This window comes from Myxococcus sp. CA023 (assembly GCF_010998615.1).
In the GTDB taxonomy this organism is placed as follows: Bacteria; Myxococcota; Myxococcia; order Myxococcales; family Myxococcaceae; genus Myxococcus.
This window is the reverse complement of record NZ_JAAEAH010000010.1, coordinates 55935-157498: the sequence shown is the minus strand read 5'-3', so window position 1 is coordinate 157498 and position 101564 is coordinate 55935. Positions and strand designations below refer to the sequence as shown.

Below are 101564 nucleotides of genomic sequence, written 5' to 3'. Positions count from 1 at the left end.
GGACGGATCGGGGGGCGTGGCCGGGCTGGGGTTGTCCTATGACTTCATCGAGCGGCACCCGGACACGGTGCCGTGGACCCTGTCCGTGGTCGCGCGGCGGGCATGGACGGGGGAGGGGAACCGGCTGGACGTCAGCCTCGACGTCACGGTGCCCCTCAATATGTTCTGGGGTACTCCCGGGGAATCCCGGGTCTCAGGCGACCGGACGGTGTCTCACCGGCACGCCACGGAGCGCTTCCGCGCGCGCGCCGCGTCTTCGCTGTTCCAGAGGGAAGCCCCTCATATTATGGAGGTTCCATGAACTTCGAGTTGACCGACATCCAGCGTGAAATCCAGCGGATGACCCGCGAGTTCGCGGCCAAGGAGCTCATCCCCAACGCCCGCAAGTGGGACGAGCACCACGCCTGGCCGACGGACGCGGTGAAGAAGCTCGCCGAGCTGTCCCTGCTGGGCGTGGCCGTCCCCGAGCAGAACGGCGGCGCCGGGCTCGACAACGTCTGTTACGCCATCGCCATGGAGGAGATCAGCCGCGGCTGTGCCTCCACCGGCGTCATCATGAGCGTGAACAACTCGCTCTACTGCGATCCGATCATGAAGTACGGCACGGACGCGCAGAAGGAGCAGTTCCTGGCGCCCTTCGCCCGGGGCGAGAAGCTGGGCTGCTTCGGCCTCACCGAGCCCGAGGCCGGCAGCGACGCCGCCGCGCAGAAGACGGTCGCCGTGCGCAAGGGTGACGAGTACGTCATCAACGGCTCGAAGAACTGGATCACCAACGGCCCCAAGGCCGACGCCATCGTCCTGATGACGATGACCAACCGGGAAGCGGGCCACAAGGGCATCACCGCGTTCATGGTCCCCACGGACACCCCGGGGTTCATCCGCGCCGAGCCGGACAAGAAGATGGGCATCAGCGCCGCCTGGTCCTGCTCCATGTTCTTCGAGGACATGCGCGTGCCGGCCAAGTACATGCTCGGCAAGGAAGGCGAGGGCTTCAAGATCGCCATGAGCACGCTGGACGGTGGCCGCATCGGCATCGCGTCGCAGGCGCTGGGCATCGCGCGCGCGGCGTACGAGGAGGCGGTGCGCTACTCCGGTGAGCGCAAGTCCTTCGGCAAGCCCATCCGCGAGCACCAGGCCATCCAGTTCATGATCGCCGACATGGCCACGGAGATCGACGCGGCCCGGCTGCTCGTGTGGCGGGCGGCCCTGCAGAAGGACAAGGGCGTGCGTCACAGCGCGGAGAGCGCCATGGCCAAGCTGTACGCCAGCGAGATGGCCAGCCGCGTGGCGAACAAGGCCCTGCAGGTGCACGGCGGCATGGGCTACAGCAAGGAGATGGACGTGGAGCGCCACGTGCGCGACGCGCGCATCACGGAGATCTACGAGGGGACGAGCGAGATCCAGCGCATCGTCATCGCCGCCAACCTGCTGAGGGAGTAACCGTCATGACCCGAGCGCTTCTCTCCGCAGTCGTCCTGGCCTCGGCGGTTGCGCTCGCGCAGGGCGCCGCCCCCGCGAAGGCGCCCACTGGCGGCAAGCCCGCCGCCACGACGCCGGCCCCCGCCAAGCGCGACGGGCCGGACGTCGAGCGGCTGCCCTTCACGCCCGACTCCATCCGTCAGGTCGTCCAGTACCACCAGCGCCGCATCCAGGAGTGCTACGAGGACCACATGGCGGAGAAGGACCGGACGGTGGAGGGCAAGCTGATGACGACCTTCACCATCGACGCCAACGGTCTGGTGAAGGACGCCCGGGTGGTGAAGAAGACCAGCACGCTCAAGGACCCGAGCCTGCACGACTGCGTACAGGCCGTCCTGTCGTCCATGACCTTCCCGAAGCCTCCGGATGGCACGGACCGCCCCATCGAGTACCCGTTCAACCTCAAGGCCATCGAGTAGGACAACCGCCGTGAACCTCGAGCTCACCGAGACGCAGACCCTCATCCGCGACACCGCTCGCAAGTTCGCCCGCGAGCGCGTGGCCCCCCAGGCCCGGACACTGGACCGCGAAGAGCGCTTTCCCACGGACCTCTTCCGGCAGTTGGGAGAGATGGGACTGCTGGGGGTGAACCTCCCGGCGCGCTACGGCGGTTCGGAGGCCGGCGTGGTGGCCTATGCGCTGGCGATGATGGAGATGGCCGCGGCCGACGCGTCCACGTCGGTGGCCATGGCCGTCACGAACATGTGCGGCGAGCTCATCAACGCGTTCGGCACCGACGCGCAGCGCGAGAAGTACGTGACGCGGCTGGCGTCCGGGGAGGCCATCGCGGGCTCGTTCGCGCTGTCCGAGCCCCATGCGGGCTCCGACCCCGGCGCGCTGCGCACCACCGCGGTGCGGCGCGGGGACGTGTGGGTCCTCAACGGCAGCAAGCAGTGGATCACCTCCGGCGCGTACGCGGGGGTGATGGTGGTGTGGGCGCGCACGTCCCCCGCCGGCAACAAGGGCTTGTCGTGCTTCATCGTCGAAGGCGGGACGAAGGGGCTCATCATTGGCAAGCACGAGGACAAGATGGGCCTGCGCTCCTCGAACACGGTGTCGCTCACGTTCGAGGACTGTGAGGTTCCGGCGGAGAACCTGCTGGGCGCCGAAGGGCAGGGGTTCAGGCTGGCCATGGTGGCGCTGGACGGTGGGCGCATTGGCATCGCGGCGCAGGCCTGCGGCGTGGGGCGCGCGGCGCTCGAGGCGACCGTGGCCTACGTGAAGGACCGTCAGGCGTTCGGCCAGCCCATTGGCGAGTTCCAGGGCCCGCGCTTCATGCTCGCGGACATGCAGACGCAGTTGGAGGCGGCGGAGCTGCTGACGCTGCGCGCGGCGTCGATGAAGGAGAAGGGGCAGCCGTTCTCCCGCGAGGCCTCCATGGCGAAGCTCTTCGCCAGCGAGATGAGCAACAAGGTGGCCGACAAGGCCGTGCAGCTCCACGGCGGCTACGGCTACATCGACGAGTTCCCGGTGGAGCGGTTCTTCCGCGACGCCCGCGTGCAGACCATCTACGAAGGCACCAGCGAGGTGCAGCGGATGGTGATCGCCCGCGAGAGCTTCAAGCTCCAGGGCTGACGGCCGGGAAGAAATCCGGGGCCGCCGGCGGTTGAGCGCGGCCCGGAGTTGGCCCTGGAATTTCAGGGCCTTGGCCGCTTGTTCGAGCACCAGGCTGGGGGCAGGCATCCTGTGGGACGGGGCTGCGCGGTAGGGCAGGCGTTCTTAACTAGGAGGCATTGACTTCTCCTGGGTAGGACATCCACCCAACAGCACAGGGGCACGAGCTCGCTTGACTACCGGAATCACCGGTGTCTAGGGTGCGCGGCTTCCATCAAATCAAGTCCTCAATGAGGAGGACGAACGTCACTGCCCGCTGCTCCCCGCAGGCTGCGACGGAAAAACCACCATCAGGGGGCAGTTGTACCGGTTTCAAAGGACTTCCACTTCATGCAGCAGAACGTGAACCAGCAGGTCGGGATGGACGGCGGCGACGAAGACTTTGCCGCAATGTTCGAGGCCTCGCTCAAGGAGCGCGGTGGTGACGGCATCCTGAAGGAAGGGGAGATCGTCAAGGGCACCGTGGTCCAGGTGACGAAGGACTTCGCGATTGTCGACATCGGCTACAAGTCCGAGGGACAGGTCCCGATCTCCGAGTTCACCAACCCTCGCGGAGAGGTCTCGGTTCAGGCCGGTGACCCCGTCGAGGTCCTCCTGGAGAGCCGCGAGAACGACACCGGCATGGTCGTCCTCTCCAAGGAGAAGGCCGACAAGATGCGCATCTGGGACGAGATCAGCGCCGCCTGCGAGCGCGATGAGATCGTCAAGGGCACCATCGTCGGTCGCGTGAAGGGCGGCCTGTCCGTCGACATCGGCGTGAAGGCGTTCCTGCCCGGCTCGCAGGTTGACATCCGCCCCGTGCGGAACCTTGACCAGTACATCTCGAAGGAATTCGAGTTCAAGGTCATCAAGTTCAACAAGAAGCGCGGCAACATCGTCCTGTCCCGCCGCGTCCTCCTCGAGAAGCAGCGCGAGGAGATGAAGAAGGAGACCCTCAAGAACCTCAAGGAGGGTGCCGTCCTCAAGGGCGTGGTCAAGAACCTCACCGACTACGGTGCGTTCATCGACCTGGGCGGTATCGACGGTCTGCTCCACATCACGGACATGTCGTGGGGCCGCATCGGTCACCCGAGCGAGATGTTCAACGTGGGTGACGAGGTTCGCGTCGTCGTCCTCAAGTTCGACCCGACGCAGGAGCGCGTCAGCCTGGGCCTGAAGCAGATCCAGGAGGACCCGTGGCACCGCGCCGACGAGAAGTACCCGGTCGGCACGCGCGTCCGCGGCAAGGTCGTGTCCATCACGGACTACGGCGCGTTCATCGAGATCGAGCAGGGCGTCGAGGGTCTGGTGCACGTGTCCGAGATGTCCTGGACCAAGCGCCTCAAGCACCCGTCCAAGATCCTGGAGGTCGGCCAAGAGGTGGAGGCCGTCGTCCTGGACATCGATCCGAAGGCCAAGCGCATCGCGCTGGGCATGAAGCAGATCGAGCAGAACCCCTGGACGCTGCTCGAGGACAAGTACCCGATCGGCTCCGTCATCAAGGGTCAGATCCGCAACGTCACCGACTTCGGCGTGTTCGTCGGCGTCGAGGAGGGCGTGGACGGCCTGGTGCACGTCTCCGACATCTCCTGGACGGTGCGCATCAAGCACCCGGGCGAGATGTTCAAGAAGGGCGACGAAGTCGAGGCGGTGGTGCTCAACATCGACGTCGAGAACGAGCGCTTCAGCCTGGGCATCAAGCAGCTCCAGCCGGACCCCTGGGAGACGCTGTCCGAGCGCCTGCCCGTGGGCAGCCGCGTGAAGGGCAAGGTCACCAAGGTCACCGACTTCGGCGCGTTCGTGGAGATCGAGCCGGGCATCGAGGGCCTCGTCCACGTCTCCGAGCTGAAGGAGGAGCGTGTCGAGAACCCGCGTGACGTGGTGCAGGAGGCGCAGGATGTCGAGGTGAAGATCATCGACATCAACACCCCGGACCGGAAGGTCGCGCTGTCGATGAAGGCGCTGATCGGCGAGGGCGAGGACTACCGCGAGTACCTCCGCAAGCAGGCGGAAGGCTCGAAGGCGCGCCTCGGCGACGTGATGGCGAGCAAGCTGAAGAAGTAGTCTTCAGCTGCACGCGCCAGCACGGCGAGACGGCCGGGTTCCCGAGAGGGGGCCCGGCCGTTGCCGTTTCGGGGCGGGGCCTGCTATGCAGGATGCCGCGCGCTACGGGGCCGAGCGCGCGGGGGACAATCCATGTTTGTTCGTTCTGTTGCCTGGGGTAGTCGCTCCGGGATGGCCTGCGCGCTCATGCTGAGTGCGGTGTTTGCTTGTTCGGATGGAAGCAGCCCGAATCCCCCTGTGTCCCGCCCTCCGGGCCAGGCACGCATCGAGGTCCCCGTCGTAGGGCTCACGGCGGGATTGCCGGGAGACTTCCGGTGCATCGCCGAGGATCCGGACGGTGACGCGCTGACCTATGCGTTCGACTGGGGGCGCGCGAAGGCGGAAGTCAGCCTGTCCGAACGTGTTCCCAGCGGCACCGCCGGTGACGTGGCTCCCGTCTTCCAGACGAAGGGGCAGTTCTCGGCCCGCTGCCGCGCGGTCGATCCCCACGGACAGTTGGGGGCGTGGTCCGAACTCGTGGCCTTCACCGTCGAACCGGCTCCACCCCAGGATGATGGGAAGCGGACGCTCGCCGTCGAAGTGTTTGGCGCAGGGCGGGTCACGAGCACGCCGGAAGGGCTGAGCGGCTGCACGGGCCCGTGCATGGCGCGCTTCGATGTGGGGACCCAAGTCACGCTCCAGGCGGAGCCCGCGGAGGGATGGCGATTCACCGGATGGATGCGCTGCGGGCCAGATCAGACGCCCCATGTCATCCGAGTCGAGCAAGACCGGCGCTGTGGTGTGGGGTTCGCGCCAATGCTCGAGCACTCTGCACTGTGGAGGCAGTCAGGTGCACGACACCCCATCGATGTGGCCTGGAGCCCCGACGGGGTCCTCCTCGCGGTGCTGGATCGAGCCGGGTGGGAGGGCTCACTGCGCATCTGGAATGCGCAGCTCGGCCACGTCTCCCGGGTGATTCGGGTGGAGGGCTCGGACATTCGTGCCGTGGCGTGGGGGCCCAGGAGGGAGGACCTGGTCGCCGGCTTCGAAGATGGGCAGCTGGCCCGGATCGACCCGAACACAGGCGCGCCTGTCCAGCGTTGGCGCGCCCATTCGGGCCGGGTGTTGGGCGTTGCCTGGAACCCGGACGGCAACGAGTTCGCCAGCATCAGCAACCTGGACACGGGCGGCGGGGAAGTGCGCTTCTGGTCCGCAGACACGGGGACGGAGCGCCGGGAGCCCTTGCTGACGGAGTATCCCGTCCACCAGATCCACTGGAGCCCGGATGCACGCCGTATTGCACTCGAGGTGCAGGGCGCGAGGGTGGAGATCCACCCGCTTGCCCCAGCCGGGCCGCTCTACCGGCAGTTCGATGCCCATGGCTTCGCCTGGAGCCCGGACGGAGCGCGGTACGCGGTGGGCAACTTCCGCTACGTGCGAGTGTATGAGGCAGCGACCCACGAGCAGCAGGCCATGTGGACAGGCCCGTGGGGCTTTCTCGCCCGCCTGGACTGGAGCCGCACGAAGGATTGGCTCGTGGTGGTGGATGGACTCCGATTGCTGACGGTCCTGGAGGCAAGCACCGGGACGGTGGTGGCGGATGGCTTCGAGCCTCTCCCCAACCCGCTGAGTGCGCCCAGCTACGACGCCGTGCGGTTCAACCCGGTCGACAACACGTTCGTCGCGATGGAGAGGGAGCCCGCCGAGGTGTCCGTCTTCCAGGTGGATGAGGAACACGCGCGCGTGCGGCGCACTGAATTGCTGGCGCATCTGCGGGAGGTCAACGCCACGGCGTGGAGTCCCGCGGGAGATCGGCTGGCATCGGCCGGCAGCGAGGGCAAGGTCCGACTCTGGAGCGATTCAGGCCAGGCGCTGGGAACGCTGGACGGGCATGGGGGAAAGGCGGTCAGGGCCCTGGGGTGGAATGGGGACGGCACGTGGCTCGCGACAGGGGGCGATGACGGCCGGCTCAGTGTCTGGAACGTGAATGCAGGCAACCGGGTGCGCACGCCCGTGGAGCTGACGCCGCCGTCTCCTGGGCTGACCCCCAGCATCGAGCACGCCGTGCTGACCCCAGACGGCTGGACCCTGGCGGGCGCGGGCACGGTGGTGTCGCCCGGCGGGAGGAAGGGCATCGTCCAGGTCTGGAGCGTGGGCAGCGGCCTGGAGTTGCTGCGCCTGCGTGAGACGCGGAGCCCCGTCGTGGAGCTGGAATGGACGCCTGACGGAGCGTCGCTGATCATCGTCTACGCCCACGGGGCGTGGGACATCTGGCACCGTAAGTCCGGTGTCCTGCTGAGCGAGGAGCCCGGGTGGAATACCGTCTGGGCCGCCGCCCTCAACGCCGACAGGACCCGCCTGGCGCTGAGTCAAAGTCAGGGCCTTACCGTCCTGGACCTGAGCACCGGTGCCGTCATTGCGAGGAGCAGTACCTGGCTCACCCAACTGGCTCTGGCGTGGAGCCCGGATGGCACGCGGCTCGCCAGTGGCGGCGCAGGAGGATTGCTCTTCACCTGGGACGTCCGTGAAGAGGGCGCGTTCCGGCCCACTGTCATGGGCGCCCACGAAAGCACGGTCCTGGGCATCTCTTGGCGAGGGGACGGCAAGGCCATCGCGACGGGCGGGTGGGACGCGGAACTGTTCTCCTGGCTTGCCCACTAGAAACCATCCGACCGGTCGGGCGGGCAGGGGCCTGCCCAGCGCACCGTCAGCCTTCGTGACTTCGCGCGGTTACGAGGGCTGGCGCGTTGCGTCGTGCACAGTGGACGCTCACGCCCGAGTGACGAGCAAGGATGCTTGAACTCGGGGAAGTGGCCGGTGATAAGGGCCCCCGACACTGTTATCGAAGAGCATCCGCACATCCTCAAGAGGAGGCAGGTTTCATGGCTCGTGACGTCGTCATCGTGGGCGCGGCCCGTACCCCCATTGGTGCCTTTCAGGGCGCGCTCGCCAAGCTGACGGCCCCGCAGCTGGGCGCGATCGCGATCAAGGCGGCGCTGGAGCGCGCGGGCGTGAAGCCCGAGGCCGTTCAGGAAGTCATCATGGGCTGTGTGCTCACCGCGGGCGTGGGCCAGGCACCCGCTCGCCAGGCGGCCATCTTCGCCGGCCTGCCCGAGACGGTTCCCGCCACCACGCTCAACAAAGTCTGTGGCTCCGGCCTCAAGGCCGTCAGCGCGGGCGCGCAGGCCATTGCCCTGGGTGACGCGGACGTCGTCGTCGTGGGCGGCATGGAGTCCATGAGCAACGCGCCGTACATCAGCCACACGATGCGTGGCGGCGCGCGCATGGGCAACGTGGAGTTCAAGGACGCGATGATCCACGACGGCCTCTGGGACGTGTACGGCAACGTCCACATGGGCATCTGCGCCGAGGAGTGCGCCACGACGCAGGACATCAGCCGCTCGCAGCAGGACGAGTACGCGCTGGAGTCCACGCGCCGCGCCATCCAGGCCCAGAAGGAAGGCCTGTTCAAGGCGGAGATCGTCCCGGTCCAGATTCCGGGCAAGAAGCCGGAGGACGTCGTCACCGTCTCCGACGACGAGGGTCCCCGCAACGCGAAGCCGGAGAAGATTCCGGGCCTGAAGCCTGTGTTCAAGAAGGACGGCACGGTGACGGCCGCCAACGCGTCCTCCATCAACGACGGCGCCGCGGCGCTGGTGCTGATGAGCGAGGAGCGCGCGAAGGCCGAGGGCCGCGCCATCCTGGGCCGCATCACGGGCTACGCCCAGGCGGCGCGCAAGCCGGTGGAGTTCACCATCGCGCCCACGGACGCCATCAACAAGCTGCTGAAGAAGCAGGGCATCAGCGCGGGTGACGTGGACCTCTGGGAGATCAACGAGGCGTTCGCGGTGGTGTCCATCGCGAACAACCGGCTGCTCGGCCTGGACGTGTCGAAGGTGAACGTGCGCGGCGGCGCGGTGGCGCTGGGCCACCCGATTGGCGCGTCCGGCGCGCGCGTGCTGGTGACGCTGCTGCAGACGATGCAGGACCTGGACAAGAAGCGTGGCGTCGCGTCGCTCTGCATCGGCGGCGGCGAGGGCATCGCGCTGATGGTGGAGCGCTGAACTTCCTCTCCCAATAGGGGAGGGGCACGGGGTGGGGGCCTGCCAAGGGCCGTCACCCCGTTCGCACATGCGGGAGGGCGGATGAACAAGGTCTACGCGAACGCGGACGAGGCGGTCGCCGACATCCCGGATGGCTGCACGCTCATGAGCGGCGGCTTCGGGCTGTGCGGCAACCCGGAGAATCTCATCGAGGCACTTCACCGGAAGAACGTGAAGGACCTCACCATCATCTCCAACAACTGCGGCACCACCGAGCTGGGGCTCGGCATCCTGCTTCAGAACAAGCAGGTGAAGAAGATGGTGTCCAGCTACGTGGGAGAGAACAAGGAGTTCGAGCGGCAGTTCCTCTCCGGTGAGCTGGAGGTGGAGCTGAACCCGCAGGGCACCCTGGCCGAGCGCATCCGCGCGGGCGGCTGCGGCATTGGCGGCTTCTTCACCCCGACGGGCGCCGGCACCCAGGTGGCCGAAGGGAAGGAGACGCGCGTCATCGACGGGCGGCTGCACGTGCTGGAGACGCCGCTGAAGGCGGACTTCGCCATTGTCCGCGCGTGGAAGGCGGACCGCTGGGGCAACCTGGTGTTCCGCAAGACGGCGCGGAACTTCTCCCCGATGATGTGCATGGCGGCCAAGGTCACCATCGTCGAGGCGGAGCACATCGTGGAGCCGGGCGAGCTGGACCCGGACCTGGTGCACATCCCGAGCATCTTCGTGAAGCGCATCGTCCAGGCGAAGAACCTCCAGAAGTGGATCGAGCGGCGCACCGTCCGCAAGTCGGCCTGAGGAGCCCAGCCATGCCACTGACTCGTGAACAGATTGCACAGCGCATCGCCCAGGAGCTGCAGGACGGCTTCTACGTCAACCTGGGTATCGGCATGCCCACCCTGGTGGCCAACTACATCCCTCCGGGCATGGACATCGTGCTCCAGTCGGAGAACGGCCTGCTGGGCATCGGCCCCTGGCCCGTGGAAGGCCAGGAGGATCCGGACCTCATCAACGCCGGGAAGGAGACGGTGACGGCGGTGCCCGGCGCCGCGTTCTTCGACTCGGCCCTGTCGTTCGGGATGATCCGCGGCGGCCACATCGACATGGCCGTCCTGGGTGCCATGGAGGTCAGCGAAGAGGGCGACCTGGCCAACTGGATGATCCCCGGAAAGATGATCAAGGGCATGGGCGGCGCCATGGACCTGGCCGTCGGTGCCCAGCGCATCTTCGTGGCCATGGAGCACGCCAACAAGGACGGCAAGCCCAAGATTCTCAAGAAGTGCTCGTTGCCGCTGACGGGCCTCAAGTGCATCCACCACATCGTCACGGACCACGCGTACATCGACGTGACGCCGCAGGGGCTCATCCTGCGCGAGGTGGCACCCGGGGTGACGGTGGAGCAGGTGCAGAAGCTCACCGAGCCGAAGCTGACGGTGGCCCCCGACGTCCGCGAGATGAAAGTCTGAGCGTGTGGGGATAAGGTGCACCGCCGCGGGCGTTGTACGAACCCCGCGGCGGAGCGCTTCCCATGGCAGACAGTCCCAACACCTCGACCCCTCATCCCCGCGCGCCCCGTCTCGAGTACGAGCTGCCGGTGGCCTACCGCAGCGTCTCTGGCTTCGTCACCGACTGGGCGGTGAACCTGTCGAAGGGGGGCCTCTACATCAACACCGACAAGCCGCTGGCCGTGGACACGGTGGTGCGGCTGTTGGTGACGCTGCCCGGCGCGCACTTCCCCGTGGAGCTGAAGGGGCGGGTGACGCGCACCAATGCCGTGGGCGTGCCCGCGCCCCAGTCCCCAGGGATGGCGGTGGAGTTCCTGGACGTTGATGAAGACAAGCGAACGCGTATCGCGGAGTTCGTGGAGCGCCTGCGCTCGGAGCTCCCGCCCGAATAGCGCCTGAATGTTGCCGCTACCCGAACTTCCCATTGAACTGACCATCGAACGCCTCGGCCAGCTCGGCGAAGGCGTGGCCTCCTGGCAGGGGCGCACCGTCTTCATCCCGGGGACCTTCCCGGGCGACACCGTGCGCGTCCACCTGGAGACGCAAGGCCGTGTGCTGCGCGGCATCCTGCGACAGGTGGTGTCGCCAGGCCCGGACCGGCGTGACGCGCCCTGCGTGTACGCGTCCGACTGCGGCGGCTGTGACTGGCTGGGGCTGGCCGAGCCCGCCCAGCGCAGCGCGAAGCAGGAGATCGTCCTCTCCACCCTGGAGCACCTGGGGCACCTGGCTCGGGACAGCTTCACCGTGCGTCCGCTGCTGGTGGCCCCACGCGACTGGGGCTACCGGCGCCGCGCGGTGCTGCATCCCGCGGGCAAGGGGGCGCTGGGGTACTTCGGCCGGCGCAGCCACGAACGCGTGCCCGTGGAGGTCTGCGGCGCGCTCACGCCCGTGCTCACGGCACTTCCCGGCAAGCTGGCCCCGCTGCTCAAGCCCCTGGCGAAGGATGCCGAGGAAGTGCTGCTGCTGGCGGAAGGAGACAAGGCCGCGTTCGCAGTGAATCTCAGCGGCCCGGTGACGGCGCGCCACCTGGAGGCCGCCGAGGCAGCCGTGCGCGCCCTGCGGCTGGAGGGCGCGGTGCTGACGCCGAAGGAAGGCTCGGCTCGGCTCCTGGGCAAGCCGGCGCTGCGCTCCTACTCACCGCTGCGGCCGGAAGTCCCCCTGTACCTGCGGCCGGATGCCTTCGCTCAGGCCCATGCCGAGGCCAACGTGGGGCTGGTGACCTCGGCCGTGTACGAGCTGGGGGCCCGCGAGTCCGACACCGTGCTGGAGCTGTATTCGGGCAACGGCAACTTCACGTTCCCCCTGGCTGGGACCGCCGCGTCCGTGCTGGGCGTGGAGTCCTCCCCCGTGGGCGTCGAGCTGGCCCAGCGGAGCGCTCGCGAGGGTGGGGTGACGAATGTACGCTTCATCCAGGGCGACGCCCGCAAGGTGTGCGACGGGCTGGTGGCCGAGCAGCGCCGCTTCGATGTCTGCCTCGCGGACCCGCCGCGCGCGGGAGCCCCGGGCCTGGCGAAGTGGATGACCGCCTTGGGGGTGCGCCGCGTGGTGTACGTGGCGTGTGACCCGGCATCCCTGGCTCGGGACGCCGCCGGCCTGGTTGCCGCGGGCTACAAGCCCCTGGCCCTCCAGGTGGTCGACATGTTCCCTCAAACGCATCACGTCGAGGCCGTGATGTCCTTCGAGCGGTCGGCCTGAACAACGACAACACGTACTGTCAGTCTTTGTTTCATTGAGCGGCGAGATTCGGGCGTCCATCGGCGCGCAGGCCACGGTTTGCCCGATTCCCCTCTGAAATCGCAGTTGGTGGCTCGCGGCCTCAATCCGGAACAAGCGGTAATTCAGTAAATTTTAGTGATTACACCGCGTGTACCAGGGGGGCAGGCGTCCGCTCGCTTCACGGTTGTGCATTCCCGATTGCGCGCGGGCCGTCCCCGGACATGATGGTTGCGTGGATGCCCGCATCGTCGAGTTCGCCGAGGTTCTTCGCCAGAACGGTGTGCGTGTCAGTACGTCCGAGGTCCAGGACGCGCTGCGCGCCACGTCCGAGGTAGGCCTCAAGGACCGGAACCTGTTCCGCTCGGTGCTCCGCACCACGCTGGTGAAGCGCGAACTGGACGTGGACACCTTCAACCGGGCCTTCGAGTTCTACTTCTCCGGCGCGGCGAGGACGTTCGAGGCCATCGACAAGTCGCTGGCGCAGCAGTTGGAGGAGGAAGGCTACCTGGAGGGCGACCTGCTGAAGATGGTCCTCATCCAGATGCACCAGCTCCTCCCGGAGATGTCCCCCCTGGCCCAGGCTGTGCTGATGGGAGACCGGGCCCGGCTGGCGCAGATCTTCCGGATGGCCTCGCTGCAGTTGGACCTGTCGCGGATGGAGAGCCCGCTCCAGGCCGGGTTCTTCTCCCGGCGCATGTTGGCGGCGGCTGGGGCGGACAAGGCCCGGAACGACATGAAGTCGCTGGAGGACGAGCTGCGAGCCCGCGGCCTCACCCCGGAAGGGGTGGAGATTGTCTCGCGCCATGTCGCGGCCGCGATGCGGAAGATCGAGGACGCCGCACGCCAGGAAGTGAAGCGCCAGGCGGAGGCCCGCATCCGCCGCCGCACCGACACCGCCGCGGACAAGCCTCTGCACCTGCTCACCCAGGCGGAGGTGGACCAGATGGAGTCCGCCGTGCGCACCCTGGCGGAGAAGCTGCGCAGCCGGCTCATCCGGAAGCAGCGCTCGCACCGCAAGGGCGCCCTCAACGTGCGGCGCACCCTGCGCCGGAACCTGCCGTGGGGCGGGGTGCCCATGGTGCCCCAGTTCCGCAGCCGCCGCCCCGAGCGCCCGGAGCTGGTGGTGCTCTGCGACGTGTCCGACTCCGTGCGTCAGGCCTCACGGATGATGCTGCTGTTCATGCACACGATGCAGTCGCTCTTCGTCCGCGTGCGCTCGTTCGTCTTCGTGTCCGACGTGGGCGAGGTGACGCAGTACTTCAAGGACCTGGAGGTCGACGCCGCCATCGACATGGCCACCGCGGGCAAGACGGTGTCCCTGAGCGCGAACTCCAACTACGGCCGCGCCCTGGCCGACTTCACCCGGGACCACCTGGGCAGCATCACCCGCCGGACCACCGTGATGGTGATTGGCGACGGGCGGAACAATTACAACGCGAACAACGCCTGGGCCCTCAAGGACCTGCGCCGCAAGGCGAAGCGGCTCTTGTGGATCTGCCCCGAGGAGCGTGGCAACTGGGGCATTGGCGACAGCGAGATGCTCACCTACGAGAAGCACTGTCACCAGGCCGTCGTCGTCACCTCCGTGTCGGACCTGGCCCGGATCGCCGACCAGCTCGTGCCCGCGTAGTCCCGGGCCCATTCCCCCCCGCAAGGCACCTCCCCATGTCTTCCTTCCTCTTCGACGACAACGGCTTCCAGGACGTCCCCAACCGGGAGACCTCCACGGACCTCACCGCCGCCGACGACCGCACCCTCCGCTGGGCCGCCCCCCCGCTGGACGCGGCGATGCTCGACGCCCTGGTCCGCTACCAGCAGACCTACCTTGCCCAGGCCTCCGGGCAGGGAACGGAGACCCTGGCCAAGGCCCACACCGAGGCCCTGGCCGCGTCGGGGCTGACCCCCAAGACGGCGGAGCAGGGCAGCGCGCTGCTGCGAGCCTTCGGCGGGCGGCGCTGGGCGGTCCGCAAGCTCCAGGACAAGCTGGGGCAGCTCCAGGGCGGCGCGGCGGACGAGCTCAAGGGCCGCATCCAGGACGAGTTGGCCAAGCAGGAGCGCGAAACCAATGCCCTGGCGCGGCGTTACGGCGAGGACGCCCTGGTGCTGCTCCGGGCCCGCGAAGCGGAGCTGGTGGACCTGCACACCCGCCTGACGCACCTGCTCAGCCGGGGATGAAGGCGGGCGGGCGGCTGGTTGCATTCCGCGTCCGGCCATCGGATAAGGGCACGTACTTGCTCAGGGTTCTTCCATGAAGCGCTATTTCATCCACACCTTCGGCTGCCAGATGAACGTCAACGACTCGCTCCGCATGAGCGAGGTGTTGAGCCAGATGTCCTACGCGCCGACGCCGGTGCCGGACAACGCCGACCTCATCATCCTCAACACCTGCTCCATCCGGGAGAAGGCGGAGGACAAGATGCTGTCCGCCCTGGGGCGGTACAAGCCGGTGAAGGCCAGCCGTGGCGCGCTGATTGGCGTGGGCGGGTGCGTGGCGCAGCAGGAGAAGGACAAGCTCCTCAAGAAGGTGCCGTACCTGGACTTCGTCTTCGGCCCCGACAACATCGCGCGCCTGCCGGACATCATCGGCCGGGTGTCCGCGGAGCGGGAGCGGGTGGTGGAGACGGCCTTCGTGAACTCGGAGGAGTACGTCTTCCCGCGCGCCGACCCGGAGACGTCCCGCGGCAAGGTCACCGAGTTCGTCACGGTGATGAAGGGCTGTGACAACGTCTGCTCGTTCTGCATCGTGCCGCACACGCGTGGCCGCGAGGTGAGCCGGGCGTTCCCCGACGTGCTCGTCGAGGTGGCGGACCTGGCGAAGGTCGGCGTGCGCGAGGTGACGCTCATCGGCCAGAACGTGAACTCGTACGCGGGCGGCATCTCCTTCGCGCAGCTCTTGCTGCGCACCGCGGAGGTCCCCGGTATCGAGCGCGTGCGCTTCACCACCAGCCACCCGCATGACCTGTCCGACGAGCTGATCGAAGCCTTCCGCGTCCAGCCGAAGATCACCCCGCATTTCCACCTGCCGGTGCAGTGCGGCAGCGACCGCATCCTCAAGATGATGCGCCGCGACTACACGGTGGTGCAGTACCTGGAGCGCCTGGCGAAGCTGCGCGAGGCGCGGCCGGGCATCGCCGTCACCACGGACATCATCGTCGGATTCCCCGGGGAGACCGAGGAGGAGTTCGAGATGACGATGCAGCTGACCGAGCAGGTCCGCTACGACAACCAGTTCTCCTTCGTCTACAGCCCGCGGCCCAAGACGGGCGCGGCCCTGCGCGAGAAGGACTGGGGCTCGGTGCCGCACGAGGTGAAGATTGCCCGCCTGGAGCGGCTGCAGAAGCTGCAGCGGCGCATCAGCGGCGAAATCACCGCGGCGCTGGTGGGCTCGGAGGTGGAGGTCATGGTGGAGGGGCACTCGCGCTACGACGCCACCAAGCGCTTCGGCCGCACGCCGGAGAACCGCACCGTCAACTTCGAAGGGGACGCCCCCGCGGGCGCCTTCGTGACGGTGAAGGTGGAGCGCGCCACGCCCAACCAGCTCGCGGGCAAACAGGTGGCCCTGCTCAAGCCCCCCACGGTGGAGCCGCTGCCGGTGCCCATGGCCGAGGCGCCGTTCCACGTTCTCGCGGAGGCGTAGCCCCATGCCCCAGAGGCCATTTCGAGGTGTCTCCCCCCGCGTCCACCCAGGCTGCTTCGTGGACGACTCCGCCCAGTTGGTGGGTGACATCGAGGTGGGGGAGGACTCCTCCATCTGGTTCAACTGCGTGCTGCGCGGGGACGTGAATCCCATCCGTATCGGGAAGCGCACCAACGTGCAGGACCTGTCCCTGATTCATGTCACCAGCGGCAGGTCCGCCACCACGGTGGGGGACGACGTGACGGTGGGGCACCACGTCATCCTCCATGGGTGCACCATCGGCAACCGGGTGCTGGTGGGCATGGGCGCCACCGTGATGGACGACGCGGAAGTAGGGGACGACTGCATCATCGGTGCGGGAGCCCTGCTGACGCCGGGCACGAAGATTCCCCCAGGCTCCCTGGTGGTGGGCTCCCCAGGCCGGGTGAAGCGTCCCATCACCGAGGCGGAGCGTGAGTTCCTCTTGATGTCCGCGCAGCACTACGTGCTGCTCGCGGCCGAGTACCACACGGACCGCTGAGTCGCTCGCGAGCCTACGCTGGGCGTGTTAGGAGCACATCCATGGCTCTCGTGCCTGCCACAACGCTCAAGGCGTGTCCGCTGTTCAAGGGTTTCACGGACACCGGCATCCAGATTTTCGCCGGGGTCGCCGTCGCCCGTGCGTTCCCCAAGGGAACCGCGCTCTTCGCTGAAGGCAAGACGGGGGATTCGCTCCTCATCGTGGGTGAGGGCAACGTGCGCCTGAGCGCCAGGAGCGCTGGGGGTGAGGACGTATCCCTGGGTGAGGTCGGCTCCGGCGAACCCCTGGGGGAGCTGGCCCTGGTGCAGAAGGGTGAGCGGCTGTGCACCGCCACCGCCGTCACCGACGTGTTGGCCTTGGAGATTCGCGCCGCGGATTTCCAGAAACTCCTGGCCACCAAGCCGCAAGCCTGCGTGAAGCTGCTGATGGGCATCGTCGCGCACTTCGGCCAGAAGGCCCGGGACAACCGGGACATGCTGCGCACGCTCATCGGAAAAGCGCCCACGGCCTGAGCTGAAGGAGACGCCATCCGGGCGGGCGGTGGTTAAGCTGCGCGGCGGCGCTGGCTGTGCGGGTTGCGTAGGGCCTGGTGGCTAGAACCCCCACCTCGTTCCGCGGTGCGGGCCGAGGCGGGATGGGCCTCCTGGACGTTTGGAACCCAGGTGGGCAGGCTGCCCGAAGGGGCGGCGCGACGTCGGGACAGTGGGGCAACGGGCGGCGGCGGTCGGAGAATAAGTAGAGACGACGGGCGCCGAAGAGGGCCCAAGAGGAGGCCGGGTTTCAGGGATTTTTGCGGTCGATTCCCCTTGTTGACCCGGAGTTTTGACGACCCGCGCCCGGTTGATGTCTGGGCGCTAGAGGGGCGGCCTCAGGTGACTGCCGGGGCGGGCCCTTCGGACGTGAACGGACAGGACGACGCGTGCAAGAACTTCTCACCAACCTCCTCGGCGACTCTCAGGGCTTCTTCGCCTATGCCACGGTGTTCGGCATCCTGGTGGCCTGCGGACTGGGTGTCCCTCTACCGGAGGACATCTCCCTCATCCTCGGGGGCTTCCTGGCCCACAAGGGGGCCGCCAACCTGTCGGTCATGATGGTCGTCGGCTTCGCGGGCATCATCGTTGGCGACAGCCTCATCTACCTCGCCGGCCGCCGGCTGGGTGGGAAGCTGGGCCGTGAAGGCGGCGGTGGCTTCTTCGCCCGCATCGTCACACCCGAGAAACGCGCGAAGGTGGAAGGCCTCTTCGTCAAACACGGCCAGAAGATCGTCTGCATCGCCCGCTTCATGCCGGGCGTGCGCGCCGTGACGTACTTCACCGCGGGCTCCGTGGGCATGTCCTACTGGCGCTTCATCTTCTGGGACGGCCTGGCCGCGCTGCTGTCCGCGCCCGTGTTCATCTGGCTCGGCTTCCACTTCGGTGGCGAGCTGGACACGATGATCTCCAAGTTCAAGGAAGGGCAGTTCGCCGTGATGGGCGTGCTTGCCGTGGCCGCCATCAGCTACTTCGTGTGGCGCCGCCGGCAGGCCGCGCAGCGCGCCCAGGCCGCGGCCATCGTGGAGCCCGTGGCGGTTCCCGCGCTGGTCCACGAGTCCGTGGCCGCGCCGCTGCGTCCCCAGGTGTCCAGCACGGGCGACGCCCTGTTCGTCGCGGCACCGGAGCAGGCCGCCGCCGACAGCTCGCACGAACTGCAGAAGTCGTAGGCCTTCGAACAAGGGGCGCCGGGGACGACAGCTTCCCCGGCGCCTTCCGTGGTTGCCGGGCTTCCGGGATCAGGGTCAGGATTGAGGGATAGCCTCAACGTCGACCTTCATCTGAGCCCCGTGAATGCCAAAGAACCTTCTTCGTGCCTGTGCCGTGGTCCTGCTCGCAACCACCAGCACCGCGCAGGCGCAAGCCGTCCCCCCGGCCCCATCCGAGGCCGAGGACTCCTCCACGCCCGCCAACCCCGTGCCGGCGGACGCCCCACCTGATGCGCCAGCGGCGCCGCCCGAAGCCGAACCGGGCGAAGTGCCGGCCAGCGCTGTCACTGAAGACGTTCCGGCGGTGAGCCCCGAGGTGCCGCCCGTTCCGCCGGATGGTGACGCCTTCGCGGAGGACACCGCGCTCGTCCCCGAGGGAACGCCGTTCCTGCCGCTGCACATCGAAGACCCCGCGCGGGCCCGCGCCCTGGCCGAGGAGACGGAGCGCAGCGCGCCGGCCCTGGTCGTCAGCGGCGGCATCAGCCTGGGCGCGTATCAGGCGGGGTTCCTCTCCACGCTGGTCCGGTTCTGGAGCGTCGCGCAGCGAGAAGGCGCGGAGGCGGACCTGGGCAACCCGGCGCCGCGAGTATGGACGGGCGCCTCGGCGGGGGCGGTGAACGCGCTGCTCGGGGGACTGGCCTCGTGTGACACGGCGTTCGCCCAGCCCACGTGGTCTCCAGAGCAGAGCCTCTTCTGGACCGTGTGGATCGACCAGCTCGACCTGGGGCGGCTGCTCCCCGAAGAACGGAATGAGCCACCTCAGGGCACGCACCTCTTCAGCGAGCCCCACATGCAGGACACCCTGCAGCTCATCCTGAAGAAGGCCCAGACGACCCGCTTCAAGGAGGACTGCACCTTCGCCTACGGCATCACCGTGACGAACCTGCGCGGGCGCGAAGTTCCCTTCGGCGAGGGCGGACCCGACGCCCAGTTCAAGCTGAAGCGCGTGACGGAGAAGCTGGTCGTCCAGGTGATGACGCAGGGCGAAGGGAAGCTCACCGCCCGGCTGCCATTCATGGAGGGCGCGGCGAGCGCGTCGTTCCCCCACATCGGGGTGAAGCCCAAGGAGCTCGCGTACTACCCGGCGCTGGGCGCCCAGCCGACGGGCGACGGCGGACACGAGGTGTCCCTGTCGAACCTGCTGCTCACGCCGCAGGCCTCCGGGGCCTTTCCGCTCGCGTTCCCGCCTGTCCCCGTCGAGGTCTCCTTCTTCAACCAGACGCAATGGGGGCCCCTGGAGTCCCTCAAGCTCATTGATGGCGGCGTGCTCAACAACAACCCCGTGGACCTGGCGGTGCGGCTCGGCTCGCGGTGGGTGGAGCGCAGCACCTCGCGGGAGACGACGCTCAATCGCGAGCGCTTCCCCGTCGTCTACCTGGACCAGGACGCGGTCGGCTGGGACTGGGCATCACCGCCCGAACGGCCGGAGCGCTCCCGCAGCCCCTTGGACGAGGCCTACTTCCAGTACCTGGGCAACGTGCTGAACGCCGCGCGCGACAGCGCCGTGCTCAACACGCTGGAGCACGACATCAATCTGTCGGGCCGCATCCAGATTCCTCGCCGCACGTCCGTGCTCCCGTCGGAGTTCCAGTTCGCGATGATGGGCTTCTTCGACCGGCGCTTCCGCGAGCACGACTTCTACCGTGGCATGCAGGACGCCATCCGCTTCCTGTCGACCCAGCTCACCTCGACGCGCGCCGTCGACCTGCTGGTGCCTCGCGCCGGCAAGGAGCGCCTGAGGGATCGCGAGCTCCGCGTGCTGAACGTCCTGGGCATCGACTCGCCCGGCTTCCGCTGCGTCGTGGGCAATGACTGCACGACGACGCCGCAATTGGGGCGGCTGCGCCAGGCCACCGATGCCCTGACGAAGAAGGCGGAAGCGGGACAGCTCCAGAAGGGACAGGTCGACGACCTGCTCTCCGTGCTGGGCGACGTGGGCTACCAGTACAGCGAAGGCGTCATGGAGGGGATTGAAGCCACGGGGACCCGAGAGGACCTCATCCCGGTCCGCCAACGCGTGGGCACCGCCTTCCACAGCCTCGTCACGCAGCAGAGGGGCAACCTCAAGATTCCGCTCCGTCCCGCGGGCGCCGCGTTCCTGGACGAGTGGCTGACGTATTCGAAGCCGCACCACGTCTGGACGCTCAGCGCCATGCGCCAGCGCGGTGTGGGCGTGGGCGTGGAGCTTCCGTTCCTCGCGTCCGAGCAAGGGCGCGAGGACTACGCCTACAGCCGCAATGAGTGGCGCTTCGGCGCCGTGCTGTCCGGGCTGGGCGTGCGGGACATGGACCAGCTCGTGCCCAACGACACCCGCATCCGTTGGGCCTCGCTGGGCCTCTACATCGACTGCGTCTCCGACATGGACGGCTTCTCCGGCGCGATTCCGTTCCTCGACCTGGGGCCCTACGTCCGGTGGCGCGCCGGACTGGGCGTGTCCGCGGGCTACCTCAGCAATCCCAACGAATGGGCGCTGACGGTCCCGGAGGCCCGCCTGGGCGTGGACCTGGCGGAGATGGTGGGCGTGCGCCTCACGATGCCGGTCTACCTCCTCAAGAAGACGGAGGGAGAGCGGCAGCTCATCAGAGGGACGCCCAAGTACTTCAAGGAGCTGGGCCTGGGCATCGAGTTCCTCCTCACCCGGTGGTGACCTTCAGCGCGCTCCGGAGCCGGTCCGCCAGCTCGCGGACCCCCGGGGCGCGCAGCACGCCGTAGTGGTCGCCGGACACGGCGTGCTGCTCCAGTCCGGTTCCCACGAGCGCCGTCCAGCCGCCGTCCTCGGGCAGGCCCTCCGCGCCCTCCGTCGCCCGGAGCCGCAACACCCGGCCCGGGTTCAGCGCGGGCGGCTGGTAGCGGCGGGCGGCCCGGAGGTTGGCCTCGAAGACCTGGAGCAGGGCCCGCAGGTGCGCGGGCTCCATTCCGGGCGGCAGGGCGCCCGCGCGCTGACCGGCTTCCCAGAGCGCTTCTACCTGGGCCTCGGGTGACTGGGACGCGTCCGGCGTGGCCAGGTCCGTGAACCCGATGCCCAGCAGGTCGCTCGCGAAAGCGGAGACGACCTGCGCGGCGTCGGGCTCCGGCTCGGCGGCGTTGAGCACCGCGGGCGTGTAGGCGTCGATGAGCGCCAACAGGGCCACCGTGTCGCCACGCTCGCGAAGCTGGCGCGCCATTTCATAGGCAATGACGCCGCCCACGGACCAGCCGCCCAGCAGGTAGGGCCCGGCGGGTTGGACCGTGCGGATGGCCTCCACATAGGTGGCGGCCATCTCCTCCACCGTGCCCAGCGGTGGCGTGCTGCCGTCGAGCCCTTGCGCCTGGAGTCCGTAGAACGGGCGCTCCGGCCCCAGCAGCCGGGCCAGCTCCGCGTAGGCCAGGACGTTGCCTCCGACCGGGTGCACGCAGAAGAACGGAACCTCCGTTCCACTCCGGCCCGCGTCGAACGGGACCAGCGAGGACGTCGGTCCAGCGTCCTCGCGGCGCAGGAGCGCGGCGAGCTGCTCCACCGTGGGGGCCTGGAACAGCGCGGCCAGGGGAAGCGGCCGCCCCAGGGACTCGCGCAGGGCCGCGACCAGACGCACGGCCAGCAGCGAGTGGCCTCCCAGCTCGAAGAAGCTGGAGCGCACGCTGATGGGCTCCACGCCCAGGAGCTGCTCCCAGGTCCGCACGAGCCGCAGCTCGAGCCCATCCCGCGGCGCCACGTGGACCTCCTGGCTTCGGGTGTCCGCGAGCGTGGGCGAGGGCAGGGCCTTGCGGTCCACCTTTCCACTGGGGTTCAGGGGCAGGGCCGGCAGTGAGACGAAGGCGGGAGGCACCATGTACTCGGGCAGCCGCTGCTGGAGGTGCTGGCGCAGCGCCTCCACGGTGATGGAGCCGCCCACGACGTAGGCCACGAGCCGCTTGTCGCCGGGCACGTCCTCGCGCGCCAGCACCACGGCGTCCTGGACCGCTTCGTGTGCACGCAGGGCCGCTTCGATTTCGCCCAGCTCGATGCGGAAGCCGCGCAGCTTCACCTGGAAGTCGAGCCGCCCCAGGTACTCCAGCGTGCCGTCATGCCGCCAACGGGCCTTGTCGCCCGTGCGATAGAGCCGCTCGCCCGGCGTGGACGCGAACGGGTGGGGGACGAAGCGCTCCGCAGTGAGGCCTGGCTGGCCCAGGTAGCCTCGGGCCAGGCCATCCCCCGCCAGATAGAGCTCGCCCGCGGTGCCCAGGGGGGCCAGTTGCTGCCGAGCATCCAGCACGTATGCCCGAGTCCCCGCGAGCGGCTTGCCGATGACAGGGACCGGACTCGGGCTGTGCTGCACGCGCGCATAGGTGGCGTACACGGTGCTCTCGGTGGGGCCGTAGGCGTTGAACGCCGTCGTGCGCTCCGTGCTCGCCAGGCGGCTCCAGAGCGACGGGTCCATGGCTTCACCCGCGCACAGAATCCGCGCTGGGACGTGGGCACGCTCCAGCAGCCCGGCCTGGAGCAGAAGCGTCAGTTGCGCGGGCGTGCAGTCCAGGACGTCCACGCGCTGTTGCTCCAGCCACGCCAGCATCGCCTCCGGATCCCTCCGTGTGTCGTCGGGCAGCAGGCACAAGCAGTGCCCGTCCGCCAGATGGACGAGCTGGTCCATGCTGACGTCGAAGTAGAGCGGCGCGTTGAGGCTGAACCGCTGCCCCGGCGCCTGCCCCAGGTGGAACGCGAGGTTCGAGGCCCCGTGCAGCGAGGCCAGCGAGTGGTGCTGCACCATGACGCCCTTGGGCGTGCCCGTGGAGCCGGACGTGTAGATGACGTACGCGAGGTTCTCTCCGCGGACCTCCACCGCGACATCATCCGTGGGCCGTGACGCCAGGTTCGACGCCCCGGTGTCCAGGCACAACAGATGTCGGACCTGCGGCTTCCAGGCGTCCGCCAGCGGTTGGACGGTGAGCAGGACGGACGCGTCGCTGTCCTTCAGGACGAAGGACTTGCGCTGTGCCGGCGCTGACGGGTCGATGGGCACGAAGGCGCCCCCCGCCTTGAGCACCGCCAGCACCGCGATGATGGCGTCCGGCGTGCGCTCCAGGCACAAGCCCACGCGGACCTCGGGACCCACGCCCAGCGAGCGCAGGTGCGAGGCGAGCTGGTTGGCCCTCGCGTTGAGCTGGCTGAAGGACAGCACCTGCGCCCCCAGGGTCACGGCGGGGGCATCGGGCGTGCCCGCGGCTTGCTGCTCGAAGCGCGTGTGGAAGAGCACACCACGCTCGCGGTCCGGTGCGATGTCGTGCCAGTCCACCATCAACTGCTGCTGCTCCGTCTCCGTGTGGAGGGACAAGGTGGCGACGACCAGGTCCGGCGCGGCCACGACACGCTCCAGCAGCAGCCGGAGGTGGGTGGCCAACCGTTCCGCCGTGGCGCGCTCGAACAGCTCGGTGCTGTAGACGAGCGCACCCTCGTAGCCATCCTGGGCACGCGCCAGGTCCAGGCTCAGCTCGAACAGCGTCACTCCCGAGTCGTCGGCGTCCGCGGGACGGACCGACAGCTTGGGCAAGGTCAGCTCGGGGACCTGGGTGTTCTGCAACGCGAACATCACCTGGAACAGCGGCGTGCGGCTCAGGTCTCGCGAGGGCTGGAGTTCCTCCACCAGCCGCTCGAAGGGCACGTCCTGGTGCTCATACGCGCCCAGCGTGGTGTCACGGACTTGCGCCAGCAGGTGACGGAAGGTCATCGCAGGCGTGAGGCGGGCGCGCAGCACCAGCGTGTTCACGAAGAAGCCGATGAGCGGCTCGGTTTCCGCGTGGCGCCGGCCGGCGATGGGCGAGCCGACCAACACATCGTCCTGCCCGGCATGACGGGCCAGGACCGACTGGAAGGCCGCGAGCAGCAGCATGAACGGTGTGACGCCTTCACGCTGCGCCAGCGCATCCAGCATCAGCGCGAGCTCCTGGGGCAGCCGCACCGGCACCGCCGCGCCGTGGTGACGCAGCACCGCGGGCCGGGGCTTGTCGGTGTGCAACTCCAGCGCATGGGGTACACCGGCCAGCTGCGACTTCCACCAGCCGAGCTGCTCCTTCAGCGTCTCGCCCTGGAGCCACCCGCGCTGCCAGACCGCGTAGTCGGCGTACTGCACTGGAAGCTCGGGCAGGGCCGCGGGGCGCCCGTTGTGGAAGGCCTCGTAGAACGTGGTCACCTCACGCACCAGCACGCCCATGGACCAGCCGTCCGAGACGATGTGGTGCAGGCACAGCAACAGGACGTGCTCGGACGGTTCCAGCTTCAGCAGCGTGGTGCGCAGCAACGGCCCCGTGGAGAGATTGAACGGCTGTTGGGCATCCCGGGTGGCGCGCTTGATTGCCTCCGCTTCCCGCTGCGCCCGGTCCTGGATGTCCGAGAGGTCCACCACCTCCACCACCGTGGCGTGCGGAGGGTGAATGACCTGCCGGGGCTCGCCAGCCATCGATTGGAACGTGGTGCGGAGCGCTTCGTGCCGCTCCACCATGGCACTCACGGCCCGCCGCAGGGCTTCGACGTCGAGCATCCCCGACAGCCGCAGCGCGGACGGCATGTTGTAGGACACGTCTCCCGGCTTGAGCTGATCCAGGAACCACAGCCGCTGCTGCGCGAAGGAGAGCGGCACCGCTCCGTCCCTCCCGGCGCGCGTCAAGGGCGGGAGCCGGAGCCTGGGCGTCGTGGAGGCCAGCCGCTCGGCGAGCGTCGCCACGGTGGGGGCCGCGAAGAACGTGCGCAGGTTCAGTTCCACATCGAAGGCGTCGCGGATGCGGGCCACGACCTGGGTGGCCAGCAGGGAGTGGCCGCCCATCTCGAAGAAGTTGTCATGTCGGCCCACGGTGGGGATTCGCAGCAGCTCCTTCCAGATTTCCGCCAGCCGCGCCTCCGTGGGCGTCGCGGGCGGCTCGACGTCGCGCGTGAGCGCGAGCTGGGATGCGTCCGGTGCCGGCAGCGCGTTGCGGTCCACCTTGCCGGTGGACGTCAGCGGCAGGGCGACCAGCGGGACGAAGACCGAAGGCACCATGTACTCAGGCAGCCGCTGCAGGAGATGCTGGCGCAACGACTCGGCCGTGACGGAGTCGCCCACGACGTAGGCCACGAGCCGCTTGTCGCCCGGCACGTCCTCGCGCGCCAGCACCACGGCGTCCTGGACCTGGCTGTGGGTGCGCAGGGCGGCCTCGATTTCGCCCAGCTCGATGCGGAAGCCCCGCACCTTCACCTGGAAGTCGAGCCGCCCCAGGTATTCCAGCGTGCCGTCATGCCGCCACCGGGCCTTGTCTCCCGTGCGGTAGAGGCGGGCCCCCGGCTGTCCACTGAAGGCGTCCGGGATGAAGCGCTCCGCCGTCAGTCCCGGCCTGCCAAAATAGCCCCGGGCCACACCTTCTCCCGCGATGCACAGCTCGCCCGCGGTTCCCAGCGGAGCCAGTTGCTGGCGCGAGTCCAACACGTACACCCGCGTTCCCACGATGGGACGGCCGATGACGGGGACGGGACTCGGGTTGCCCTGAACGCGCGCGGAGGTGGCGCACACCGTGCTCTCGGTCGGGCCGTAGACGTTGAAGGCCGTCGTGCGCTCCGTGCTGGCCAGCCGATTCCAGACCATGGGCGACATGGCCTCGCCTCCGCAAAAAATCCTGGCGGGGACGTGGCTTCGTTCGAGGAGCCCGGCCTGGAGCAGGAGTGCCAGCTGCGCGGGCGTGCAATCCAGCATGTCGACGCGCTGCTGCTCCAGCCACGCCACAATCGCCTCCGGGTCCTTCCGCGTGGCCTCTGGCACCAGACACAGGCAGTGTCCCTCCGCCAGGTGCATGAGCCGCTCGACGGTGCCGTCGAAGTACAGTGGCGCGTTGAGACTGAGGCGCTGCCCGGCGGGCTCGGCCATCTCCAGCGACTCCGTCATTCCCTGGAGCAACCACGGCAGCGAGCGGTGCTGCACCATGACGCCCTTGGGCGTGCCCGTGGAGCCGGACGTGTAGATGATGTACGCGAGGTTCTCTCCGCGCACGTTCGCGGGGACGTTGTACGTGGGCAGTGACGCAAGCTTCGCGGCCTCGGTGTCCAGGCACAGCAGATGCCGGACCTGGGGCCGCCAGGCCTCGGCCAGGTGCTGGACGGTGAGCAGCACGGTGGCCCCGCTGTCCTCCAGCATGAAGGAACGGCGCTGCGAGGGCGCCATCGGGTCGATGGGGACGAAGGCTCCTCCGGCCTTCAGTACCGCCAGCAGGCTGATGATGGCTTCCAGCGTGCGCTCCAGGCACAGGCCCACGCGGACCTCCGGGCCCACGCCCAACGTGCGCAGGTGCGCGGCGAGCTGGTTCGCCTTCGCGTTGAGCTGGCTGAAGGACAGCACCTGCTCATCCAGCGCCACGGCGGGCGCGTTGGGCGTGCGTCCCACCTGCTGCTCGAAGCGCGTGTGGAAGATGCCACCGCGCTGGACGCTGGAGGTGGTGCTGTTCCAGTCCACCATCATCTGGTGCTGCTCCGCCTCCGTGTGGAGGGGAAGGGTGGACACGGGGTCATCCGGTGACGCCACGGCGCCTTCCAGCAGCAGCCGGAGATGCTCCACCAGTTGCTCCGCCGTGGCGGGCTCGAACAGCTCGGTGCTGTAGATGAGCGCGCCCTGGTAGCCCTCCGGGAGGCGGGCCACCGCCAGCTCCAGCTCGAACCGGCTGACACCATGCGTCGGCTCCAGCTCTCGCAGGGAGAGCTCCTGGAGGGCCAGCTCGGAGCCCGGTGCGTTCTGCAGGGCGAAGATGGCCTGGAACAGCGGCGTGCGGCTCAGGTCTCGCGAGGGCTGGAGTTCCTCCACCAGCCGCTCGAAGGGTACGTCCTGGTGTTCGAATGCGCCCAGGGTGGTGTCCCGCACTTGCGCCAACAACTGGCGGAAGGTCGTCTCCGGGGAGATTCGGGCGCGCATGACCAGCGTGTTGACGAAGAAGCCGATGAGTGGCTCGCACTCGGCCTGACGGCGCCCGGCGATGGGTGAGCCCACCAGCACGTCGTCCTGGCCCGAGTGCCGGCACAACAGCGCCTGGAAGGCCGCGAGCAACAGCATGAACGGCGTGACGCCTTCCTTCTGGGCCAACGCCTCCAGCGCCTGACTGAGCGCGAGCGGAAGCTGTACCTGCACGCCAGCGCCTTGGTGCGTCACCACCGCGGGTCGCGGCTTGTCCGTGGGCAGGTCCAGCGCGTGCGGCGCGCCCGCGAGCTGCTCCTTCCACCAGCCCAGATGCTGTTTCAGCGTCTCGCCCTGCATCCACCCGCGCTGCCACACCGCGTAGTCGGCGAACTGCACGGGGAGCTCGGGCAGGGACGCGGGCTGTCCGCGAAGGAAGGCATCGTAGAACGCGGCCACTTCCCGGACGAGCACCCCCATGGACCAGCCGTCCGAGATGATGTGGTGCATGCACAGCACCAGCACGTGTTCGGTGGAGGTCAGCGTCAGCAGGGTGACGCGCAGCAGGGGGCCCGTGGACAGGTCGAACGGCTGCTGTGCGTCGTGGGTGGCGCGCTTCAACGCCTCGGATTCCCGGTACGCCCGGCCCTGAAGTCCCGAGAGGTCCACCACCTTCAGCGGCAGCGCTCGCGGTGGATGGATGACCTGGCGGGGCTCGCCGCCCTGGGCCTGGAACGTGGTGCGGAGTGATTCGTGCCGCTCCACCAGGGCATCCGCGGCGCGCTGCAAGGCGTCGACGTCCAGCGTCCCCGACAGGCGCAGCGCGGACGGCATGTTGTAGGAGGCGTTGCCCGGCTGGAGCTGATCCAGGAACCACAGACGCTGTTGGGCGAAGGACAACGGCGCCGGCCCGTCGCGCCGGGCCCGGGTGAGCGGTGGCAGCCGGGGACCGGGCGTGGCGGAGCCCAGACGTTCTGCGAGGGCCGCCACGGTGGGGGCCTCGAAGAACGCGCGCAGGCTCAGCTCCACGTTGAAGTCGGCGCGGACGCGGGCGACCACGCGCGTGGCCAGTAGGGAGTGGCCCCCCAGCTCGAAGAAGTTGTCATGGCGTCCCACCGTGGGGACTCGCAGCAGCTCCTGCCAGACCTCCGCCAGCCGGGCCTCCATGAGCGTCGCGGGGGGCATGCTGTCGCGCTTGAGGGCCAGCTGCGAGGCCTCCGGCGCGGGGAGTGCCTTCCGGTCCACCTTCCCACCAGGCGTCAGGGGCAGGGCGGCCAGTGACACGAAGGCGGCGGGCACCATGTACTCGGGGAGGTTCCGGCGCAGGTATTCCCTGAGGGCGGACGCCTCCAGTTGGCCCGCGTCTGGCGCGGACGACGGCACGACGTACGCCACCAGTCGCTTGTCGCCAGCGACGTCTTCGCGGACGTGCACCACGGCGTCATGGACCGTGGGATGCGCGCGGAGGGCGGCCTCAATCTCTCCAGGCTCGATGCGGACGCCGCGGACCTTCACCTGGGTGTCGCCTCGGCCCAGGTACTCCAGATTCCCGTCCCGGCGCCACCGCGCCAGGTCTCCGGTCCGGTACAGCCGCTCGCTGTCAACAAAGGGCGAAGGCACGAAGCGCTCCGCCGTCAGCTCCGGTCGGCCCAGGTAGCCTCGGGCCACACCCTGGCCGCCGATGAACAGCTCTCCGGGCACGCCCGGAGGGACGGGCTCCAGCTCGCGGTCCAGCACGTACATCCGCACGTTCGTCAGCGCCTGACCAATGGGCGCCTCGCGCTCGGCACCCGGGGACGCCAGGACTCCGGCCGCTGACAGGTTCACGGACGTGGCCACCGCCGTCACCTCGGTGAGCCCATACGTGTTCAGCAGGGGCAGCTCGACCCCGACGCTCCGCTGCCACTGGGCCACCCGCTCCGGCGCCACGCGTTCGCCGCCAATCACCACCCACTTCAGCCCCGAGGGGAGGCGGGCGGTGCCCGCATCGAGGCTCGCCGTCACGTCATGCCAGAAGGCCGTGGGCAGGTTGAGCTGCGTCACGCCCGCCGCTTCACACTTCGCCAGGAACGCACCGGGCTCGTCGAGCATGTCCGGGGTCCGGAGGACCAACGTCCCGCCGCTCGTGAGGCACGGGTAGATCTCCTCCGCGCTGGTGTCCCAGCTGATGGAGGCGAACTGGAGCACCCGGTCTCCGGGCTCCACCGGGAAGGATGTCCACGCCGCGCGGGTGAAGTTCACCAGCGACTGGTGCTGGACGACCACGCCCTTGGGCCGGCCCGTGGAGCCGGACGTGTAGAGCACGTACGCCGCGGCCTCGGGGGGCACCAGGACAGCGGGGGCCCGAGGCACGCCGGAGGAGGGAGGCGCCTCCGCGTCCAGCCAGACGCAGCCCTCCGCTGCCCCCAGACGCTCGCGGAACGCAGCACGGGCCACGATGATCCGGGCGCAACTGTCCTCCAACATGAAGCGCAGGCGCTCCGCCGGGTACTCCGAGTCCAGCGGCACGTACGCCCCGCCAGCCTTGAGCACCCCCAGCAGCGCGACCAGCAGCTCCACTGAGCGCTCCACGCACACCGCGACGCGATGCTCCAGTCCCACGCCCGCCGCGCGCAGGCGAAGGGCGAGCGCGTTCGCCCGCGCATCCAGCTCCCGGTACGTCACCGACTCGGCACCCGCCACCACGGCCAGCGCGTCGGGCGTGCGAGACACCTGTGCCTCGAAGAGCGCGTGGATGCGCGCGTCCTTCGGAAGTGGCTCCCGAGCGCCGCTCGCGGCTTCGAGCACGGCCTGACGCTCCTCGGGAAGCATCATCGGCAGCGCGGCGACACGCTCGTCCGGCCGGGCCAGGACGCCTTCCAGGAGCCGTTGGTAGTGCGAGGCCAGCCGCTGGGCCGTGGTCTCTTCATACAAATCGGTGCTGTAGTTGAGCGTCCCGCTGAAGCCGTCCGCGCCACGGAACAGGTCCAGGCTCAGCTCGAACAGCGCCACGCCGGTGTCCTCACCGTCGGCCGGCCGCACCGTCAGGCCCGGCAACACGAGCTCGGGGATGGGCGCGTTCTGCAGGGTGAACAGCGTCTGGAAGAGCGGGGTGCGGCTCGGGTCCCGCTCCACCTGGAGTTCCTCCACCAATCGTTCAACGGGGAGGTCCTGATACTCGTAGGCCCCCAGCGTGGTTTCGCGAACCTGCGCCAGGAGCTGGCGGAAGGTCAGCTCGCGGCCGAAGCGCGCGCGCAGCACCAGCGTGTTCACGAAGAAGCCGATGAGGCTCTCCGTCTGCGCATGGTGTCGACCCGCGATGGGCGAGCCCACCAACACGTCATCCTGGGCCGAGTACCGGTTCAGCAGCATTTGGTACGCCGCGAGCAGCACCATGAAGGGCGTGACACCCTCGCGCTGGGCCAGCGTCTCCACGCCCTGGCTGTGCGCCAGGGAGAGCTGTACGGGCACCGACGCGCCCCGGGTGCTGAGGAACGCTGGGCGCGGCTTGTCGGTCGGAAGCTCCAATCCGTGCGGAGCGCCCGCGAGCTGCTCCTTCCAGAAGCCGAACTGCTGGTTCAGCGCGTCGCCCTGGAGCCACCCCCGCTGCCACACCGCGTAATCGGCGTACTGCACCGGAAGCTCGGGCAGCGTGACGGGCTGACCGGCATGGAAGGCGCCGTAGAGCGAGGTCACCTCGCGGACCAGCACGCCCATGGACCAGCCATCCGAGATGATGTGGTGCATGCACAGCAGCAACACGTGCTCGGACGGCGCCAGCTTCAACAGGGTGACGCGCAGCAGGGGGCCCTGGGTCAGGTCGAAGGGACGCCGGGCATCGGCGGTGACGCGCTTCAGCGCCTCCGCTTCCCGGTGCGTCCCGTCTTGGATGCCCGAGAGGTCCACCCGGTCCACCGCCACGGTGTGCGGCGCGTGGATGACCTGTCGAGGCGCGCCGTCCTCGGTCTGGAAGGTGGTGCGGAGCGATTCATGCCGACGGACGATTTCGTCCACGGCGCGCTGCAACGCGGCCACGTCCAACGCACCCGACAGGCGCAGCGCCGTCGGCATGTTGTAGGACGCGTTCCCCGGCTGGAGCTGATCCAGGAACCAGAGCCGCTGTTGGGCGAAGGAGAGCGGCAGTGCTCCGTCCCCCCGGGCTCGCGTCAGGGCTGGAAGCCGGGGGCCGGATGAGGCGGAGGACAGGCGTTCGGCGAGCGCGGCCACGGTGGGCGCTGCGAAGAACGTACGCAGGTTCAGGTCCACGTCGAAGGTGACGCGGATCCGCGCCACCAACTGGGTGGCCAGCAGGGAGTGGCCGCCCAGTTCGAAGAAGGTGTCGCGCCGGCCCACAGTGGGGACACGCAGCAGCTCCTTCCAGACCTCCGCCAGCTGAGCCTCGAGGGGCGTCGCGGGCGGCTCGACATCGCGTTTGACGGCCAGGTTCGAGACGTCCGGGACGGGCAGGGCCTTCCGGTCCACCTTGCCGGTGGGGGTGAGGGGCAGGGTGCCCATCAGCACGAAGGCGGACGGCACCATGTACTCCGGCAGCCGCTCCTGGGCGTGCTGACGCAACATCTCCGCGGTCACCGGGGCCCCTGGAGTCACCACGACGACGACGTAGGCCACGAGCCGCTTGTCGCCGGGCACGTCCTCACGGACCAGCACCACGGCTTCCTGCACCTGGTCGTGGGTCCGCAGCACGGCTTCGATTTCACCCAGCTCGATGCGGAAGCCGCGCAGCTTCACCTGGAAGTCGAGCCGGCCCAGGTACTCCAGCGTGCCGTCATGCCGCCACCGCGCCTTGTCCCCCGTGCGGTAGAGGCGCGCTCCCGGGGTTCCACTGAACGCGTCGGGGATGAAGCGCTCCGCGGTCAACTGCGGTTGTCCCTGGTACCCACGGGCCAGGCCGTCTCCCGACAGGTAGAGCTCACCCGCGATGCCCGCCGGGGCCACCCGCTGCCGCGCATCCAGCACGTAGGCCCGCGTGCCCTGGATGGGCCGCCCGATGACGGGCACGGGCGCGGTGCTGTTCCGGACGCTCGCCGCGGTGGCGCAGACGGTGCTCTCCGTGGGGCCATAGGCGTTGAACGCCGTGGTGCGCTCCGTGCTGGCCAACTGCTTCCAGAGCGACGGGGCCATCGCTTCTCCCGCGCACACGATTCGCGAGGGCACATGCGTCTGCTCCAGCAGTCCAGCCTGGAGCAAGAGCGTCAGCTGCGCGGGCGTGCAGTCCAGCACGTCCACGCGCTGCTGCCCCACCCACGCCAGCATCGCCTCCGGATCCTTCCGCGTCTCCTCGGGCACCAGGCAGAGGCAGTGTCCGTCCGCCAGATGGACCAGCGGCTCCAAAGCCCCATCGAAGTGGAACGGGGCGTTGAGGCTGACGCGCTGGCGGGTGGCTCCCGTTGCCTGGAACGCCTCCATCGTTCCCGCGTGCATGGCGAGCAACGAGCGGTGCTGCACCATGACGCCCTTGGGCGTGCCCGTGGAGCCAGACGTGTAGATGACGTACGCGAGGTTCTCCCCGAGGACGTTCACCACGACGTTCCGCGTCGGGAGTGACGCCAGCTTCGAGACCTCGGTATCCAGGCACAGCAGGTTCCGGACCTGGGGCTTCCAGGCATCGGCCAGGTGCTGGAGGGTGAGCAGCACGGACGCGTTGCTGTCCTTCAGGACGAAGGACTTGCGCTGCGCCGGTGCAGCCGGGTCGATGGGGACGAAGGCCCCACCGGCCTTGAGCACCGCCAGCACCGCGACGATGGCATCGGGCGTGCGCTCCAGGCACAGGCCCACGCGGACCTCCGGGCCCACGCCCAGCGTGCGCAGCTGCGCGGCGAGCTGGTTCGCCTTCGCGTTGAGCTGGGCGTACGTGAGGAGCTGGGACTCCAGCGACACGGCGGGGGCATCGGGCGTCCGAGCCGCCTGTTCCTCGACGCGCAGGTGGAAGGTCGCCTCGCGGGCCATGTCCGCTGCGTCGTCCGGCTGCGGCGCCTCCGCCCTTTCGAGCGGCAGCGCGGAGACAGGGGTGTCCGGCGACGTCACGGCTTCTTCCAGCAGGACCTGGAGGTGCGCCACCAATCGCTCCGCCGTGGCGGACTCGAACAGGTCGGTGCTGTAGACGAGCCCGCCCTGGTAGCCCTCCGTCGCCCGGGACAGGACCAGCTCCAGCTCGAAGCGGCTGACCGTGTGCTTCGACTCGAAGCCCCGGAGGGACAGCTCCGGGAGCGTCAGCTCGGGAACCGGCGTGTTCTGGAGGGCGAACATCACCTGGAATAGCGGCGTGCGGCCCTCCTCACGGGCGGGGCGGAGGTCCTCCACCAGCCGCTCGACGGGGAGGTCCTGGTGCTCGTACGCCCCCAGCGTGGTGTCACGCACCTGGGCCAGCAGCTCCCGGAAGGTCGGATCCTGACCGAAGCGAGCGCGCAGGACCAACGTGTTGACGAAGAAGCCGATGAGCCCCTCCGTCTGCGCATGGCGACGGCCGGCGATGGGCGAGCCCACCAGCACGTCGTCCTGCCCGGAGTACCGGTTCAGCAGCACCTGGAAGGCAGAGAGCAACACCATGAAGGGCGTTGCCCGCTCCTTCAGCGCGAGCGCGTCCACGGCGTCGCTCAGGGCCGCCGGCAATTGGATGGGCGTGTTGTCGCCCTGGAAGGACGGCTGCTCCGGCCTCGGCTTGTCGGTGGGGAGTTCCAGGTACGGCGGCGCGTCCGCGAGCATCCCGCGCCAGTAGTCGAGCTGCGCCTCCAGGACCCGGTCCTGGAGCCACTTGCGCTGCCACCCCGCGAAGTCCGCGTACTGGAACGGGAGCGGGGGCAGGGGAGACGGCTGCCCCTGCCGGAAGGCGCCGTAGATCGCCGCCATCTCCCGGACCATCACGCCGTTGGACCAGCCGTCGGTGACGATGTGGTGCATGTTGAGCACCAGCACGTGCTCCGTCGCGGACTGCTTCAACAGGATGCCGCGGACCACCGGGCCATTCGCCAGGTCGAAGGGGCGTTGGACCTCTTCCTGGACCCGTCGCAGCGTCTCCGCCTCACGAAGATGGGCGACGGCCTCACCCGACAAGTCCAAGACCTGGATGGGAACCTGAGAGGGTGGGTGGATGACCTGGACGGGTGCGCCGCCTTCCATGCGAAACGTCGTCCGCAGCACCTCGTGGCGGGCAACCAGCGTGTCGAAGCTTCGCTGGAGCGCGGGCAGGTTGAGCGTGCCCGTGAGCTGGAGCGCCAGCGGGTGGTTGTAGGCACTGCTATCCGATTCGCTCCACTGGCTGATGACCCACAGTCGCTGCTGGGAAAAGGACAGGGGCAGCGGCGCGCGCCGGTCCGCGTGGGTCAGCGCCGGCACCGCGGTGTTGGACTGCGCGGGCGCGTTCTTCTGGCCGTCCAGGTACGCCGCGAGTCCGGCGACCGTGGGGGACTCGAAGAAGGCGCGCAGCGGGAGCTCGATGCCGAAGCGCGTCCGCATGCGCACCACCACCTGCGTGGCCAGGAGGGAGTGGCCTCCCAGTTCGAAGAACCCGTCGTGGATGCCGACGCGGCCGACGCCGAGCACCTGGGCGAAGAGCTCGGTCAGGGACTCCTCCGTCGGCGTGCGCGGCGCCACGTAGAGGCCTCGCTGGACGGTGGGTGCCTCGGGGGCGGGCAGGGCCTTGCGGTCCACCTTCCCGCTGGGCGTCAGCGGCAAGACGCCCAGATGAACGAAGGTCGTAGGCACCATGTGCTGGGGGAGCTGCTTCAGCAGATGCGCTCGCAGCGCGTCGGCCTCCAGCGGCGTTGAGTCACCCGTGACATAGGCCACGAGGCGGGCATCCCCCCGAGTCTCCTCTCGCACCACGGCAACGGCGTCGCGTACGCCGGGATGCGTGCGCAGCGCGGTCTCGACTTCACCCAGCTCGATGCGGAAGCCGCGCAGCTTCACCTGGAAGTCCGCCCGGCCCAGGTACTCCAGCGTGCCGTCCGCCAGCCACCGCGCCACGTCTCCGGTGCGGTAGAGGCGCGCGCCCGGAATGCCGCTGAAGGCATCCGGGATGAAGCGCTCCGCCGTCAGTTGAGGCCGCTGCCAGTACCCGCGTCCCACCTGCACGCCGCCAATGTGCAGCTCGCCCGGAATGCCCACCGGCGCCGGCTGCCCGTGCTTGTCCAGCACGTACAGCACCGTATTCGCCACGGGGCGGCCAATGGGCACCCGGTGGAAGTCCTCCCCACGCGGGCAGGGCCAGTACGTGACGTCTACTGCTGCCTCTGTCGGGCCGTAGAGGTTGTGCACCCGCGCCGGGGCGGGCAGCCGCGCGTAGGCCTTCTTCACCAACTCCGCGCTCAGCGCCTCGCCGCTGCACACCACCCGCCGCAGGCTCGCCAAACCCTCCAGCCCTGGCTCCTCCACGAAGGCGCGCAGCATGGACGGCACGAAGTGCACCGTCGTCACGCCCTCCGCCTTCATCAGCTTCACCAGGTACGCCGGCTCCTGGTGCCCACCCGGCCGCGCGAGTACCAGCTTCGCTCCCGCCAGCAGCGGCCAGAAGAACTCCCACACCGACACGTCGAAGCTGAAGGGCGTCTTCTGCAGCACCACGTCCGTGCCGTTGAGCCCGTACTCCTCCTGCATCCACTTCAGCCGGTTGACGACGCCCCCGTGCGCATTCATCGCCCCCTTCGGACGCCCCGTACTTCCCGAGGTGAAGATGACGTACGCCAGCGACTCCGGGCCCACCTGCACCGCCGGCTTCGTCACCGGCTGCTTCGCCACTTCACCCGCCGCGCTGTCCAGGCACACCACTCGCGCCGCGCTGGGTGGAAGCACCGACTTCCACTTCTCGTGCGTCAGCAGCACTGACGCCCCGGTGTCCTCCAGCATCCACCCCAGCCGCTCCTTCGGGTACGCCGGGTCCACTGGTACGTAGGCCGCGCCTGCCTTCAGCACGCCCAGCAGCGCCACCACCATGTCCACAGAGCGCTCCAGGCACACCCCCACCAGCGACTCCGGTGCCACCCCCAGGCCACGCAGGTGGTGCGCCAGCTGGTTGGCCCTCGCGTCCAGCTCCCGATACGTCAGCTGCTCCGTCTCGAACGCCACCGCCACCGCGTCCGGCGTCCGCGCCACCCGCGCTTCCATCAACGCGTTGAGGGTCGCCTCCGAAGCGGGCACCATCTCCCGTCCCTGGAAGCCCTTCAGCACCTGGCGGCGCTCATCCTCCGAAAGGATGGCCACGCGTTGCAGAGGCACGTCCGGCGTGACGAGGACGGCCCGGGCGAGCTCAATCAGATGGCCCGCGAGCCGCTCCACGGTGCCGCCGTCGAAGAGACTCGACGCGTACTCGAAGCGGCAGAACAGGATGTTCTTCCGCTCGACGATTTCCAGGCTCAGGTCGAACTTGGACGTATCCGCCTCGAGGCCGAGCTGACTCAGTTTCAGCGCCTGATGCGACACGTCCACGGTGGGCGTGTTGACCACGTTGAGGACAGCCTGGAACACGGGCGTGCGGCTCTGGTCACGCGGCAACTGGAGCGCTTCGATGATGCGCTCGAAGGGCGCGTCCTGGTGCGCGAACGCATCCAGTGACTGGTGCTTCACGCGCCCCAGCAGCTCGCGGAACGACGGCGCCCCCTCCAGCCGCGAGCGCAGCGCGAGCGTGTTCACGAAGCAGCCGAGCAGCCCCTCCACCTCCGGCCGGGAACGACCGGCCGTCGGGATGCCCACCGCGAAGTCCTCCTGGCCCGCCGTGCGCCCCAGCAGCGCTTGGAACAGCGCCATGAGCACCATGAACGACGTGGCGCCCTCGCGCCGACCGAAGGCGAGGAGGGGCTCCGAGACATCGGAGGGCAGCTCGAAGCGAAAGCTGCCGCCCGCGTAGGACTGCACCGAAGGCCGAGGCCGGTCCGTAGGCAGCTCGAGCGCTGGGACGGACGTGAGCCGCTCCTTCCACCATCGGACCTGCTCTTCCATCACCGCGCCTTCCAACCACTGGCGCTGCCACACCGCGTAGTCGGCGTACTGCACCTCCAGCGGCGGAAGCGGCGAGGGGATGCCCGCGCTGAAGCAGGCGTAGAGCACCGACAGCTCGCGGCCCAGCACCAGGGTGCACCATGCGTCGGAGATGACGTGGTGCTGCATCAGGCTCAGGACGTGCTCCTCCGGTCCCATCCGGAGCAGCACCGCGCGGGCCACCGGCCCCTTGTCCAGGTCGAAGGGAAGCGCTCCGAGCGCCGCGCACCGCCGCAGCATCTCCGCTTCACGCGCTTCCGCCGTATCGCCGGGGACGTCCTCCACCGGCATCGGCAGCGAGCCCTCCGCGTGGATGAGCTGGACCGCGCCTTCTTCCGTGAGCTGGTAGGTGGTGCGGAGGACTTCGTGCCGCTGCACCACCTCGTTGAGCGCGGCCTGGAGCGCCTCGACGTTCAGCGGGCCGGTGAGGCGGAAGCTGGAGCCGTTGTTGTACGCCGTGCTGCTCGGGTCGAGCTGCTGGAGGTACCAGAGCCGCTGCTGTGCGAAGGACAGGGGCAGCGGCCGGGTCCGGGGCACGCGGGGAATCGCCGAGTGCTCGGGCTGCAGCGTCGGCGCGGGCGCCTTGGGCTTGGGCTTCTGCGCGGCCACGGGGGCCTGCACCTTGGGTGCGGCGGGGAGGGTGACGTGCTCCACGCGGCCGTCCACGCGGAGCCGCGCGTGCCGTCCGGTCCGGAAGAGCCGGGTCGAGCTGCTCGACGGGTGCTGCACGAAGCGGCGGCGCTCCTGCTCGTTGGCCCGCCACAAGTCCCAAGGAAGGCCCGCGCCCTCCAGGGCCAGCTCACCCACGACGCCCGGGGGGACCGGCAATCCAGCCGCGTCCAGCACCCAGGACTGGAGCCCTTCGGGGACACGCTCTGTCGGAGGCCGTGGCAGCAGGCCTCCCTCGCCAGCGGCGCCCGCGAGCAGGACCTCCGTACCCAGGTTCCGGTGCAGCGATAAGGCCAGCTCCGCGGAGGCGCCGTCCAGGACGAGCGCGCCCACGGGCTCCAGTGCCTCTCGGGCCTGCGGCAACTCCACCAGCGTGCGCGCGAGCCGCGCCGAGGCATGCAGCAGGACGGCGCCCGACCGGCGGGCCAGCGCCAGCAACTCGTCCACCGCCAGTGTTCCCTCCGCCTGCCGCTGGACCTTCCGCTGCGAGGCGTCCTGCACCAGGCGCTCGCGAATCACGGTCAGCCGGCGCAGTCCCTCCAGCACCACCGGCGTGTCCAGGCCGAAGTCGATGAGGCAGGCCACCTCGTCCACGTCGGCTTCCCGGACGTGGAGCAGGCGCTGCACACCGCTCTCCACCGTGCCGATGAGGCCGGTGCCCTTCGCGTGGTGCTCGAAGGTGTGTTCGAGCAGGGCATTCACGTCCTCCTCGGACACCTTGTCGATTTCGCCCTGGTAACCCTGCGCGGCCAGCAGCGTGGCGGTGATCTCCGCCGAACTCCGGAAGTAGCTCAGCAGCGGCTTGCGGACCGTGCGCAGCACCTCCTGTTCGTCATCGCCGATGAACGCGTGCAGCATCAACGCGACGTGGCCACGGCCCGGATGCCCGTTGCGGCGCCAGGCTTCGCGGTAGAGCCCCACCTTCTGCTTCAGCTCCTCCAGTGACTGCGTGAGCAGACCGGTGAGCACGCCAGCGCCCACCTCACCCGCCAGACGGAACGTCTCCGGGCTGCCGGCGGCCGTGAGCCACACGGGCAGCTCCTTCTGGACGGGCTTGGGCCGCAGGCCCACCTCCACGGTGACGCCGCCGCCACCCGGACGGCGGAGCTTCTCGCCTCGCCAGAGGGCGCGGACCGTCTCCAGGTTCCGCAGGAGGACGTTGCGGCGGTCCTCGAAGTTCTGCGGGGCGAAGGTGAAGTCCGCCACGTGCCAGCCCGTGGCAATCGACAGGCCCGCGCGGCCTCCGGAGAGGTTGTCCACCACGGACCACTGCTCGGCGACTTGCAGCGGGTCATGCAGCGGGAGGACGACGCTACCCGAGCGGAGGCTCAGGTTGCGGGTGATGGTGGCCAGCGCGCCCGCCACCACCGCGGGCTGGGGGTAGAGGCCGCCGAACGAATGGAAGTGCCGCTCCGGCGTCCACACCGCGGAGAAGCCGTTGGCATCCGCGTACTTCGCGCCTTCAATCAACAGCTCGTACTTCGGGCCGACGAGGGAGTCTTCATCGTTGGCGAAGTAGATGAGGCTCAGGTCCATCGCGCCCTGGCGCGGGCCTCCGCCCTGGAGCACTTCCCACTGAGCCGTCACCTGCTCGGAGGGGAACGTCACGGTCAGCCCTCGAGACAGGGCCCACAGGGCCTCCAGCTCAGGACGCTCCGCCGAGGACTCCGCGGCGGCCACCCACGTGGCGCCGTCCGAGGGGCGCAGCCGCTTGTCGAGCGCGTCGAAGAGCTCGGTGAGCCCCTGGTGCACCAGGGCCCACGGCGACTGGTTGGCGCCCACGGGCAGCAGCCACGCCAGCGCTTCCGGGGCCGGGGCCGGGCGCTCCGCCACGGCACCAGAAGCCTCCAGCGCGTCCTCCACATGGAGCACTCGCGCGGCATCCAGCCGGGCGGCGGTCATGATGCCTCGCCACGTGATGAGCACCGGCACCTGGGCTCCCGGCGACGCGAAGTCCGACAGGCGCCCCAGGTCCGTGGAGCCCACGGCGACGACGGCGCCACCGGCTTCCAGGACACCCCAGAGGACAGCGAGCTTCGTGGGGGACGGCTTCAGGCAGACCGCGACCGGCTCACCGGGTTGCACGCCGAGCGCGCGCAGCCGTGCGGCCACGTTGCGCGCACGCTGGGCCAGGTCGCTCCAGGTCCACGACGTCGCGCCCTGAAGGACGGCGGTGGCTCCCGGTTGACGGGCCGCGCGTTGCGACAGTCGAGTGGGAACCGGCGTGGAGATGGACCGGGGCAGGGGGGCAGGCCAGGCGCTTCGGTCCGCCTCCGTGGCCAGGGGCAACCGGGAGATGCGCTCCGAGGGCCGGGCCAGCGCGGAGCCCAGCAGCACTTGGAGATGCTCCACGATGCGCCGGGCCGTGGCTTCGTCGAACAGCTCAGTGGCGTACTCCAGCGCGCCGCCGATGCGGCCGGAGTCATCGCCAAGGACCAGCGACAGGTCAGACAGCGTCGCGCCCCACTGCACCGGGGCATCCGGCACTTCCATCATGGTCCCACGGACGCCGGTCAGCTCCAGCGCCGCGGCGGCTCCACCCGCGGTGGTGTGGAAGACGACGATGGTGTCCGTCAACCGGCCCCGGCCAATGTCCTTGCCCGGGATGAGGGCCTCCACGAGGTGCTCGAAGGGCACGTCCGGACGGAGCTGGACGTCGTTGACCTCCTGCCGCACGCGGGCCAGCAGCTCGAGGAACGTCGGGTCGTCCGCGAAGCTGGTGCGGAACGCGGCCGAGTGCGCCACGTACCCGATGAGCGGCAACAGCTCCGGCCGCGTGCGGTTGCCGATGGGCGTACCGACGATGATGTCCGTCTGCCCGCTGTAGCGGTGCAGCAGCGCCTGCCACGCGGCGAGCACCATCATGTACGAGGTGTAGCCCTCACGCTTTCCGAACTCCGCCACCTCGCGAGACAGTGCGGTGGAGAAGGACACCGGCATGCGCACCGACGTGAGCGGACTCGTCGGAGGGCGCGGCCGGTCCGTGGCGATGCCGAGCTGCCTCGGCATGGCGGCGAGCTGCTGACGCCACCACGATTCCTGCTCGGGCAAGCGCCCTTCGGCGACGACCTTCCGCTGCCAGGCGCCGAAGTCCGCGTACTGCACGGGCAGCGGGGGCAGGGGAGACGGCCGGCCCTGCTGGAAGGCCGCGTAGCACTGGAACAGCTCGTGGATGAAGATGGAGATGGACAGCGTGTCGCTGACGATGTGGTGGATGTTGCCCAGCAAGATGTGGAGGCGCTCGTCGAGCCGGACCAGCGTGGTCCGAACGACAGGGCCCTTCACCAGGTCGAACGGCTTCGCGGCGTCCTCGCGGGCCAACCGCATGGCCTCGGCTTCGCAGTGCTCGGGGGCGCCGGTGAGGTCCACGCGCACCAGCGGGATGTGCATCCGCGCGTGGAAGCGCTGCACGGGGCGGCCGTCCACCACGTCGTAGGTCGTCCGCAGGGACTCGTGGCGCTGGATGATCTCCTGGATGGCGCGCTCCAGGAGGACCGCATCCACGGCGCCTTCCAGCCTCAGGACGAACGGGATGTTGTACGCGGACAGTCCCGGCAGGTGCTGCTCCAGGCGCCAGACGCGCTCCTGCACGAAGGACAGCGGCAGGGGCTCGTTCCGAGGCAGCGGGACGATGGGCAGCTCGCGCGAGCTCTCCACGACCGGGGCCTGATGCAGCAGGGGCTCGATGCGCTGCGCGATGCCCGCCACGGTGGGGGCCTCGAACAGCGCAGCCAGTGGGAGCTGGACGCCGAACGTGGACCGCACCTGGTTGAGGAGCTGGGCGGCCATCAGCGAGTTGCCGCCAATCTCCAGGAAGTTGTCGTCGCGGCCCACGAATGGCAGGCCGAGCCGCTCGCGCCAGAGCGAAGCCAGCCGTTCCTCGATGTCACCTCGCGGCGCATCTTCACGCGCTGGCGTGGCGGCAGGTGCAGGCGTCTCCTGGGCCTGATGCGGCGACGTGGCGTGGGGCACCGCGAGGCTGCCGTGCGTCTGGCCGCCATTCGCCAGCGAGGGAATGGCCACGGGCGCCGGCCGCGCCGGTGCCTCCACCCAGCACCGCTTCTCCTGGAACGGGTACGTCGGCAGGTGCAGGCGCAGCCGCTGTTCGTGGCCGTAGAAGACGCTCCAGTCCACCGAAACGCCCAGGGTCCACAGCTCGCCCACCGCGGTCATCAGACTCGCGTGCTCCGGGGTCGTCCCGCCACGGCGCAGCGTGGCCACCGCCTTGACCCGCTCCTTGTCCCGCCCCAGGCAGGCACGCACCAGCGGGGTCAGGTCCTGGCCCGGGCCCACCTCCAGCAGCAGGCTGCAGCCCTCTTCGAGCAGCGCCCCCACGGCATTCGTGAAGCGCACCGGCTGACGCATCTGCGCCGCCCAGTAATCCGGCTGGGCCAGCTCGTTCGCCTGTGCCCAACGGCCCGTGACGCTGGAGGCGTACCGGAGCGTCGGCGCCTGGCGATGGAGTGAAGCCACCACCTCCGCCAGCGCCGGCATCAGCGGCTCCACGTCCGCCGAATGGAACGCATGCGGCGCGGGCATCCGCACCGTGCCCACCTCAAGGCGGCGCAACTCCTCCTGGAGCCGCTCCACCTCCGAGATGGGCCCGGCGACGACGCAGCGGTCCGGCGCATTGATGGCCGCCAGCGACAGTCGCCCCGTCAACAACGGCAGCACCTGCGACTCCGGCATCGCCACCGCGAGCATCGCGCCCGGGGGCATCCGGTGCATCAGCTCGCCCCGCGCCACGGCGAGCCGCATCGCGTCTTCCAGCGACAGCACGCCCGACAGGCACGCGGCGGCGTACTCACCGAAGCTGTGCCCCAGCACGGCGTAGGGCCGCAGGCCCCAGTCCATCCACATCCGGGCCAGCGAGTACTCCACCGTGAACAGCGCGGGCAGGGCGGCACGGGTATCCGCCACCGCGGCGGCGTCCACTCCCGGCCCAGCGAACAGCACCTCGCGGACCCGCTCCCGGAGCGCGGGCTCCAGCAGCGCCAGGCACGCATCCGCGTGGGCGCGGAAGGCCGGCTCCGCTTCGTACAGCTCGCGGCCCATGCCCGCCTGCTGCGCGCCCTGGCCCGGGAAGATGAAGGCCACCCGGCGGCGGTTCACATCGGCATCGGTCACCTTCACCGGCGTGTACGGCTTGCGCAGCCGCGCCGTCAGGTCCGCGGCGTCCCGTGCCACCACGGTGCGCCGGAACTCGAAGGCCTTGCGCCCCACGGCATGCGTGAAGGCCACGTCCGCCAGGGACAGGCCCGAGGCCTGGGCCTCCGCATGTCCGGCGAGCTGCCGCGACGCCGCCTCCAGCGCCTCGGCGGAGCGGGCGGACAGCGTGACGACCTGATGCGAGCGCGTGGTGGAGCCACTGTGCGCCATGGGGGACTCCTCGAGCACTGCGTGGGCGTTGGTGCCGCCAATGCCGAAGGAGCTGACGGCCGCACGGCGCGGCGTGTCGGTCCTCGGCCACGGCCGCAGCGTGGTGTTGACGAAGAAGGGACTGGCGTCGAAGTCGATCTGCGGATTGGGCCGCTCGAAGTGCAGGCTGGGCGGCACCTCGCCGTGGTGCAGGGACAGCGCGACCTTCATGAGGCCCGCCAGCCCGGCCACCGTGTCCAGGTGGCCCATGTTGCTCTTCAGCGAGGCCAGGGCGATGGTGCCCCGGTGCTCGGCGCCCAGGCCGTAGGCGCGCTGGAGCGCGGCCACTTCAATAGGGTCGCCCAGCGGCGTCGCGGTGCCGTGGGTCTCCACGTAGCCGATGTCCTGGGCCTGCACGCCGGAGCGCGCGAGCGCCTGGGCGATGACCGCCGCCTGGCCCTGGACGCTGGGGGCGGTGTAGCCGGACTTGTAGCGCCCGTCGTTGTTCGTCGCCGTGGCCCGGATGACGGCGTAGATGGAGTCGCCATCCCGCTGCGCGTCCTCCAGCCGCTTGAGGACCACGCACGCGACGCCGTTCCCGGACACCGTGCCCTGCGCGTTCGCGTCGAAGCTCCGGCAATGGCCGTCCGGAGAGAGGATCATGCCCTCCTGGTAGACGTAGCCGGTGCGCTGCGGGACGGCGATGCGCGTGGCCCCCGCCAGGGCCACGCCCGAACGACCCGCCAGCAGGTTCTGGCACGCGAGGTGGACGGCGACGAGCCCCGTGGAGCACGCCGTGTACACGAGGACGCTCTCACCGGTGAGCCCCAGCTTGAACGAGGCCTTCGTGGCCAGGCTCTCATGCGTGGCGGTGCCGTAGAGCTCGAACAGCGCCGCGCCATCCAGCGGCAGCGTGGCGCGGACCGCGTCCTTGTAGCCGGAGTCGATGGCGCCCGCGTACAGCGAGATGGCCTCGGGCGTGCGCTCAGGGTCGATGCCCGCGTCCTCCAGCGCGGACCACGCCGTCTGGAGGAAGAGCCGCTGCTGCGGGTCCATCCACTGCGCCTCGCGCAGCGACAGGTCGAAGAAGCCCGGGTCGAACCCGTCGACGCCGTCCAGGACACCGCCCGCCGGGACGAAGGCCGGGTGCTGTGAAAGCTCCAGGCCCTCGGGCAGGCCGGGCAGCCGCTCCAACTGCTCGGGGGTGAAGCGGGAGATGGACTCCACGCCGTCGCGCAGGTTCCGCCAGAAGTCATGGACGGAGCTGGCACCCGGGAAGCGGCCCGACATGCCCACGATGGCGACCAGACCAGCGCCCGTGGCGGGCTTCGCCTCGGCGCTGGCTTCGGACCCAGGCTGGGGCCGCGCGGCGGCGGCGGGGGCCTCGTCCACCTTCGCGTCGCGCTCCAGGGCGTTGGCCAGCGCGTCCACGGTGGGGTGCTCGAACAGCCACACCACCGGCACCTCCCGGTTCAACGTCTCGCGCATGCGCTTGGCGATGCGCACCACCGACAGGGACGTTCCGCCCAGGTCGTCGAAGAGGTGGTCATGGAGGCCAATGCGCTCCGTGCCCAGCTCCTTCGCCCACAGCGCCGCGAGCTGCTGCGCCAGCGGGCTGGAAGGCTCCACGAAGCGGCCATCACGGCCCGTGGACGCGCTGTCCGGCGCCGGGAGCGCCTTGCGGTCCACCTTGCCACTGGTGCTCAGCGGCAGCGTGGGGAGGACCATGAAGACGGACGGCACCATGTACTCGGGGAGCCGCTGGCGCATCCCCGCGCGGAGCGCCGCGACCTCCAACGGCGCGTCGTCACGGCCCATGGCGTAGGCCACCAGCCGCTTGTCGCCGGGGACGTCCTCTCGGACCACGGCGGCGGCTTCCAGCACGCCGGGCTGGGTGCGCAGCGCGGCCTCGACCTCCGCCAGCTCGATGCGGAACCCGCGCACCTTCACCTGGTTGTCGCTGCGGCCAATGAACTCCAGCGTGCCGTCCGGGCGCCACCGGACCAGGTCTCCCGTCCGGTAGAGGCGCGCACCAGGCTGGGTGGCGAAAGGGGCGGGGATGAAGCGCTCTGCTGTGAGGTCCGGCCGCGACACGTACCCGCGCCCGAGCCCTTCACCGCCCACGTACAACTCGCCGGGCACCCCCACGGGGACCAGTTGGAGCTGCGAATCCAACACGTAGGCCTGGGTGTTCGACACCGGCCGGCCAATGGGCACGGAGGCCCCGACCTGTGAGGCCTCGTAGGCCGTGTAAGTGGCTGAGATGATGGAGTTCTCCGTCGGGCCGTAGCCGTTGGTGACGGGAACACCGGTGGTGCTCAGCGTGCGGCGCGTGTGCGGGGCGGACAGGATGTCACCCACCACGTGGATGGCCCGCAGCTTCTTCAGCAGGTCGGTCCGGTGCTCCACCACCTGGGAGAACAGACCCGCGGGGAAGTGGATGAGCGTGACGCCGTGCCGGTCCACCACGCGGGAGAGCGTGTCCAGGTCGCTGGCCTGCGCCTCCGGCGGATAGAGGACGACGCGGCTTCCATGGAGCAACGGAATCCACAGCTCCATCACCGAGCCGTCGAACGAGGCGGGCGCCATGACGAGCCCCGTCTCCCGAACGCCGAAGCGGATGAAGGTCTCGCTGTGCATGAGGCGCAGCACGCCTCGGTGCGGGATGCCCACGCCCTTCGGGCGCCCCGTGCTCCCAGACGTGAACATCACGTAGGCCAGGTGGTTCGAGCCCACGTCGGACACCGGCGGCGTGGAGGGCCACTCCGACAGGTCCAGCTCTTCCAGGAGCACGGTGGGAAGCCCACTGTCAGGGAGCGGCAGCTTCGCGTGATTGGCCCGCGACGTGAGCAGCAGGTGCGGCGTCGCATCCTCCAGCATGATGGCCAGCCGCTGCGCGGGGTACGACGCGTCCAGCGGCACGAAGGCGCCTCCGGCCTTGAGCACCGCCAGCATCGCGATGACCCACGCCGAGCCCCGGTCCAGGCTCACGGCCACGAGCACTTCCGTGCTCACGCCGCGCGACCGGAGCAGGTTCGCCAGTTGATTGGCCCGCGAGTCCAGTTGCTCGAAGGTCAGCGTCTCGTCACCGCACTCCAGCGCCGCGGCGAACGGGCGCAGGGAGGCGTGCCGCGCGATGACCTCCGCGATGGTGGCGCCAGCGCCGTCGTACCGTGCCGAGTTGTCATTCCACTCCAGGAGGAGCTGGTGACGCTCGCCCGGGGTGAGCATCTCCAGCGTGCCCAGCGGCTGGTCCGGCGCCGCGGCCACGGACTCCATGAGCATGCGCAGGTGCCCGGCGATGCGGGCCACGGTGGCGGTCTCGAAGAGGTCGGTGCTGTACTCGATGGCACCGCGCAGGCCGTCGGCATCGTCTGTGAGGACAAGGCCCAGGTCGAAGCGCGAGGTCCCGATGTCCACGTCCGCCGGCCGCAGCGTGAGGCCGGTGGCCTGCATCGGTCCCGTAGGGGTGTTCAGCAGCGAGAAGAAGCTCTGCACCAGCGGATTGCGGCCCAAATCCCTGCGCGGATGGAGCTCCTCGACCAGCTTCTCGAAGGGGAGGTCCTGGTGCTCGTACGCGGCCAGGGTGGTGTCACGGACCTGCGCGAGGAACGCGCGGAACGAGTCACGCGGACGAACCCGGGCTCGCAGCACCAGCGTGTTGACGAAGAACCCGACCAGGCCCTCGACCTCGCCGTGGCGGCGGCCCGCGATGGGCGAGCCCACGAGCAGGTCCTCCTGCCGGCTGTAACGCGCGAGCAGCACCTGCCACACGGCCAGCAGCGCCATGTAGGGCGTGACCCCGGCCTGCCGCGCGAGCGCCAGGAACGGCGCCACCACCTCCTGGGGCAGGTGGATGGGGTGGAGCTCGCCGAACTGCGAACGCTGGGTGGGCCGTGCCTTGTCGGTGGGCAGGTCCAGGACCTGTGGCGCACCGGCGAGCTGCTCCTTCCACCAGTCCACCTGCGCGTTGAGCACGTCCCCCTGGAGCCACTGCCGCTGCCAGGACGCGAAGTCCGCGTACTGGATGGGCAGCGGCGGCAGCGCGGGGCCACGGCCCTGGGCGAACGCGTCGTAGGCGGCGGCGACCTCGCGCACGATGACGCCGAGCGACCAGCCGTCCGACACGATGTGGTGCATCGTCAGCACCAGTACGTGCAGCTCGGCGTCCAGCTTCAACAGCAGGGTGCGCAGGAGCGGACCCGCGCTCAAATCGAACGGCTGTCCCGCTTCCGTGGCGGCCAGCCGGCGCGCCTCGGCCTCGCGGTCGCCTTGGGGCAGGCCGGTGAGGTCCGTCAGCGGGAGCGCCCACTCCGTCGCGGGGTGGATGACCTGGAGGGGGTCACCGTCACGCATGATAAAGCTGGTGCGCAGCGGCTCATGGCGTCTGACGAGGTACTCCAGCGCACGCCGCAGGGCCTCGGTGTCCAGCGCGCCTTCCAGCCGGACCGCTCCTGGCAGGTTGTACTGGCTGCCGCCGGGCTGGAGCTGGTCGATGAGCCACAGCCGCTGCTGCGCGAAGGACGGCGGCAGGCTCCCATCGCGCGGCACGGGCCGGAGCGCCGGAATCTGGGGCGCGCTGGCGCGAACGAGCATGCGTTCCTCGACGAGTTCGGTGACGCGGGCCACGGAGGGCGCGTCGAAGAGCGCGTTGAGGGACAGCTCCACGCCGAACGTCGTGCGCAGCCGGGAGATGAGCTGCGTGGCCAGTAGCGAGTGACCGCCCAGCGAGAAGAAGTCGTCGTGCAGGCCCACGCGCTCCACGCGAAGGAGCTCACGGAAGAGCGCGGCGACGCGCTGTTGGAAGGGAGTCATGCGCTCTTGCACGGGTGGGGGGGCCGAGGCCCCGGAGACAGGGGTTGCCATTGGCTGGGGCAGGGCCTTGCGGTCCACCTTGCCGTTGGGAGACAGAGGTAGGGACGGCAGGGGCACGATGGTCGTAGGCACCATGTGGGCCGGTAGCTGCTCAGCCAGCCGTGCCCGCAGGGCCGCCACGTTCAGGGCAGGCTCCCCCGTGACATAGGCCACGAGGCGCTGATCGCCCGGGGCGTCTTCGCGGACCACCGCGACGGCGTCGAACACATCGAGGTGAGCGCGCAGCGTGGCCTCGATTTCGCCCAACTCGATGCGGAAGCCGCGCAGCTTCACCTGGAAGTCCGCCCGGCCCAGGTACTCCAGCGTGCCGTCCGCCAGCCACCGCGCCACGTCTCCGGTGCGGTAGAGGCGCGCGCCCGGCGTGCCGCTGAAGGCATCCGGGATGAAGCGCTCCGCCGTCAGTTGAGGCCGCTGCCAGTACCCGCGTCCAACCTGCACGCCGCCAATGTGCAGCTCGCCCGGAATGCCCACCGGCGCCAGCTGCCCGTGCTTGTCCAGCACGTATAGCAACGTGTTCGCCACCGGCCGGCCAATGGGGACGCGCTGGAAGTCCTCCCCACGCGGGCAGGGCCAGTACGTGACGTCTACTGCTGCCTCTGTCGGGCCGTAGAGGTTGTGCACCCGCACCGGGGCGGGCAGCCGCGCGTACGCCTTCTTCACCAGCTCCGCGCTCAGCGCCTCGCCGCTGCACACCACCCGCCGCAGGCTCGCCAACCCCTCCAGCCCGGGCTCCTCCACGAAGGCGCGCAGCATGGACGGCACGAAGTGCACCGTCGTCACGCCCTCCGCCTTCATCAGCTTCACCAGGTACGCCGGCTCCTGGTGCCCTCCAGGCCGCGCCACCACCAACTTCGCCCCCGCCAGCAGCGGCCAGAAGAACTCCCACACCGACACGTCGAAGCTGAAGGGCGTCTTCTGCAGCACCACGTCCGTGCCACTCAGCCCGTACTCTTCCTGCATCCACTTCAGCCGGTTGACGACGCCCCCGTGCGCATTCATCGCCCCCTTCGGACGCCCCGTGCTTCCAGAGGTGAAGATGACGTACGCCAGCGACTCCGGGCCCACCTGCACCGACGGCTTCGTCACCGGCTGCTTCGCCACTTCGCCTGCTGCGGTGTCGAGGCTCACCACGCGGGCAGCGCTGGGCGGAAGCACCGACTTCCACTTCTTGTGCGTCAGCAGCACCGACGCCCCGGTGTCCTCCAGCATCCACCCCAGCCGCTCCTTCGGGTACGTCGGGTCCACTGGCACGTAGGCCGCGCCTGCCTTCAGCACGCCCAGCAGCGCCACCACCATGTCCACAGAGCGCTCCAGGCACACTCCCACCAGCGACTCCGGTGCCACCCCCAGGCCACGCAGGTGGTGCGCCAGCTGGTTGGCCCTCGCGTCCAGCTCCCGGTACGTCAGCCGCTCCGCCTCGAACGCCACCGCCACCGCGTCCGGCGTCCGCGCCACCTGCGCTTCCATCAGCGCGTGGAGGGTCGCCTCCGAAGCGGGCGCCATCTCCCGCCCCTGGAAACCCTTCAGCACTTGCTGCTGCTCATCCTCGGGCAGCATCGGCAACGACTGGATGCTCACCTCGGGGTCCTGAACGATGGCTTCCAGCAACGTGTGGAAATGCCGCGTCAGACGCTTCGCCGCTTCGGGTGTGAAGAGGTCGGTGCTGTACTCCAGCGCCCCCTCCAGCGCTCCGTCGCCCAGATCCATCATCGACAGGGTGAGGTCGAGCCGGGCCGTCTCCGTGGCGGACCTCAACGGCTCCACACGCATGCCTGGCAGCGAAGGCGCCTGCATGGGTGAGTTCTGCAAGGCGAACATCACCTGGATGATGGGCGACTTGCCGCCACCGCGCTCTCCACCCACGACCTCCACCAGCTGGTCGAAGGGCACGTCCTGGCGCACGTAGGCCGCCACCGCCTCCTCGCGCACGCGAGCCACCAGCTCCGCGAAGGTCGGCGCGCCCTCCAGCCGGGCCCGCAGGGCCAGCGTGTTGACGAAGAAGCCAATCAGCGGCTCCAACTCGGACTGCGTGCGGTGGGCAATGGGGCTGCCCACGCAGAAGTCTTGCTGTCCCGAGTAACGGGAGACCAGGACCTCATACGCGGCCAGCAGCACCATGAAGAGCGTGGCCCCTTGCTCGCGAGCCACCTTCTCCAGCGACTGCACGAGCTCGTGCGACACCGTGAAGAACTGGCTCGAGCCTCGCACGGTACGAACCGCGGGCCGGCTCAGGTCACCGACCAACTCAAGCGCGGGGACGCCCTGGAGATGGTCGCGAAGCTCTGTCAGTTGGGTCTGGATGCCATCGTGCAACACCCACTGGCGCTGCCACGCGGCGAAGTCCGCGTACTGCACGGCCAGGAGCGGAAGGGGAGACGGCTTGCCCTCGCTGAACGCCCCGTAGAGGGTGGAGACCTCGCGCACCAGCACACCCAGGGACCAGCCGTCCGAGACGATGTGGTGCACGCACATCAGCAGCACGTACGCCTCCGCATCCAGCCGGAGCAGCACCGACCGGAACAGCGGCCCGGTGGACAGGTCGAACGGGAAGTGGGCCTCCGCGATCATCCGCTGGCGCACACGCGCATCGCGAGCCGGCCCCACCATGGCGGACAGGTCCTCCACGGGCAGGTCCCACACCGCGGGCGGCGGGTTGATCTGCTGCCGGGGCAACCCCTCCGTCGCGGGGAAGGAGGTGCGCAACACCTCATGCCGGGAGACCACCTCGGCGAAGGTGCGCCGGAGCGCGTCCACGTCCAGGGGCCCGGACAGCTTCAGGGCGAAGGGCACGTTGTAGACGGCATGTCCCTTCTGGAACTGGGACAGGAACCACAGGCGCTGCTGCGAGAAGGACAAGGCCAGCGCCGCATCCCGAGGTACGGGGACCAGCGGCGGCATCGACGCGCGCGAGGCCTGCATCATCAGCGCCTCGATGCGCTCCGCCAGGCCCGCGAGCGTGGGCGCCTCGAACAGCGTCCTCAGCGGGACCTCCACGCCGAGCTCCGTGCGGACGCGCGTCACCAACTGCGTGGCCAGGAGCGAGTGGCCACCCAGTTCGAAGAAGTCGTCCTGGGGCCGCACGCGCTCGACACGCAGCACCTCCCGGAACAGCGTCGCCAACTGCTGCTGGAGCAGGGGCAGCGCCGCCGTCTGGGCGTCATCGGCGGGCGACAGGTCCGGCGCAGGGAGCGCCTTGCGGTCCACCTTGCCGTTCGGCGACAGGGGCAGGGTGCTCAGCACCACCACGGCGCTGGGCACCATGTACTCGGGGAGCCGCTGGCGCAGATGCTCCCGGAGGGACGCGGTGTCCACGTCCTCCGGAGTCACATAGGCCACCAGCCGCCGGTCACCCGGGTTGTCCTCACGCACCAGGGCGATGGCCATCTCCACCGAGGAGTGGCTCCGCAGCGCGGTCTCGATCTCCCCCAGCTCGATGCGGAAGCCCCGCAGCTTCACCTGGAAGTCCACGCGGCCCAGGAACTGGAGCGTGCCGTCCGCCAGCCAGCGCGCGCGGTCACCCGACCGGTACAGCCGGGCCCCCGGAGGTCCAAAGGGATTGGGCACGAAGCGCTCGGCGGTCAGCGCGGGCTGCCCCAGGTACCCTCGGGCCAGGCCGTCGCCGCCAATGAACACCTCGCTTGGCACACCCACGGGCGCGGCCCGCATCTCAGGGTCCAGCACGTACACCTGGGTGTTCGCGATGGGCCGGCCAATGGAAACGGAGTCACCCACGGCGTCGCCCGGGGCCATCCAATGGCACGCGGTGAAGGTGGTGCCCTCCGTGGGGCCGTAGCCGTTCACCAGCCCCACGCCCTGCGCCAGCCGTTCACGGACCCGAGGCGCCGGGAGCACGTCACCGCCCGCGAGGAGCTGACGCACCGTGCCCAGGGCTGCTGGCTGGTGCTGCTGCATCTGGTCGAAGAGCGCCGCCGTCAGCCAGAGCACGGAGACCTGATGCTTCTTCAGGGCTTGTCCCAGCTCGGCCAGGTCCGGCGTCCGCTGGGGATAGAGCACCAGACGCGCCCCGTGCAGCAGCGCGCCCCAGATCTCCAGGGTGGACGCGTCGAAGGCCAGGGGCGCCAGTTGCAGCACCACCTCCGACGGCCCCAGGTCCACGAAGCGCGACCCGATGAGCAGGCGCACCACGCCCCGGTGCGGAATGGCCACGCCCTTGGGCGTTCCCGTGGAGCCGGAGGTGTAGGTGATGTACGCGAGCTGGTCCGGGCCCACGAGCCCGCCCGTCACGGGCGTCGACGGCTGGCGCTCAATCCACGTCCATTCGTCATCCAGGACGATGACGACCTGAGCGCCCGCGGGCAGTTCGTCCTCCAGCGCGGCCTCGGTGAGGATGGCGGCCACGCCCGAGTCTTCGGCCATGTATGCCAGCCGCTGCGCGGGGTACTCGGGATCCAGTGGCACGTAGGCGCCGCCCGCCTTGAGGATGCCCAGCAGGCCCACCAGCAGGTCCAATCCCCGGTGCAGGAAGACGCCCACGCGCGCCTCCGCGCCCAGGCCCAACGCGTTCAGGTGATGCGCGAGCTGGTTGGAGCGCGTATCCAGCTCCGCGTACGTGAGCGTGCGGCCGTCGTGCTCCACGGCGACGGCATGCGGCGTCTTCAGCGCCTGGGCCGCGAAGAGCGACGGCACGGTCGCATCCACGGGGTAGGCGGCCTGGGTGGCATTCCAGGTCGAGAGGACCTGCTGCCGCTCCTGGGCCTCCATCAGCGGCAGCTCACTGAGCCGCCGCGCACCGGCCCCCTCGGCCACCGCGGCGAGGAGCACCCGGAGGTGCTCCACCATCCGTCGAGCGGTGTCCGGGGTGAAGAGCTCCAGGCTGTATTCGAGCTGTCCCTCCAGTGCGCCGCCCCGAGCCATCAGCGAGAGCGTCAAATCGAAGCGGGACGTGTCCGTCGCGTTCGGCAGCACGTCAATCTGGAGGTTCGGAAGCGACGGCGCCTGAAGCAGGTCCGCGCTGAGGAGCACGAAGAGCGTCTGGAACAGCGGCGTCCGGGACAGGTCGCGCTCGCCGCCCAGGGCATCCACGAGTTGCTCGAACGGCACGTCCTGATGGGCGAAGGCGCCCAGCGACTCCTCGCGGACCCGGGCCACGAGCTCGGAGAAGGTCGGGTCGCCGTCCAACCTGCACCGCAGGGCCAGCGGATTGACGAAGACGCCAATGAGCCCCTCCAGCTCAGGCCGGTTTCGGGCGGCGACCGACGTGCCCACTGTGAAGTCCGTCTGACCGGAGTAGCGCGCCAGCAGCGCCTGCCAGCCCGCCATCAGCACCATGTACAGGGTGGCGTTGTGGGCCAGGGCCACCCGCTCCAGGCCCGCGACCTGCTCGGCGGGGAGCGCGAAGAAGTACGTGGCGCCCTTGGCGCCGTGGACCGCGGGGCGCGCATGGTCAGTGGGCAGCTCCAACGTGGGAGCGCCTTCGAGGCGCGAGCGCCACCAGTCCAACTGCGGCGGCAGCGCCGGGTCCTCCAGCATGCGCCGCTGCCATGCGGCGTAGTCCGCGTACTGCACCACCAACGCGGGCAGCGAGGACTCACGCCCCTGGGACAGCGCCTCGTACAGCGCGCCGACTTCGCGCACCAGCACACCCATGGACCAGCCGTCCGAGATGATGTGGTGCATGCACAGCAGCAACACGTGCGCGTCCTCGCCAGTGCGCAGCAGCACCGTGCGGAGCAGCGGGCCCTTCTCCAAATCAAAGGCGCGGTGGGCCTCTTCGGTCATGCGAGCCTGCACGGCCGCGGCACGGGCGACAGGCTCCAGGCCGCTCAGGTCCTCCACCGGCAGCGACCATTCGGAAGGCGCAGGGTGGACGTGCTGGGCGGGCTGGCCCCCGCGCGTGACGAAGGTGGTGCGCACCGCTTCGTGACGGCGGACCACCTCCAGGAAGGTGCGGCGCAGGGCGTCCACGTCCAACCGCCCCGTCAGCCGCAAGGCCGCGGGGATGTGGTTGACGGCGAGCCCCGGCTGGAGCTGCTCCATGAACCACAGGCGACGCTGAGCGGACGAGACGTCGAACGTCGCTTCACCGCTGGCGGGCCGGGCCACGGGCTCCAGGGGGAGCAAGGCGCCCGTTCTCGGTGCCGACTCCAGTCGCGCGGCGAGCCGGGCCACGGTGGGGGCCTCGAAGAACGCCCGCAGCGGCAGCTCCACGCCCAGCCGGGCGCGCAGCCGCGTCACGACCTGGGTGGCCAGCAGCGAATGGCCGCCCAGGAGGAAGAAGTCGTCGTTCAGGCCCACGCGCTCGACGGCGAGCGCTTCACGGAACAGGGCCGCCAGTTGCTGCTCCAGCTCCGTCCGGGGCGCCACGAAGTCCGACGCCCCCAGGCCGAGGTCCGGAGCCGGCAGGGCCTTGCGGTCCACCTTGCCGGTCGGGGTCAACGGGAAGGCCTCCAGTCCAACGAACGCGGACGGGAGCATGTAGTCAGGCAGGTGCTGGTGCAGATACTCGCGCAGCGGGGCCACCTCCGGCTGCGGCGGAACGACATACGCCACCAGGAGATTGCTCCCGGAGGCGTCCTCGCGCACCACGACCGTGGCCTCGGCGACGGAGGGATGGGCGCGCAGCACGGCTTCGATTTCACCCAGCTCGATGCGGAAGCCGCGCACCTTCACCTGGTGGTCCAGGCGGCCCATGAACTCCAGCACGCCGTCCAGACGCCAACGGACCCGGTCACCCGTGCGGTACAGCCGGGCGCCTGGGGCGGCGCTGAACGGGTGGGGCACGAAGCGCTCGGCGGTGAGGTCCGGGCGGTTCAGGTAGCCCCGCGCCAGCCCCGGTCCGCCCAGACACAGCTCACCCGGCACGCCCACCGGCACCGGGCGCAGCGCCGCGTCGACCACGTAGACCTCGGTGTTGTCGATGGGTCGGCCAATGGGCACGGAGAGGCCCACGGCGTCCCCTGGCGACAGCGTGTACCGGGTGACCATGGTGCTGCATTCCGTCGGCCCGTAGGCGTTGGTCAGGGAGCCGCCCTGCGCCAGCCGCTCCCGCAACCGTGGCGTCGGGAGCGCTTCGCCGCCCACCATCAGGTTGGGCACGCGCAGCAGCGCCTCGGGTTGGTGCTGCTGCATCAACCCGAAGAGCGACGTCGGCAGGAGGAGCCACGACACCTTGTGTTCGACGATGAGCCGGGCCACCGCATCCAGCTCGGGCGTCCCGGGCGGGTACACGACGATCCGGCCACCGTGCAGCAGCGTGCCCCAGAGCTCGACGCTGGAGACGTCGAAGGCCAGCGGTGAGAGCTGAAGGGTGACTTCTTCGGGGAACTGGGTCAGGAAGCGAGTGCCCTCGCTCAGCCGCAACAGGCCCCGGTGCGGAATGGCCACGCCCTTGGGCGCTCCCGTGGAGCCCGATGTGAAGGTCGCGAACGCCAGCGCATCCGGCAACACCGGAACGGCCACGGCGTCCGTGGACTGACGGGCGATGTCCGCCGCATCGATGTCCAGCGCCACGACGTGCCACGGGCCGTCCTTCAGCGACGGCAACAGCGACTGCCACGTCAGCACCGCGGACAGTCGCGCTGTAGAGGACGCGTGCTCCAGGCGCTTCGTGGGCCAGGACGGGTCCAACGGCACGTAGCAGCCACCGGCCTTGAGCGCGCCGAGCACCCCGATGACCAATTCCAGCCCACGCGACCCGCACACGCCAATGCGGGACTCCGGCTCCAGCCCCAGGGACACCAGGTGCCGGGCCAGTTGGTTGGAGCGAGCATCCAGCTCCGCATAGGTGAGCGAGCGGCCCTCGAAGGTCACCGCCACGCGCTCCGGCGTCCGCCGGGCCTGCTCCATGAAACGTTGATGGACGGTGGTGTCAGCGGGGTAGGGCGCGGCCGTGTCATTCCAGGCCACGAGCACTTCGTGGCGTTCGGCCTCGTTCCACAGCGGCACCTCGCTGATGTGGCGAGCCGCGTGCTCCGCGACGCCCCGGAGCAGCCGCTGGAAGTGCTCCACCATGCGGCGCGCGGTCTCTGGCGTGAACAGGTCCAGGCTGAATTCGAGTTCCCCCTCCAGCCGTCCGCCACGCTCCACCAGCAACAGCGTCACATCGAAGCGGGACGTGTCCGTGCTCGTGCGCAGCACGTCGACGACCATGCCCGGCAGCGAGGGCGGCTGCATGGGGGCGTTCTGGAGGACGAAGGCGGTCTGGAACAACGGCGTGCGCGACAAGTCACGCTGACCGCCCAGCGCCTCCACCAGCCGGTCGAAGGGAACGTCCTGATTCGAGAACGCCGCCAGCGACTCCTCGCGGACGCGCGCCACCAGGTCCTCGAACCGCGGATCGCCGTCCACGTTGGCGCGCAGCGCCAGCGTGTTGACGAAGAATCCGATGAGCCCTTCGAGCTCCGGCCGCGTGCGATGGGCCACTGGCGTGCCGACGCAGAAGTCCGTCTGGCCAGAGTAGCGCGCGAGCAACGCCTGCCAGCCCGCCATCAGCACCATGAAGAGCGTGGCACCTTGTGCCTGCCCGACGCGCTCCAGCCCTGCCACCAGGGAGGGCGGCATCGTGAACGCATGGGTGGCGCCTCGCAGCGTCCGGACGGCCGGCCGCGAGTGATCCGTGGGCAGCTCCAACGTGGGAGCGCCTTCAAGCCGCGAGCGCCACCAGTCCAACTGGGGCGTCAGCGCCGGGCCTTCCAGCACGCGCCGCTGCCACGCGGCGTAGTCCGCGTACTGCACCATCAGCTCGGGCAGCGGGGACTCGCGGCCCTGGGACAAAGCCTCGTACAGCGCCGCCACTTCGCGCACCAGCACGCCCATGGACCAGCCGTCCGAGACGATGTGGTGCATGCACAGCAGCAACACGTGCGCGTCCTCGACAGTGCGCAGCAGCACCGTGCGGAGCAATGGGCCCTTCTCTAAATCGAAGGCGCGGTGGGCCTCTTCGGCCATGCGGGCCTGCACGGCCGCGTCACGGGCGGCAGGCTCCAGGCCGCTCAGGTCCTCCACCGGCAGCGGCCATTCAACGGGGACCGCGTGGATCCGCTGGGCGGGGTGGTCCTCTCGTGTGACGAAGGTGGTGCGCACCGCTTCGTGGCGGCGGACCACTTCCAGGAAGGTGCGGCGCAGGGCCTCCACGTCCAACCGCCCCGTCAGCCGCAGGGCCGCGGGGAGGTTGTAGGCGGCCTGCCCGGGGTGCAGCTGCTCCAGGAACCAGAGCCGTTGCTGCGCGAAGGACACCGCCAGTCCGGCCTCTGCGGACGGACCGCGCTCCAGCGGTAGCAAGGCCGGGACACCCGGTGCGTCGGCGCGCTGGGACTGCGCGTCGATGCGCTCCGCCAGACGGGCCACGGTGGGCGCGCCGAACAGGGTCCGCAGCGAGATCTCCGTGTTGAGCTGCGCGCGCACGCGCACGACCACCTGCGTGGCCAGCAGGGAGTGGCCCCCCAGCGCGAAGAAGTCATCGTTCGCGCCGACTCGGGACTGGCCCAGAATCTCACCGAAGATGCACGCCACCTTCTCCTCGGTGGGGGTCCGGGGCGCGATGAAGGCGTCCGCGGCGCCCAGGCGCTCGGCCTCCGGGGCGGGCAGCGCCTTGCGGTCCACCTTGCCGTTCGGAGACAGGGGCAGGGCGGGCAGCACCACGAAGGCGGAGGGCACCATGTGCGGCGGCAGCTTCTCCGCCAGCGCGTCGCGGAGACGGCTCACCGCCTGTGCACTCCGAGCCCCGCGCAGCGGATCGCTGGCAAGGCCATCCCAGGAGGTGACCTGCTTGGGTTCGGGGGACAGGTCGAGCGTGTTCACCTCATCGGGGCGCGCGAACACCACGTCCAGCGCACCATCCCGGTGCGCGGAGGCCCAGCTCACCCGGACCTCGTAGCCGAGCTCCGAGCCCAGTACGTACAGGTCCTCCGGCTCTACGCCGCGGGGCCCCGGCCAGTCATGCAGGGCCTCGCGAAGACCCGCCACCGTGGGCGGGGGCGTGGCGGACAGCAGTTCAACGAGCCGGGTGGGTTCCAAGACTCGCGCGTTGGGGAGCCCCCGCGCGGCCAGCAGTCCGGGCCGTGCGCTCAGTTGTTCGCGCAGTCCGTCCAGGGTGAGTCCGGCGCCGTCCACCCAGTCCGGCTTCGTGCGCCGGGCGGGAGTCTTGGCGGCGTCGCCGACGTGGAGGATGACCTCGTAGCGGAAGCGGCTGAGCTCGTTGTCGTAGCGCCCGTGCTTCGGCAGCACCTCCACGCGCTGGATGCCCGGGATGCGCTCTGGAAGGGCGGTGAAGAAGGCAGGGGAGAGGACCAGTTCCTTCTCCGCCAGGATGTCGCGCTGGACGCGGTAGGCGAACTGGGACGTGGCCACGGGGCCCGCGGTCCGGTGCAAGCGCACCGAGGCACGGAAGGCTTCGAGCAACTCCAGGCTCCGCACGTCGCCCAGGAACACCCGGCCCCCTGGCTTCAGGACGCGCACGGCCCCGCGAAGCACATCGAGCAGGAACTCAGGGCTGGAGAAGTACTGGACGACTGAGTTGATGACGACGGTGTCGAACGAACCCGGCTCCAGGCCAGAGAAGTCGTCCACGCTCCGGTGCAGCAGGTGCACGGAATCCAGAGCGCCGCCCATGCGCTCACGCTGGCGCTCGATGCGGTCCAGGGCGGGCCGGGCGAAATCGACGCCCCAGTAGGCCTCGCAGCGAGGGGCCAGCCGGTACAGGAGGAGACCGGTGCCGCACCCCAGCTCCAGCACCCGCTTGGGCTGGAAGCTGAGGATCTGCGCCACGGTGGTGTCCACCCACTCACGCATCTGCGCGGGCGGAAGCGACTCGCCGGTGTAGCTGTCCTCCCAGCCGACGATGTTGAAGGTCGGGTCTTCGCTCTCCGTCGTCTCGCGTGCGTAGGCCTCGTCGTAGATGGCCTGCCACTGGGAGGACGCGTCGACCTCCTGCGCCGCCGCCGCATCGTCCAGGACGACGTAGGCCACCAGCCGCTGGTCACCCGTCGAATCCTCACGAGCCAGCACCACGGAGTCGCGGACGGCCGGGGACGCGGCAAGCGCAGTCTCGATTTCACCCAGCTCGATGCGGAAGCCGCGCAGCTTCACCTGGAAGTCGGCTCGGCCCAGGTACTCCAGCGTGCCGTCCACCAGCCACCGCGCCACGTCTCCGGTGCGGTAGAGGCGCGCGCCCGGAATGCCACTGAAGGCATCCGGGATGAAGCGCTCCGCCGTCAACTGAGGCCGCTGCCAGTACCCGCGTCCCACCTGCACGCCGCCAATGTGCAGCTCGCCCGGAATGCCCACCGGCGCCGGCTGCCCGTGCTTGTCCAGCACGTACAGCACCGTATTGGCCACGGGGCGGCCAATGGGGACGCGGTGGAAGTCCTCTCCACGCGGGCAGGGCCAGTACGTCACGTCCACCGCAGCTTCCGTCGGGCCGTAGAGGTTGTGCACCCGCACCGGGGCGGGCAGCCGCGCGTACGCCTTCTTCACCAACTCCGCGCTCAGCGCCTCACCGCTGCACACCACCCGCCGCAGGCTCGCCAACCCCTCCAGCCCGGGCTCCTCCACGAAGGCGCGCAGCATGGACGGCACGAAGTGCACCGTCGTCACGCCCTCCGCCTTCATCAGCTTCACCAGGTACGCCGGCTCCTGGTGCCCTCCAGGCCGCGCCACCACCAACTTCGCTCCCGCCAACAGCGGCCAGAAGAACTCCCACACCGACACGTCGAAGCTGAAGGGCGTCTTCTGCAGCACCACGTCCGTGCCGTTGAGCCCGTACTCTTCCTGCATCCACTTCAGCCGGTTGACGACGCCCCCGTGCGCATTCATCGCCCCCTTCGGACGCCCCGTGCTTCCAGAGGTGAAGATGACGTACGCCAGCGACTCCGGGCCCACCTGCACCGACGGCTTCGTCACCGGCTGCTTCGCCACTTCACCCGCCGCGGTGTCCAGGCACACCACTCGCGCCGCGCTGGGTGGAAGCACCGACTTCCACTTCTCGTGCGTCAGCAGCACCGACGCCCCGGTGTCCTCCAGCATCCACCCCAGCCGCTCCTTCGGGTACGCCGGGTCCACCGGCACGTAGGCCGCGCCCGCCTTCAGCACGCCCAGCAGCGCCACCACCATGTCCACAGAGCGCTCCAGGCACACGCCCACCAGCGACTCCGGGGCCACCCCCAGGCCCCTCAGGTGGTGCGCCACCTGGTTGGCCTTCGCGTCCAGCTCCCGGTACGTCAGCCGCTCCGCCTCGAACGCCACCGCCACTGCGTCTGGCGTCCGCTCGACTTGCGCTTCGATGAGCTCCGTCAGCGTGCCGGACGGCGGCGCTTCGACGCGGGGGTTCCAGCCGTGGAGCGCGTGCTGCCGCTCGGCCTCGCTCATCAACGGCAGGGTGGTCAGCGGCGCATCCGGCGCATCCACCATTCCGCGAATCACGTGCTCCAGATGGCTCAGGAGCCGGTCCGCCGTCTCTGCATCGAACAGGTCCGCGGAGTACTTGCAGCCAATCAGCAGTCCTTCAGGGCGATGCGTCGCCTCGAAGGTCATGTCCAGCTCTGCCGTGTGGTTGTCCACCAGGGACACGTCGAGCGTCAGCCCGCCTCGAACAGACAACGCGCGCGGCAGTTCGTAGTCGTCGAGGATGAACCCCACGTTGTACAGCTCGCGCCGCTCCGCCCCAGGCTGTTGCACGGCCGCGAGAATCTGCTCGAACGGCACGTACCCATGCGCGAGCGCCCCCAGCATCCGCGACTTCACCTCGGAGAGCATGTCCGCGGACGTCGCGGCTTCGGGCAGGCGAACCCGCAACGGGATGAAGTTGGTGCAGTCGCCCATCAGCTCGCGAGTGCCCGCCGCGTCACGGCCGGAGATGACGGTGCCCACGACGAAGTCGGACTGGCCGCTCCAGCGGTGCAGCACCGTGGCCAGCGCGGACATCACGCTCATGAACGGCGTGGCGCCCTGGCGCCGTCCCAGCGCATGCAGCCGGGCCATGAGAGACGCGGGCAGCAGGCGCAGACGACGAGCACCGTGGACGGACAACCGCTGCGGCCGGGACCGATCGGTGGGCAGGGCCAGCAGTTGGGGCGCGCCGGCCAGCGTCTCCTTCCACCAGGTCAGCTCCGTGGTGAGCGCATCCGGCGTGAAGTACGCGCGCTGCCACGCGGCGAAGTCTCCGTACTGGAACTCTGGCTCCGCCAACGGCGACGGCCGTCCCTCCACGAACGCGCCGTAAAGGGCCGCCAGCTCGCGCATGAACAGCGCGACGGACGTGCCGTCCACCACCAGGTGGTGCAGGACGGTCAGCAGGACGTGGTCCTCCGGCCCGAAGCGCAGCAGGGAGCACCGCACCAACGGGCCTGCCTCCAGGTCCATGGGGCTTTTCGCATCGAGCACTGCCTGGGCTTCGAGCGCCGCCTGCCGCGCGTCACCGCTCACGCCCGTGAAGTCCAGGCACGGCAGGGAGATGGGGCCCGCCGCCTGCACGCGCTGAAGCAGCGCGCCATCGCGGGACGCGAAGCGGGTGCGCAGCACCTCGTGCCGACGCAGCACCTCCGATAGGGCCCGTTCCAGCGCCGCCACGTCGAGCGTCCCGCGCAGCGTCAGCGCCACCGGAATCTGGTTCGACGTCCAGGATGGATCCAGTTGGAGGAGGTACCACAGCCGCTCCTGCGTGAAGGACGCGGGGGTGGGCGCGTCACCCACGGGACGGCGCTGGAGCGGGGGCAACCGGCGCCCCGTGCCCTCCGCGGACACGGACTCCGCCAGCGACCGCAGACTCAGGTCCTGCAACAGCGCGGCGATGGAGACGCGCACCCCCAGCCGCTTCTCCACGCGGCCCTGGAGGTCGGCGGCCCCCAGCGAGTCCAGGCCCAGCAACGTCAGCGGCGTGCTCGCGTCCTGTCCAACGGCCTCGGCGCCGAGCACCGCCACCAGCTCCTCACGCAGCGCCGTCTCCAGTGCCTCCTGGGAGAGCGCGGGCTGGATGGCCGGAGCCGGCGCGGGCTGGGACGCGGGCCCCGAGATGACACCCGTCCCGCTGCGCCACACGATGGGCAACTCGCCGGACACCAGGGCGGCACGGCAGGCGAAGCGCTGGATCTTCCCGCTCGACGTCTTCATCACCGAGCCCGGTGGCAGCAGCGCCAGCGTGTGCGGCTGGACCTGAAGCTCCGCGACAATGGCCTTCCGCAGCGTGTCCGCCACGGCGCCCAGCGCGGCCGGGTCCGAGCCCTCCGCCAGGTCTCGCGACACCTCCGCGACCACCGCCAGGGCCTCGCCCTCCGGAGTCTCGATGGCGAACGCCGCGATGCAGCCTGGACGCACCTTGCGGTGGGCCCGCTCCACGATGCTCTCCACGTCCTGCGGATACAGGTTCCGGCCCCGCAGGATGATGAGGTCCTTGCGCCGGCCGGTGACGATGAGCTGCCCGTCCTCCAGCAGCAGCCCCAGGTCGCCGGTGCGCAGGTACGTCGGACCGGCCTCCGCGCCCACCGGGACAGCCTGGAAGATGTCCACGCTGTCCTCGGGCTTGCGCCAGTAGCCCTGCGCGACGCTTCCACCGGAGACCCAGATTTCGCCCACCTGGCCCGGCGCACGTGGCACGCGCGACTCCGGGTCCACGATCAGCAGCCGCTGCTCGGCCAACGTGGAGCCGCAACCGATATGGGTCCTCGAACCCTCGGAGCCGGGCTCGACGCGGACCGCCTGCCCGCGGCCCAGCGCGGCGTCCTGCAGGACGTGCACCCGCGGCACGCGGCCCTTCTCCTCACCCGTGACGATGAGCGTGCCTTCGGCCAGGCCGTAGCAGGGGTAGAAGGCCTCGCGGCGGAACCCGCTGGGCGCGAACACCTCCGCGAAGCGATCCAACGTGGCGGCGCGAATGGGCTCCGCGCCGCAGAAGGCCACGTCCCAGGCCCGCAGGTCGAGCGCCTGGATGTCCTCGGGCGTGGCCCGCCGCGCGCACAGCTCGAACGCGAAGTTGGGTCCACCGCTGATGGTGCCGCCATACCGGGACACGGCCTCCAGCCAGCGCATGGGCCGCTGGAGGAAGGACATGGGCGACATGAGCGTCACGGGGAAGCCCGCGAACAGCGGCTGGAGGATGCCTCCGATGAGGCCCATGTCGTGGTACGGCGGCAGCCAGATGACGCCCGAGCTTTGCGGCCCCGTCTGGAAGGCGCCGGCAATCAGCCCCAGGTTGTGAATCAGGTTGGCGTGGCTGAGCATCACGCCCTTGGGCGTGCCCGTGGAGCCAGACGTGTACTGGAGGAACGCCAACGTATCCGGGCGCACCTGGGGCTCAATCCACGCCGACTCACCGCCCGCGGGCAGTTCATCCGTCGCCAGCCACTTCAGCGCCCGGAAGTCCGGCGCCTGTTCGAAGACGAAGTCCGCGAGCGAGAGGATGCCGGACGTGGTGAGCACCACCGTGGCCTCGGCGTCCTGGATGATGGCGCGAAGGCGGGGCAGGGTGCGCTCCAGCCGCACCGGGTCCGGCGGATAGGCGGGCACCGCCACCGCACCCGCGTAGAGGCAGCCGAAGAAGCCCGCGACGTAGTCCAGCCCCGGCGGGTACAACAGCAAGACACGCTGGCCCTGCGCCCCCTGTGCCTGCAACAGCGCGCCGATGCGCGCCGCCTGCGCGTGAAGTTCCCTCGCGCTCAGCGAGGCTTCCTCACCTTCTGAATCGCCGAGAAAGGCGTACTGTTTCCGGTGCGCCGTCTCGCTGAAGGCGCGTTGGGTCAGGACTTCGAGGAGGGTTCGCGGGGTCTCGTGCATGGGAGCGCGCTCGTCTGTCCGGAAGGAAGCGAGGCGCTACATAGCAGGCAAATCCGACCATCCATGGGCTGGCCAGATTCACCGGAAAATTCCCGGAACCACACATGACACTGAGTGCGAGCAAGGCACGCAGTGCGCGTTTTCAGGCTCTTCCGAACAACCCCTTGAGCCACCCCATGAAGCCCTTCTGCTTGGGTACAACAGTCACACTGACAGCAGGAATCGAGGGCACGGGAGCCGACGAAGCGGGCCGAACGAGCACCTGCCGCGCGGCCGACGCGGCGGCGGCCGTGGCCATGGGCACCTTCACCGGAGCGGATGGCCCCGTGGCCGTGGCCCCCGCGTGGCCCGCGCTCCGTGCCGCGGCTGCCGGACCAGGCGCCGGCGGCGTCTCCGGCTCGACCTGCGCCAGCCGCGCCTTCACGGCCTCTGGGGTGTCGCGCGTGGTGAAGGTGCTCGTCACCTCGCGGCCCGACGAGGCCTCGCGCGCGGTGACCTTCAGCAGCGACTCGTTGCTGACCTCGAAGGTGACGTTCACCTGCACGGCGCCACGCGGGAGCTTCGGCAGGCCCTCCAGCTTCAGCGTGCCCAGGTACTCGTTGTCAGCGGCCTTGTCGGAGTCGCCCTGGAACACCGTGAGCTCCAGCTCCGTCTGGCCGTCACGGTGCGTGGCCAGGGTGTAGCTCTTGGTGGACGGCAGAGACGTGTTGCGCTCCATCACCGCCTTGAAGCGGCCACCGGGCAGGCCCACGCCAATGGCCATGGGCAGCACGTCGATGAGCACCACGCCTTCCAACTGCCCCAGGCTGTGCGCCAGCAGCGCCGCGCCCAGCGCCACGGCCTCGTCCGGGTGCACGCCCTTGCTGGGCGGCTTGCCGAAGAACTTCGTGATCTTCTCGTGCACCAGCGGGAAGCGGCTCTGCCCACCGACGAGGATGACCTCGTCGATGTCCTGCGGCGTCACCTTCTTCGCGCGGAGGACCTCCTCGCAGACCTGGAGGGTGCGATCCACCAACCCCTCCGTCAGCTCCACCAGCTTCTGCCGCGAGAGCATGACGTCCAGGTCGCACGGCTTGCTGTCGATCATCGTCACGAACGCGACGTGCACCCGCACCTCCGAGCGCTCCGACAACGCGCACTTGGCGCGCTCAGCCGCGTCGTTGATGCGCTGCAGGGCCACCCGGTCCCCTTGGAACGCGCGGCCCGTGGTCTTCTGGAACTCGTCCAGGAGGTACGTGACGAGGGAGGAGTCGAAGTCGATGCCGCCCAGGAACGTGTCGCCGCCGGTGGAGATGACCTCGTAGACGTTGTCGTTCAGCTCCAGCACCGACGCGTCGAAGGTGCCACCGCCCAGGTCATAGACGAGCACGCGCTGGTTCAGCTTGCGGCCGTAGCCATAGGCCAGCGCCGCCGAGGTGGGCTCGTTGAGGATGCGCTCGATGTACAGGCCCGCCAGCTTCCCGGCCTCGCGCACCGCCTGGCGCTGGTTGTCGTTGTAGTAGGCGGGGACGGTGACGACCGCGCGGGACACCGGGTGGCCCAGCTGGTTCTGCGCCACCTCCCGGACCTCCCGGAGGATGAGCGCGGAGATCTGTTGGAGCGTGTAGACGTGCTCGCCCAGCTTCACGCCCGCGTCGCCATTCTCACTGGCGGCGATCTCATAGTGGAAGCGGTCCTTGAGCTGCTCCACCACCGGGGACGCGAAGGGCCGGCCCACCAGCCGCTTGGCGCCGTACACCGTCTGGCGCGGATTGGTGAGCATCTGCCCCTTGGCGGGGTGGCCCACCACCAGCTTGCCGCGCGTGTTGACGGCGATGATGGAGGGCACCGTGTTGTGGCCCTCGCGGCTGGGCAGCACGCCCGGCTTGCCGTTGCGGACGTAGGCCGCGCACGAGTTCGTCGTCCCCAGGTCGATGCCGATGACGACACCGGCGCGCTTGGGGTCCTCCGAGCTGAGGTTCAACGCCGCGTTGGAGATCATCCGCGGCGGCGCGGCGGGTGCCTCGGCTGAAGCACTGCCTGGCACGGGGGCCGGCGCGAAAAGCTCGGCGGCGAGGGCGATGGGCGCCTGCTCCGTGGGTGTGACGGTGTAATCCGCCGGCCCTACATTGGGAGGAACCGGGGGAACATCCGATTGGGCGTGGGGCAGGGTGACGACCAGCGAATCCAGGAACCGACGGGTGGGCGCATCCGCGTTCAGGAAGCGCAGGCCCATGCCGAGCACGCCCTGGCCGCCCTGGCCTGTGACGTAGTGAACGACGGCCGCCGCGTGGATGATGCGTTCCCCGCCCGCCAGCTTGAGATCCAAGGTGACGGCCGTCCCCGGTGGCTTCACCGCGCGTGCGCGCAGATAGATGCCACCCCGGGTCACATTCGGGCCGTACTTCGCCAGGAACTCCTCGGGCGTCGCGAAGGGCAGCTTCACGACGAGCCCGACCGCACCCTGATTCGAATCCGTCAATGCCCGGTTCCTGAGACGCGAGGGGATACTGGGTTGCGATTATCGCCCGAACTCCGAGGGAACGGGCGTCAAAATCAGCGCCCTTCTCCGTTGCGCCGGGGCAGCGTACCTCGTATGGAACCGCACCCGCGGGCTGTGGTGCCCCGCGGGCACCTGCTCACGGGAGCGCCGCTCATGCTCAACCCCGATATCCGGCTCGCCCTCACTTTCGACGACGTACTGCTGGTCCCGGGCGAGAGCTCGGTCGTCCCCAAGGACGTCGACCTGACGACCCGGCTCACCCGCAATCTCCGTCTCAACATCCCCCTCCTGTCGGCGGCCATGGACACCGTCACGGAGTCCCGGACCGCCATCGCCATGGCCCAAGAGGGCGGGATTGGTGTCATCCACAAGAACATGACGCCCGAGCAGCAAGCGCTCGAGGTCCTCAAGGTCAAGAAGTTCGAAAGCGGCATGGTGGTGGACCCCGTCACCATCGAACCGGAGGCCCCGCTGGGCCGCGCGCTGGAGCTGATGCGCATTCACGGCGTGTCCGGCATCCCGGTGGTGAAGGGCCAGCGGCTGGTAGGCATCGTCACCAGCCGCGACGTGCGCTTCGAGACCAACTTCACCCAGAAGGTGGAGTCGATGATGACGCGCAAGCTCGTCACCGGCCGCGAAGGCATCACGCAGGAAGATGCGCAGAAGCTGCTGCACGAGCACCGCATCGAGAAGCTCCTCGTCGTCAACGAGGCCTTCGAGCTCAAGGGCCTCATCACCATCAAGGACATCGAGAAGCGCCGCACGCACCCCAACGCGGCCAAGGACGGCATGGGCCGCCTGCTGTGCGCCGCCGCCGTGGGTGTGTCCGCGGACCGCGAGGCCCGCGTGGAGGCGCTCATCAAGGCCGGCGTGGACGTCATCGTCGTGGACACCGCGCACGGTCACTCCACCGCGGTGCTGGATGGCGTGCGCGACACCCGGAAGAACTTCCAGGGCTTCGAGCTCATCGCCGGCAACGTCGCCACCGCCGAGGCCACCCGCGCGCTCATCCAGGCGGGCGTGGACGCGGTGAAGGTGGGCATCGGCCCCGGCTCCATCTGCACCACCCGCGTGGTGGCCGGCGTGGGCGTGCCCCAGGTGACGGCCGTGGATGACTGCGTCCGCGAGGCCCAGAAGCACGACGTGCCCGTCATCTCCGACGGCGGCATCAAGTACTCGGGCGACATCGTCAAGGCGCTGGCCGCGGGCGCCAACACGGTGATGGTCGGCTCGCTCTTCGCCGGCACCGAGGAGTCCCCGGGCGACGTCATCCTGTACCAGGGCCGCAGCTACAAGAGCTACCGCGGCATGGGCAGCCTGGGCGCCATGAAGCAGGGCGCCAAGGACCGCTACTTCCAGGCGGACGTGGAGGCCGTGAAGCTGGTGCCCGAGGGCATCGAGGGCCGCGTGCCGTACAAGGGCACCCTGGCGATGAACGTCCACCAGATGCTGGGTGGCATCCGCAGCGGCATGGGCTACGTGGGCTGCCGCACCATCGACGAGCTGCGCACCCAGGCCACCTTCGTCCGCATCACCTCGGCCGGACTCAAGGAGAGCCACGTGCACGACGTCATCATCACCGAGGAAGCGCCGAACTACCGCGTCGGGTAATCAGGAGGGCGCCAGGAGCGCGGTGGCCCGTCCTCCCGCGCCGCGCCCCGAGGCCATGAAAAAGGGCCCGCGCCTCTCGGCGGGGCCCTGGGTGTCCAGCCAGAAACGGCCGGAGCGTCCTTACCGGCCGCGCTTGCGGCCACCACCCGACGCGGGGGCGGACTCATCGGCCGCGGGGGTCGACGGGGCCACGCGCTTCTCCGCGGCGTTCACCTGGTTGAGCAGCGTGTCCTTGTCGTCCGGCTCCAGCGTCTCGATGGCCTGGCGCAGGGTGTTGAAGTCGAGCCGGGCGATGGTGACGGTGTTGCCGCCCTTGATTTCCTGGACGGTGGGCACGCCCACCAGCTCCCTCATGTAGGTCTCGAACTCCACCCGGACGTCAGCCGTCTGCTGGATGCAGTTGTCCTTGGCGTTGACCAGGTGCTGGGTGCCCTCGCGGTAGCTCAGGTCCGGGTTGCGGTTCATCGCATCCTCGAACGTGGCGGTCCGCTTGCGGAGGGAGGAGTACAGTTCGATGTAGTCCACCAGCCGGTCCGTCTCCGGCCGGTTCACATTGCGTGCCTTGATGAGCGCCTCGGTGGAGTCCTCACAGGTGAGCTTCTCCAGCTCGGCGGCACCCGGCATCTCCTTCGCGGAGAGATTCTGGGTTTCGCGGTCCAGCCGCTCATCCGAGGAGATCTCCTTCACGCATCCGGTGGCGGACAGCAGGAGTAGGGTCGCAGCAGCGGTAGGGGCGGACAGGCGGCGGAGCATCCAGGCCTCGAACAATTGAAGGTACTTGGGCGTTGTATTCCGGAAGTTTGTAGCGATAAGGGCCCCCAGCCGTCAACGACGCCCCTCTTGGAGACTCCCAGGTGGACCTGCACGCCGAAAAAATCCTGATCCTCGATTTCGGGAGCCAGTACACCCAGCTCATCGCGCGGCGCGTCCGCGAGCTGGGCGTCTATTGCGAAATCCACCGCCCGGACCTCCCGGCGGAGGACATCCGCAAGTACGCTCCCCGCGGCATCATCCTCTCTGGCGGCCCGGCGTCCGTGGAGGCCCCGGACTCCCCACGGTGCGACCCGTTCGTCTTCGAAGCCGGCGTCCCCGTGCTGGGCATCTGCTACGGCCTCCAGCTCACCGCCAAGCTGCTGGGCGGCAAGATTGACCGGAGCGCCCACCGCGAGTTCGGCAACGCGGAGGTGGAGGTGCTGGCCCGCCGCGGCCCATTCGCCGAGTTCACCCCCGGGGACAGGGTCCAGGTCTGGATGAGCCACGGCGACCGGGTGGAGGCGCTGCCCCCCGGCTTCGAGGCCATTGGCCGCAGCGGCAATTCGCCCTTCGCCGCCACCGCCCACACGACGAAGCCCTGGTTCGGCGTCCAGTTCCACCCGGAGGTGGTCCACACGCCGCAGGGCAAGGCCATGCTGCGCGCCTTCGTCTTCAACGAGTGCAAGGTCAGCGGCTCGTGGACGATGAAGGGCTTCATCGACGAGGCCGTGGGCACCATCCGCCGCCAGGTGGGTGAGCACGGCCGGGTCATCTGCGCGCTGTCGGGCGGCGTGGACAGCTCCGTGGCCGCACTGCTGCTGCACCGGGCCATTGGCCCCCGGCTCCAGTGCATCTTCGTGGACAACGGGGTGCTGCGGCAGAACGAGCGCGCCCAGGTGGAGGCGCTCTTCGTGGACCGCTTCCACGTCCCGCTGAAGACGGTGGATGCCCGCCAGCGCTTCCTGGACAAGCTGGCCGGGGTGACGGACCCGGAGAAGAAGCGGAAGATCATCGGCCGCGAGTTCATCGCCGTGTTCGAGGAGGCCTCGCGCGACGTGCAGGACGCGGAGTTCCTGGCCCAGGGCACGCTGTACCCGGACGTCATCGAGTCCGTGTCGTACAAGGGCCCCTCCGTCACCATCAAGAGCCACCACAACGTGGGCGGCCTGCCGGAGACGATGAAGCTCAAGCTGGTGGAGCCGCTGCGCGAGCTCTTCAAGGACGAGGTCCGCGCCCTGGGCCGCGAGCTGGGCCTGCCGGATGAGATGGTGTCCCGCCAGCCATTCCCCGGCCCGGGTCTGGCCATCCGCGTCCTGGGTGAAGTCACCGAGCAGCGCCTGGAGCTGGTGCGGCGCGCGGATGCCATCGTCCAGGAGGAGATTCGCAGCGCCGGCCTCTACAAGGAGGTGTGGCAGGCCTTCGCGGTGCTGCTGCCGGTGCAGAGCGTGGGCGTCATGGGCGACGAGCGCACCTACGAGTCCACCTGCGTGCTGCGCGCCGTCACCAGCGTGGACGGCATGACGGCGGACTGGGCCCGGCTGCCGTTCGCCGTGCTGGAGCGCATCTCCACGCGCATCACCAACGAGGTGCGCGGCATCAACCGCGTCGCCTACGACATCTCGTCCAAGCCCCCCGCGACCATCGAATGGGAGTAGGGCGGTAGGGCGTTTGACGCCCTGACGCGAAAGAGGCTGCCCGGTACATGTGCCGGGCAGCCTCTTCTTGTTTCAGGGGCCCTGGCCGACCGCGCCGGGGCCCCCATCTTCGCCCGAAGGCATTACTTCGCCGGGCTGGCCTTCACGGACGGGATCTTGGTGCTGCCGGGACGCAGCTCCTCGAGCAGCCGCGTGGCGCCGTAGATCTTCGTCAGCGACTCGATGATGGCCTGGCTGTGGACGCTGACCGAGCGGTTGACGCTCTCGTCGAAGCCGTACTCGCCGCCCAGGGACTGGATGTTGCCGTCGAACACGATGCCGACGATCTCCGCGTCCTTGTTGATGACCGGCGAGCCGGAGTTGCCGCCGATGATGTCGTTGGTGGAGACGAAGTTCATCGGCGTGGTGCCGTCCAGCGCCTTCTCGTTCTTCAGCCAGGACTTCGGCAGCGCGAAGGGCTCCTCACCCGTGGCGTGCTCGAAGGTGCCCGCCATCTGGGTGATGGGGCTGACCTGCTTGCCGTTCTCCGAGTAACCCTTCACCGCGCCGTAGGACAGGCGCAGGCTGAACGTCGCGTCCGGATACTGGTTGGTGCCGTAGATTTCGAACTTGGACTTGGCCACCAGCTCGCTGTTCTTGCGGATGATGGACTCGACGTTCTCCTCGTACGTCTTGCGGATGGCGCGCATGTCCGGGTCCACCGCGACAGCCAGCTGAATCATCGGGTCCTTGGAGGCCGCGATGGCCGCCTTGCCGCCCTTGTAGAGCGCCTGGCGGGCCTTCACGTCACGCAGCTTGGTGCCCTTCACCAGCCGGGCGGCCAGCTTCTCCGGGGACTCCTTGCCCAGCACCTTCTTCACGAAGGGGTGGTCGGAGCCCAGCTCCTCGCGCATCTTGGTGAGGCCGAACGTCAGACGGGCAATCTCCAGCTCCGGGTAGACGGGAGCCGGGCTGAACAGCTGGGCCTCCAGCGCCGGGACGTTGGCCTGGTTGAACTCACGCAGGCGCTCGCCGTTCGCCTTCGGGAGCTCCTCGGCGCCGCGCACCAGCGTGCGGGCCACCTGGAAGAGCGTGGAGGACAGGCCGCCGCTGTTCTCCATGAACGTCAGGTCCTGACGGATGTTGCGCAGCTGCGCCTGGGCCTTGGCGATCTCATCCCACGCTGCGGCGTACTTCGTCTTCATCTCCGGGTTGGCTTCGACCTTCTTGCGCAGGTCCTGCTCCGCGGCGACCTTCTGCGCGAAGAACGTCTTGTCCAGCAGGGCCTCGTGACGGCCCTTGAGCGCCTTCACCGAGTTCTCCACGCCGAACAGCAGGTTGGTGGAGATGCGGCGCTGCTCGGCGCCACGGCGGCCGAACTCCGTCAGCATGCCGCGCATCTCGGAGAGCGTCATCAGCGTCTTGGGCAGCACCACGTCACGCTGGAACTCCAGCTCCGCGATGGTGAGGCCACGCGAGGTACGGCCCGGGTGGCCGGAGATGAAGGTCAGCTCGCCTTCCTGAGCGCCCTTGTCGGACCACTTGAAGAAGTTGTTCGTCGTCGCCGGCTTGCCGTCCTCGTAGACGCGCAGGAACGTCACGTCGAGGTCGTAGCGGGGGAACTCGAAGTTGTCCGGGTCGCCGCCGAAGAACGCGATGGCGTGCTCGGGCGCCATCACCAGGCGGACGTCCTGGAAGCGCTTGTACTCGTAGAGGTTGTACTGGCCGCCCTGGTACAGGGTGACGACGTCACAGCGCGCCTTGGCGTTGCCGGCGGAGCAGGCCTGCTCCAGCTCGGACATCTTCGCCTTCAGCGTGTCGGCGTACTTCTTACCGGTCAGGCCCTGGGTGGCCTTGTTCAGCGTCTCCGTGACGTCGGTGATCTTGACCAGCTGGTTGATCTCCATCGCCGGGCACTGGGTCTCCTCGGCCTGCGCCTTCGCGTAGAAGCCGTTGGCGATGTAGTCCTTCTTCGCCGTGGAGAGCTGGTCGATACAGCCGCGCGCGCAGTGGTGATTCGTCATCACCAGGCCGTTGGCGGACACGAAGCTGGCCGAGCATCCGCCCGCCAGACGCGCCGAGGACAGGCGCACGTTGTCCAGCCACTGCTGGGAAGGCTCGAAGCCGTACTTCTCCTTCACCTTCGCGGAGGGAAAGTTGTTGTAGGTCCACATGCCCTCGTCGGCCATCGCGGGAGCCGCGCCGAGGAGGGTGGCAATCACGAACAAACGCTTCATGAAACGGTCCTTTCCAGGGCCATGGGTGTCGCGGTTCTGCGGGAAGCTCCTGGCTGGGTCAAGCCAGTAAAAAGCGGGGAGATTCGCCGGGGAACCCAACATGCAAGCAGGCATCTGATTCCCGCCGCCAGAGGTTGGATTCCGAGGAGAAACCGGCCTTGAACCGGGCCCATTGAGGAACAACGTGGCGCGGAGGAAAAAGTCGCATTCGCGTCAGGATTTCTCCTCAACGCGACGTGTCATCCGGCTGCGTTCCACGACTGGGATTCCGCATCCCAGGCCTGGGACGCGGAAGTCTCGACGTCATTCCTTCCGGAGCGCCTGAAGCGGGTCCATCCGCGTCGCCCGCCGGGCCGGAACCCAGCAGGCGAGCAACACCACGGCCGCGATCAGCGCCGCCACGGCCCCGAACGTCCACGGATCCCGAGCGCTGACGCCGTGAAGCTGGCTTGCGAGCACCTGGGACAGGGCCAGCGCCGCCCCAAGTCCCACCCCGAGGCCCACGGCCGTCATGCCCGCGCCCTGGCCCAGGACGAGCCGGAGCACGTCCGCGGGCCGGGCACCGAGCGCCATACGGACGCCCAGCTCCCGCGTGCGCTGGGCGACCCGGAGCGAGATGACCCCGTAGAGGCCGTAGGCGGCGAGCAGGACGGCGAGGACTGCAAAACCGCCAAGCAGCCCCAGGACGAGCCTGCGCATCGCCAGGGATTCCGAGATGACCTGCTCCAGGGTGAGCGCCCGGTAGACGGGCACGGTGCCATCCACGCGGCGGATGGCCTCCCGGATGGCCGGCAGCAGCGTCTCCGGCTGCACCGAGGTGCGCGTGACCAGGACGAGCCCGTCATCGCCCCAGGGCCTGCCATGGGGGACGTGGAACTCGGCGAGAGGGTCGCGCTCCAGCCCCGCCTGGCGGACATCACCCACGACGCCGACGATGGTGTGCGGCGTCGCCCCGATGCGCAGCCGCTGGCCCAGGGTACCTCCTGCCGGAAAGTGCCGGCGGGCCAGGGTTTCGTTGACGATGACGACGCCGGGCTGGTCCGGCGCGGCATCCAGGGACGTGAAATCGCGCCCCTGGCGCAGGGGGATGCCCATGGCGACGAAGTAGCCCGGACTGGTGGCGCGGCGCTCGGCGCGAGGTTCGTCGCCGGGCTCTGGCAAAGGAGCTCCTTCGACCTGATACCGAGCGTTGTTCCAGGCCCGTTGGATGGGGAGCACGGATGTCATGCCCGCCGCGGTGACACCCGGGAGCGCGCGAACCGCCTCCAGCACCGGCTCCAAGAGCCGTCCCGGCAGCTCCGCGTCCAGGGCGCCGTCCTTGAAGAACCGGTCGTCTGGGATGGACAGATGCAGCGTGAGGACCTGGCCGGGGGCAAGTCCGGTGGAAGTCCCCAGCAGGTGCAGGAAGCCGCGTCCGAGCAGGCCCGCGCCGACGAGCAGCACCAGCGATAGGGCGATCTCCACAACCACCAGCGAGGCCCCCAGGCGACGGCCGAAGCCCGGCACCGTGCTGCCATCGCCCGCGGCGGCGAGCCCGCCACGGACGTCCAGCCGGGAGACCTGGAGGGCGGGAAGCAGCCCGAAGGCCAGGCCGCTGACACTGGTGATTGCGAGGAGGAACAGGAAGGCCGTTCCGTCCAACGCGATGTCCTGGCGCCGGGGCAGGCTCTCCGGCGCCAGGGCGAGCAGCGCGTCCAGGCCCCAACGCGCCAGCAAGGCCGCCAGCACGCCGCCCAGGAACGCCAGCAGGAGGCTTTCGACCAGGAGCTGCTGGACGACCCGGGCCCGGCCAGCGCCCAGGGCCAGACGAACGGCCAGCTCGCGCCGCCGGGTGCCCGCACGGGCCAGCAGCAGATTCGCGACGTTTGTACACGCGATGAGGAGCACCAGGGCGACGGCCCCCAGCAGGACCTGGAGCGGCGCCCGCCAGGACTGCGTCTGGCTTTCATCGAGCGGAATGACCCGGGCGCTCCGATCCCGGTGGGATTCCGCCTGGGCCGCCGCGGAGTTCGCGGCGACTTGCTTCAACTGGGCCTCGGCGGAGGCCAGCGAAACGCCTGGCGCCAGCCGGGCCCGGAGGGTCAGCACCGTGGACCGGGTCCGAGCGGCGGCGTCCGGCGGAGGCACCAGGGGCAGCCAGACGTCCGTGGACGCATCAAAAGACGCGGGCATCACGCCAATGACGGTGTGGGCCAGGCCATCCAGGCTCACGGAACGGCCGAGAACGGCCGGGTCGGCGCCAAAGCGGGCGCGCCAGAGACGCTCGCTGAGGACCGCGACCGGGGCCTGGCCGGGCAGGTCCTCGTCGAGCGCGAAAGTCCGGCCCAGCAAGGGCGGCACGCCATGAACCGTGAAGAAGTCAGCCGTTCCGCGAAGAGCCTGGAGGCGCTCAGGCGCATCCTGGTCCTGGAGGGTGACGCCGCCGCCTGTGAATGCCGCCATGTGTTCGAAGGCCGGGCTGTGTTGGCGCCAGGCCCAGAACGTGGGCCAGGACACCGGGCCGCCATAGCCCTGGGGGCGCACCTCGACGAGACTGACCAACCGCTCGGGTTCCGCGTACGGCAGCGGCCGGAGGAGGACCCCGTGAACCACGCTGAAGATGACGGCGTTGGCGCCAATACCCAGCGCCAGGCACAGCACGGCGGCGGCGACGAAGCCGGGTGAGCGGCGGAACGTGCGGAGCGCGAAGCGAACATCCGCGGCGAGCGAATCGAAGAAGGTCATGGCGGGGCGTCGGGAGTGGAGATCCTGCCGGAATCGACTGCAATCGACGGACCCGAAACCGGCCCGGACGGCCCAGAAACCAGGGCGGGGAACGGCCTGAATCGACCCCAGGTTTCGTGCCCGCTTAGTTTACATAACGCATGTTATCGGACCTTCTTTCAGAGGGAGAGGTCACATCCTGGACGGTTATCCGCGAGCCCATTGCAACCAACCCACGGCCCGGCTGGCTGCCCGGCACTCGGTGCTTTCCGGCGTCCATCCAGGCGCATACCGTGGCCGCCACATGCGTCTTCTTCGATTCGGACTCGTCGCCGCCACCTGCTGTGGCGCTCTCGTCCTCTCGGGCTGCCCGGACAAGCCGGCCGCCACCCCGGACTCAGGGGTCGCCGAGGTCCCTCAGGTCCCCGCGACGCCGCCGCCGACCCGGTTCTCACTCAGCTACCAGGCGCCGCCCAGCGCCCCCGCCGTGGCACCCGCCAACGACGCGGGCGTCGCCAACGACGCTGGAATCGCCGCCGCGGGCCTCACGGAGATCGCCCCGGCCCCCGATGACGCGACCATCATTGAGCCCACGTCGCTCCTGGAGCTCCGGACGTCCAGCCCGCTCAAGAACTACCGGGTCCGGCTGTTCGACGAAGCCGACCGGGCCATGGTGTCCGATGACGACGTCGAGGAATCCGAAACCGGCCTCGTCTACCGAATCCAGCTGCCGCAGCCGCTCAAGTCCGGCTTCAAGTACACCCTGGTCGTGGATGCCCAGACCGGCACCGCGTTCACCGACGGCCTGGGCCGTGACGTCGACGAGTTCCGCCAGTCCCTTCAAATCGCTGGCGAAAAGGAAAAGCCAGCCCCTCCGCCCAAGCCCGCCGGCAAGAAGAAACGCCGTTGAGACTGGGCGGCCCGGGACTGGCTTTGAATCAGCGGTCCGCGACCGTCGGCAGACCCAGCGAGCTCTTCAGCTCCCGCAGCTTGGCCTGGATGAGCTGCATGTTCTGGGGCCCCATGCGCAGCAGATGCTTCTGCGCGGGGCTCAGGTCCTCGAACTCCGGCGCCACATAGGCATACAGCGCGCCTTCGGGAACGACTTCCACCGGGCCTTCCTGCACGGGCACCTTGAGCAGATGTTGGACGGCCGCGCTCAAGGCGCTGCTGAATGTCTGTCCCGGCGGCGCAATCTCCGCGTGGGCCTGGTCAATCAGCGGCTTCAGTTCGCGGTACACGCTGGCCGCGGACTGCGTGTCAATGGAGCCAATCACGCGGGCCACGGTGTCGTAGCGTGCGTAGCTGGCCGGATCGATGACCGTGGTGCCATCCACCTGGGTCACCTGGAAAGCCCCCGTGGGCGCCAGGAACCCGAGCACCGTGCGCGGGCTCGAACCCTCCGCGATGCTGTTCACCGCGGCCGCGAAGCGACGAACCAGGTCTTTTTCGCCCATCCACCGCGCGAGCTCGGGGTCAGGCGAAAGCTGGCTCGCCAGGCTGCGGACCTCGGCGTCCCGTTCCGGCAGCGACGTTTCGGGCATCGTCGGGGGCGCCGCGGCCGTCTCGCCAGCAGGCTCCGTCGGAATCGCGATCACCTCCGCGGGTAGTGACGCCTGACGCCGCAGACCGAAATACGACGCCACCAACGCCAGGCCCGCCAGCCCCAGGACGACGGCCAGCGTCTTGCCCTTGGAGCTCTGAGCGGATTCGGGAACCTCGGCCGGCGTCGGATTCGTCGGGTCGTTCATTCATTCCTCCGTAGGTGGACCCTTCAACCTACAAACGCCTCCCCAGGTCATTCCACCAGACCGCCACACTTCGCACGCGCAGGTGTTCACCGTCCGGTACTCGCGAATGCACGGCTGCTGCCAGGACGGTGAACCGGGCACAGTCACCCTGCCCGCTCAGCCGCCCTGCTCCATGGCCCGGACGCGAGCAAGGGTTTGCAGATCGCGCTCGGTCGGCCCCAACTCCAGGATGATGCGGCTCACGTCGTAAAGCACGTCGCCACGCTCGAAGACTGGCAGCCGGGGAACATCCTGGTTCAAGTCGTCGGCGCCGCGGTTGTACGCCACGTCCATCAGCGTCCGGAGCTGGAAGGCGTCGTACAGGTTGTACTCGACGAGGAACCGGAGGGCCTCCACATCGCCGCGGCGCTGGTACGCGCGCCACAGCAGCACCGCGTCGTAGCCATTCACGCCCTTCATGTGCGGCGGACGCTCGGCGCCAATCTTTCCTTCGATTTCCTTCAGGCCACCGCCCATGCCCAGGCGCCGCGTCACGAACCGCAAGTCGATGTGCGCATCCGGCACCGGAAATCGCGCGGGGCCGAAGTAGTCACGCAAGACGGGCACGTCGAAGCACGAGCCGTTGAACGTCACCCACAGCCGCCGGGCCGCCATGGCCTCCGGCAGCGCGTCCATGTTCCGGCCCTGGATGAAGACGTGAAGGCCCTTCGAATCGAACAGGCTCACCACCGTAGGCGCCTGGGCCTCCCGGCCGTCCGTCTCGATATCGAAATAGACGGCGTCGTCCTGAAACTCCGGGTACAGCCGCCAGTGCTCCCGGCTCGGAAGCAGCTCCGCGAGCTTGCGCAAGTCCCGGCGGGCCAGCGCGTCCTTCGCCTCGGCGATGCGCGCCCGGGCCACGTCGTCGGACTTCCGGTTGAGCGCCACCCCCTGGCCGGCTTCCGGAAAGTCATCCCAGGTGCGGATGCCGCGGGACCACAAATCCTTCTCCCGCCAGGGACCGACATTGGGGATGTGCTGGAACGTCCGCTGCAGCATCAATCGAGCGCGCCCAACCTTCCCGCCACCAGGTCGTCCAGGAGCGGGATGTCCGCCTCGCAGAACGGCAGTGACTGCATCTGCGCCGGCGTGTGGAACGCCAGCGCGTGGGCGCCCAGGGGCCGGGGCTCGCCCGAGACAATCCGGGCCAGGAACAACACCAACTCCACCGTCAGGTCCGGATAGGAGTGCTGGCCCTCCCAGAGCCGCCGGCCCACGGCGAGCTCCACGTCCAGCTCCTCGCGGCACTCACGGGCCAGCGCGGCCTCGTCCGTCTCCCCGGCCTCCACCTTGCCGCCGGGGAACTCCCACAGCAAGGCGCGGCTTCCACCGGGGAGCCGCTGCTGCACCAGGAACTGGCGTCCATCCTCCGGCCGCGGAATCAGCGCCGCCACCACGCGGACCGTCCTGCGAGCCGGAGCCGTCACCCGTCAATCCCGTTCATGTCCAGGGAGTACAGGTAGCCATTGTTCGACAGCACGAACAGCTGCCTGCCCGCCGCGAAAGGCGGCGCGGTGATGCCACTCCCGGGGTTCCACGACACGCGAGAACGCCCCGTCTTGGGCTCCAGGAACAGCAGCGAACTGGACGTGGGCACGAGCAGCATTCCCTGGGCGAACACCGGAGCGAAGGCTGCCCGTTCCCCCAGGGGATGCGACCAGAGGAGCCGTCCCGTCTCCGCCAGGTAGGCATCCACGCGGCCGTCACCCGCGGCGAAGAGCACCTGGCCGCTGACCAGCAGCGACGTCATGCCGGCCACGGAGGTGTTCCACACCAGGTCGCCCGACTCGGACTCGAGCGCGAAGATGCCGCTCTTGTATGACGCCACGTAGAGCTGCCCGTTGGCGTCCATCACCGGGCTGCTGTCCACGTCCAGGAACTCGGAGCCGGCGCCAGACAGCGAGCGCTCCCAGGTGACGCCGCCGTCGTCGACACTGAGCGCCACCACGAAGCCGTCGGAGAAGCCGATGTAGGCCACGCCTTGGCGCACCAGGGGCCGCGAAGCGCCGCGGACGGTGAAGCCGGTGGGCGGATCCCGGCGGTACTGCCAGGCCCACTGCCCATCCGCGATCTTCACCGCGAAGAGCGTGTCGCTCTCCGAGGCCACGAGCACCAGGCCATTCGCGACCACGGGCACCGTGGCCAGGGCCTCGCCCGCGACGTACTTCCACTTCTCCTCGCCCGAGGCCGCGTCCAGCGCGTACAGCACGCCGTCCCCGCCCGGAACATAGGCCACGCCGTCCACCACCCGCGCCCCGGCGTTGAAGCGGCTGCCCGTCTTGTACTTCCACTTCACTTGGCCGTCGGGACCCACGCCGCGGGCGAACCCGTCCCGCGTGAGCGCGATGGTCGTCCGGCTGACGGCATCATAGGCCGGCGTCGCCGTCTCACGCGGCCCGTACTCCAGCGTCTGCGGGGGCGCGAGCGGCGCCCACCAGTTGACGGAGAAGTACTCCAGCGGCGTGTTCGACGGCGGCCGGGGCAACTCCGGATTGCCGTAGTACCGCACGCCACCGCAGCCGCCCAGAAGCCCTGCCGCCACAGCGCCACCCAGCCAACGCTTCCAGCTCACGAGCCGCATCGTCATGGCGAGTGTTTCTACCCCGCGTCCGGAACGGGTGCAGCCGCCGGAGCCTCCGGGGCGGGAACCTTCACACCTTCGGACGCCAGCACCGCCAAGCGCTCACCGGCCTGACGCGCCGCCGCCGTGTTCGGCTGCGCCGTGGTCAGCTTCGACAGCACCTGGGCCGCCTCTTCCTTCTTGCCCAGGAGGATGAGCATCCGGGCCTTGTGGTAGTCGCCCATGCCCACCAGGAACGGGCCACCCGCGGCGCCCATCTGCTCGAAGGCCTTGATGGCGTCCTCGTACTTGCCGTCCGCCTCGAGCGCGTAGCCCTGGCCCTCGAAGGCCTCCGCGCGGAGCGGATCGTTCTGGGCCGCGCCCTTGAGGTACTCGCCGAAGGCCGTCTGCGCCGCGGCGTAGTTGCCCAGCCGGAACTGCGCCTTGCCCTCGGCCAGGGCGGCCGTCACCGCGGCCGGGGTGCCGCCGTGCTGCTGGCGGAACTCGCCCAGCGACTTCACCACGGCCTCGTCGCGCTCCTTCATCGACTTGAAGGGGGGCTCCGTGTCACCGGGCTGCGCGGGCTCCACGCCCTCCACGGGCCGGTCGAGCACGGTCAGCGCCTGTCCCAGCGCCTGGGAAGCCTTCTCCTCGCCGCGCTTGGACACTTCGCTGGCGATGGCCACGCCCACGCCGCCCAGGATGAGCACGCCCGCGGCGAGCCCGATGATCTTCTGGCGCTGCGCAAGCCAGTCGCTCGCCTCGGTGCCCACCTTCTGGAAGGAGTCCGGCTGGCTGAGCTCTTTCTGGCGAATCTTCTCGGTCTTGGTGGTTCCGGCCACGTCTGGAAACCTCTTTTAAAGAGCGGCGCACTGTATGGAGCGTGCGCCGCGAGTGTCAACGCACTGACGCCTCAGCGCTTCCCCTGGCGTTGCGGCCGCTTGCGGGCCTCGCGCTTCGCCTGCCCGGGCCGGCCCTTGAAGATGAGCCGGATGGGCACGCGCAGGTCGAACGTCTTGCGCAGCTGGTTGGTGATGTACCGCTTGTACATGTCCGGAACGCCGTCCGGATGGTTCACGGTGATGGTGAAGGTCGGCGGCGCTGCGGCCACCTGGGCGATGTAGTACATGCGCAGCGGCTTGCCCCGGACGATGGGCGCCGGGTGGTTGTCCACCATGTGGTCCAGCAGCCGGTTGAGCTGTGGGGTGGGCGCCCGGAAGCGGAACTGGTCGGCGAGCTCCGTCGCCACGTCCACGACCTTCTCCACCTTGGAGCCCGTCAGCGCGGAGGTGAAGAGGATGGGCGCGTAGCCCACGAACTTGAGCGAGTGCTTGAGGGACTCGCGGTAGGTCTCCTGCCGGCGCTGGTCCGCGCCCACCAGGTCCCACTTGTTCACCACGATGACCAGGGCGCGGCCCCGCTCCTCGGCCAGGCCCGCCAGCTTGGCGTCCTGGTCCACCGCCGGCTCCGTGGCGTCCATCAGCAGCACCGCCACGTCGCTGCGCTCCATCACCTTGAGCGCGGCCACGACGGAGAACTGCTCCACGCGCTGGGCAATGGACTTCTTGCGCCGGATGCCCGCCGTGTCGGTGAGCAGCAGCTTGCGGTCCTTGTACGTGAGCTCGGAGTCCACCGGGTCCCGCGTGGTCCCCGCCACCTCACTGGCCACCACCCGCTTCTCCTTCAGGATGGCGTTGACCAGGGTGCTCTTGCCCACGTTGGGCCGGCCGATGATGGCCAGGCGGATGATGCCGTCGTCGGGCGGCGCCTCCGCGTCCTCGCCCTCTTCCTTGGGCGGCAGCCTGGCGACGACCGAGTCGAACAGTTCCTGCATGCCCAGGCCGTGCTCGGCGGACAGGGCCTGCACGTCGCCCAGGCCCAGGCGGTAGAACTCACCGGCCAGCGCCTGCATCTGCCCGGACGTGTTGTCCAGCTTGTTGGCGGCCAGCACCACCGGCTTGCCGCTCTTGCGCAGGTAGTTGGCCACGGCCTCGTCCGCGGCGGTGAGGCCCGCCCGGGCGTCGGTGACGAAGACGATGACGTCACACTCGTCCACGGCCAGCTGCGCCTGCTCCCGCACCTGCCGGAGGAGTTGGTCCTCGTCACCGGGCACGAAGCCGCCGGTGTCGATGAAGGTGAAATGGCGGCCTTCCCACTCCGCGTCCGCGTAGTGGCGATCCCGCGTCACGCCGGGCTCGTCCTGCACCAGCGCGACGCGCCGGCCCACCAGCCGATTGAACAGCGTGCTCTTGCCCACGTTGGGGCGTCCGACAATTGCGACCAGGGGCTTCATTTCAGTCGTATCCCAGCTTCTTGAGGCCTTCGGGGCGCTCGCTCCAACGCGGTTCCACGCGAACGCGCAGGTCCAGGTACACATGCGCGCCCAGCAACCGCTGCACGGACTTGCGCGCGTCGGTGCCAATGGTCTTCAGCATCTGCCCCTGCTTGCCGATGATGATGGCCTTCTGGCTGTCGCGCTCCACGAAGATGGACGCGGCGATGCGGATGAGCCCGCCCAGTTGGTTCGGCGGCGTGCCCGGCCGGGGCTCGCGCTCGGATTCGTCGAAGATGTCCACCACGACGGCCGTGGAGTACGGAATCTCCTGGCGGCAGTGCCGCAGCACCTGCTCGCGGATGTACTCGGCCGCCAGCGCGCGCTCCTGCTGGTCGGTGAGCATGTCCTCGTCGAAGACGTTCTCGCCTTCCGGCAGGTGTCCCAGGACGGTGTGGAACAGCCGCTCCACGCCGTCCTTCTCCCGGGCGGAGATGGGGACCACCTCCGCGAAGGGGAACTCCTGGCGGTACAGGTCGATGAGCGGCAGCAGCTGCCCCTTGGGGACGCTGTCGATCTTGTTGATGACCAGGAAGGTCGGTTTGCCGATCTTCTGCAGCCGGTCGAGGATGGCGCGGTTGCCCGGGCTCACCTCGGGCTTCTCGCTCGCCGGCGGCTCGATGAGGAAGAGGACCAGGTCCACCTCCTCCGCCGCCTGGAGCGCCACCTCGACCATGTAGCGGTTCAGCTCGCCCTTGGCCTGGTGGATGCCCGGCGTGTCGATGAACGCCACCTGCCCTTCCGGGCGGGTGACGACGCCGAGGATGCGGTTGCGCGTCGTCTGCGGCTTGGGGGAGACGATGGCGATTTTTTCGCCCGTCAGTGCATTGAGCAGCGTGCTCTTGCCCACGTTGGGGCGCCCGATGAGGGCGGCGAAGCCGCTGCGGTGTGTCTTGGGGGGGGCCATTGCTTCGGAGGTGATCTGGGACGCCGCGTACCGCGGAGGCCCGAAAAGGGAACGTCTGGACAGCGCCTATCACAACACACCGCCCGCCCGGTCATGCCAGGACGGGCGGCGAGCGGACAGGCTACGGCTGGGTCGTAGAGATGGTCAGCTTGTTGATGACGACGTCCTGACGCGGGCGATCCCGCCCGTCGCGCGGCACGCCGGCGATCTTCTCCACCACGTCGTAGCCGCTCAGCACCTCACCGAAGATGGTGTGCTTGTTGTTGAGGTACGTCGGCTTGGACGTGGTGATGAAGAACTGGCTGCCGTTGGTGTTGGGGCGGCCGATGTTCGCCGTGGCCAGCAGGCCCACTTTGTCGAAGGTCCGGCCGCTCTGGTACTCGTCGTCCACGTTGAAGCCCGGGCCACCGCTGCCGCTGCCGGTGGGGTCTCCGCCCTGAATCATGAAGCCCGGAATCACGCGGTGGAAGATGATGCCGTCGTAGTAGGGGCGCTGGGCCTTCTCACCCGTCTTCGGGTCCTGGAAGGGCAACTCGCCCGTCGCAAGGCCCACGAAGCTGCTCACCGTCTTCGGCGCGTCCTTCGCGAACAGCTTCACCACGATCTGCCCCTGCGTGGTGTCGAAGGTGGCGTAAAGGTCATTGCCCGCGCGGGCCTCGTCCAACATTCCCATGCTACCCTCCCGTGTGGGGGCCCGTCCGAGGACGAACCCGGTCATGTGTCACGGCCTTGGTGAAACCGTCTTCGCGCCCGCGTCCTTCTGGGGCGCCGCTGCCTTGCTCGCCGCGGGGGCCGTCACGCCCGCGGGAGCCTTGTCGCCCAGCACCACGCGGGTGAGCACCACCGCGGTGCGCGGGCGGTCCCGGTTGTCCCGAGGCAGGTTGCTGATCTTCTCCACCACGTCATAGCCGCTGAGCACCTCACCGAAGATGGTGTGCCTGCCGGTCAGGTGTCCGGGCGTCGAGGTCGTGATGAAGAACTGGCTGCCGTTGGTGTTGGGCCCCGCGTTGGCCATGGCCAGCAGGCCCACCTTGTTGAAGGTGCGGCCGCTCTGGAACTCGTCCGCGAAGCGGTAGCCCGGGTCGCCGAAGCCGCTGCCCGTGGGGTCCCCGCCCTGAATCATGAAGCCCGGAATCACGCGGTGGAACACCGTGCCGTCATACAGCGGCTTCTTCGCCATCTTCTCCGTCTTCGGGTCCCGCCAGGCCTTCTCACCGGCGGCCAGGCCCACGAAGTTGGCCACCGTCTTGGGCGCGTCCTTGGCGAAGAGCCGGACGACGATGGTGCCCTCGCTCGTCTGGAGCGTGGCGTACAGGTCCTTGCCTGCCGCGGCCTTCCGGGTCCACTTGCCGGAATCATCGGCGAGGACGGAGCCCGCCAGCAGGCAGGTCACCAGCGCGAGCGTCTTTCGGAGGGAGGCGGGGGGCATGTCGGCGCGGCACCTTACGCGCCGCCCCCTGCCCCATCCAAGGGGTTTCACGCCGGGGTGTCGTGTCGTGGCGTTCCGGGCGGGGGGGAGGTGGGACACGTGGCGTCTTCCCGCAGCTTCTCCAGCGTCGCCTGCGCGGCGGACTGCTCCGCCTCCTTCTTGCTCCGGCCGGTGGCCCGGGCGAAGGCCGTCTCCCCCAGCATCAGCTCCACCTCGAACACCTTGGAGTGTTCCGGACCGGACTCGGAAACGACGCGGTAGCGCGGCTGGAGCTTGAGCCGCTCGTGGGCCATCTCCTGGAGCAGCGTCTTGTAATCGAGCCGCCCCTGGCCGCTGGAGACCTCGTCCAGCAGGTCCGCGAAATACCGGTCCACCAGCGCCACCGCGGCGTCCAGGCCACTGGTGAGGAAGACCGCGCCGAAGACGGCCTCCAGCGCGTCCGCCAGGACGGAGTTCTTCTCCCGGCCACCGGACATGAGCTCGCCCCGCCCCAGCAGCAGCAGGTCGCCCAGCGGGATGGTCCGGGCCACGCGGGCCAGGCCGTCCTCGTTGACGACGCGGGCGCGCATCTTCGTCAGGTCGCCTTCGGGCAGCCCCGGGCAGCGCGCCATCAACCGGTGGCTGACGGCCAGGTTGACCACCGAGTCGCCCAGGAACTCCAGGCGCTGGTTGTCCTTCAGCTCCTTGTCCCGAGTCTCATTGACGTACGTCTTGTGCGTCAGGGCCTCCAGCGCCGTCTCCACCCGGGAGAAGCTCAACCCCAACCGCGACTCCAACAACTGCACCCGCTCGGACGGGCTCATCTTGTCCGCACCACTCAAACGCATCACTCCTGAGGTGCGTCCGGGCCCACCAGCCTCACGGCCGCGGGAGAGACCTTCAACAGGTCCGCCACCATCCGCACGATGCCTGGGAACTCATCCAGCTCGAACCGTCCCGCCCACTCCTTGCCCTGCGGACCCGCCAGCAGGCCCCGGAAGGTGCGGCCCGCCACCCTGGCGGCGGCGAAGCGGTACGGGCGGCCCTCCACCTGCAACTGCGCCAGCAGCTCCAGGCTGCTGCGGGGAGGCAATAGCGCCTCCGCGCCGAACTTCTCCACGATGTCGGAGAAGCGCACCAGCCCGGCGCCCACCGGCGCGGCCTGCGGACGGGCCGCCGGCTCGCCAAAGAGCGCGACCAGGTAGCCCGTCAGCGCCGCCCGCTCGCGGAACTCCGACAGCTCCAGCGTGTGGCCGCCGCCGGTGGCCAGGTCTTCCTTCCCCCGGGCCACGCGGGCCACGCGGAAGTTGCCCAGCCGGTCCGACACCAGCGTGACGGCCAGCTCACCGTCCAATACCTCCGTGGACAGCTCCAGCGTCTCCGGCTCCACGCGCGGCGTCAGCCCCAGCACCTGGAGCTCCGCGGAGCGACGCTGGACGTGGAAGATGTGCTCGTTGAATGCATCCGCGAGCAGCGCCTCGATGTCGGCGACGTCGCTGAGCGCGCCCACCAGGATGGGGGCCAGCCCCACCACGGCGGGCGGCGCGATGGGGATGAGACGGTCCCCCATCACCTGGAAGGTCACCTCAGGGATGAAGGCCCGGGTGACGGGATTGACCAGCGGGGACGACTCCAGGTCCAGCACCGCCTCGGTGCCGGCCGCGTCCTCCCGCAACTGCAGCCCGAGACCTTCCAGCCGCGCGGTGTCCATCAAGCCCCTTTGAAGGTTTCCCGGGCGATGATTGTACGCTGGATCTCGCTGGTTCCCTCGCCGATCTCACACAGCTTGGCGTCGCGCAGGTAGCGCTCGACAGGGAATTCGCGGGTGTAACCGTACCCACCGTGGATCTGCACGGCCTTGTTGCAAGCCCGCATGGCGGCCTCGGAGGCGAACAGCTTCCCCATGGAGGCCTCGCGCGAGTACGGCTTGCCTTCGTCGGCCAGCTTCGCGGCGCGGTGGACCAGGAGCCGGGCGGCATCCAGCTCCGTCTTCATGTCCGCCATCATCCAGCGCAATCCCTGGAACTCGCTGATGGGCTGGCCGAACGCGGTGCGCTCGCGCGAGTAGCCAATGGACTCCTCCAGGGCGCCCCGGCCCAGGCCTACCGCCAGCGCGCCGATGGTGATGCGGCCGCGGTCCAGGATCTTCATCGTGTCGATGAAGCCGTGGTCCAGCTCACCCACGCGCGCCGAGTCCGGCACCTCCACGTTCTCCAGGATGAGCTCGGCCGTGTCCGACGAGCGCATGCCCAGCTTCCCGTGGATGGCGCGCTGGCTGAAGCCCGGCAGGCCCTTCTCCAGCAGGAAGGCGGTGATGCCCTTCTGCCGCTTCTGCGGCGAGGTGACGGCCAGCACCACGAACACGTCACCCACCGTGCCCTGGGTGATGAACATCTTGGCGCCGTTGAGCACCCAGCCGTCGCCCTTGCGCACGGCCGTGGTCTTCATGCTCGACGCGTCCGAGCCGGACCCCGGCTCCGTCAGGCCCCACGCGCCCAGGTACTCACCCGTGGCCAGCTTGGGCAGGTACTTCTGGCGCTGCGCGTCCGAACCGAAGACGCGCAGGTGGCTGGTGCCCAGGCCGTTGTGGCTGGCCACCGTCAGCGCCAGCGAGCCGTCGTAGCGGGCGATCTCCTCCACTGCCACCGCCACGGCGAGCGAGTCCATGGCCGCTCCGCCGAACTCCTCGGCGACGAGCATGCCCATCACCCCGAGCTGCCCCAGCTCCCGGACGACTTCCATGGGGAACGTCTCGTCCTTGTCCCACTCACGGGCATACGGCTTCACCCGCCGTTCGCAGAAGTCACGGATGGAGGACTGGAGGGCGCGATGGCTTTCTGGAAGGTCAAAATCCATGGTGTCAGCAGGATCTATAGCAGACGGCCCAGGCGCAGCCGGGCCTTGGAGGTGAGGTAACGCTACCTACTCAAACCGGATAGACACCGTGTTTCTTTTCCGCACGGGGCTGATGCCGCTGGGAGTAGACGCCGTAGCGCTGGGTGAGCTCTTGACGCAGCCGGTCACCCGGGACGATGTCGTCGATGACCAGCTCGCTGGCCAGCTTGTAGATGTCCACGTCCTGCTTGTACTCGTCGCGCAGCTTCTGGACGTAGGCGGGCCGCTCGGCCTCCGGCAACTCCTGGATCTTGTTGTAGTAGACGGCGTTCACCGCCGCCTCCGGGCCCATGACGGCGATCATCGCGCCGGGCAACGCGATGGTCGCGTCCGGGGCGAAGCCGGGGCCGCTCATGGCGTAGAGGCCGGCGCCGTAGGCCTTGCGGACCACCACGCAGATGCGGGGCACGCTGGCCTCGGACACGGCGGAGATCATCTTCGCGCCGGCGCGGATGATGCCCGCGCGCTCCACCTTGGTGCCGATCATGAAGCCCGGAACGTCCGCCAGATAGAGCAGCGGGATGTTGAAGGCATCACACAGCCAGATGAAGCGGGCCGCCTTGTCCGCGCTGTCCACGAACAGCACGCCGCCCTTGTACTTGGGCTGGTTGGCGACGATGCCCACCGGGCGGCCGTCGATGCGGGCCAGGCCCGTGACGAGCTCCTGGGCGAAGAGCTTCTTCACCTCGAACCAGCTGCCCTCGTCGATGAGCTCGTTGATGAGCTCATGCATGTTGAAGGGCTTGTTCTGGTCGACGGGGACGATCTCCTCCACCTTCTTGCCGCCGGCCTTGGGGGCCTTGGGCTCGGCGCGCGGCGGCGCCTGGGAGAAGTTCTCCGGGAAGTAGCCGATGTACTTCTTCGCCGCCTCGATGGCCTCCTGCTCCGTCTTCACCAGCACGTCGCCGACGCCGGAGACGGAGCAGTGCATCTTCGCGCCACCCATCTCCTCCAGGGTGACCTTCTCACCGATGACCATCTCCGCCATGCGCGGGCTGCCCAGGTACATGGAGGCATTGCCTTCCACCATGATGACCAGGTCGCAGAACGCGGGGATGTACGCACCACCGGCGGCGGACGGACCGAAGAGCAGGCACACCTGCGGCACGAAGCCGGACATGTGCACCTCGTTGTAGAAAATGCGGCCGGCGCCACGGCGCCCGGGGAACATCTCCACCTGGTCGGTGATGCGGGCACCGGCGGAGTCCACCAGGTAGAACAGCGGGCAGCGCAGGTCGCGGGCCGTCTCCTGGATGCGGAGGATCTTCTCCACCGTGCGGGCGCCCCAGCTGCCGGCCTTCACCGTGGAGTCGTTGGCCATGATGGCCACGGTGCGCCCGGCCACCTTGCCCACGCCGATGACGACACCATCCGAGGGCAGGTCCGGGTCCAGGTTGTTGGCGAGCTTCGCGTCCTCCACGAAGGAGCCTTCATCCACCAGCAGGCGGATGCGCTCGCGGGCGAAGAGCTTGCCCGCCTCCGTGTTCTTCGCGTGGTACTTCTGCGCGCCACCCTTCTCCACCTGGGCGATCTTCTCCAGCAGTCTCGAGTCTTGGGACATGGCCCGTGGCACATAGCAGAAAGGGCTACGGCTGGCTGCCTTCTCGCTGGGGGACCGGCGCGGCGTGACAGGCAGACGACGCACCGCGCAGAACAGTTCCCCAGGGGATGCCGCTCCAGGCTCCCCTGCCTACCTTGGTGCGTAACGGGGGCGTGCTCGCGAGTGATGCGCACCCGGCAACCATTCGGCCCAGGAGGGACGCATGTTCGCAGCGAAGAGAGGCAAGTGGATGGCCAAGGGGATTGCCCGGAGCGACCTGTACCGGAAGTGGCTGGCCCACAAGCTCGTCAATGAGCTGCCCCGCGTGGCGCGGAACCGTTGGGATGACTTCGAGCCGGATGACGTGCTGCGACATGTGGGATTGACCACCTACAAGCCGGCGCGCGCGAGCCTGGGTGGCCTGGGCATCTTCCTCCTCGGCGTGGCCGCGGGTGGCGTGGTGGCCCTGCTGCTGGCCCCGAAGACGGGCACCGAGCTGCGGACCACCGTGAAGGACAAGGCCACGGCCTACATGAACAAGCAGAACGTCAATCTGGGCCAGGAGCGCACCGCGAACGCCTGACCGGCGCGAGCGGCCTTCGAGCCATGTGACGTGACGCACTTCGGGGACGGGGCACCGGTGAGAACCGGGCCTTCCGTCCCCGATTTCGTCCGTGCGGGCTAGCGGCCCTTGTAGACGGGCGCGCGCTTCTCCGCGAAGGCGCGCAGGCCCTCCAGGCGGTCCTCCGTCTTGAGAATCTCTTCGTACTTGCGCAGCTCCAGCGCCAGCGCATCGTCCAACTCCAGACCCGTGCCCTCGTCGATGGCGTGCTTGGCCGTGGCCACGGCGATGGGCGCATTCTCCACCACCGACTCCGCCAGCCCGTACGCCACGGCCAGCAGGTGGCCCTCCGGCGCCAGCCGGTTCGCCAGGCCCACGCTGAAGGCCTCCGCGGCGTTGATGCGGCGGGCGGTGAGGATGAGGTCCTTCGCGCGGCCCGGGCCCACCAGGCGCGCCAGGCGCTGCGTGCCTCCGCCGCCGGGGATGATGCCCAGCTTCACCTCGGTGAGACCCAGCTCCGCGGCCGGGGCGGCCACGCGCAAGTCACACGCGAGCGCCAGCTCCGTGCCACCGCCCAAGGCCACTCCGTTGATGGCGGCGATGAAGACGCAGTCGCTCTTTTCGATCGCGCGGAAGGTGCGGCGCAGCCCGTCCAGGAAGGCGCGGACCTCGTCCTCGGCCATGGTGGCGCGCTCCTTCAGGTCGGCGCCGGCGCAGAAGGCCTTGTCGCCCGCGCCGGTGATGACGACGGCGCGCACGTCACGGCTGGAAGACACGCGAGTCACCAGCTCGCCCAGCTCCTTCAACATGGCGCGGCTGATGGCGTTGCGGCGGCTCTCGCCGTCGATGGTCCAGATTTCGATGGGACCGCGTGCGTCGACCTTGAATTCCGGCATGTTCGCTCCCTTTCCCCGGCCTGGCAGGCGGGCTGCTCTGGGCCGCGGCAGAGTGCGGCCATAAGCCGGGTCTGGCAAGGCGGAAACGGTTAGCATGGGGGACATGGCCACGCCTCTGCGCTCCATCTCGCACCGACTCTCCCGGTGGGCCCCCTGGCTGCCCGCCATCGCCTACGTGGCGCTCCTGCTTCCGCTCGAAGCCTTGGGACGCGGAGGTGGCGGCGAGCACTACTCCCGCCCCTCGTCCGGCAACGGCGGTGGCCGCGGCGGCGGGGACGGTGACGGCGTCGCGCTCTGGGTCGTCTACCAGCTCTTCAGCCTGGTCTTCCGCTACCCCAAGGTCATGCTGCCGCTGCTCTGCATTGGCGGCATCGTGTACTGGCTGTACCGCCGCAACCTGCACCCGGACGCCACCACCAGGCGGGCCCTGGAGCAGCGCGAGGCGTATCAGCGCACCCAGGTGTCCCAGCGTGACGTGCAAGGCTGGGTGAACGCCCTGAAGCTGAAGGACCCCGCCTTCGAGCTGGAGCCGATGCTCGACAAGACGAAGTGGCTGTTCATGGAGCTGCAGCAGGCGTGGTTCCTCCGGGACATGACGCCGGTGCGGCCCTTCCTGTCGGACGCCACCTTCCAGCGCTTCGGCGTGCAACTGGAGCTCATGCGCGCGCAGGGCGTGCGGGACGCCATCACCGACTTCGAGGTGCTGGACCTCCAGCTCATCGGCCTGGACCAGAGCCAGTGGTTCGACAGCATCCACGTCCGTGTCCACGCGCGGATGCGAGACACCGACGTGCCCGTGTCCTTCAGCGACGCGCAGGCCACCGAGGCCGCGCGCAAGGTCCCCAGCGAGGCCTTCACGGAGGTCTGGACCTTCGTGCGCAAGCCGGGGGCGCAGACGCGCATCGGCGCGGACCTGTTCCAGGGCAAGTGCCCCAACTGCGGCGCGCCGTTCAACGGTGGCGCGGCCAACAGCTGCGAGTTCTGCGGCGCGGTGGTGAACTCGGGTAACTACGACTGGACGCTGTCCGAAATCACGCAGGGCATCGAGCACGCGCCGTACCACAAGACGGTGGACGGGCTGATGCAGGCACGCGAGTCGGACCCGGCGCTCAACCTGGAGATGCTGGAGGACCGTGCGTCGCTGCTGTTCTGGAAGTGGATTGACGCGCAAAGCCGCGGCGACACGAAGCCGCTGGCCAAGGTGGCCCGGACGGACACCGTGCAACGGCTGGAGACGGAGCTGGAGGGCCTGCGCCGCCAGGGGTTCCGCCGCGTGTTCCTGGAGTGCGCCGTGGGCTCCGCGGACGTGCGTGCGTTCCAGGTGGACCCGCAGGGCCAGGACGTGGCGCACGTGGAGATTCGCTGGAGCGCGCGCATGGGCGTGGGGCCCGCCAACGAGCGGCCCCGTTCCCTGCCCACCGTGCCCCAGCGCTACATCTTCACGCTGACGCGCAAGCACGGCGCGCAGACGAACACCGCCAACGGCATGTCCACGAACCGGTGCCCGCAGTGCAACGCGCCGCTGACGAACAGCGCCGCCACGGACTGCGACTACTGCGGCACGCCGCTGGCCACCGGTGAGCGGGATTGGGTGCTCGCGGCGGCGCGCACGTTCGAGGCGTGGAACGCGGACGAGGACGCGCGGTTCCGAGCCCTCCCTCCACGCCAGGCCGCGTCGCAACAGCGCATGGGTGGCCATGGCCACACGCCGCGGCCCGAGGACGCGGTGATGGACGTCCAGGAGCGGCAGCGCCTGCTGTACATGATGGCCGCCATCGCCGCCGCCGACGGCGAGGTGACGTCCGCGGAGCGCAAGCTGCTGAAGCTGTGCTCGGAGCGCTGGGGCGTGGTGTGGGACAACGTGGAGCTGGCGCTGAGCATGGGGCCACAGCTCTTCGACCGCCTCGTGGCGAAGGGCAGCCCCGAAGCGGAGGTGTTCCTGCGCAACATCGTGGAGATGGCGCTGGTGGACGGCCGCATCGACCGCAAGGAGCGGCGGATGCTGGTGAGCGCAGCCGCCCACCTCGGACTTCAGGACCGGCTGGAGTCCATGCTCGACGGGCGCTGAGGCGAAGGGGCGGGCTCCGGGGCGTCATCGACACCGCGCGCCCCGGCCGGCAACCTCTCACGCGGCGGACGCCCGCTTACGCGTCCCGTCTGAACGCAATCACCCGGCCCACATCGTTCGCTGGCGGCACCTCATCCGTCCTGGTGCCTTGATAGGTGTCGATGACGCCGTGGACACGGCCCGTCACCACGCGAAGCGTCTGGGCGGCGGTGGTCGTCTGTTCGACACGCCCCAGCGTCTGCTCCATCATCGCGGACAGCTCATCCACCGCGCCGGAGATCCGCGCCACGCCCGCGGCCTGTCGCGCCACCGCCACTGAAATCTGCTGCACGCCCTCCGTGCTGGTGCGCAGCACGGTGGACAGGCCCCGCAGGCGCTCTCCTGACGCGCGCACCACCTCGATGTCCCGCGCCATCCGATCCGCCCCCTTCAGGGAGAGCTCCACGACGTGATGGAGCGACTGGTGCACGGCGTCCAGGATGCCGCTCACCTGCCCCGCCGCCCGGACGGACTGCTGCGCGAGCCGCCGCATCTCCGTGGCAACCACCGCGAAGCCCTTGCCGTGCGCCCCGGCGCGCGCCGCCTCGATGGCCGCGTTCACCGCCACCATGTGGGACTGGTCCGCCAGGTCCTTCACCGCCAGGGTGACGCTCGAGATCTGCCGCGCCTGGCCGTCCAATCCACGCAGGAGCCCGGCCATCTCCATCACCTGTGCGCGGATGGCCTCCAGGCCCTCCATGCTCTGGCCCAGCATGGCCTCGGCGTCAGCCCCTACGTCCCCCGCCTGGAGTGTGGAGGCGAGGATGGCATCCGCCTGACGAGAGGCCGTGGAAGACGCCCGCTGCATCTCGTTCGTCGCCACCTGCGTATCCGTGAGCGCCGCGGACTGGCGCGACAGCATCGCGCGCTGGTCATCCGTGCTCGACACCAGCGAATGGGTCGCCTCCGTCAGCGCCCGCGCCGAGTCCACCAGCGGCTCCACCACGCGCGTGCGAACCTCTCCTTGAGACAACTCCAACCAGGCCTGTCGCGCCGCCAGCGCCCGGGCATCCTTCACCGCGCCTCGCCCGCCAATCAGGAGGAACACGTTTTCGAACACCACCCAGCCGATGTGCTCCCACGCGCGCCAGGCACTGGCGGACTCCACGCCGAAGATGGACAGGGGCCAGTACATGCCGCGAAGCAGGTGGTCCGCCGCCACCAGCGCCGAATAGAGGAACAGCACCCGCGCGTCCCGGTACATGGCCAGCAGCGCCAGGGAGCCGAAGATGTGGAAGTGCGTCTCGATGCGCCCGTCCGTCAGATGGATGAGCAGCCCGGACACCAACGCCTGCGCCGTGGCGATGACGAACCGCGTGGCCTCCCGACCCGGCAACGCCCACGCCATGGCCACCGGCAGGCTCGCCAGGAGGGCTCCCAGGCCGGCCGCCGCCCAGACGTGCGGGTGGACCTGACTGGACGTCCCGCTCCACGTCCAGGGAGACAGCGCCAGGGCCACCACCAGCCCGGCGACCCACTGGAGGCCCATCAGCACGGCGAACATCCGGTCCGTGCGGTGGCTCAGCGCCACCTGGTGGGCGTCGAACAGCGATTGTGAACGTCTCGCGAGGACGTCGGCATCGAGCGAGACGTTCATCCGGCACTTCCCGTTGAGGTAGCAAATGGGGTCAAAACAACCTCACCCTACCCGCTCACCACCTCGAAACGTAAGTCAGAACAGAATTTTTCAATGACACTTGGAATTCAGGATTGCCGGGGACTTCATGACCTCGGCACTGGGTAGGGCCCGCTCACGTCTGGGCCCGGCGGGCGGCTTTCTTCTCACGCTCGCCCAGCGCGGCCTGGAGGTACTTGCCCGCCAGCTTCCGGCCGATCAGCTCCTGGGCAATCTCCCCAGCCTCCACCAGCCGGTCCAGGTTGATGCCGGTGTCCACGCCCATGCCGTGGAGCATGAAGACGGCGTCCTCGGTGGCCAGGTTCCCCGCCGCTCCCGGGGCGTAGGGGCACCCGCCCAGGCCGCCAATGCTGGCGTCGAAGGTCGTCACGCCCGCGGACAGGCCCACCAGCGCATTCGCCAGCGCGGTGCCGCGCGTGTCGTGTAGGTGCAGCGCCAGCTTCTCCACGGGGATGTGCTTCAGCAGCGCCTCCAGGAGGACCTCCGTCTGGCGCGGCGTGCCGATGCCAATCGTGTCTCCCAGGCTGAGCTGGTAGATGCCCGCGTCCACGAGCTGCCGGCAGATGTCCACCACGCGCTCCACCGGAACGTCGCCTTCGTAGGGGCAGCCCCACACGGTGGACAGGTAGCCGCGCACGCGCATGCCCGCCTGGAGCGCGGAGGCCGTCACCTCGCGCGCGCCCACCACGGCCTCGGCGATGCTCTTGTTGATGTTCTTCTTCGAGTGCGCCTCGGAGGCGGAGATGAAGACGGCGGCCTCCTCCAGGCCCGCCTCCTTCGCTCGCTCCAGGCCCTTGAGGTTGGGCACTAGCGCGGAGAACACGACGCCGTCGCGACGGCCCACCAGCCGCAGCAGCTCCTCGGCGTCCGCGAGCTGGGGAATCCACTTGGGTGACACGAACGACGTCACCTCGATGCGCTTCTCCCCCGCGGCCACCAGTGCGTTGATGAGGCGCGCCTTGTCCCGCGTGGGCAGCGTGCGCAGCTCGTTCTGCAAGCCGTCCCGGGGACCGACTTCATAGACGTCGACCTGCTTGGGCAACTGGCCCAGCCAGCCCAACCTCGCCCTGGAGTGTTCCTGCATCTCAGCCATGGCGCCGCTCCGCTCCCACGATCAGGTCGGTTGACTGCGCGTCCAGCGGCCCACCCGCCAGGCCACCGTGCACCCAGACGACGGAAAATCCCGTGCTTTCCAACAGCCTCACCCAATCCGCAAGGGGATAGTAACGAAGGGAATATGATGCGCGCAGGCATCGACCCTCCGGGGAGGTCAGCGTCCGACGTCCCTCGTCCCGCCCCGTCGAGGCGTCGAAGCAGCTCTCCTCCTCCAGGGCGCTTCCATCCGGCAGCGTCTCGCGGAAGGCCGCCCGGGGGGACGCCGCCAGTCGCTCGAACGGCACCGTCTGGAACACCCACCGTCCTCCTGGCCGCAGCACGCGCGCGACCTCGCGGAGGATGTGCATGTGCTCGCCATCCGTGAAGGCGGCCAGCGTCGAGTACCACGCGTAGGCCCCCGCCAGGGACGCCTCGCGAAACGGCAGGGCCCGCAGGTCCCCCTGGATCGCCGGGAAGCCCGGGCGCCGCATGGCCAACGACAGTGCGTCCAACTCCAGCCCGATGACGCGCCCCGCCAGAGGCCCCACCGCGTTCAGCCGCGCCGCGTGGCGGCCATGGCCGCACCCCAGGTCCACCACCGGCGCCGGCCCCGCCACGTCCGCGAAGGCTCGGGCCAGGTAGTCCACCTCACGCGCGGTGACGGCCTCCGACAGGAACGGCAGCGTGCTGCGAAGGTAGAGCTCTCCGAAGAAGCTCATCGCGATGACAGGCCCGCGCGCAGGCGGCGCACGGCTTCGTCCAGCACCGCCTCCGTCTTGCAGAAGGCGAAGCGGGCCAGCCCCTGCCCCAGGTGCCGGTGCGCCGGGCCATAGAAGACGCTGGGCGGAATGGCCGCCACGCCCACCTCGGACACCAGGTGGCGGCAGAAGGCCACGTCATCGGCGAAGCCCTGGCGCGTGATGTCCGCGAGGATGAAGTAGCTGCCCTCCGGGGCGAACGCCGTCAGCCCGGCCTCGCGCAGCCCGGTGAGCAGCCGCTCCCGCTTCGCCGCGTAGGACGCCGTCAGCTCCGTGAAGTACGCGTCCGGCAACCGCAGCGCCTCCGCCATGGCGGCCTGCAGCGGCGCGGCGGTGGCGAAGGTCACGAACTGGTGGGCCCGCTGCACCGCGTCCCGCAGCGGCGGCGGCGCGATGACCCAGCCCACCTTCCAGCCGGTGAGGCTGAACGTCTTCCCGCCGCTGCTCACCGTCACGGTGCGCTCGGCCAGCCCAGGCAGCGTGGCCGGACGCAGGTGGCGTGCGGGCTCGAAGACGAGGTGCTCGTACACCTCGTCGGAGAGGACCTTCACGTCGAACTCGGCGCACAGCTCGCCCAGGAACGTCAATTCATCGCGGGTGAACACCTTCCCCGTCGGGTTGTGCGGCGTGTTGAGGATGAGCAACCGGGTGCGCGGGTTGAAGGCGGCGCGGACCTCGTCCCGGTCGAACCACCACTGCGCGTGGTCCGCGTCCGGCGGGCGCAGCGGCACGAAGCGCGCGGTGGCCCCCACGAAGGTGATGTTGGCGTCGTAGGAGTCGTAGAAGGGCTCGAAGGCCACCACCTCGTCGCCCGGGTCCACCAGCCCCAGCAGCGTGTCGAGGATGGCCTCGGTGGCGCCGCTCGTCACCGTCACCATGGTGTCCGGGTCCACCGTCTGGCCGTAGAAGCGCGCCGAGTGCTCGGCGATGGCCACGCGCAGCTCCCGGGCGCCCGCGCCCATGGCGTACTGGTTGCCCCCGTCGCGGATGGCGCGCTGCGCCGCTTCCTTGATGGCCGCCGGTCCGTCGAAGTCCGGGAACCCCTGCCCCAGGTTCACCGCGCCATGGCGGGCGGCCAGGGCGCTGAACTCGGAGAAGACGGTGGTGGCGAACCGGGTGACTCGCTGCGCGGCTATGGGCCTGGACATGGACGTCGGCTCCTCGCGCCGCGAACCGTCCGGGCGCTCAGGGCCTGACGATAGCGTCCACCGGCACGGAACGCGCGTCCTTCACCACTTCGCGATGGCGGGCCGCCCGGGAGACGCCCAGCGCCAGCCCCGTCACCACCATGACCATGGGCACCGCGCAGAGCAGGTCCGTGGCGTAGTGGAAACGGCCCACCAGGGTGGCCGCGATGAGCCCCAGGCCCGGGAGCAACATCACCCAGAAGACACGGCGGGAGAACCGCCACGCGTAGTACAGCACCAGCAGCGTGGCGCCAGTGTGTCCCGACGGGAAGCAGTCACGCGCGAACAGCGGCTTGCGCATGAGTGAATCCAGCAGCGGCGCCAGCGAGCCCTGAAGCGGCCCATCGAACGCGTCGACCAGGAAGTAGCGAGGCCCCACCGCCGGCACCAGCGCGTAGGCCGCGTAGTTGAGGAAGAAGAGCAGCCCCAGGGCGGTGAGGTACTCGTCGTACTCCGCGCCGCCCGGGCGCCGGTAGAGTACCAACCCCATCACCAGCGCCCAGATGAAGTGGCCGTAGTAGCAGACCAACAGGATGTCGTTGAGCCACGCCGGGACGACGCGCGACAGCACCACCGCCGCCTGCATGCCGAAGAGCCGCTGGTCGGCCGCCACCAACTGCGCGTCCTTGAGGAGGGGGTTCACCGTGTCCACCACGGGAGACAGCCAGCCGTGCGTCATCACCGCCGTGGGCAGCAGCCACCAGTCCGCGAGGACATGGATCCACCGGTGCCCCGGGAACGATGCGGCCAGCGTACGGAGGACGAGCGGCCCCACGCCCACCACCGCGAACAATCCCGCGCAACGCAGCGCATCCGGCGCCCACCGGCCCGGCCCCAGCAGGAGCAGCGAAGCCAACGCGCACGACACGACGATGATGAGGTCCACGGGGGTGAGCTGGACGCGCACCGCCTCACCGCGAACGCTTTGGGAAACCCAGGAACTCACGCCGACTTACGCTCCCCCGGCGGCGCGTCTTGCGCGCCAGAATCGCCGAGTTCGAGGCTCTGAACGACCGCTCCCTTCCCCGCCACCACATTCTCGCGCCCCTTCCACCGCTCCAGCAAGGCGAGCAGCGCGGGGAAGAAGACCGTGGTCCCCAAGAAGGTGCACATGACCCCCAGCAGCGCAATCTGACCAATACTCCGCAGGCCCTGGTGGTTGGCGACCAGCAGCGCGCCATACCCGGCCGCGTTGGACAGCGTGGCCACCACGGCCGCCAGCCCCGTGTGGCGCACCACCTTGCCGAGCGAGCCGGGCCCCTCTTCCTCGTACCGGTGGAAGAGATGCACTGAGTTGTCCACGGCGATGGCCAGCAGGTTCGGCAGGACCACCGCGTTGATGAAGTTGAGCTGGACGTCGAAGAGGTACATGCCACCCGCCAGGCACGTCATGCCCAGGAACAGCGGCCCGGTGACGAGCAACGCGCGCTTGAAGCTGCGCAGGCTCACCAGGATGACGACGAACACCACCGCGGCGGCGGACCACAGGATGAGCGGCCCGTCCGCGCTCACCAGCGCGAAGATGCGCGCCGCGATGCGGTTGCTGTCCAGCACGGCCATGTCGATGCCGCGCGCCTTCACGCCCTCCACCACCTGGTCGATCTGCGTGGCCCAGCGCCGCAGCTCCTCGGTGTCGGAGTTGGAGACGGAGGGGAACAGGAGCAGGAAGGTGCCCTTCCCGTCCGTGGCCTCGAAGCGCCGGCGCACCTCCACCGGCAACGCCTCCAGGCCGTAGGGCTTCGCCTCCAGCATCCGCTGGAACTCCTGGAGCCGCGCGTCCTCGCGAAGCTCCGCGGGCAGGTCCTCCAGACCTTGGAAGGCCTCGCGCAAAGCCGACAGCTCCCCCTCCCGGCGCTCGACGTCGGACGGCAGCAAGTCATTGAGGGACGCGGAGTCGAGGATGGCGGAGTCCGCGCCGTTGCGCTGCTTCACCTCCGCGATGACGGCCTCCACCTGCGCCGCCTGCGCCACGTCATCCACCAGGAAGATGGCCGGGTTGAGGGGCTGGCCCAGCTGTTCGGTGACGCGGTCGTCCAGGCGCGATGCCGGAGACTCGCCCTTGAGCTTGCGCATGTCCGTCTCGAAGCCCAGCTGGGGCGCCACGGAGACGGAGAACGCGGCGAAGCCCACCACCGCGAGCGCCAGCGCGGCGATGGCGCCCGTGGGCCAGCGCCGCCACGCCCGCTCCGGCTGGGACACCTGGGACGCGGTGGCTTCGGCCGCCACGTCCACGCGGGCCGGACGCAGCCGCTCCGCGATGGCCAGCAGCGAGGGCGCCATCGCATACGTCGCCAGCACGGCCAGCAGCACGCCCAGGCCCGCCAGCAGGCCGAACTGGTTGAAGGCCTGGAACTGGGCCAGCAGCAGCACGAAGAACGCCGCCGCGTTCGTCACCGCGGACGTCACCGCGCCGCTGAAGGTGCCGCGCACCGCCGTGACGATGGCCTCGCGGGCTGGACGCGCGCGCCGCTCCTCCCAGTACCGCATGCACAGGTGGACGCCGTACTCGATGCCCAGGCCAATCAAGATGGCGACGAGGAACCCCGTCACGATGTTGAGGTGGCCAATGGCGAGCTGCGCCGCCGCGAACGTCAACACCACGCCCACCATGACGGGGATGCCGACCACGGCCAGCGCCGCGACGCGCCGCGTGGCGAGCAGGATGAGTCCCACCGCGATGAGCGCCGACAGCGTGCCGGCGCGCGACAGGTCGCCGCGCATCACCGCGTCCTCTTCGATGCGCCCCTGGAAGTTGCCCGTGGCCTGCAGCGTCACGGCCGGATAGCGCTGCGCCGCGAGCGTGCGTCCGGTGCCCATGGCCTGGTCCACGAAGCGCCGCGCGAACCCCAAATCCCCGGCCGTCCCGGACGGCTTGATCATCAAATAAACTTCAGTGCCGTCCGCGCTGGCCAACGTCGCGCGCATGGGTGCGTCCGGCGCGTACTTCTTCGCGATGGCCTCGAAGTCCGGCGGCTCCGGCGTGCCCCCCAAATCGAAGAAGAACGGGTTGGCGCGTTGCCGCTCGTAACGCACACGCGCCGTCAGGTCCTGGCGCAACGCGGCGAGTTTCTCGATGGGCAATAACAGCAGCGCATTTCGACGGAAGAAGTCCACGTCATAGCGGTGCTCGACATAGCGGACCTCGGGCATCGCTTCTAATTGCGTCTGTAATTCGGCCGCGTATGCCTCCAGGCGCTCCGGAGTGTCTCCCTTTGCCACGAGGACCAGGTAGCCGTCCCCGCCTGCCTTCTCTGACACGCGTGTCAGATCCCGCACTTCTTGGGATCCCTGAGGGAGCAACTCCACGAACGACCCGCGGAACTCCAAGCGCGACGCCAGCGCCATGCCGCCCAGCGCGAGCAGCGAAAACACGAGCAACACCTGCCAGGGGCGCGAGACCGCGACCTGGATGAAGCCTTCGAACCACCGTTGAGACCTGGCCAACGTCGACTCCTCGGGGACCGGCGACCGAGCAAATTCCCGGCCAGTCAGCGGCTTCCTTGAACAGCGGGTGAAGCGGAAGGCTTCCAGGCGCGTCACGCCGACAGCAGGTGTGCAGCCCAATGCACACCATGCGCTCCAGTATCGACTGGAGAACACCGTGTGTCAGACGGCGGGGTGCCATCAAAGTCTCAGTGCTGTCAAGGCGAGCCCGGATACGGGTGGTGACAGCGGGATGGACGGCGCGGGGCTTGCCTTGACACTGCCGCGCTCCCTCTTTATTCACGGCCACGCGTCCCCCGTGGGAGGCCGCCGGACGCAGAAATCCCCGATGCGGAACGTTCCTTCAATCGGGGGAGTCGCGACTGGAGAGCCCCAGGCTCCCGGGCCGGTCCATGCCTCCCGACGCAGCCTGAGAGAAAGACCGATCACCCATGAGCGACGTCTTCGACAAGTGCCGTAACTGGAAGGACTACCGTATCGCGAAGGCTACAGGTCTCTATCCGTACTTCCGTGCCATCGAAGCGTCGCACGGTGCCACCGAGGTGGAGATCGAAGGCAAGCGCGTCATCATGGTCGGGTCCAACAACTACCTGGGCCTGTCCGCCGATCCGCGCGTGAAGGAAGCGGCCATCAAGGCGACGGAGAAGTTCGGTACCACCAGCTCCGGCTCGCGACTGCTCAATGGCACACTGGCGCTGCACGAGGAGCTGGAAGCGCGGCTGGCGAAGTTCCTCAACCGCGAGTCCGCCATCGTCATCTCCACGGGCTTCCAGACGAACCTGGCGCTGGCGTCCATCCTGGGCCGGCACGACATCGTCTTCAGCGACCGGCAGAACCACGCGTCGCTGGTGGACGGCATCCGCCTGTCCTTCGCCACCGAGCGCAAGTTCCGCCACAACGACATGGACCACCTGGAGCAACTGCTGTCCCAGGCGGATCCGGACGCGGGCAAGATCATCGTCACCGACGGCGTCTTCTCCATGGAGGGCGACATCTGCAACCTGCCCCGCATCGTGGAGCTGGCGAAGCACTACAACGCGCGGGTGATGACGGATGACGCGCACGCCATGGGCGTGCTGGGCACGCTGGGCCGGGGCACCTCCGAGTACTTCGACCTGGAGAAGGAGACGGACCTCGTCATGGGGACCTTCTCCAAGAGCTTCGCGTCGCTGGGCGGCGTGCTGGCCGGTCCCTTCGAGGTCATCAACTACATCCGCCACAAGGCGCGCTCGGTCATCTTCTCCGCGTCCATGACGCCGGGCTCCATCGCCGCGGCGCTCAAGGCGCTGGAGATCATC

At 69.3% G+C, this 101564-nt stretch carries 48 protein-coding genes and 1 pseudogene (1 of these 49 only partly in view); 24 read left to right on the top strand and 25 right to left on the bottom strand.

All coding sequences use genetic code 11. The annotated features are described in order from the left end of the window. From F8M74_RS06705 to F8M74_RS06620, 18 genes and pseudogenes are all read left to right on the top strand, one after another. A pseudogene (locus F8M74_RS06705) lies at positions 1–301 on the top strand (hypothetical protein); the annotation flags it as partial. Then, entirely contained in the window at positions 298–1440 is a 1143-nt protein-coding gene (locus tag F8M74_RS06700; RefSeq protein ID WP_140791970.1) for an acyl-CoA dehydrogenase, read from the top strand. The pseudogene F8M74_RS06705 and the gene F8M74_RS06700, both read left to right, overlap by 4 nt. 5 nt (positions 1441–1445) lie before the next feature. Further along, complete coding sequence (locus tag F8M74_RS06695) at positions 1446–1898, top strand: AgmX/PglI C-terminal domain-containing protein (RefSeq protein ID WP_141258836.1); 453 nt, start codon at positions 1446–1448, stop codon at positions 1896–1898. Positions 1899–1908: 10 nt separating this feature from the next. Further along, positions 1909–3054: an acyl-CoA dehydrogenase family protein gene (locus F8M74_RS06690; RefSeq protein ID WP_141258837.1), complete on the top strand. Its 1146-nt coding sequence runs from the start codon at positions 1909–1911 to the stop codon at positions 3052–3054. Between the two features lie 369 nt (positions 3055–3423). After that, entirely contained in the window at positions 3424–5136 is a 1713-nt protein-coding gene (locus F8M74_RS06685; protein WP_002639616.1) for a 30S ribosomal protein S1, read from the top strand. A 237-nt stretch (positions 5137–5373) separates the two neighbouring features. After that, a complete protein-coding gene (locus F8M74_RS06680) occupies positions 5374–7776 on the top strand; it encodes a WD40 repeat domain-containing protein (protein ID WP_141258838.1) in 2403 nt (800 codons plus the stop codon). A gap of 221 nt (positions 7777–7997) precedes the next feature. Next, a complete protein-coding gene (locus F8M74_RS06675; RefSeq protein WP_141258839.1) occupies positions 7998–9179 on the top strand; it encodes an acetyl-CoA C-acetyltransferase in 1182 nt (393 codons plus the stop codon). 81 nt (positions 9180–9260) lie between these two features. Then, positions 9261–9959 (top strand): CoA transferase subunit A, encoded by a 699-nt coding sequence (locus F8M74_RS06670; RefSeq protein WP_011553803.1) that lies wholly within the window; start codon positions 9261–9263, stop codon positions 9957–9959. Positions 9960–9970: 11 nt separating this feature from the next. Continuing rightward, positions 9971–10627: a CoA transferase subunit B gene (locus tag F8M74_RS06665; protein ID WP_011553802.1), complete on the top strand. Its 657-nt coding sequence runs from the start codon at positions 9971–9973 to the stop codon at positions 10625–10627. A 62-nt stretch (positions 10628–10689) separates the two neighbouring features. Continuing rightward, a complete protein-coding gene (locus F8M74_RS06660; RefSeq protein ID WP_090492651.1) occupies positions 10690–11058 on the top strand; it encodes a TIGR02266 family protein in 369 nt (122 codons plus the stop codon). 7 nt (positions 11059–11065) lie between these two features. Then, positions 11066–12361, top strand: coding sequence for a class I SAM-dependent RNA methyltransferase (locus F8M74_RS06655; protein WP_141253769.1), 1296 nt, complete (start codon positions 11066–11068; stop codon positions 12359–12361). 253 nt (positions 12362–12614) lie between these two features. After that, positions 12615–14012 carry a VWA domain-containing protein gene (locus F8M74_RS06650; protein WP_140791957.1) on the top strand — a complete coding sequence of 466 codons (1398 nt, stop codon included), beginning with the start codon at positions 12615–12617 and terminating at the stop codon, positions 14010–14012. Between the two features lie 35 nt (positions 14013–14047). Continuing rightward, complete coding sequence (locus tag F8M74_RS06645; RefSeq protein ID WP_141253770.1) at positions 14048–14557, top strand: hypothetical protein; 510 nt, start codon at positions 14048–14050, stop codon at positions 14555–14557. A gap of 73 nt (positions 14558–14630) precedes the next feature. Next, positions 14631–16019, top strand: a complete 1389-nt coding sequence (gene miaB / locus F8M74_RS06640) for a tRNA (N6-isopentenyl adenosine(37)-C2)-methylthiotransferase MiaB (protein ID WP_141253771.1) — start codon at positions 14631–14633, stop codon at positions 16017–16019. Between the two features lie 4 nt (positions 16020–16023). Then, positions 16024–16539: a gamma carbonic anhydrase family protein gene (locus F8M74_RS06635; RefSeq protein WP_090492640.1), complete on the top strand. Its 516-nt coding sequence runs from the start codon at positions 16024–16026 to the stop codon at positions 16537–16539. A 41-nt stretch (positions 16540–16580) separates the two neighbouring features. Next, the gene (locus F8M74_RS06630; RefSeq protein ID WP_141253772.1) at positions 16581–17051 is read left to right on the top strand and encodes a cyclic nucleotide-binding domain-containing protein; all 471 of its coding nucleotides are present in this window, start codon (positions 16581–16583) and stop codon (positions 17049–17051) included. A gap of 407 nt (positions 17052–17458) precedes the next feature. After that, positions 17459–18238, top strand: a complete 780-nt coding sequence (locus tag F8M74_RS06625) for a DedA family protein (RefSeq protein ID WP_141253773.1) — start codon at positions 17459–17461, stop codon at positions 18236–18238. 124 nt (positions 18239–18362) lie between these two features. Next, a complete protein-coding gene (locus F8M74_RS06620; RefSeq protein WP_141253774.1) occupies positions 18363–20924 on the top strand; it encodes a patatin-like phospholipase family protein in 2562 nt (853 codons plus the stop codon). Here the strand turns inward: F8M74_RS06620 and F8M74_RS06615 are convergent. Continuing rightward, entirely contained in the window at positions 20911–63729 is a 42819-nt protein-coding gene (locus tag F8M74_RS06615) for a non-ribosomal peptide synthase/polyketide synthase (RefSeq protein ID WP_141253775.1), read from the bottom strand. The genes F8M74_RS06620 and F8M74_RS06615 overlap by 14 nt on opposite strands. A gap of 142 nt (positions 63730–63871) precedes the next feature. Further along, complete coding sequence (locus F8M74_RS06610) at positions 63872–66190, bottom strand: TIGR02266 family protein (RefSeq protein WP_141253776.1); 2319 nt, start codon at positions 66188–66190, stop codon at positions 63872–63874. A 174-nt stretch (positions 66191–66364) separates the two neighbouring features. Between F8M74_RS06610 and guaB the strand changes: the two genes are divergently transcribed. Then, positions 66365–67822 carry an IMP dehydrogenase gene (gene guaB / locus F8M74_RS06605; protein WP_141253777.1) on the top strand — a complete coding sequence of 486 codons (1458 nt, stop codon included), beginning with the start codon at positions 66365–66367 and terminating at the stop codon, positions 67820–67822. A gap of 120 nt (positions 67823–67942) precedes the next feature. On the opposite strand, the gene F8M74_RS06600 is transcribed toward guaB, so the two are convergent. Next, the gene (locus F8M74_RS06600) at positions 67943–68575 is read right to left on the bottom strand and encodes a hypothetical protein (protein WP_225888957.1); all 633 of its coding nucleotides are present in this window, start codon (positions 68573–68575) and stop codon (positions 67943–67945) included. Positions 68576–68676: 101 nt separating this feature from the next. On the opposite strand from F8M74_RS06600, the gene guaA reads away from it, so the two are divergent. Further along, entirely contained in the window at positions 68677–70230 is a 1554-nt protein-coding gene (guaA, locus tag F8M74_RS06595; protein ID WP_141253778.1) for a glutamine-hydrolyzing GMP synthase, read from the top strand. A gap of 122 nt (positions 70231–70352) precedes the next feature. Here the strand turns inward: guaA and F8M74_RS06590 are convergent, their stop codons facing one another. Together F8M74_RS06590 and F8M74_RS06585 are read right to left on the bottom strand one after the other, a co-directional pair. Continuing rightward, the gene (locus F8M74_RS06590) at positions 70353–72446 is read right to left on the bottom strand and encodes a S46 family peptidase (protein ID WP_141253779.1); all 2094 of its coding nucleotides are present in this window, start codon (positions 72444–72446) and stop codon (positions 70353–70355) included. A 303-nt stretch (positions 72447–72749) separates the two neighbouring features. Beyond that, positions 72750–75170 (bottom strand): ABC transporter permease, encoded by a 2421-nt coding sequence (locus F8M74_RS06585; RefSeq protein ID WP_141253780.1) that lies wholly within the window; start codon positions 75168–75170, stop codon positions 72750–72752. A gap of 283 nt (positions 75171–75453) precedes the next feature. On the opposite strand from F8M74_RS06585, the gene F8M74_RS06580 reads away from it, so the two are divergent. Then, the gene (locus F8M74_RS06580) at positions 75454–76059 is read left to right on the top strand and encodes a hypothetical protein (RefSeq protein WP_216619778.1); all 606 of its coding nucleotides are present in this window, start codon (positions 75454–75456) and stop codon (positions 76057–76059) included. Positions 76060–76087: 28 nt separating this feature from the next. Here F8M74_RS06580 and F8M74_RS06575 read toward each other — a convergent pair whose 3' ends face one another. The 13 genes from F8M74_RS06575 to F8M74_RS06515 all read right to left on the bottom strand — a co-directional run bounded on the left by F8M74_RS06575 (position 76088) and on the right by F8M74_RS06515 (position 88602). Further along, a complete protein-coding gene (locus F8M74_RS06575) occupies positions 76088–76900 on the bottom strand; it encodes a DUF3014 domain-containing protein (RefSeq protein ID WP_141253782.1) in 813 nt (270 codons plus the stop codon). Positions 76901–77056: 156 nt separating this feature from the next. Then, complete coding sequence (locus F8M74_RS06570) at positions 77057–77938, bottom strand: ribonuclease H-like domain-containing protein (RefSeq protein ID WP_141253783.1); 882 nt, start codon at positions 77936–77938, stop codon at positions 77057–77059. Then, the gene (locus F8M74_RS06565) at positions 77938–78366 is read right to left on the bottom strand and encodes a (deoxy)nucleoside triphosphate pyrophosphohydrolase (protein WP_090492616.1); all 429 of its coding nucleotides are present in this window, start codon (positions 78364–78366) and stop codon (positions 77938–77940) included. Before F8M74_RS06565 ends, F8M74_RS06570 begins: the two co-directional genes overlap by 1 nt. Beyond that, positions 78363–79526, bottom strand: a complete 1164-nt coding sequence (locus F8M74_RS06560; protein WP_141253784.1) for a PQQ-binding-like beta-propeller repeat protein — start codon at positions 79524–79526, stop codon at positions 78363–78365. The genes F8M74_RS06565 and F8M74_RS06560 overlap by 4 nt, the downstream gene beginning before the upstream one ends. 11 nt (positions 79527–79537) lie before the next feature. Then, positions 79538–80341, bottom strand: coding sequence for a tetratricopeptide repeat protein (locus tag F8M74_RS06555; protein ID WP_141253785.1), 804 nt, complete (start codon positions 80339–80341; stop codon positions 79538–79540). A 71-nt stretch (positions 80342–80412) separates the two neighbouring features. Next, complete coding sequence (der, locus tag F8M74_RS06550) at positions 80413–81792, bottom strand: ribosome biogenesis GTPase Der (RefSeq protein WP_141253786.1); 1380 nt, start codon at positions 81790–81792, stop codon at positions 80413–80415. A gap of 1 nt (position 81793) precedes the next feature. Beyond that, complete coding sequence (gene era, locus F8M74_RS06545; protein ID WP_141253787.1) at positions 81794–82738, bottom strand: GTPase Era; 945 nt, start codon at positions 82736–82738, stop codon at positions 81794–81796. A gap of 121 nt (positions 82739–82859) precedes the next feature. Next, positions 82860–83456: a peptidylprolyl isomerase gene (locus tag F8M74_RS06540; RefSeq protein ID WP_141253788.1), complete on the bottom strand. Its 597-nt coding sequence runs from the start codon at positions 83454–83456 to the stop codon at positions 82860–82862. 3 nt (positions 83457–83459) lie between these two features. After that, positions 83460–84167 carry a peptidylprolyl isomerase gene (locus F8M74_RS06535; RefSeq protein WP_141253789.1) on the bottom strand — a complete coding sequence of 236 codons (708 nt, stop codon included), beginning with the start codon at positions 84165–84167 and terminating at the stop codon, positions 83460–83462. A 47-nt stretch (positions 84168–84214) separates the two neighbouring features. Next, positions 84215–84997 carry a ribonuclease III gene (gene rnc, locus F8M74_RS06530; protein WP_141279511.1) on the bottom strand — a complete coding sequence of 261 codons (783 nt, stop codon included), beginning with the start codon at positions 84995–84997 and terminating at the stop codon, positions 84215–84217. Next, positions 84994–85857, bottom strand: coding sequence for a hypothetical protein (locus tag F8M74_RS06525; RefSeq protein WP_171410146.1), 864 nt, complete (start codon positions 85855–85857; stop codon positions 84994–84996). The genes rnc and F8M74_RS06525 overlap by 4 nt, the downstream gene beginning before the upstream one ends. Continuing rightward, entirely contained in the window at positions 85857–87002 is a 1146-nt protein-coding gene (locus F8M74_RS06520; protein ID WP_141257009.1) for an acyl-CoA dehydrogenase family protein, read from the bottom strand. Before F8M74_RS06520 ends, F8M74_RS06525 begins: the two co-directional genes overlap by 1 nt. A gap of 70 nt (positions 87003–87072) precedes the next feature. Next, positions 87073–88602 (bottom strand): acyl-CoA carboxylase subunit beta, encoded by a 1530-nt coding sequence (locus F8M74_RS06515; protein WP_141257008.1) that lies wholly within the window; start codon positions 88600–88602, stop codon positions 87073–87075. Positions 88603–88804: 202 nt separating this feature from the next. Here F8M74_RS06515 and F8M74_RS06510 point away from each other — a divergent pair, with 202 nt between their 5' ends. Then, positions 88805–89164, top strand: a complete 360-nt coding sequence (locus F8M74_RS06510; RefSeq protein ID WP_141257007.1) for a YtxH domain-containing protein — start codon at positions 88805–88807, stop codon at positions 89162–89164. Positions 89165–89262: 98 nt separating this feature from the next. Here F8M74_RS06510 and F8M74_RS06505 read toward each other — a convergent pair whose 3' ends face one another. Then, the gene (locus tag F8M74_RS06505) at positions 89263–90039 is read right to left on the bottom strand and encodes an enoyl-CoA hydratase-related protein (protein ID WP_141257006.1); all 777 of its coding nucleotides are present in this window, start codon (positions 90037–90039) and stop codon (positions 89263–89265) included. A 103-nt stretch (positions 90040–90142) separates the two neighbouring features. On the opposite strand from F8M74_RS06505, the gene F8M74_RS06500 reads away from it, so the two are divergent. Then, the gene (locus F8M74_RS06500; protein WP_141257005.1) at positions 90143–92107 is read left to right on the top strand and encodes a TIM44-like domain-containing protein; all 1965 of its coding nucleotides are present in this window, start codon (positions 90143–90145) and stop codon (positions 92105–92107) included. 76 nt (positions 92108–92183) lie between these two features. On the opposite strand, the gene F8M74_RS06495 is transcribed toward F8M74_RS06500, so the two are convergent. From F8M74_RS06495 to F8M74_RS06470, 6 genes are all read right to left on the bottom strand, one after another. Next, on the bottom strand, positions 92184–93743 hold the full coding sequence (locus tag F8M74_RS06495) for a methyl-accepting chemotaxis protein (RefSeq protein WP_141257004.1): 1560 nt from the start codon (positions 93741–93743) through the stop codon (positions 92184–92186). A 154-nt stretch (positions 93744–93897) separates the two neighbouring features. Then, positions 93898–94875: a hydroxymethylglutaryl-CoA lyase gene (locus tag F8M74_RS06490; protein WP_141257003.1), complete on the bottom strand. Its 978-nt coding sequence runs from the start codon at positions 94873–94875 to the stop codon at positions 93898–93900. Beyond that, positions 94868–95596: a class I SAM-dependent methyltransferase gene (locus F8M74_RS06485; protein ID WP_141257002.1), complete on the bottom strand. Its 729-nt coding sequence runs from the start codon at positions 95594–95596 to the stop codon at positions 94868–94870. Before F8M74_RS06485 ends, F8M74_RS06490 begins: the two co-directional genes overlap by 8 nt. After that, entirely contained in the window at positions 95593–96783 is a 1191-nt protein-coding gene (locus F8M74_RS06480) for an aminotransferase class I/II-fold pyridoxal phosphate-dependent enzyme (protein WP_141257001.1), read from the bottom strand. Before F8M74_RS06480 ends, F8M74_RS06485 begins: the two co-directional genes overlap by 4 nt. Before the next feature lie 37 nt (positions 96784–96820). Further along, positions 96821–97729: a phosphatase PAP2 family protein gene (locus F8M74_RS06475; RefSeq protein WP_141257013.1), complete on the bottom strand. Its 909-nt coding sequence runs from the start codon at positions 97727–97729 to the stop codon at positions 96821–96823. Between the two features lie 35 nt (positions 97730–97764). Beyond that, positions 97765–100266: an RND family transporter gene (locus F8M74_RS06470; RefSeq protein WP_216619780.1), complete on the bottom strand. Its 2502-nt coding sequence runs from the start codon at positions 100264–100266 to the stop codon at positions 97765–97767. A gap of 431 nt (positions 100267–100697) precedes the next feature. Here F8M74_RS06470 and F8M74_RS06465 point away from each other — a divergent pair, with 431 nt between their 5' ends. Beyond that, positions 100698–101564, top strand: partial view of an aminotransferase class I/II-fold pyridoxal phosphate-dependent enzyme gene (locus F8M74_RS06465; RefSeq protein WP_141256999.1) — the 5' portion only. It continues 672 nt past the right edge of the window; the window shows 867 of its 1539 coding nt (coding positions 1–867); the start codon lies at positions 100698–100700; the stop codon falls past the right edge of the window.

Coding starts and splice junctions, on each gene's coding strand:
- F8M74_RS06700 (WP_140791970.1), top strand. CDS start 298: ATGAACTTCGAGTTGACCGACATCCAGCGTGAAATCCAGCGGATGACC.
- F8M74_RS06695 (WP_141258836.1), top strand. CDS start 1,446: ATGACCCGAGCGCTTCTCTCCGCAGTCGTCCTGGCCTCGGCGGTTGCG.
- F8M74_RS06685 (WP_002639616.1), top strand. CDS start 3,424: ATGCAGCAGAACGTGAACCAGCAGGTCGGGATGGACGGCGGCGACGAA.
- F8M74_RS06675 (WP_141258839.1), top strand. CDS start 7,998: ATGGCTCGTGACGTCGTCATCGTGGGCGCGGCCCGTACCCCCATTGGT.
- F8M74_RS06670 (WP_011553803.1), top strand. CDS start 9,261: ATGAACAAGGTCTACGCGAACGCGGACGAGGCGGTCGCCGACATCCCG.
- F8M74_RS06665 (WP_011553802.1), top strand. CDS start 9,971: ATGCCACTGACTCGTGAACAGATTGCACAGCGCATCGCCCAGGAGCTG.
- F8M74_RS06660 (WP_090492651.1), top strand. CDS start 10,690: ATGGCAGACAGTCCCAACACCTCGACCCCTCATCCCCGCGCGCCCCGT.
- F8M74_RS06655 (WP_141253769.1), top strand. CDS start 11,066: ATGTTGCCGCTACCCGAACTTCCCATTGAACTGACCATCGAACGCCTC.
- F8M74_RS06645 (WP_141253770.1), top strand. CDS start 14,048: ATGTCTTCCTTCCTCTTCGACGACAACGGCTTCCAGGACGTCCCCAAC.
- miaB (WP_141253771.1), top strand. CDS start 14,631: ATGAAGCGCTATTTCATCCACACCTTCGGCTGCCAGATGAACGTCAAC.
- F8M74_RS06635 (WP_090492640.1), top strand. CDS start 16,024: ATGCCCCAGAGGCCATTTCGAGGTGTCTCCCCCCGCGTCCACCCAGGC.
- F8M74_RS06630 (WP_141253772.1), top strand. CDS start 16,581: ATGGCTCTCGTGCCTGCCACAACGCTCAAGGCGTGTCCGCTGTTCAAG.
- F8M74_RS06620 (WP_141253774.1), top strand. CDS start 18,363: ATGCCAAAGAACCTTCTTCGTGCCTGTGCCGTGGTCCTGCTCGCAACC.
- F8M74_RS06615 (WP_141253775.1), bottom strand. CDS start 63,729: ATGCACGAGACCCCGCGAACCCTCCTCGAAGTCCTGACCCAACGCGCC.
- guaB (WP_141253777.1), top strand. CDS start 66,365: ATGCTCAACCCCGATATCCGGCTCGCCCTCACTTTCGACGACGTACTG.
- F8M74_RS06600 (WP_225888957.1), bottom strand. CDS start 68,575: ATGCTCCGCCGCCTGTCCGCCCCTACCGCTGCTGCGACCCTACTCCTG.
- F8M74_RS06590 (WP_141253779.1), bottom strand. CDS start 72,446: ATGAAGCGTTTGTTCGTGATTGCCACCCTCCTCGGCGCGGCTCCCGCG.
- F8M74_RS06585 (WP_141253780.1), bottom strand. CDS start 75,170: ATGACCTTCTTCGATTCGCTCGCCGCGGATGTTCGCTTCGCGCTCCGC.
- F8M74_RS06580 (WP_216619778.1), top strand. CDS start 75,454: ATGCGTCTTCTTCGATTCGGACTCGTCGCCGCCACCTGCTGTGGCGCT.
- F8M74_RS06575 (WP_141253782.1), bottom strand. CDS start 76,900: ATGAACGACCCGACGAATCCGACGCCGGCCGAGGTTCCCGAATCCGCT.
- F8M74_RS06570 (WP_141253783.1), bottom strand. CDS start 77,938: ATGCTGCAGCGGACGTTCCAGCACATCCCCAATGTCGGTCCCTGGCGG.
- F8M74_RS06560 (WP_141253784.1), bottom strand. CDS start 79,526: ATGACGATGCGGCTCGTGAGCTGGAAGCGTTGGCTGGGTGGCGCTGTG.
- der (WP_141253786.1), bottom strand. CDS start 81,792: ATGAAGCCCCTGGTCGCAATTGTCGGACGCCCCAACGTGGGCAAGAGC.
- era (WP_141253787.1), bottom strand. CDS start 82,738: ATGGCCCCCCCCAAGACACACCGCAGCGGCTTCGCCGCCCTCATCGGG.
- F8M74_RS06540 (WP_141253788.1), bottom strand. CDS start 83,456: ATGACCGGGTTCGTCCTCGGACGGGCCCCCACACGGGAGGGTAGCATG.
- F8M74_RS06535 (WP_141253789.1), bottom strand. CDS start 84,167: ATGCCCCCCGCCTCCCTCCGAAAGACGCTCGCGCTGGTGACCTGCCTG.
- F8M74_RS06525 (WP_171410146.1), bottom strand. CDS start 85,857: ATGGACACCGCGCGGCTGGAAGGTCTCGGGCTGCAGTTGCGGGAGGAC.
- F8M74_RS06520 (WP_141257009.1), bottom strand. CDS start 87,002: ATGGATTTTGACCTTCCAGAAAGCCATCGCGCCCTCCAGTCCTCCATC.
- F8M74_RS06515 (WP_141257008.1), bottom strand. CDS start 88,602: ATGTCCCAAGACTCGAGACTGCTGGAGAAGATCGCCCAGGTGGAGAAG.
- F8M74_RS06510 (WP_141257007.1), top strand. CDS start 88,805: ATGTTCGCAGCGAAGAGAGGCAAGTGGATGGCCAAGGGGATTGCCCGG.
- F8M74_RS06505 (WP_141257006.1), bottom strand. CDS start 90,039: ATGCCGGAATTCAAGGTCGACGCACGCGGTCCCATCGAAATCTGGACC.
- F8M74_RS06500 (WP_141257005.1), top strand. CDS start 90,143: ATGGCCACGCCTCTGCGCTCCATCTCGCACCGACTCTCCCGGTGGGCC.
- F8M74_RS06495 (WP_141257004.1), bottom strand. CDS start 93,743: ATGAACGTCTCGCTCGATGCCGACGTCCTCGCGAGACGTTCACAATCG.
- F8M74_RS06490 (WP_141257003.1), bottom strand. CDS start 94,875: ATGGCTGAGATGCAGGAACACTCCAGGGCGAGGTTGGGCTGGCTGGGC.
- F8M74_RS06485 (WP_141257002.1), bottom strand. CDS start 95,596: ATGAGCTTCTTCGGAGAGCTCTACCTTCGCAGCACGCTGCCGTTCCTG.
- F8M74_RS06480 (WP_141257001.1), bottom strand. CDS start 96,783: ATGTCCAGGCCCATAGCCGCGCAGCGAGTCACCCGGTTCGCCACCACC.